The organism is Marinobacter sp. NFXS9 (genome assembly GCF_040148665.1).
Lineage (GTDB): Bacteria > Pseudomonadota > Gammaproteobacteria > Pseudomonadales > Oleiphilaceae > Marinobacter_A > Marinobacter_A mangrovi.
Genome location: NZ_JAGDDW010000002.1, coordinates 346029 through 461371, shown reverse-complemented (window position 1 = coordinate 461371; position 115343 = coordinate 346029). Strand labels below are relative to the sequence as shown.

Below are 115343 nucleotides of genomic sequence, written 5' to 3'. Positions count from 1 at the left end.
AGTCGTACAAGACTTTCGCGACCTGCAGGCCGCCGACTTGGACGCGTTCTGTCATCGTTATCGCCTCAGTGGTTTCTGTGTGCCGGGGTATGGGCGCGACTTCTTTGAGGCCGCTTCGCCCACCCTACTTTCTTGACGGCGGCCGACGCCCTGTCCGACCACCCGTTATCTTTGAGCGCGCTAGTGTAAGGGATAATACGGACAAATTCATGCCCGGCGCCAACTCGTCCCTTCGCGCGAATCGTCGAGAATGACGCCCTGCTCCGCCAGGGTATCCCGAATCCGGTCCGCCTCGGCGAAATCCCGGTTGCGGCGGGCCTCGGCGCGGGCCTCGATCTGCTGCTCGATCTCTTCAGCGCTCGGGCCTTCGCCGGATCCCGACTGGAAAAAGGCCTCCGGGTCCTGCTGGAGCAGCCCGAGCGCGCCACCGAGTCGAACCAGGACCGCCGCCTGCCGCGAGGCCTCAACCTCTTCGCCATCACGTCTCAGCCGGTTGATCTCGGAAGCCAGCGCGTGCAATACGGTATTCGCGCCAGCGGTATTGAAGTCATCATCCATAGCCGCCTGGAACCGCGCGTCGTAATCCGTTTCCGGAACATCGACCGCAGGCTTCAGACCGCGCAGGGCATGATAAAGCCGCGTCAACGTGCTTGAAGCCTCTGCCAGATTTTCCTCGGAATAGTCGACCTGACTGCGGTAATGGCTCGATACCAGGAAGTAGCGCACCACCTCCGCCGGGTATTTCTCCAGGATCTCACGGATCGTAAAGAAGTTACCCAGGGATTTGGACATCTTCTCTTTATTGACCCGCACCGCACCGGCATGCATCCAGTAATTCACGAACGGCTGGCCGGTGGCCGCTTCGGACTGGGCGATTTCGTTTTCATGGTGCGGGAACAGCAGATCCGGGCCGCCGCCATGAATATCGAACGTGTTGCCCAGGCAGCAGGTGGACATGGCCGAACACTCAATATGCCAGCCGGGACGGCCATCGCCCCAGGGTGACGGCCAGCTCACTTCGCCGGGCTTGGCCGCTTTCCAGAGGGCGAAGTCCGCCGGACTGCGCTTGACTTCAGACACGTCTACCCGGGCGCCGGCAATCAGATCGTCCAGCTTTTTCTTGGACAGCTTGCCGTAGCCATCGAACTGCTCCACCGCGAAATACACGTCGCCATTGTCGGCGGCGTAGGCAAAGCCTTTTTCGATCAAGGTCTGGATCATGCGCAGCATGTCGTCCATGTGACCGGTCGCCCGCGGCTCCTGGTCCGGCGCAATGACGCCCAGCGCCCGCTCGTCTTCATGCATGGCTTCGATCATGCGTTCGGTCAATGCGGTGAAGGCCTCACCGTTTTCGTCCGCCCGGCGCAGAATCTTGTCGTCCACATCGGTGATGTTGCGCACGTAGGTGACGTCGTAACCGCTGTGGCGCAGATACCGGGTGATCACGTCGAACGCCACCAGCACCCGGGCATGCCCCAGATGGCAGAAGTCGTAAACCGTCATGCCACAGACGTACATGCGAACCTTGCCCGGCTCCAGCGTCTTCAGGGGTTCCTTTCTCTGCGTCAGGGTGTTGTAAAGTTGAATCACGGTATTCGGGTCCAAAAATGTGGGTTCAGTACGATCACGGTTTACTTGTTGGCTTTCGCCCAGGAATCACGCAGGGTCACAGTCCGGTTGAATGCCGGACGCCCGTCACGGGAACGCTGCCCGTCCAGGAAGAAATACCCTTCACGCTCGAACTGGTAGGGAATATCGCTACGCGGTTCCGCCAGGCTCTTTTCAACGCGCACGTTTTCCTTGACGACCAGGTTCTCGTTATTGATGTGCGTCACGAAATCCACGTCTTTGTCACTGTCCGGCGCCTCGTGGTTGAACAGACGATCGTACAGATAGACATCAGCCTCGATGCTGTCTTCGGCGGAGACCCAGTGGATCACGCCGTTGGGCTTATAGCCGTCCGGGTTCACGCCCAATGTGGCCGGGTCGTATTCGCAGCGCAGCTCAACGATCTCACCACTGTCGTCACGGACGATCTCGCGACAGGTCATCACATAACCGCCGCGTAGGCGGACCGCCTGATCCGGCGCCAACCGCTTCCACTTGCGCGGCGGCTCCTCGGCGAAATCCTCGCGGTCGATGTAAAGGGTACGCGTCCACGGTGCCTCACGGGTGCCCATGTCCGGATCCTGCGGATGCACCGGCAGGGTCAGGGTTTCGGACTGACCTTCCGGATAGTTGATCAGCGTCACCTTGAGCGGGCGCATCACACACATGGCGCGCGGCGCGCGGGCGTTCAGGTCTTCGCGGATGGCGTGCTCCAGCATGCCCATGTCCACGATGCCGCCGGCTTTGTTCACACCGATCATGTCACAGAAATTGCGCAGGGACTGGGGGGTGTAACCGCGACGACGCATACCGGAAATGGTCGGCATGCGAGGGTCGTCCCAGGATTCCACAAAGCCTTCGTCCACCAGGCGCTTGAGTTTGCGCTTGCTGGTGATCGTGTAGTTGAGGTTCAGTCGGGCAAACTCGATCTGACGCGGCTTGCACGGCGCAGAAATGTTATCGATCACCCAGTCGTACAGCGGGCGATGGTCCTCGAACTCCAACGTACACAGTGAGTGGGTCACTCCTTCCATCGCGTCGGAAATCGGATGGGTGAAGTCGTACATCGGATAGATGCACCACTTGTCACCGGTCTGGTGGTGCGACGCAAAGCGAATGCGGTAGAGGATCGGATCACGCAGGTTGATGTTCGGCGACGCCATATCGATTTTGGCGCGCAGTACCAGCGAGCCGCCGTCGTGCTTGCCTTCACGCATCTCGCGGAACAGACGCAGGTTCTCCTCCACCGGACGGTCGCGATACGGGCTGTTGCGCCCCGGTTCGGTCAGCGTACCGCGATACTCGGCCATCTCATCCGCGCTCAGGGCGCAGACGTAGGCCAGCCCCTTCTCGATCAGTTCCACCGCAAAGTCGTAGATGGCATCGAAGTAATCGGACGCGTAACGGACCTCCCCGGCCCACTCGCAACCCAGCCAGCTCACGTCCCGGGTAATCGCGTCGATGTATTCCTGGGATTCCTTTTCCGGGTTGGTATCGTCGAAGCGCAGGGTACAGTCGCCGTCGAACGTTTCGGCAATGCCGAAATTGAGGCAAATGGACTTGGCGTGGCCGATGTGCAGATATCCATTGGGCTCCGGCGGGAACCGGGTTACCACCTTGCCCTGATGCTGACCGCTGGCAATGCTTTCCTCGATCAGGTTCTGGATAAAGTTATTGGCTTTTCGGGATTCTGCGCTCATAGATACTCTGAATTGGTGGTCGATGGAAAACCGCTATTATACGCATAGATGAGGCCGTATCTCATGCATCCGGCGGCGCGAGCGCGTACAATTTACCTTAACTTTTTTTGACGATCCGGTTTCCGGGGAGCAGCGTGCCCGGAAATGAACGTTTTAACGCGAGACCAACACAGGAACCCCCGATGATTCTGCTGAAAACCAACCACGGTGACATCAAGATCGAGCTGGACCACGACAAAGCCCCGAAAACCGCCGCCAACTTTGAACAGTATGTGCGCGACGGCTTTTACGACGGCCTGATCTTCCACCGTGTCATCGGCAACTTCATGGTTCAGGGCGGCGGCTTTGAACCCGGCATGGTGCCCCGCAAGACCCGTGAGCCGATCAAGAACGAAGCCAACAACGGCCTGAGCAACATGATCGGCGCCGTCGCCATGGCACGGACCATGGATCCACATTCCGCTACCGCCCAATTCTTTATTAATGTCGAAAACAACGGCTTCCTGGATCACACCGCGGAAACCGCCGAGGGTTGGGGTTACTGCGTGTTCGGCAAGGTGGTTGAAGGCATGGATACCGTCAACAACATTCGCGGCGTCCGCACCACCATGCGCCAGGGTCACCAGGACGTGCCGGCTGAAGACGTGGTGATCGAGTCTGCCGAAGTCCTGGAGGACGGAGGCGCGGCGTGACCACGCTCTTTATATCGGACCTTCACCTGGAGGAAGAGCGTCGGGACATCACCGACGCCTTTCTTGGCTTCCTGAAAGACAAAGCGGTCCACGCCGAGACGCTGTACATCCTGGGCGACTTCTTCGAGGCCTGGATCGGCGACGACGAGCACACGCCGCTGCAGGATGAAGTGGCGGCCGCCCTCAAGTCATTGACCGACCAGGGCGTCGATTTATTCCTGATGCACGGCAACCGGGATTTCCTGATCGGCGAGGACTACTGCAACCGGGTCGGCGGCACCCTGCTCAACGACCCGACGGTGGTCGACCTCTACGGCACGCCCACCCTGCTCATGCACGGCGACAGCCTGTGCACCGCCGACGTCGAGTACCAGAAGTTCCGCGCCAACATGCGCAATCCTCAGTGGCAGGCGATGTTCCTGAAGCGCCCCCTGGCGGACCGTCAGGTGGTCGCCCGGCAGCTGCGGGAAATGAGCATGGCGAAGAATCAGGGCAAGAAAGAAGACATCATGGATGTCACGAAAGATGAAGTGGTCCGGGTAATGGAGGAGCATGGCGTGCAGCGTCTGATCCACGGCCATACCCACCGCCCTGCCATCCACGATCTGGAAGCCAACGGCGAACCGGCCAAGCGTTTTGTGCTGGGCGACTGGGATTCCCATGTGTGGTGGATCGAAGTTGGCCCGGATCAGGCGCCGGAACTCAAGAAGGAAGCCTTCCGCTGATTCCGCCTCTCACGCAGGCACAAAAAAAGGGACCGCCAAGGTCCCTTTTTTTTATTGAGCCAGGCCCGAGTCATTCGCGCATTAGCGCTCCACGAAGGCCCGCTCGATCACATAGTGGCCGAGGTCACCGTGACGTGCTTCCTCAAAGCCCTGGGCGTCGAGGATGGCGCAGGTGTCCTTGAGCATGCTCGGACTGCCGCAGATCATGAAGCGGTCATCTTCCTTATTGAAGGCCGGCAGCCCCAGATCGGACATCAGCTTGCCGCTTTCCATCAGGTCCGTCAGACGACCCTGGTTGCGGAATTCCTCGCGGGTCACCGTCGGATAGTAAAGCAGCTTGCCCTGGACCATTTCGCCGAAGTATTCGTTCTCCGGCAGACCGCTGATTTCGTCCTGGTACGCCAGCTCGGACACGTGGCGCACACCGTGGGTCAGGATGACTTTGTCGAAGCGCTCGTACACTTCCGGATCCTTGATAATGCTCAGAAACGGCGCCAGACCCGTACCGGTGCTGATCAGATACAGGTTGCGGCCCGGCAGCAGGTGATCAACCACCAGCGTGCCCGTCGGCTTGCGGCTCACCAGGATTTCGTCGCCGACCTGAATCTTCTGCAGCTTCGAGGTCAGCGGGCCGTCCTGCACCTTGATGGAGAAGAACTCCAGCTCTTCCTCATAGTTGGCACTGGCGATGCTATAAGCGCGCATAAGGGGTTTCCCCTCCTGCTCCAGACCAATCATGATGAAATGACCGTTCTTGAAGCGGAAACCGGGATCCCGGCTGGTCGTAAAGCTGAACAGCGTATCGTTCCAGTGGCGAACGCTGGTGACAGTTTCGCGATTCATATTGCTCATAACGATCTATTCCTGAAGCAGCTGTATCTGTGTTGGGCGTTTGTACGCCTGAAAGTTGAGCACAGCTTACCGCAGGAGTAACCTATCGACAAAATGGGATATTTTCATAACCTTATTCGGAAATACCGATAATGAGATACACCTTCCGCCAACTGGAAGTTTTTCTGGCGGCCGCCAACACCCAGAACATCACGCGAGCCGCGGAATCACTGGCCATGTCACAGTCCGCAGCGAGCAGTGCGCTCAAGGAACTGGAGTCCCAGTTCGATATCCAGCTGTTCGACCGTATCGGAAAACGCTTACAGCTGAATGAGTTGGGCCGACTGTTCCGACCTCAGGTAGAGGCGTTGCTGGCCCGAGGCCGGGAGCTGGAATTGGCGCTGGACCAGCACACCGAAGTCGGCGCCCTGAAAGTCGGCGCCACGCTCACCATCGGCAACTACCTGGCCGTCGGCGTCATGGCACGCTACATGCGCGCCCAGCCGCACGCCAAGGTATCGTTGGAAGTGGCCAACACCAGCACAGTCGCGCGTCGGGTGAAAGATTTCGAGCTGGACATTGGGCTGATCGAGGGCGAGCTGCAATCGGACGATCTGGAGGTCATTCCCTGGCGCTCTGATGAACTGGTGGTGTTCTGCTCGCCAGAACACCCGCTCGCTGATCGGGCAACACTGACGGACGAGGATCTGGTCCAGGCGACCTGGGTCATGCGGGAACTCGGCTCCGGTACGCGTCAGACCTTCGAGCGCGGCATGCACGGCATCCTGCCGGATCTCAATATCCTGCTGGAACTGGAACATACCGAAGCGATCAAGCGAGCGGTGGAAGCCAACCTGGGCATCGGCTGTCTTTCACGGGTCTGCCTGGCGGACGCTTTCCGGCGCGGCAGTCTGGTCCCCCTGAGCGTACCGGACTATCGCAAATTCGACCGCCAGTTCTACTTCATCCTGCACCGGCAGAAATACCGCAGTGCGGGGATCGGACGCTGGATGGAACTGTGCCGGGAGCTTTAACGATCGCCGAATGAAGTGCGCCGGTACGGTTCACTGCAGGCTATAGAGGAGACGTTACCGGCCCGCTGTGGAAGCGGAATTCGCTGTCCGGTTGCTCTATCAACGCCTTCTCTATATTGAGGAAGGTCTCCACACGATCGCTGATGGATGCCCCGGCCGCCTTCTCTGCCAGCGTCAGATAATCCTTGTAATGCCGCGCTTCGGACTTGAGCAGACTGGTGTAGAAGTCTGCCAGCGCTTCATCCAGGTGCGGCGCCAGCGCTGCAAACCGTTCGCAGGACCGGGCCTCAATAATGGCGCCAACAATCAGGACATCGACCAGCCTTCCCGGATCATCGCTACGGACTTCCTTGCGCAGTTCGGCCGCGTAACGAGCCGGCGTCAGGTGATCGTAGGTCACGCCCCGTTTTTTCATGATCGAGAGCACCTGCTCGAAGTGGCGCAGCTCTTCTCGGGCCAAACGCGACATCTTGTGCAGCAGGTCGGGGTTGTCCACATAGCGATACATCAGGCTGAGCGCCGTCGACGCCGCCTTTTTTTCGCAGTGGGCGTGGTCAATCAGCAAAACTTCCTGATTTTCCAGCGCATTCCCGATCCATGCATCCGGGGTGCGACAGGGAAGGAAGGCGTGAATATCGTCTAGAGCGGATTGCATAATTCCATTATCTGGCTGTGTTCGCGGCGCATTATACACAAGCCCATGTAGGCGTATGACAAACTCACCCACATGAGTCCATCTTAACTTTGTCAGTGATTTCCGATAGAATTCCGTGCCTGTTACCGGAGTCCTGTGGGGCTAGCTCATTCATCCGTTGCCTCTCGCGGGTTGCCCTGACCCAATGATCGGCACGCCCTGAAACGAGTGAATTAGCCGGACGGGACACTGCCTGGACATCAGAGTCGATGCCCGGGTCACCAATAACCCCCTGCAATTCAACAGGAGCCACTGAATAAGTAACTTGCCCTTCCCCGCCCTCGTCGCGCTCCGTCTGGAAGGAACCGTAATCTATTTATTCAGTGCCTCCTTTGTACACAGCAGGGTCTCCAAACTGATGAGGGTCTTACCGTGTTAGAAGAGTATCGTAAACACGTTGAAGAACGCGCGGCACTGGGCATTCCTCCCAAGCCCCTGAACGCCGAGCAAACGGCTGCACTGGTTGAGCTGCTGAAGAACCCGCCGGCCGGTGAAGAAGAGGAACTGGTTTACCTGCTGGAAAACCGCATTCCGCCGGGCGTTGACGAAGCCGCCTATGTCAAGGCCGCTTTCCTGACCGCCATCGTCAAGGACGAAGCGTCCTCTCCCCTGATCGACAAGAACAAGGCCGTCGAGCTGCTGGGCATGATGCAGGGTGGCTACAACATCGCCACGCTGGTCGAGCTGCTGGATAACGCGGAACTGGCCGAACTGGCCGGCAAGCAGCTGAAGAAAACCCTGCTGATGTTTGACGCCTTCAACGACGTCAAGGAAAAGATGGACGCCGGCAACGCCGTTGCCAAGTCCGTCATCGAATCCTGGGCCAACGCTGAGTGGTTCACCAACAAGAAGAAGGTTCCCGAGAGCACCAAGATGGTGGTCTTCAAGGTCACCGGTGAAACCAACACCGACGACCTGTCCCCGGCTCCGGATGCCTGGTCCCGCCCGGATATCCCGTTGCACGCCCGCGCCATGTACAAGATGGAGCGCGATGGCCTGAAGCCGGAAGAGCCCGGCGTGACCGGCCCGATCAAGCAGATCGAGGAGATCCAGTCCAAGGGTCTGCCGGTTGCCTTCGTGGGTGACGTTGTGGGTACCGGTTCTTCCCGTAAATCCGGCACCAACTCCGTGCTGTGGTACTTCGGCGAAGACATCCCGGGTGTGCCGAACAAGCGCGCCGGCGGTGTCTGTATCGGTAACAAGGTGGCTCCGATCTTCTTCAACACCATGGAAGACGCGGGCGCCCTGGTATTCGAGGCTCCGGTCGACAACATGAACATGGGCGACGTCATCGACATTCGCCCGTACGAAGGCAAGATCCTGAACGAGGCTGGTGAGACCATCTCCGAGTTCGGCTTCAAGTCCGAAGTGATCCTGGACGAAGTTCAGGCCGGCGGCCGTATTCCGCTGATCATCGGTCGTGGCCTGACCAACAAGGCCCGCGAAGCACTGGGTCTGGGCGCAACCGACGTGTTCCGCCTGCCGAAAGATCCGGAAGCCGGCACCAAGGGTTTCACCCTGGCCCAGAAGATGGTCGGCAAGGCCTGCGGCCTGGAAGAAGGCAAAGGCGTCCGTCCGGGCACCTACTGCGAGCCGGAAATGACCACCGTCGGTTCCCAGGACACCACCGGCCCGATGACCCGGGACGAGCTGAAAGACCTGGCCTGCCTGGGCTTCCAGTCTGACCTCGTCATGCAGTCCTTCTGTCACACCGCGGCTTATCCGAAGCCGGTCGACGTGGAAATGCAGCACACCATGCCGGACTTCATCCAGACCCGTGGCGGTGTCGCCCTGCGTCCGGGTGACGGCATCATCCACTCCTGGCTGAACCGCATGCTGCTGCCGGACACCGTCGGCACCGGTGGTGACTCCCACACCCGTTTCCCGATGGGCATCTCCTTCCCGGCCGGTTCTGGTCTGGTGGCGTTTGCCGCGGCGACCGGTGTGATGCCGCTGGATATGCCGGAATCCGTTCTGGTGCGCTTCAAGGGCGACATGCAGCCGGGTATCACCCTGCGTGACCTGGTCCACGCGATTCCGCTGTACGGCATCAAGCAAGGCATGCTGACCGTTGAGAAGAAGGGCAAGATCAACGAATTCTCAGGTCGCATCCTGGAAATCGAAGGTCTGGAACACCTGACCGTCGAGCAGGCGTTCGAGCTGTCCGACGCCTCTGCCGAGCGTTCTGCGGCCGGTTGTACCATCAACCTGTCCGAAGATTCCGTGGCCGAGTACCTGCGTTCCAACATCGTGATGCTGCGCTGGATGATTGCCGAAGGTTATGGCGATCCTCGCACCCTGGAGCGTCGCGCCCAGAAGATGGAAGAGTGGCTGGCCAACCCGAGCCTGATGCGTGCCGACAAGGACGCCGAGTACTCTCACGTCATCGAGATCGACCTGGCCGACATCAAGGAGCCGATCGTTTGCTGCCCGAACGACCCGGACGATGCCAAGTTCCTGTCCGAAGTCGCCGGCGACAAGGTGGACGAAGTGTTCATCGGCTCCTGCATGACCAACATCGGTCACTTCCGGGCCGCCGGTAAGCTGCTGGAGCAACACAAGGGCGCCCTGAGCACCCGTCTGTGGATGTCTCCGCCGACCAAGATGGACCAGGAGCAGCTGATGGAGGAAGGCTACTTCAACACCTACGGCACCGCCGGTGTACGCACCGAGATGCCGGGCTGCTCCCTGTGCATGGGTAACCAGGCACGGGTGGCGCCGAAGTCCACGGTCCTGTCCACCTCCACCCGTAACTTCCCGAACCGTCTCGGTGATGGTGCCAACGTGTACCTGACCTCTGCCGAGCTGGCCGCGGTCGGTGCGGTACTGGGCAAACTCCCGTCTCCGGCGGAGTACATGGAGTACGCCAAGGACCTGAACAGCATGTCGAAAGAGATCTATCGCTATCTCAACTTCGACCAGATGGAGAACTACACCAAGAAGGCCTCAGAAGCCACTGTGGCCTGAGCCTTCGGGTAGACTCCCATTGGGCCTAGCCCGAAAAAACGCCAGCTCCCTGAGCTGGCGTTTTTTTTCGTTTCCAGTGTCATCGGGAGAATTCGATATGGATCAGGACGAAACCTGTCCTTGCGGAAGCGGCATCACCTATGGCGACTGTTGCGGACCACTTCATGCGGGTGCACCGGCTGCTTCCCCGGAAGCGCTCATGCGGTCCCGGTTCAGTGCTTTTGTCCTGAAGGACGCGCCCTACCTTCTCAAGTCCTGGTACCCGGAAACGCGGCCAAAAGACCTGGATCTGTCGGACGCGCCGGACTGGACCGGCCTGCAGATTTTCAGCAGCGACCAGTCCGGTCACCAGGGCTCCGTGCATTTCCGAGCGGTCTTCCGGGAACGGGGCCAGTGGGGCTACCTCGAAGAGACGTCCACGTTCTACCAGCAGGATGCTCACTGGTTCTATCACAGTGGCAAACCGGAACAGGGACTCCTCAAGCCCGGGCGTAACGACCGCTGCCCCTGCGGGAGCGGCCGTAAATTCAAGGCATGCTGTCTGAACCGAACGAATTAGTGCAATGGACTGACGCCCTGGTTGGCCAGTTCCGGAAACTCGTCATACATGGTCAGACTTTCGCACTGCTCCCTGGCGGCCAGGAATTCCGGGCGTGCCCGCGGTGCAGCATAGGGCTCACCCAGCGTGTTTTCGACGCTGTTGTAAACGAAGAACAGGTTCGAACGCGGCCAGGGAGACATGTTCTCGTTGGACGCGTGCAGCGTGTTGCACTCAAACAGAAGCAACGAACCGGCCGGTCCCTTCGGCGCCTGGATACCGCCCTGGTCCGCGAGCTTGGCCAGGGAGTCCCGATCCGGCACGCCAAGGCGCTGCGCTTTCAGCGAGTCCGTCCAATTCATGTCGGGCGTCTCCCCGACGCAGGGCACGAACCAGCGGTGAGAACCGGGGATCAGCATCAGCGGACCATTGAACTCGTTGTTGTCCGTCAGCATCAGGGAGGCACTGACAGCCCGCATTCTCGGCATGCCGTCCTCGGCGTGCCAGGTCTCGAAATCCGAGTGCCAATCGAACCCACTGCCCTGGAAACCGAACTTGTCGTTGATCCGGGACTGGTGGATATAGACCTCGCTGCCCAGCAACTGGCGCACCATACCGAGAATGCGCGGATCGCGAGTCAGGCGGTCAAAATGATCAGAAAGCTGATGCATACCGAACACGGAGCGGATGTCTCCCGAGTTGGGATCGGTGATGACCTGTTCCGACTTCATCAGCTCCTTGTCCTTGGCCATAGCCTTCAGCTCATCGAAAAACGGCGTCATCTGTTCCTGGGAGAAAAAGCCGCTGAACCAGAGGAACCCGTCGCGCTCATAGCGCGACAGCGCCACCTCGTCCAACGGACCTTCCCAGCGCCACTGGTTGCGCGCGTGCACAATGGGGTCCGTGCGAACGAACGGTGCTTTCTTTTCTTTCAGGCGTGAAGGAAACGGATCTTTTGAGTTTGTCATAGCGGATTAACCTCGATTTTCCTGCTTGGCAGGGAAATGTCAGCCGATCCGGAAGGACATCAGGTAAACCACAACCCGTAATGCAAAATCAGGCAGATACCCGACGGTATCCGGAGCATTGTCGGCTCTGCGTATGGGGGCCTTCGGCCCGATACCACCAGACTTGAGGACATCGGTTGAGAACATCAAGGATCGCCAGAGTTGACACACCGCCAACCCTCAGGCGAGGGACAGCAATGACATCCAGTGCACCACAGGTGCCGGATAAACGCCCATCAGGATCATCAGCACCGCCAGCAGCAAGACCACCAGGCCTCCGGCCCGGAGCCCCCAGTCATTGGGTGCATCCCGCCGCTGCATACCGGGCTCCATCAGGTAGAGGGTGATGGTGACCCGCAGGTAGTAATAAAGGCCGATGGCACTGCCCAGCACGATGCCGGCCACCAGCCACCAGCGTTGCGCTTCCACGCCCAGTGCGATGATGTAGAACTTGCCGATGAAACCGGCGGTAAACGGGATGCCTGCCAGTGAGAGCATGGCGACCGTTAGCACCGCCGCCAGATAAGGCCGGCGCCAGAACAGGCCGCGATAGTGATGCAGTGCCGACGCATCGTCGCCGCCGTAGGGACTCGACAGCAGGGTCACGACCCCGAAGGCCCCCAGTGTGGTGACCAGATAAGTGATCAGATAAATGCCGCCGGTTTCCACCGCCAGCTTGTCCGCCACCACGATTGCTACCAGCAGATAACCGAAGTGAGCGATGGAGGAATACCCCAGCAGGCGTTTGATGTTGGCCTGGAGCAGCGCCAGCACATTGCCGGCCAGCATGGTCAGTAACGCCAGGCCCGCCAACAGCGTCTGGGCCTGCGCGCCATGAAACGCCGGGATCGCTTCGACGATCCGCAACAGGACGATAAACGCCGCCACCTTGCTGGCCGTGGCCAGGAACGTCACCGCCGGCCCCGGTCCGCCCTGATAGACGTCCGGCGTCCAGAGATGGAACGGAATGATCGACAACTTGAAACACAGGCCCACCAGCACCAGCCCGACGCCCGCGAGTGCCCAGGGCCCGACACCACCACTCATCCCTTCGACCAGGCCCGGAATATCCAGATGCCCCGTCTGCGCATACAGCAGTGCCATCCCGAACAACAGGAAGGCGGTGGCGGTGGCCGACAACACCAGGTACTTGATCCCGGCTTCCAGAGAATTACGGTCGCGGAAGGTATACGCCAGCATCCCGTAGAGCGGCATGGACAGCAGTTCCAGGCCGAAAAACAGCGTGGCGAGATGGTCCGCGGCGGTCAGCACCATGCCGCCGGCAGCGGCACACAGCAGCAACAGGTAGAACTCTTCCCGGGCACCCGGATAGCCGTCCAGATAGGCGTGACTGAAGGTGGCACAGGCCAGTGACGACACCAGTACCATGCCCATCCCCAGTATCGTCACGCCGTCAAAAACCAGCATGGGCGTGCGCACGGTTCCCAGCTCTCCGAACAGGAACAGCGACAGCAACGCGATATTCAACCCGACGGCCGAGACCAGGACCGTCACCGCGTGCTGGCGACGCCAGGCAATGCCGAGCATCACGGTGATCGCCGTGGCGCACACCAGGATGACGGGGGTCAATGCCATCATGTCGGTCTTTGTCAGCATCAGCGCGCCTCCGCCAGGGATTGAATGGCCGCGCCCACGGCGCCAGAGGTAAACAGCTGGTGAACTTCATTGGTCACGGCCAGCGTCGTATCCACCAGCAGCTGCGGGTAAAACCCGAAGAAAAGCACCAGGGCCACCAGACTCAGCATCATGGAGTATTCCCGCCAGTCGAGCCCGGAGAAGTGCACTTCCCCCTGTGGCGGCCCGAAGTGGACGCGCTGCATGATCAGCAATGAGTAGAGCACCGCCAGCACCATGCTGATACTGGCCAGCACGGTCACGATCGGAGCCACCGGGAAGGTGCCGAAAAGCACCAGGAATTCACCAATGAAATTGGCCGTGCCCGGCATGCCCAGCGAGGCAGCCACAAAGCAGAGCGTAAACACCGGCAGTTTGTCGATGCGCCCCCAAAGGCCGCCCATCAGTCGCAAATCGCGGGTGTGCACCCGCTCATAGAGCTGACCACTGAGAATGAACAGGCCAGCGGCCGAGAACGCATGGGCGACCATCAACACGATCACCCCTTGCAGGGCAATGGATGTCCCGGCATAAATGCCGATCAGAACGAACCCCATGTGGGAGATGCTGGTGTAGGCAATCAACCGTTTGACGTCCTGCTGACCGGCCGCCAGCAGCGCCCCATAGAAGATACCGATCACCCCGAGTGCCATCGCCACCGGGGCGAACGCCTGTGAGGCCTCCGGGAACAGAGGCAGGCAGAAGCGCAGCATCCCGTAGGCCGCCGTCTTCAGTAGAATCCCCGCCAGATCCACGCTGCCCGCCGTCGGCGCCTGGGCGTGGGCGTCCGGCAACCAGCCGTGCAGCGGCACCACCGGCAGCTTCACCGCAAACGCGATAAAGAAACCCAGCATCAGCCAGTAGGCAAACGTCTCGGACATCGGCGTGCCCAGCAACTCCAGATAGCTGAAGGTGTAGACGCCGCTGCTGGCGTGATGGGCAAACACCAACGCCAGGATAGCCACCAGCATCAATAACCCGCTGGCCTGGGTGTAGATGAAGAACTTGGTTGCCGTCCGGATCCGCGTCTTGCCGGCGGAGCCGCTGTGCCCCCACAGTGCGATCAGGAAGTACATGGGGACCAGCATCATTTCCCAGAAACAGAAGAACAGGAACAGGTCGATGGACAGGAAAACGCCCACCACCCCGCCGAGGATAAAGAGCAGGTTCAGATGGAAAAAACCGACCCGGTTGGAGATCTCCTTCCAGGAGCAGATCACCGCTAACGCCCCCAGCAAACCGGTCAGCGCAATCAGGATGAGTGACAGGCCGTCCATCGCCAGGTGAATATCGATGCCGAAGCGCGGTATCCACGGCACATGCCACTCAATTGCCCAGCGCACGGCCTCGGGGCTGCCCGTCTTGGGCAGTTGGTAATCGCCCTGCCACCAGAGGACCAACGTGGTGATCAGCACCAACAGCATGGTGGCCAACGCAATCCAGCGTGGCACCTTGTCGCCCCAGCGCTCGGCACGCCAGCAGAACAGCCCCCCGATAAACGGGATCAGTATCAGCCAGACGAGAATCATAGTGCCTTGTGCTCCTGCATCAGTGTCATCCCTTCAGCCATTCAGTACCCCATCGCCAGCGCCAGCAGCACCAGAGCGGCTCCGAGCACCATGGAGGTGGCGTAGGTCCGCAGCCGGCCGGTCTGGGTTCTGACCAGCACCGCATTACAAACCCGCACCAGCGCAGCCAGGATCATGAAAAGCGCGTCGATCAGGTCGCCTCGCAGCCATCGCACCAGGACCTTATAAGGGCGGACCAACAACCGGTCGAAAAGCGCATCGAATCCCCAGGCGTTGTGCCAGAGGTGCCACAACCAGGCCCCCGGGCCGCGGGCGACGACCCGACCCAGCCATGCCCGCCGGAACAGGAAGAGCCATCCGGCGATCAATACCCCACCAATCGCCGTGGCGGAGGCCATCAGCTCCAGTGCCGTATGCCCGGACTCGGTGGCTTCCCCCGGTCCCGCCGGCAAGACGTCCGAAAGCGGCGGCGTGATCCCCGCCCCGATAAAGGTCGACAGCACCATCAACACGATCAGCGGCAGGCCATGCTGGATGCCCTTGCCCGGATCCGCATGCCGGGCCTTGTCGCTGCCCGGTTCGCCGTGGAAGGTTCCGATGATCAGGCGCAGGGTGTAGAACGACGTCAGCAGTGCACCCACCAGTCCGGCCGCCAGCAAGCCACTTTGCTTCGCCGCAAAGGCCTCCCAGAGGATCTCATCCTTGCTGTAGAAACCGGCGGTCACCAGGGGCAGCGCGGCCAGGGCCGCCCCGCCGATCACGAACCCGGCATAGGCCAGCGGCAGCTTGCGCCACAGCCCGCCCAGCCGGGCCATCTCCTGCTCGTGATGACAACTGATGATCACCGCACCGGCCGACAGGAACAGCAGCGCCTTGAAGAAGGCATGGATCATCAGGTGGAAAATGGCAGCACTGTAGGCGCCCACGCCCAGCGCCAGGAACATGTAGCCAATCTGGCTCATGGTGGAGTAAGCCAGAATGCGCTTGATGTCGGTCTGGGCGAGCGCCGCGAAACCCGCGATCAGCAACGTCAGCGCGCCGATCAGCCCGACGATGTACTGCGCCGTCGGCGCCAGGTCATAAAGGCCGTGCATCCGGGCAATCAGGTAGACCCCGGCGGTGACCATAGTGGCCGCGTGGATCAGCGCCGAGACCGGCGTGGGGCCCGCCATGGCGTCGGCCAGCCAAGTGTGCAACGGCAGTTGGGCGGACTTGCCGAGGGCACCGCCCAACAACAGCAAGGCCGCCGCCTCGACGACCGGATTGCCCTTCTGCCAGAGTGCCGGCGCCTTATCGAGAATCGTGGCGATGTCCAGCGTGCCCAGCTCCGTGAACAGCAGGAACAGGCCGATGGCGAGGAAGATGTCCCCGATCCGGGTCACGACGAAAGCCTTGAACGCCGCCATGCCGTTCTCGGTATGCTCGTAGTAGTAGCCAATCAGCAGGTAGCTGCACAAGCCCACGCCTTCCCAGCCCAGGAACAGCAGCAACAGGTTGTCCCCCAGCACCAGCAGCACCATGCTGAAGACAAACAGGTTCATGTAGGCGAAAAAGCGGGTGATGCCCTCCTCGCCGCGCATGTACCAGGCTGCGAACAGATGGATCAGGAAGCCGACGCCGGTGATCACGCCCAGCATGGTGATCGAGAGGCCGTCCAGCATCAGGCCGATGGTGGGTCGGAAGTTGTCTATAGCGACCCAGGTCCACAGCGTCAGTCGCTGGGGCGTCTGGTCGCCGGACATGAAATCGATGACGATGAACACGGTCACCAGGGCCGCGAGGCCAACACTGGTGTAACCCACCGCCGCGCTGGCCCGCTCGCCCAGATGGCGATAGCCCAGCGCCAGGATCAGGCAGCCGGCCAGGGGAAACAGGAATGTCAGGGGCAACAGGGTCAGGGCCATTGTCATCCTCGCATCCCGCTGGCTTTATCGGTGTCGAGCGTCTTGAAGCGATGGTAGAGCTGGATCAATAACGCCAGCGCCACACTGGCTTCCGCCGCGGCCAGGGTAATCACCAGCAGGAACATGGCCTGCCCTTCCGGCTGCCCCCAGGCCGTGCCCGCAACGATAAACGCCAAACCGGCGGCGTTGAGCATCACCTCCAGACTCATCAACACGAAGACCATGTTGCGACGGAACATCAATCCCGCCAGGCCCAGCACAAACAGCACCGCCGCCAGGGCCAGCCCGTGTTCCATGGGAATGCCGTTCATCAATTCCCTCCCTTTTTCTCGTCCCGGCGGTCACGCGGCAGCCGGCCTACGTGCGATGCGGTCACCAGCCCCGCCAGCAGCAACATTGCCGCCAGCTCCACCACCAGCAGCCATGGCCCGAACAGGGTGCGGCCCACGGCTTTGGCGGTCAGCATGTCGCCGCTGATCATCCGCCCGCCATCGCCGGCCGACAGGGTGACCAGCAATGTGCCCAACAGGACCAGCGACAGGATCGCCGGCAGGAGCCAGGTCCGCGCCTGCAGCCACAGCCGTTCCTGCTCCGCCGCGCCCTGCCCCAGGTTCAGGATCATCACCACGAACACGAACAGCACCATGATCGCCCCGGCATAGACGATGATTTCCAGGGCCCCGGCAAAAGGTGCGCCCAGCGCAAAGAACACGATGGCCACGGCAATCAGCGAGACAATCAGGTTCAGCAACGAATGCACGGCATTGGTGCCGGTAATCACCCCCAGCGTGGCGATCACCGCCACCAGTCCGCCGAGATAAAAGGCCAACTCCATAATTCCGTCCTCTGGCTGGCGCGCTGCCCGGAGATTCAGGGCAACAGCGTCTTCACGTCGATCGGTTCGTCTTCGTTCTGGGCCTTGCCCTTGTCCTTGCCGGCGATAGACAGACCCGCCACCTTGTAGAAGTGGTAGTCGTGATCCTTGCCGGGCCCGCTGATCAGCAGGTCTTCCTTCTCGTAGACCAGTTCCTGACGCTCGTACTCGGCCATCTCGAAATCCGGCGTGAGCTGGATCGCCGATGTCGGGCAGGCCTCCTCACACATGCCGCAGAAGATGCAGCGGGAAAAGTTGATGCGGAAAAATTCCGGGTACCAGCGGCCGTCGTCCTTCTCACCTTTCTGCAGCGAGATACAGTCCACCGGGCAGGCCACAGCGCACAGGTTGCAGGCCACGCAGCGCTCCTCGCCGTCCGGGTCCCGGGTCAGTACGATACGCCCCCGGTACCGCGGCGGCAGCGGTACCGGCTCTTCCGGATAGTTCAGGGTTTCGCGCTTACGAAACGAGTGCATGAAGACAATGCCGATGGTCCGCAGCTGGGACCAGGTACCGGTGAACAGCCATTTCAGCATGTCGAACCTCCTTCTCAGCCCGGTGCGTCCAACAGGATCACCGCACCGGTGACCAAGAGATTGATCAGTGTCAGCGGCAGGCAGACCTTCCAGCCAAAGCTCATGACCCGGTCATACCGGGGCCGTGGCAGAGAGGCCCGCAATAGTACGAACAGCATCAGGAAAAACGCGGTCTTGAGTGCAAACCAGACGATCGGCGGCAGCCAGGGGCCCTGCCAGCCGCCAAAGAACAGCGTCACGATCAACGCCGATACCAGCACCATGCCGACGTATTCGCCGATGAAGAACATACCGAACTTCATGCTGGAGAATTCGATGTGGTAACCGTCCGCCAGCTCCTGCTCGGCTTCCGGCTGGTCGAAGGGATGACGGTGCGTCACCGCAATACCGGCGATCAGGAACGTACAGAAGCCGAAGAACTGCGGCACGATGAACCACAGCCCTTCCTGGGCCTGGACGATTTCCCGCATGTTGAACGACCCGGTGATGCCCACCACGCCCATCAACGCCAGCCCCATGAACACTTCATAGGACAGGGTCTGGGCCGACGCCCGCATCGCGCCCAGCAGGGCGTACTTGTTGCCGCTCGCCCAGCCGCCGAACAGCACCGCGTAGACGTTGATACCGGCCATGGCGAAGAAGAACAGCAGCCCGATGTTCAGGTCGGCAATGCCCCAACCCGGTGTGATCGGGATAATCATGAACGACAGCAACAGCGACGCCATGGCAATCGCCGGCGCCAGCATGAACAACTTGCGGTCGGCAAACGGCGGGATCCAGTCCTCCTTGAAGAAGATCTTGATCATGTCCGCGATCAGCTGCAGCGAGCCAAAGGGCCCGACTCGGTTTGGCCCATAACGATCCTGCCAGAGCCCCAGCAAGCGGCGCTCCACCACCGTCATCACCGCGCCGAGCAGGACGGCGGCCAGCAGGATGACGATCGCCTGGAACATGGCATACAGGATGTCGATCACCTGGGGTGTCAGCCAGCTCATGGGCGCACCTCGCCAGTCGAACCTGTGTCACCCCGGGGCGTGTCACCGCTGGCCGCCAGGCTTACCGGCACGCCGCTTCGCAGGGCCGCGTCCACACCGGCCGGAATGAACAGCAGGCCGGACGGACAGCCCGCCTCCGTGCGCACCGGAAATACCCACTGCCCGTCATCGGTGATCACCCGGACACCGCCGCCATCGGCAATATTCAGTGCACCGGCATCCTCCGGCGACAGCACCGCCACGGCCTGACCGGCGCGCGCCTGGATGGGCTCGGCGCGCGCCGAGGTTTCCTCGCCACCAAACAACCGCGACAGGATCACCAACCGCCATTCATCGTCCGAACGCCGATAGGCCTGCGGGATGTTGCTGGAATAGACGTAGCGGCCGGCTACCGGTTCCAGCAGCCGTATGCCGGGATCGCCGGCCCGCAGGTGACCACCCACCTCATCGGTGAACTTGTTCCAGGCCTGGGGCGAATTCCAGCCGGGCGCCCAGGCGAAGGCGACGGACTGACGCGGACGGTCAAAGCCGTTATAGCCCTCCATGGAAAAGGCAAACGGCGTATCCGGATCCTGCGGCGTGCGCGGCTCGGACACGTTGATGTTGGCGCGCATCGCCGTGCGGCCGCTGTAACGATGAGGCTCGCGGGCCAGCTTCACACCCTGCACCCGGTAATCGGCACCCGGTGCAGCCCCCACCATGCCGGCCAGGGCCGGATGTCGCCACGCGCAGTCCCGGGTCACTTGATCCAGGGTGATGTCCGAAATCGACTCACGACGCCGACCGGCAGCCAGTGCGTGCAACCAGCGCCAACTCTCGCGGATGCGGGTCTCCGGGCGGATATAGCCCGGGTCGTAGACCTGGAAGAAGCGCTGCGCCCGCCCTTCCAGACTGACCAAGGTCCCGTCGGCTTCTGCAAAACTGGCCGCCGGCAAAGCCAACGTAGCGCGCTCCAATGTCGGGGTTCGCTGATGGTCCAGCACCACCACGGTTCTGGCCCGGGATAGCGCGTGCTGGACCCGCCTGGCCGGCAGCCGTTCGTACAGGTCATTCTCAAGGATCACCAATGCGTCGGCCTGCTCCGCCTCCAACTGCTCAAGCGCCCATTCCAGGGTCTGCCCCCCCATCATCTGAAGGCCGGTGCTGTTGGCCTCACGCCGGACCAGTGTCAGACCGCCCATACGTGCCCGACGCGACAGGGCCCGGGCAATATTGCCTGCGGCGTCCAGAATGGCGGTGGAATTCAGGGAACCGCCGCTGACCACCAGCGGCCGGGTTGCCGCCAGCAGGGCGTCGGCCATGCGATTCGCCGCTTCCGCGAGCGGGGCCTCCAGCCCGGGAACCTCCGGTGCCGAGGCGTCGATCCGGTGCGCGACCGCGTGACCCAAACGCGCGATATCGTCTGGGGCCAGTCGCAGACTGTTCTCCGCAATGCCATCCAGCCCGGTGGCCACGGGATAAGCGACAAAAAGCGGATAGCGACTGTCCTGCCCCAGCGTTTTCACCGCTTCGGCGTTCCAGGTGGGGATGCCACGATCTTCCGCCAGCGCCTCGCGACGCCCCAGGACAGCCTGGCGCACCGATAATCCCAGGCGCGCCGCACTCTGGATCAGGTCTTCCCCCAGCACCAGGACGGCGTCGTGTTCTTCTATGTCCCGCAGGTTCGGCGTCGGCAGGCCGCAGGTGCGGTTCAGGTCCGCCATCAGCTCGAGGCAGGCCAGTTCTTCGGCGGCAATCCCGGTGGAGAAATGGCCCTCGCCTACCAGATCCCGCAGTTGGTGGTTGCTCTCCAGGCTGGCGCGGGGCGAGCCGATGCCGATAACCCGATACGCGTCCCTGAGCGCATCGCTGCCCCGATCGAGCGCTGCGTTCACATCCAGCGTGACCGGATCGGCTTCCGGCTCCGCCCGCCACTCAGGCTGGGTCGGCCGGTCCTTGCGATTGACATAGCCGTAGCCAAAGCGACCGCGATCGCACAGGAAGAAGCGGTTCACCTCACCGTGGTAGCGATTTTCGATGCGACGGATCTCGCCGTAGCGCTCACCCGGACTGATGTTGCAGCCCACCGCGCACTGGTGGCAGATGCCCGGTGCAAACTGCAGGTCCCATTTTCGGGTGTAGCGGTCGCTGTGGGTCTGGTCGGTAAACACGCCGGTGGGACAGACTTCCGTCAGATTGCCGGAAAACTCGCTTTCCAGAGTGCCTTCCTGGTAGCGACCGAAGTAGATGTTATTATTGGCGCCGAATGCGCCCAGATCGGTACCGCCCGCATAATCATCGTAGAACCGCACGCAGCGATAGCAGGTGATACAGCGGTTCATTTCGTGGGCGATGAACGGACCCAGGTACTGGTTACGGTGGGTCCGCTTGCGGAAGCGATAGCGACGCCGGTCGTGGCCGGTCATCACCGTCATGTCCTGCAGGTGGCAATGGCCGCCCTCTTCGCAGACCGGGCAATCGTGAGGGTGGTTGATCATCAGCCACTCGACAACGCTGGCGCGGAATTCGCGAGCTTCCTCGTCATCGATCGAGATGCGCGCGTCGTCCTGAACCGGCGCCATGCAGGACATCACCAGCATGCCCTTGTCATCATCCGCGTCTTTGTATTGCTTCACCGCGCACTGGCGGCAAGCCCCGACACTGCCCATGGCCGGGTGCCAGCAGAAATAGGGAATATCGAGGCCTAGCGACAGGCAGGCGTGCAGCAGGTTGTCGGCCCCATCGACGCTGTAGGAACGGCCATCCACGTGGATCGTTGCCATGGCGCTACACCTCCCCGACCGGAATCGGATCGGCATGGGCCGGCCCGGTCTCGTGGCGCACACCCCGCTCGAACTCGTCACGGAAATACTGCAACGCACTGGACAGCGGCATGGCGGCGCCCGGTGCGTGGGCGCAGAAGGTTCGACCGGGGCCCAGGTCGGTGGCGAGCTTGTCCAGCATCTCGATGTCCCCCTGCACGCCTTCGCCCCGCTCCAGTGCCTGCAGTATCTTCACCGTCCACGGCAGGCCATCCCGGCATGGCGTACACCAGCCGCAGGATTCCCGCGCGAAAAACGCCTCCAGATTGCGCATCAGGGAGACGATGCTTTGCTGGTCGGTGACCACCGTCAGCAGGCCCGTACCCATGCGACTGCCCGCCTTGCCGATGGAATCGAAATCCAGCGGCAGCTCCAGGTGTTCCGGCAGCAGGAAGCCGGTACTGCCCCCACCGGGCAGCCAGGCCTTGAGCTGCTCACCGTCCCGGATTCCGCCGGCCCGGTCGAGTAACTCGGTGCCGGATGTCCCAATGGGCAGCTCCCAGAGACCGGTTCGTTTGGCTCGACCTGAGACACCGTAGAGCTTGGTGCCCCCGTCATTACTGAGTTGGCCGGACAGCCCCTGGTACCACTCCGCACCGTGGCGCAGCACGGCGGGCACGTTGCACAGCGTCTCGACGTTGTTCACCACCGTGGGCTTGCCCCAGGCGCCGGACTGCCCCGGGAACGGGGGCTTGGCGCGAGGATTGGCCCGTTGGCCCTCCAGCGAGTTGATCAGCGCGGTTTCCTCGCCGCAGATGTAGCGCCCGGCGCCGGTGTGCAGCGCAATGTCGAAATCAAAGCCGCTGCCGGCAATATCGGCACCCAGCCAACCCGCCTCACGGGCTTCTTTCAGGGCATGGTTGATGTGATTCGCCGCCTCGATGTATTCCCCGCGCAGGAAGATGTAGCCGTAACGGGCATTGTTGGCGTAGGCGGCGAGGATCATGCCCTCGATCAGCAGGTGTGGCGTCTGCTCCATCAGCAGGCGATCCTTAAAGGTGCCCGGTTCCATCTCGTCGGCGTTGCAGACGATGTACCCCCGTGGCATCCCGTCGCCCTGCAGGGTCAGGCTCCATTTCACGCCGGCGGAGAACCCCGCGCCGCCCCGACCGCGCACGTTGGCCGTCTTCATGGCATCAATGACCTGCGCGCCCGTCTGCTCGTTGAGCGTGTGACGCACGGCGGCGTAACCAGCCTTGTCTTCGTATTCCTTCAGGAAGACCGGCGTGCCGTCTTCGTGCAGTCGCCAGGTCAGCGGATGGGTCTCTTCGCGACGCTCGTCGGCGTCCTGGCGAAGCTGGCAGCGGTAGCGCAGGCGTGACAAGGCCTCCGTCATGCGTAGCCCTCCAACAAGGTGTCCAAATCGTCCGGATGAACCGGCCCGAAGGTGTCGTCGTCGATCATCACCGCCGGTCCCCGATCACAGGCGCCCAGGCAGCACACGGGCAGCAGAGTGAACCGGCCATCCGACGTGGTCTGACCAAAACCGATGCCGAGCTTGTCGGTGAAGGCGTCGCGCAGCACCTCGTAGTCCGTCAGGAAACAGGAACTGCTGTCGCACACCAGAATCACGTGGCGCCCTACCGGTTGCCGGAAGATCAGGCTGTAGAAGGTGGCCACGCCCTCGACGCTGGCGGGACTGATTCCCAACAGCTCGGCGATCACGGCAATAGCGCCATCCGGCACCCAGCCATGGCGGCGCTGTACGATCTTCAGGGCCTCGATGCAGGCCGCCTGGGGCTGCTCGTAGTGATCCCGCTCATGCAGGATGGCCTCGCGATCCGCCGCTTCGATGATAAAGCCGTCGCTGGCAATCGTTTGTACTGTCTCCATGGGCCGGTTCTCCGCCTCTCTCATCGGTCCACGTCCGCCATGACAAAGTCGATGCTGCCCAGGTGGGCAATCAGGTCCGGCACAAAACCCTGGCGCATGAGGGCCGGAATCTGTTGCAGGTGCGGGAAGCTCGGTGTGCGGATACGCGTGCGATAACTGGTGGTGTTGCCGTCGCTGGTCAGGTAGTAGCTGTTGATGCCCTTGGTCGCCTCCACCATCTGGCAGGATTCGTTGGCCTTGAGTACCGGACCCCAGGACACCTGCAGGAAATGGGTGATCAGCGTTTCGATGTGCTGCAGCATTTTCTCCCGGGGCGGCGGTGTGGTCAGCGGATGGTCCGCCTTGTAGTCGCCCGGCGGCATGTTGTCGACGCACTGTTGGATGATGCGCACGCTCTGGCGCATCTCCTCGATGCGCAACTGGCCCCGGTCGAACACATCGCCGCGGGTGCCCAGCGGCACCTCGAAATCAAACTGGTCGTAGCCGGAATACGGCCGCTGCTTGCGCAGGTCGAAGTTGCAGCCCGTTGCCCGCAGGTTGGGTCCGGTCACGCCCCATTCCAGGGCTTCTCCGGTACTGAAGGCCGCAATATCCCGGGTGCGCTCGCGGACAATGGCGTTCTCCATCATGGCCCGCTGGTATTCCCGCAGACGCTTGGGCATCCAGTCGAGGAATTCCTGCACCAGCGCCTGCCAGCCTTTGGGCAAGTCCTGTGAGACCCCACCAATGCGGTACCAGGCCGGATGCATGCGAAAGCCGGTAATGCCCTCGATCACTTTGTAGGCCCGCTGCCGATCACTGAACGTGAAGAAGACCGGCGTCATGGCGCCCAGGTCCTGCAGGTAGGTGCCCAGAAACAGCAGGTGACTGGTGATGCGGAACATTTCCGCCATCATCACCCGGATCACCTTCACCCGGTCCGGCACGTCGATCCCGGCCAGCTTTTCCACCGCCAGCACATACGGCAGGTTATTCATGACGCCGCCGGTGTAGTCGACCCGATCGGTGTAGGGAATGAAGCTGTGCCAGGACTGGCGCTCGGCCATTTTCTCGGCACCGCGGTGGTGGTAGCCGATGTCCGGCACGCAGTCGACGATCTCCTCGCCATCCAGTTGCAGGACGATACGGAACGCGCCATGAGCTGACGGGTGGTTTGGCCCCAGGTTGAGGAACATGAATTCGCTGCCGGACCGCTCGCGCTGCATGCCCCAGGCTTCGGGGTCAAACTGCAGCGCCTTCTGCTCCGTGTCCTGCCCTTCGACGGTGAGGGTATACGGATCGAATTCGGTGGCCCGGGCGGGATAGTCCTTACGCAGTGGGTGACCCGTCCAGGTCGGCGGCATCAGGATGCGGACCAGCCGTGGGTGGCCGTCGAAGTCGATCCCGAACATGTCCCAGACTTCGCGCTCGTACCAGTTGGCGTTGCGAAATACGGACACGCAGCTGGGCAGTGACAGATCACCCTCGTCGATGGCGACCTTGAGCATCAGATCCCGGTTCCGGTCGATCGACACCAGATGATAGAACACCGTGAAGTCGGCCGGCGGCAACCCCACCCGCTGGCTGCGCAGGCGTTCGTCGATAGCCGAGAGGTCGAACAGCATGGTAAAGCCTTCCGGCATGCCCTTGAGGAACGCCAGGGCATCCAGCAACCGCTCCCGGGGCAACCACACCACGGGCATACCGGTGAGAGTCGCCTGCTCGACCATCACCTGTGCCCCCAGATGTTTGCCCAGGGCTTCCAGGACCGGGTCCTGCACCGAACGGTTGTGCGCTTCGCCCTGCGTTGGGCTGGCCACGCTCATCGACATACGCCTCCTTGGGGAGGAAGTTGGATTTCCGGGCCCCTACAGGCTGCCGGGACTGCGCAATTCGGTCGCCTGGATCCGGCGATCGCGATGCTTCTCCCGCTGGGATGGCATCTTCGCCCGATAGACCCCCTGGTCACCGACCACCCAGGACAGGGGCCGGCGTTCTTCCTGAATCGAGTCCTGCAGTAACTGCAATCCCTGCAGGAAGGCTTCAGGCCGTGGCGGGCAGCCCGGCACATAGACATCCACCGGCAGGAACTTGTCGACGCCCTGAACGACGGAATAAATGTCGTACATGCCGCCTGAGTTGGCGCAGGACCCCATGGAGATCACCCACTTGGGCTCCAGCATCTGGTCGTAGAGCTGCTGGATCACCGGCGCCATCTTGATGAAGCAGGTCCCGGCGATCACCATGAAATCCGCCTGGCGCGGCGACGCCCGGATCACTTCGGACCCGAAACGGGCAATGTCATGAGGTGATGTGAAGGCCGTGGTCATTTCCACGTAGCAGCAGGACAGGCCGAAGTTGTAGGGCCAGAGGGAATTCTTGCGCCCCCAGTTGACAACCGAGTTGAGCACGTCATCCAGCTTGCCGGTAAAGACGTTGCGCTCGAGTTGCTGTTTGACCGGGTCATCCACCTGGCGACGCTCCCCCAGGGGATAGCGGTCTGTTGCGGCCGCGGCTTCGTCGTCAGCCCGTGTCAGCGTATAGGTCATGCCCGCTCTCTCCTTTCCGATGGCTTCGGAAGTTCAGAAATCCGGATCGCTCAGCGTTCTTTGGGAACCCGGCGCCGGGGCGCCCAGTCCAGTGCGCCGACGCGGCTGTCGTACAACAGGCCCGCCAGCAGTACGAAGATGAAGATGGCCGCGCCCCAGAAACCGACCCAGCCGACTTCCCGGATGGAGACCGCCCATGCAAACAGGAAAACGGCCTCAATATCAAAGATCACGAAAAGCATGGCCACCAGGTAGAATTTGACGGAAAACCGCTGGCGCGCCGATCCGGCACCGATAATGCCGGATTCGAATGGAAGGGATTTACTGCGTCCACGACTGCGGCCGCCCAGCAACGCCGAGGCGATTATCATGAAGGCACACAGGCCGAACACAGCCAGGATGAAAAGACCAATGCCCCAGTATTCGGCGATTATTGCAGGCGTACTCTGCTCCATAATCTCCACCGGTCAGTCTGGATTCATACACCACCCCGCAGCGCTCAATGAAAGCGGCAAAACGTTCAGAGGGTGAAGCACGACGTGGATAGCCGACTGAATTTTCGGCTGTTATGTACTCAGACTAGCAGTCTGTCTGCCGCCTTGCGAATCCAGAAAAGTGATACGAGCAAAGCGACTTGATCCGGGGGATGCGTCGCCCTCCCCCGGCGGAACGGACCGGATTCGCGAAAGATTCTGGTCAGCGCCCTCAGGCCGTTCGAAGCAGCAGGATCTTTCCGGTCGCCTCCCCCGCTTCCAGCTTGCGATGAGCCTCGCCAACCTCGCTAAAGGTAAAGCGCTGCGGATCGAGCAGCGGCCGCACCGCGTTCTTCCGGATCAGATCGCTCATGGCCGCCGCCATGCGGGGCTGATCGTCCATTCCAATACCGTGCAGCAACGGAATCGACCGGAACACCACATGCAGACTCAGGCTCTTGGCGTGCAGCTGCGACAGATCGTGGGTCGACCGGGTGTTGATGGACGTCAATCGCCTGGCGATGCCGGTCGCCTCGATGGAGCGGTCCAGGTTCTCGCCACCGACGGTATCGAAGACCAGGTCAAAGCCCTTGCCGCCAGTCAGCCGCTGGACGTAGTCGGCCACGGGCTCATCCCGATAGAAGATAATGTCGTCCGCCCCCAGTTTCCGCGCCAGGTCCGCCTTCTCCTGCGTGGAGACCGTCGTCGCCACCCGCGCCCCGAGATACTTGGCGATCTGGATGGCCACATGACCGACACCACCGGTACCGGCGTGGATCAAGACATGCTCGCCGGATTGAAGGCCCGAGCGATCGGACAGCGCGCTCCAGGCGGTGAGGAACACCAGCGGTAAGGCGGCACACTCCTCCAGCGGCAGCGCCATGTCCGACGTCCGCTTGGCCAGCACCCGCTCGTCGGCAATCATGTAGTCCGCCAACGCGCCCTGCCAGCCCTTGACGCCGCCCGCGCAACCGAAGACCTCGTCACCAACTGCAAACCGGGTGACGCCGGCCCCCACCTTGTCCACCACCCCGGCCACATCGCCATTGAGGATCGCCGGCATGGCCGGGCCCGATTTCACGAAGCCGGAGCGGATCTTGGTTTCGATGGGATTGAGGCTCGAGGCCACCACACGGATGCGGACCTGATTGGGCCCCGGTTCGGGGGTGTCGACATCCCGCTCGACAAAAACGTCCGGGCCGCCAAATTCTTCAATCACCATCGCTTTCACGTTCAGTACTCCTCGATCCATCAATACACAATCAACCGAACCAGAATCGCCGCCACCATCAGCAACGTCAACCACTTGACCCACTGGGCGCCGCGAGGCCCCATATTGACCCGCACCGCGATCTGGGCGCCGGTCACGTTTCCCAGAGCCAGCAGGAGCCCGGTCTCCCAGCGCACCTGCCCGCTCCAGGCAAATACCAACAAGGCCGGCAGTGTATACAACAGCACGATCGCCACCTTGATGACGTTGACCTGCCGCAGATCGATTTTCAGCATCCGATATAGCACCACGATGAACAGCGCGCCCACGCCCACCTGGATGAAACCGCCGTACAGCCCGATCAGGAACATGGCGGCGTAGACCACCGGCGTGAGACGTTCCGGGGTCAACGGACGGGTATCCAGCCTGGGCTGCGGCAACAGCATGAACACGGATGCCCCGATCATCGCCGCCACCAACACCGCCTCGAACACGGCATCGGACACACCGGTCGCCAGCCAGGCACCCAGTAACGACCCGATGATGGCCGGCACCGCCAGCCGCAGACTCACCGCCCAGTTGCCTTGCCCGCTGCGCCGGAATCCCCGCACCGCCGACACGCTCTGCAGGGTGATGGCCACCCGATTGGTGCCATTGGCTACCTGCGGCGGCAGCCCAAGGAACATCAGCAGTGGCAGGGTCAGCATCGAGCCGCCGGCCGAGAGGACGTTGATAAAGCCGGCCACGCCGCCCAGCAGCACCAGGGCAGTAATGTCAGGCAGAGTCATGGCGCCATCAGGCCCCGACGGCCACAGCCGGGGTGCCGCGCCCCTTGCGGCCACTCCACACCAGCAACACCAGGAAGATCACCAGGCCAGAGGTGTCGAGTATCAGGCTGTCGTGGGGCCAGAGCATCAGGCCGCCAATGGGAAACATCAACAGCCGCAACCACCAACTGAGCCGGTGCTCCAGAAAGCCTTCCAGACCGGCGATGATGGCGTAAATCCCGAACAGACCGAACAGGAACACCCGCAGCATCTCCCAGATATCGCCGGAAATCAGCGGCGAATAGGCGAACAGCAGCGGCACGATGTAAAGCCCCTTGGCGATTTTCCAGGCCGTAAAGCCAGTGCGCATCTGGGAGGTGCCCGCAATGGCGGCCGCCGCGAACGCGGTCAGGCAGACCGGCGGCGTGACGTTGGAATCCTGCGACAGCCAGAAAATGATCATGTGGGCCGAGACCAGGGCCATGGTGGTCGCATGCGGGGACAGCGCCTGCTCCATCAGTTGGGAGCTGAAGGTGTCCGGCACGGCTTCCAGCATCTGCTTCGCCGTCGCCATGTCCATGGGTGCATTGAGCAGGTTGAACTGGTCCGGCGTGGCCAGCATGAAGATCGACCGGGCCTGCTCGGGCAGATTGCCGCTGACCATGAGATCCAGCAGTTGGCTCTGGGCGATCAGCCCGTAGATCGCCGGCGCCGAGAGGGTTGCCAGCACGATGTAGGCGGCGGTTACCGGTAACCCCATCCCAAGGATCAGCGAGGCCAGTGCCACCAGGATCAGGGTGATCAGCAGGCTGCCACCGGCCCAGTTGGTGATCATCAGCGAGAACGTATTGCCGATGCCGGTGGTGGAGACCACGTTCACGATCAGACCGACGGTAATCAGCAGAATGGCCGTGGTCACGATGTTCCGCGAGCCCTGGGCCATGGCGTCGAGGATATCCCGGGGCATCATCGGCTTCTTCGACAGCCAGGAGGCCGCAATCACCGACAGGATCGCGATGCCGGCCGCATAGGTGGGGGTAAAGCCATAAACCAGTGCCGCCACCAGGACTACCAGCGGCAGCAGATAGTGCCACCCGTCCTTCATGACCTCTTTGAGCGTCGGCAGGTCATCGTCTTGCTCCAGCTTGACCGCGTGACTGCGCTTCGCTTCCACCCGCACGAACATCGCAACGGACAGGAAGTACATGAAAGCCGGCAGGGCCGCCACCGCCACAATCGTCAGGTAGGACACTTGCGTGTAGGAGGCCATGATAAACGCGCCCGCCCCCATCACCGGTGGCATCAATTGCCCGCCGGTGGAGGCTGCGGCTTCGACCCCGGCGGCAAACCGCGCCGGGAAGCCGGCCTTGCGCATCAGTGGAATGGTAATCACGCCGGTGGAGACGGTGTTGGCCACGCTGGAACCGGATACCGAGCCCATCAGACCAGAGGCAAAAACCGCCACAAAGCCCGGCCCACCAATAAAACGCCCGGCGGCACAACGGGCCAGCTCGACAATGAAATCGCCGGCGCCGGACTTCACCAGAAAGGCGCCGAACAGGATGAACATGAACACGTAGGTCCAGGAAATCCGGGCAATGGAGCCCAGCATGCCCTGCCCGCCCATGTAGGAGCGAAACAGCACCGTTTCCCAACTCAGACCCGGGAAGTTGAAAATACCGCCCACGTACTGCCCCCACCAGGCCACGTATGACAAGGCAATCACGCACAGCGTGGGAATGAACCAGCCGGTGGTACGCCGGGCAAACTCCAGGATCAACAGCACGGCGGCGATCGACACGACCCAGTCGGCTGTCGAAAAAGTCACACCCCGGGCGTACAAGGCATCTTCAAAGCCAATCAGGTAGAGCGCACAGCCCATGGCCGCCAGACCCAGCACGACGTCCACGGCAAAGACCAGCCGCTGGGTACCGGGGTTGCTGGCCTTCACCATGGGAATAGTCAGGGCGCACAGCAGACCGAACATGCCGAAATGCAGCGCCGAGGTCCAGAGTTCCGACAGAGTTGAGAAGGTATTGAAATACAGGTGGGAAACGGCGATCACAATCGCCAGCACAAACACGGTGCGGCCTATCAGCGGGTTGCTCAGCCGTTCGCTGGCCTCCGCGGCCTCTTCGTCGCGAATGTGGTCCAGAGAGCCTGTCTCTGGCTGCTTGTCATCGTTACTCACATGGACTCCCAACAGCAACGACGGGGGCGAGATTCGCCCCCGAGTTCAAAACCGCTTCTGGAAGCGTCCCTTACTTGGCGATCAGACGATCCGGAATTTCCAGTCCCTGCTCCTTGTAAAAGCGCGCAGCACCCGGGTGCAGTGGCATCGGCAGTCCCGCAATGGCTTTTTGCAGCGCCATCGCCTTGGTGGCCGGGTGGATATTATTCAGGAACGGCAGGTTGGCGTAGATCGTTTTGGTGATCTGGTAGACGTCCTCTTCGGACACATCCGCCCGCACTGCCAGGATATTGGGCTGTGCGATGGTATGGATCGGCTTGGACTGATTGGGATAGGTGTCCGCCTTGATCACGTACGGCGACCACAGCTCGAATTCCTTGTTGATCCGCACCAGCTGGTCTTCGTTGACGTCCAGCGTGGTGATATCGTCGCCGATGTTGGCGTAGGCCCGGGTCACCGCGGACGCCGGCACGCCGGCCGGAATATTCATGCCATCGATATTGCCGTTCTGCAGCGCGTCGGCGCTTGGACCGTAACCGAGGTAGGCCAGGTCCATTTTCTTCACATCGATGCCCAACGCGCCGAGGATGTACCGGCCGGAACCTTCCGTACCGGAATTGCGGGCGCCGATGGAAAAGGTTTCGCCGTATAAATTCTTCATGTCATCGATCGTGCCGGTCTTGGCCAGTTCGCTGCGAACCACGAAGTGCTCCACGTTCTGCCACAGCATGGAGACCGAGCGCAGGTTCTTATAGGCCTTGGGGACCGGACCAGTTCCCTTCCAGGCCCAGGCGCCATAGAGCCCTTGAAGGATGCCGAATTGGGCCTGGTTCTCGTCCATCAGCTTGAGGTTTTCGCCGGAGCCGGCCGAGCTGATGGCGGAAAGCGAAATCCCCGTCTTGGGCTCCAGCTTGACCTTGACCAGGGTGGACAGGGCCACGCCAACCGGATAGTAGGTGCCACCGGTGGTCGCGGTGCCCATGACGTAGTGGCCACCTTCAGCCTGGGCGGTGGCGGTAAAGCCCAGGGACAGTGCCGCGACGGCCCCTGCAATGGTTTTCAGAAACTGACGCTTAACCATGTTGTGCTCTCCCTTTTATTGGTGTTGTCTAAAACGCACATGTGGCATTGAGAATAGCCTCGAACCCGGGGCTGTGCCATTCCCCGCGCTACGACATAAGTCGGTGTCGACACTCAGGTTTTGCGCACAAAAAAGGGGCGCCCTCAGGCACCCCTTTTCTTTACCGCTTGCGACGTCAGGCGTCGTTCAGACGGTTACTTCGTTCCCATGGCGGCATCGAAACCGTCCTGGATGGACTTGGACGGTTCCGGTGTCGCCAGGGACACCACCACAATGGCGATGGTGGCGAACAGGAAGCCCGGGATGATCTCGTACAGGTCGAGAATACCGCCGGACAGATTGCCCCAGACCACAACGGTCACACCGCCGACAATGATGCCAGCCAACGCGCCAAGACGGGTCATGCGCTTCCAGAACAGGGACAGGATCAGCGCCGGACCAAAGGCCGCACCGAAGCCGGCCCAGGCGTAGGACACCAGTTCCAGGACCTTGCTGTCCGGATCGAACGCCAGCAGACAGGCCACGACCGCAATACCGAAGACGGCGAAGCGTCCGACCCACACCAGTTCGTTCTGGGTGGCTTCACGACGGAACAGCGCCTTGTAGAAGTCCTCGGCCAGGGCAGAAGACGACACCAGCAGCTGGGAATCCGCCGTACTCATGATGGCCGCCAGGATCGCTGCCAGCAGAATACCGGCCACGAACGGGTTGAACAGCGCATTCACCAGCAGCATGAAGGCCTTCTCGCCGTCTTCCAGCGGGGTTTCGAAGTAGCCGATGGCCGCAAAACCAACCAACAGTGCACCGAACAGCCCCAGGCCACTCCAGATGACCGCGATGCGGCGGGCCGCCGGAATGTCGCTTTCGCTGCGAATCGCCTTGAAACGCGCCAGGATGTGCGGCTGACCAAAGTAGCCCAGGCCCCAGCCCAGCAGCGACAGGATCGCCAGGGTCGTCATGGCCCCGCCGTCAGAACTGGTGAACGCGCTCAGGAATTCCGGGTTTTTGGCCGTCATGGCCGCCTCGGTCGCGGACCAGCCACCGTCGGCGTTGATGGCCATGATGGGCACGATCAGCAGCGCTGCAAACATCAGCAGCCCCTGGATCACGTCGGTCCAGACCACCGCCAGGAAGCCACCGAAGAAGGTGTAGGACACCACGGCCACGGTGCCGATAATGACGGCAGTGGTGTAGTTGATGCCGAACACGGTCTCGAACAGCTTGCCGCCTGCGACCAGACCAGAGCTGGTGTAGAACAGGAAGAACAGCAGGATGAAGAAGGCGGAGATGATCCGCAGGAGACGGCTCGTGTCTTCGAACCGGTTCTCGAAGTAGGAAGGCAGTGTCAGTGAGTCGCCGGCCGCCATGGAGTACGTCCGCAGACGCCGTGCGACGATCAGCCAGTTCAGCCAGGTGCCGACCAGCAGGCCGACAGCGATCCAGATCGCTTCGTAACCCGCGGCGTAGGCATAGCCGGGCAGACCCAGCAGCAACCAGCCACTCATATCCGAAGCACCCGCACTCAGTGCTGAAGGCAGCGGGCCAAGACTCCGGCCGCCAAGAACATAATCAGAAAGATTGGATGTGCGTTTCCAGGCGATGTAGCCAATGGCCAGCATCAACAGGATATACACAATAAAGGTCAGCGTGACCCCCAGGTTATTTCCCACCATCTGGTGTTACTCCCGTCCGCTAGTAGAAGTGTGTTTCTTTTTATGGTCCCTTCGCGCCGGCCCGAAGGTGGCGCGCTGCAATCACTGCGGCGGATACAACTCGGGATGACCCGGGCCATCCCAGTGTTGCATTCACTCTGCCGGCGTATGGGAACTCCGGCGACTACAGCGATGCATTCCTGACGACTGTTTGCATTGTTGATTGTCCGGTTCATTGTTCGGTGGCCCGCCGCAATGGCGCTGACCACATGCCCTGGTGGCCGGTCCCGGACTGACATCGGCCTCCAAAGTCCAGGCATACCGTCTCGGTCAGCCAGGGGCCGATCATGACGGGGGCACGCAGTCCAATCCGGCAGCATCGGTCCTGACACTTCCGGATGAACTGAATGTAACCTTTACGAAGCCTGTCTCTAATGTAGTGAGCCGGGCCGGCTGCGGCTTGCAAAAAACTACGGACTTTTTATGAAAACGTACGGTTTTGCACCGACGACGGCGGTTCTTTCACCTTACCGTAAGACGGACGGTGTAACGCCCCGGTACTTTTTCATGGCGTTGGTGAGGGCCCCCTGGCTGGAAAAGCCGGTTCGCAGACTGATTTCCGCCAGCGATAAACGGGGCTGTTTGAGGAGTTCGATGGCCCTTTCCAGACGTGCCTGGATCAGGTACTGGTGCGGACTCATGCCGGTCATTTCGCGGAAGGTTTCGTGGAAACGGCTGACACTCAGGCAAGCCTCGCTGGCCAGATCCTGCACGGTGATTTTCTGGTGAAGATGGTTGCGCACGTAGTGGCGGATGGCTTCGGCATTGAAGGTCTGGCGCTTGCGACGCGGGGCGTTGCCGTTACTCAGTCGCTGGGACAGGCAATGGATGATACCCGTTGCGAAGTGCTCGTGGAGGGAGCGGTTATCCGGCGCCTGATTCAATTCCGAGGCGCACAGCTGAATCAGGCTCTGGAGCCGGTTGTCCATATCCAGATGCGACGGTCGATCGAACAGCGGCGCGAGCCGGTCATAGTCACCGTGCCGGGGGTTGGACAGCGCGGGCGCGGTGGTGTCGAGATCAATGACGAGCACGTGGTTGACGTCATTGCCGAAATAATCGTGACGGGTTTCGGTGGGTACCAGGCAGGCGCGGCGGCTGTCGAGGTCGACCCCCCAACCCTGGCCGGCCAATCCTGAAGCCCCCTGCAGACCGATCACCACCTGATGATGGATATGCTCGTGCTGCGCTGCATTCTCGGGGAGTTTCAGAACTCGGGCATTCAGCATAACGTGCGTGGGACCGTCACATGGATGGTGACCTATTTAAGCATATTCCGCTCCATGATTCACGATACGCCCGCCGGATTCCTCTTCCGGGCGTCAAGCGGCAAACTCGACACCTGCTTCACTGCCGGTACACCAGCGCACCCGGGCTGTCCGGTCACCAATCCTGGGATGTCTCAGCCGCACCGATCCACCTTCACTGACCGCCCCATTTCCGCTGTAATACAGACGCGCACCGGATTCGGACATGTCCATAAGCGTGCAGACCTCCCCAACATCGGGCATATCGGCCACGGACAGGGTCTCCGGCACCATCAGGCGCAGATGGCGGCGTTCGTGAAATACCGGCACGCCGTCCGCCAGGGCCTGTTCCAGATTGGCGCGATTCCGGATGGCTCCGCCCTCCTCCAGCCGATCCGCGGCCGCCACATGAACTTTCTCCGTAACGGCTTGCCCGAGTCCCATCGCATCGCGCTGGGTGTCGCCAATAGGTCGGTCATAGGCGCCGAACAGGCGGTATGGCCATGTATAGCTGTCGTTGAGCATTGTCAGATAGCGGTCTTCCGGCGGTGTCTGGAAGACATCCCCGAGCTTCCACTCCAGACCGTGCTGGTTGGCCTGCCCGATCATGAACTGGAGCGCGAGGTCCGACAATCCGGTGGCCGTATAGCCGCCGCCCACATCACTGTGTACCCCGGGCATCCAGACCTGCAGGGTGCGACGGGCCACGGACTCGTCTTCATGGGGTTCGGCCTCCGGCGCGTGAGTCCACAGATCCGGCTTGAAGGACGCACGGCATTCGTCGATGGCCAACGCCTGCACGGCATAGGACACGGAATCCGACAGGTGGGTATCGTGGAATCCGACCCAGGAACGGGACAGTTTTCCCAGGCCCGGCATCGGAACGCCCTGCCCCCCGACCGTGTCGAACACGCCGAGGAACCGGATCGGAATGCGCCGGCTGGACTGCCGCAACTCCTCCACCAGCGCGGCGTGGGGGACGCTGTCCCGCTCGCTCCCCGGTTGGGCCCGGTACCAGCGATAGGCATGGGGCAAAAAAAGCATTTCGGATTTACCGATTAGCCCCATGGCGTGGATGAAGCCCGCGAGGCTGCGCACCGCGTAGGCTCCCCGGCTGAACCCAAGCAGGTAGATGTCGTCATTCGGCGCCCAGTTGTTTGCGATGAAACGATAGGCCTGTAAAAGGCTGGCCGACAACCCCATTCCCAGCATGCCGCCAAGCCATCGGTCCACTTTGCCACCGGTACCCGCTCCGGCGTCGTAATAGACCACCTGATCGCGGCGACCGGAGTGGGCCTTCAGGGCCCGGACACATTTGAGGATATTGGACGGCTCGGCTGGATGGGCCTCGCTGTCAGGCCAGTTCCAGGTACCGTCACAGCACACAATGATTGCCTTGGACATCACCATCCCCTCCATGCTTGCGGCAGGCGTCACCGAATGCAAACAGGGACGATCGGTACGGCAGGATTCCGATTCGCGCTCCACCGGATGAACCAGCGTCCGACCTGCCGTTGCGACACGTCAGACTGACTATTATTTGATCACTCCAGAAGCGTAGCAGACAAATCAAAGACAGGTCGAAATCGACGCTGCGGGTCTGTCACCCGCTAACACGATGACTCAGGGCGAGGTTGAGAGAATGGATTGTAGGGTGGAAATCAGGGACTGGCTGACGGATGCCAGCGGCTGTGAGGCATCCAGCACATGGTAGCGTGCCGGCCATTGTGCAGCCCGCTCCAGGTAGGTCTGGCGGATGCGTTCGAAGAAAGCCACGGTTTCCTGCTCGAAACGATCCAGCTCACCCCGCTTGCGGGCGCGCGCCATACCCACATCCACCGGCGCGTCCAGCAGGATCACGTGGTCCGGGCGGCGCTCGCCCTGAACCAGGGTTTCCAACTGGGCAATCTGTTCCCGGGACAGCCCCCGTCCACCACCCTGATAGGCATAGGTGGCATCGGTAAAGCGATCGCACAGGACCCAGCGTCCGGCTTGCAGGTGCGGCAGGATAAACCGGTTCAGATGCTGTGACCGGGCCGCGAACACCAGTAACAGCTCCGTCAGGTCGTCCATCACCTCATCGCGCGGCGTCAGCAGGACCTCGCGGATACTTTCCGCCAGCGGCGTTCCACCGGGCTCCCGGGTGACCACCACATCAATGCCCTGCTCCCGCAACCAGCTTTCAGCCACGCCCAGTTGGGTGGACTTGCCGACACCTTCAGAGCCTTCGAACGTAATAAAGTAACCGGGATTCATCGTGTGTCTGCCTATTGCGTCTGGGGCGAGGAGCGATAATCAGAGCGACGCCGCAGCTGAAACTCGCGCACCGCCCGCTGGTGCTCCTGGAGCGTCCGTGAAAACACATGGGAGCCGTCACCGCGCGCGACGAAATACAGGCTCTCACCCGCATCCGGATGCAACGCAGCGTGGATGGCGTCGCGCCCGGGCAACGCGATCGGCGTTGGCGGCAATCCGCTGATGCGATAGGTGTTATAGGGCGTGACCGTCCGCAAATTCTTGCGGGTGATGTTGCCGTCGTAGTTGTCTCCGAGGCCGTAGATCACCGTCGGGTCGGTTTGCAGTCGCATGCCTTTTTCCAGACGGCGGACAAACACGCCGGCGATCTGGCTGCGCTCATCGGGCACGCCGGTCTCCTTCTCGACGATCGACGCCATGATCAACGCTTCGTAGGGATTCTCGTAAGGCAAGTCGTCGGCCTTTGCCTGCCATTCCTCCTGCAGGATGGACTGCATCCGGTCGTAGGCCCGACGCAGGATATCCAGGTCGCTTTCCTGCCCGGTGAACACGTAGGTATCCGGGAAAAAGCGCCCTTCTGGATGCTCATCCGGGTGGCCCAGACGCGTCATCAACTCGGCATCGGTCAGTCCGGCGGACATGATATCGAGGTGATCCTGTCGCTCCAGGGCCGCGCGCAGATCCGCAAATCGCCAGCCTTCAATAAACTGGACCGACCAAGTCTTGGTCTCCCCGTTGACCATCTTGTTGACCATGGCCAGCGCTGTGTCGCCGGAAGCAAATTCGTAGGTGCCGGCCTGGATCAGGTTGCGATCCGGGTGCAGCCGCCCCCACAGGCGGAGCCACAGCGAATCCTTGACCAGCCCGTTGCGCTCCAGTTGACGCGCCACGCCACTGAAAGTACTGCCGTGCTCGACATTGAACAGAACCGGCTCGGACAGGGCGACGGGCGTTTTCAGTGTACTGAGGCCCTGCCAGACCCAGAGACCGGTACCGGCAGCCGCCAGAACCACCACCAGCAGACAGAGAATAAGCAAACGTTTAAACAAGATCAGGATCCAACTGCATCCGAAAGAAAGGACCGGATTCTGGCAAGAGCCTCGCTCTGAGGCAACTCGAACTGGTCGATCCGGTCGACCACAATGCCGCCCACGACGCTGTTCATCAGCATCAGGCCGCCAAACGCCGGATCGTGGATATCCGCCCGGGTAATGGCGCGCAGCTGCACAGATTCTCCTAAACGGCCCAGTTCATCAAGTGCCGCCTGCCGCGCCACGCCGGCCACGGCCAGCGATTCCACCGCCGGCGTCACCCAGTGATCGCCGACCCGGGCCATGATATTGGTGCGGGTTCCTTCCAGAAGATCACCGTCCGGACTTCCCATCAACGCCTCGTACGCCCACTCTGGCATGCCCTGGCTGGCCAGGACCTGAGGCAGACGATTGAGGCTTTTGATGCCAGCCAACCGGGGGTCGACAACCAGCGGATGGGGACAGCGGGATACCGCGACGGGCTGAGCCGGTGGCGGCGGACCGTCATGACGGCTGAGACAAAGCCGGGGGTGGACAGACGCCGGCGGGCGATAGCCTCGGCCACCGCTACCCCGGGTCAGGATCAATTTCAGAACCCAGGTCCCGGACGTGGCGTATCGATCAACCGCGTCGTCCAAGGCAATGGCCAGCTCGTCCATGTCGACCGGAATGCCCAGCCGGGCGGCGTCGTTGGTCAAACGTCGGAGGTGCCGATCCCGGAAACTGGGCTCTCGGCCGTTGATACGGATAGTTTCAAACAAACCGTCGCCGTAAGCCAGCCCCCGATCGCTGGCCGGGAGCGTGGCCTCATCGGTCCAGATGCGTTCCAGCACGGACCGGATCAGTCCTCGTAGCGACGGAAGATCAGGGTGCCGTTGGTGCCGCCAAAACCGAAGGAATTGGACAGCACGGCATTGAGCTCCGCTTCGCGGGCCTTATGCGGGACGAAATCCAGATCGCACCCGTCCTCCGGGTTATCCAGATTGATCGTTGGCGGCAGAATGCCGTCGCGCAGGGCCAGCAGCGAGAAGATGGCTTCCACCGCGCCGGCGGCACCCAGCAGATGGCCAGTCATGGACTTGGTGCTGGAAATCGCCAGCTTGTAGGCATGATCGCCAAACACCGCCTTGACCGCATCGACCTCCGCCACATCGCCAACGGACGTCGAGGTGCCGTGGGCATTGATGTAGCCAATGTCAGACGGCTCGATACCGGCATCACGCAGGGCGTTCTGCATGGAACGCTGGGCGCCCTCACCCGACGGAGCGGTGATGTGATGGGCGTCGTCGCTCATGCCGAAACCGACGACTTCGCCATAGATGGTCGCACCACGGCGCTTGGCATGCTCCAGCTCTTCAAGCACCAGGACACCGGCGCCGTCACTCAGCACAAACCCGTCACGGTCCTTATCCCACGGGCGACTGGCCTTTTCCGGCTCATCGTTGCGGGTGGACAGGGCACGGGCAGAGCCAAAAGCGGCAATACCAGTCGGCGTGGTCGCCATTTCGGAACCGCCGGCCAGCATCACATCCGCATCCCCGTACTGGATGGTTCGAGCGGCGTAACCAATATTGTGAGTACCGGTAGTGCAAGCCGTGGTGATGGCGATGTTCGGCCCTTTAAAGCCGAATCGGATGGCCACGTTACCGGCCACCATGTTGATGACAGATGCCGGGACGAAGAAAGGAGACACCTTGCGCGGGCCCTTCTCTTCCAGGATCAGGACGTTCTTTTCAATGAATTCCAGGCCGCCGATACCGGAGCCGATGGCAATCCCAACGCGGTCGAGGTCACAGGATCCTTCGGCATCCAGACCACTGTCCTGCACGGCCTGCGTCGCCGCTGCAATGCCATAATGGATGAACGCATCCATCTTGCGGGCGTCTTTCGCGCTCAGGTATTGCTCCAGATCGAGATCCTTGACCGCTCCGCCAATCCGCGTGTTGAAATCCGTCGAATCAAACCGGTCAATCGGCCCGATACCGCTACGGCCGGTACGAATGCCCTCCCAGGTGGAGGCCACGTCGTTACCCAGCGGAGAGACAGTACCGAGACCCGTGATTACGACACGTCGTCCAGACATCATTGAATCACCTATTGTTTCCCGTCGGTCGCCGGACATGCAGCCGGCTCACCATCATCATTGGGTCATTGTTGTTCACAGGGCGAATCGTTATTCGCCCGCATCCGGCCGTCATCCGGAAAGAGACACCGGACCTCGCGGTTTATCGCAAACCCCGGTGACGTTATTGTGACAATGTCACATATCGGCTGCCATGGCATCCGACTCACTGCACAATTCGGTGCAGTTCGCCATCGCCTGACACCCTGACGCCAATAAAAAAGCCGCCCTTAATGACCCGACTAAGGACGGCTTCTGCTTGGCTTTCAATAAAACTGAGTATCAGGTATGCGCGACGATGTAGTCGATCGCGTCCTGAACACTGGCGAGCTTCTCAGCTTCTTCGTCAGGAATCTCGGTCTCGAATTCCTCTTCGAGAGCCATGACCAGCTCAACGGTGTCCAGTGAATCCGCGCCCAGATCCTCTACGAAAGAAGACGTGTTCTGAACTTCAGACTCCTTGACGCCCAGCTGTTCACAAACAATCTTCTTCACGCGCTCTTCGACTGTACTCATAGTTTCCTCACTTAATTCGCAACCAAGCACTGAATTTGTGTGCAGTTTAGTGTAATCCCCACCCGCAAACAAGCAGGGTTTGAAGCTAAAGGCTTGTTGTTCAAAGGGTTACAACAAACCCATTATCCCATGAACATACCACCGTTCACGTTAATGGTTTCCCCGGTGACGTAGGCCGCTTCCTGTGAAGCCAGGAACGCCACCACCGCAGCAACCTCTTCCGGCTCGCCCAGACGACCGGCGGGAATGACACTCATCATAGCGTCCCGCTGGCTGTCGTCCAGTTTCTTCGTCATATCCGTATCAATAAAGCCCGGTGCCACGCTGTTTACCGTGATACCGCGATTGGCCATCTCTTTTGCCAGACTGCGGGTCATACCCTCAACGCCAGCTTTGGCCGCACAGTAGTTCACCTGCCCCGGGTTGCCCATACCGGCGACCACGGAACTGATGTTAATGATCCGACCCCAGCGCGCCTTGGCCATCCCCCGCAGCACCGCCTTACTGGTGCGATAGATCGAGCTGAGATTGGTGTTGATCACCGCATCCCAGTCGTCTTCCTTCATCCGCATCAGCAGGTTGTCACGGGTAATACCCGCGTTGTTCACGAGAATCACCGGCGCACCGGACTTTTCAGTGACGGCTTTCAGTCCCGCGTCGATGCTCTCGGCATCGGACACGTTCATCACGATCCCATACCCGCCCCTGGGGGACAGGGCTTCGGTGATACCCTCAGCGCCCGCTTCGGACGTGGCCGTGCCGATCACCACCGCACCGCGATCGGCGAGCACTTTCGCAATTTCCCGGCCAATTCCCCGGCTGGCGCCGGTAACCAGGGCAACCTTGCCTTCCAGTGACATATACCGTGTCTCTCCTGTCTTATCCTTTAACCCCGTCAAGGGCCTTCTGCAACGCGTCCGGACTTTCGATCGGGAACACGTTGAGGTTGCGGTCAATGCGTTTGGCCAGGCCGGCCAACACTTTGCCGGGACCACACTCGACGGCAGCCTCGACGCCTTCCTCACTCAGGTAGCGGACGGAATCCGTCCACTGCACCGGCGAATACAGCTGACGCAGGAGGTTTTCCTTGAGGCTGTTGCGATCCTGCTCCGGTGCCGCATTCACATTCTGCACGACCGGTATGACAGCATCGTTGAAATTAACGTCATCCAGCGCCTTGGCCAGCTCGTCGGCGGCAGGCTTCATCAGGGCGCAGTGGGAAGGTACGCTGACCGGAAGCGGCAATGCGCGCTTCGCGCCCTTACCCTTACAGATTTCGATGGCCCGATCGACTGCTGCGGTGCTGCCCGCAACAACAACCTGGCCCGGCGCATTGAAGTTGACCGCCGCGACAACATCGCCCTCGGCCGCCTCTTCACACGCCGCGATGACCACGTCGTCTTCGAGGCCCAGAATGGCTGCCATACGGCCCTGACCTGCCGGAACCGCATCCTGCATCAGCTCGCCACGAAGGCGAACCAGCTTGACCGCGTCGAAGAAGTTCAGGCTTTCCGCCGCAACCAGTGCACTGTATTCGCCGAGGCTGTGACCTGCCAGGTAGTCAGGACGCGGGCCGTCCGCAACAAACCACTGTCGCCAAAGGGCAACACTGGCTGTCAGCAACGCCGGCTGGGTAATGGCGGTGGAATTGAGCTCGTCTTCCGGACCATCCTTGCAAATCGACCAGAGATCAAAGCCCAGCACCTGGGACGCTTCGGAGAATGTCTGAGCAATGATCGGCCAGGCTTCTGCCGCCTCACCAAGCATGCCTATCGATTGTGATCCCTGTCCCGGGAAAAGAAATGCTGATTTCATGGCGCTCAGTCTACCCCTGTTTTGTGCCTGAGAAGATTAGCCAATGGTACAAGCCTTGAGACCACAAAACACGGGGCTTCAGATCATCAATTCGTCCAGTTGCTCATTGATGCGACGGGGTACCTCGAGACGCACCTCACGATAAGCCTGCCGGATCGCAGCCAGCATGGCCCGCTCATTGGCATTACCGTGGCTCTTGATCACCACGCCCTGCAACCCCAGCAGACTGGCGCCGTTGTGACGTGAGGGATCAATGGTCTTGAGCAGTCGCGTCAGTGTCGGGCGCGCAAGCCAGCCAATCATCCGGCCATACAGCGTCCTGGTGAACGTCTGATCCAGCAACTCCATCAGCATGGCGGCAACGCCTTCGCCGGTTTTCAGGGCGATGTTGCCGACGAACCCGTCACAAACCACCACATCGGCCACGTCCCGGAACAGATCGCTGCCCTCCACATACCCGATATAGTTAAGGGTCTCGCATTGGGCCAGCATGTGGGACGCCAAACGGACCTGTTCGTTCCCCTTGATTTCCTCTTCACCGACATTGAGCAGGGCCACGCGAGGCTCCTGCAAGCTGTTCACGGCAGAGGCCATCAGGGATCCCATCAGGGCATACTGGTACAGGTTTTCCGCCGAGGCATCGACGTTGGCACCCAGGTCCAGCACATGGCATCGCCCGCGTAGCGAGGGGATCAGCTTGACGATGGCCGGCCGCTCAATGCCCGGATACATGCGCAGCAGGGAGCGTCCAAAGGCCATCAACGCACCGGTATTGCCGGCGCTGACACAGCCCTGAGCTTCACCATCGCGCACCAGGCGCAAGGCAACGGCCATCGAAGAATGCTGTCTGTGACGTAAAGCGTGCGAGGGTCGTTCATTCATCCGGACCACGTCGATCGCTTCGACGATACGGATGCGGGGATGGGATTCGGTCAGAGAGGTCTCGAGCTCACTTTGCTGACCCACAAGAATGATGCTCAGGGATTCGTTTTCCCGAACAGCGTCAAGCGCTGCCGAGACGGCGATGGCGGGACCGCGGTCACCGCTCATCGCATCAACGGCAATGGTGATCGAAGTCATCGTTCACCTTGCAGGCGGATGCGGCCGAATGTGTCCTGTCGAACACGGACAATGGCAGGCCGCACCGGCTCAATTACTCGTCGCGAGTCTCGACGACCTGCTTCCCACGGTAGAAACCGTCCGGGGAAACGTGGTGACGACGATGCACTTCGCCAGTGGTGGAATCAACTGACAGGGCCGCAGTGCCCAGTGCATCGTGAGAACGACGCATGCCGCGCTTGGAGCGGGTCTTACGGTTCTGTTGTACAGCCATGGTATTACTCCTGAGCTAAAAAATAATAAAGCGCCGCGCGCTGTTCAGCGACCGGCGTCCTGTTCCGCGACGCACTGCGAATCAGTGATCGTCTTTTTTCTTGAGCTCCGCCAGAACACTGAACGGATTCTCGCGCTGCTCCGGTTCGTCAGCCGGCTTTTCATCCTGCTCGGCGTCGAGCGCCTCGAGGGTGCCGGCAGCCGGACAATCCTCAAGGTCATGCAGCGGATACGGCGGGATGACCAGTAACAGCTCATCCTCGACCATCTGCCAGAGATCCGCCTCGAAGTCGTCCATCAGGAAAGGCTCCAGATCCCGCGGCAACTGGCGTGCCTGCTCGTCACTGACCACTAACCCCAACTGGAACGACGACGTCAGAGACGCATTCATCGCCGACATGCAACGCTGACATTCGAGAACAACCGGCGCGTCCAGACGCCCCTCGACGATCCGGCGCTTTTCCGCATCCATTCCAAACTGCAAATGGACACTGACGTCGCCCTCCTGATCAAGCAGCAAGGCTGCGAATCGGGGGAGCGAACGCAATGCAATGATACCGTCAAGACTCGCTTCTTTTTCAGCAAGCTTGTTGGGTTCAACGGTCCGGGGCAGCTCGGCATTCGACATAGGCGCGCAATTTTAGGGCCCCGCCCTGCGGCTGTCAAAGCCTTCTGCGCGTTATTTCGGCAATTACACAAGCTTTGCCGTGTCGGCAGAAGCCATACGGAGGATTTCGATGATCGACCGGGTCCGGTATCCTTGCCGAAACCACGGCCGCCAGAGACCAACATGACCGTCAAACCACTGCTTCTCGCCTCGTCATCACCTTACCGCAAAGCCTTGCTGGAACGCCTGCAACTGCCGTTCATATGCGCCTCCCCGGACATTGACGAGACCCCGTTCGCCGGAGAAACCGCGGAAGACCTGGCGGTACGCCTGGCGGAAGGCAAGGCGGAAGCCCTGGTCGGGCGCTATCCGGGCCACCTGATCATTGGTTCGGACCAGGTTGCCGAGCTGGCCGATGGCACCTTACTCAACAAACCGGGCGACCATGCCATTGCCCAGCAGCAACTCACGGCCTGCAGCGGCCAATCCGTTCTTTTCCACACCGGCCTGGCCCTGACGGACGCCGACTCAGGCAGCACCTGGAGTCTGTGCGAGCCGTTCCGCGTCCACTTTCGCGACCTGGACCACGAAACCATCGACCAGTACCTCAGTGTGGAACAGCCTTACGACTGCGCTGGCAGCTTTCGCATGGAGGGCCTGGGCATCGCCCTGTTCCGCGCCTTCGAGGGACGCGACCCGAACAGTTTGATCGGCCTGCCGCTCATCGCCCTGGTCGATCTGCTGAAAACCCAGGGCATCGACCCGATTGCCGCGGCCTACCGCAATTCCAGGCGCGACTGAACCAGCGCCTGGGCCAGCCCGCTGCCCACGGAGACGCCCAGGTCGTCGACCAACTGCTTGAATGGCGACGGCTTATGGCTGTAATCGACCAGCTCCTTTTCACCAACCACGTCGCGCGCCACGTAGCTGGCACTGCCCAGGCCATCGATCAGGCCCAGCTTCAGTGCCTGCTCGCCGGTCCAGACCAGACCACTGAACAACTCGTCGCTCTCTTTCAGCCGATCGCCGCGCCCTTCCCGAACCTGTTCGATAAACTGCTGGTGCGTGGTTTCCAGCACGTTTTGCCAGAAAGCCACTTCACCCGGTTTTTCCGGAGAGAACGGATCAAGAAACGCCTTATTCTTGCCGGCGGTATAGAGCCGCCGCTGCACCCCCAGCTTATCCATCAGCCCGGTAAAGCCGAATCCACCGGCCACCACGCCGATCGACCCCACCAGACTCGCCTTGTCGGCGTAGATCTCATCCGCGGCAACCGCAATGTAGTAAGCACCGGACGCGCCAATATCGGAGATCACGGCGTAGACCTTCTTGTCCGGGTGCTCGCCTTTCAGACGCTCGATTTCATCGTTGATGTAACCCGCCTGCACCGGACTCCCGCCGGGGCTGTTGATGCGCAGCAGGACCGCTTTGGCATCTGGCGCATCAAAGGCATCCCGCAGCGCGGCGATGATATCATCCGCATTGGCGTCTTCATCCGCAGCGATGGGGCCATTGATGTCCACCACCGCCGTATGCGGCCCGGCCGCCGCCTTGAGGCCGGACTCCACCGGCGCTTTCAGCAGGAACAGCAGGGCGAACAGGTAGATGAACGTCAGCGACTTGAAGAAAATCCCCCAGCGCCGACTCTTACGCTGCTCGGACTGCATCGACATCACGAGCTTTTCGATGAGCTTCCAGTCACGCTTCTCTTCCGGGACCTGCGTATGACCCGAGGTCGGCTCCCCACTGGAAGGTGGCGCCGACTCCGACCCCCACCCTGCCTTGCCGTCATTATCCCAATCTGACATCGCTTGCTTCCTTACTGCTGCTGGATCATTTCAGTTCTCAGGTCAGCTTCAGCGCCTGCCTGAGGCCATCGACATCACTGACAATGGCTGCCGGCGAGAAAGCCGCCAGACGGTCACGCTGATGCACACCCCATTCCACACCAATGGCCGGCATCCCGATGCGCTGCGCCATCTCCATGTCGTACACGGTATCGCCGATCATCACCGCGTCCTCTGCAGCGATACCAAAGTGCGCGACAATTTCCCGCAGCATCGTCGGATCGGGCTTGGAACGTGTTTCATCCGCACAACGAGTAATCGCGAAACGAGGTCCCAGCCCGGTCGATTCCAGGGCCCGATCCATCCCTCGGCGACTCTTGCCTGTCGCAACCGCCAAACCTTCCGCCGCCACACCCAGATCCGTCAACAGCGTCTCAATACCGGGGAAAATATTCTGCGGCGTGGTTTGCTGACTGAAAAAATACCGCGCATAACCTTCACGAATGGCATTGATGTCGTCCATATCGAGGCCGGGATAAAGCTTCTGCAACGCTTCAATGATGCCCAGCCCAATAATATCCCGATAGGCCTCCATTTCCCGAGCCGGAAATCCCAGCTCGGTGGCGGCACCATGCAGACTGCTGGCGATATGCTCCACCGAGTCGACCACCGTCCCATCCCAATCAAAAATCACCACTTTTGGGGTCACGTTTTTACTACTCCGTCTCAAATACTGTTCAACGGTGCGCCCGGCGCTCCCGAAGCCGCTCCAGCGTTTGCGCGAAAACGTCTTCATAGGGCGCTTCGAAGCGCATCTGGCGACCGCCGGGCACCACCAGTTCCAACACGTGGGCATGGAGCATCAGCCGCTGGCCGCCCATCGCCCGGAAGGCCTTGAGACTGACGTCATCCATATACTTGTCGTCGCCGGCGATCGGATGACCGCCAAACGCGCAATGAACGCGAATCTGATGTGTCCGACCGGTCACCGGAAACGCTTCGACCAGACTGTAGCCATCAAACAGCTCCAACACGCGAAACCGTGTCAGCGCGGCCTTACCAGCTTCAGACACCCGCACCATGCGCTCTCCCGACCGCAGCTCGAACCGCTCCAGCGGCGCATCCACTTCAGTCCGGCTCGCCGGCCAGTGCCCGGCCACCAGCGTATGATAAAGCTTGGTGACCCGCTTGGCGCGGATCTCGTCCTGCAGGTGACGCAGCGCCGCCCGCTTCTTGGCCACCATGATCACCCCGGACGTATCCCGATCGAGCCGGTGAACCAACTCCAGAAAGCGGGCCTCCGGCCGGGCCGCCCGCAGCGCCTCGATCAACCCAAAACTCAGACCACTGCCGCCATGCACCGCCATTCCCTGGGGCTTGTTCACCACCAGCATCTGATCGTCTTCGTAGATAATGGCGTCTTCAACCACACGACGGACTCGCGCCCCCGGCACCGGCGTTGCCGGCTTTTCTTTGGCAACCACCGGCGGGATCCGGACCGTATCGCCGGCTGCAAGCCGGGAGTCAGGCTTCGCGCGCTTTTTGTTGATGCGCACTTCGCCTTTACGAACGATTCGGTAGATGGCGCTCTTGGGGACGCCCTTGAGCTGGGTCAGCAGAAAATTGTCCAGGCGCTGCCCGGCCCCATCCTCATCGATGGCGACCCAACGGACACCGGTTTTACGCGAAGGCTCAGCCTCCGTCTTTACGGCGGGCCTTTCCCCGCTCGGCGCCAGTTTGCGCTTTGGTGTCGTGGTTCGGCTGCCGGGCCGCGATCGGGCCGGGCCTTTTCTGTCGGGTTTCTGCCTGGGCATGGTCTGACGGTATTCCGGGGAGTGTGGCGCAGGATTGACGAGCCGGCGCAATGCTGTTATGTTCCGGCCTGCTTTTATGCTCAAAATCGAGCCCTATAATAGTAAGGTAATCGATACAAGCGAGCCGGAAGTATACCGACACTACTCAAGACTTTGAAAGCCGGCGGCCAGACACAGTGCTGCTGGCCATCGGGCAGAGCAAAAAGGCACCCTTTCATCACCTGTTGATCCTACAGGGTCCGGGTTGAAGGGGGAGACATGTTCAATCCGCACGGAAAACCGGCGGGTGACATCGCGAAGAATCATTGCAATCACGCCGGGCCGGGCCGTCCAGCTTACGAATATGACGTGAGACCTTGGAGCCGGTGTGAACTTGAACTGGATAGCATGCGTCAACTGACACTGAATCGTTACGGTTTATTCCCGCAATCGTCGGATTTACAGACCGTTAGCCTTCTCACAAGCGTGGAGCGGCCTGCCGCTACCGCCTGATTGTGTCCGGCTGCCTAACGTCAGCCGCCTGCTGCATCCTGCCTCGCCGATGAGCGCCAGAATGGCCGGTTTCCGTCGTTAACCGACAGGAAACTCGTTCTTCATGAAAAGAATGCTGATAAATGCAACTCACCCGGAAGAGTTGCGCGTTGCATTGGTAGATGGACAGCGGCTTTTTGATCTCGACATCGAAGCCAGCAACCGGGAACAGAAAAAATCCAACATCTACAAGGGCAAGATCACACGCATCGAGCCCAGCCTTGAAGCCGCCTTTGTCGACTTCGGCGCCGAGCGCCACGGCTTCCTGCCCCTCAAGGAAATCTCCAAGGAATACTTCAAGAAGTCGCCCAAGGACATCGAGGGCAAGATCAACATCAAGGACGTCCTGAACGAAGGCCAGGAAGTCATCATCCAGGTCGACAAGGAAGAGCGTGGCAACAAGGGCGCCGCCCTGACCACCTTCATTTCCCTCGCCGGCCGCTACCTCGTCCTGATGCCGAACAACCCCCGTGCAGGCGGTATTTCCCGCCGCATTGAAGGCGAAGAGCGCTCGCAGCTCAAAGAAGCCATGAACGGCGTCGAAGTGCCACGCAACATGGGCGTGATCGTTCGTACGGCCGGCATCGGGCGTTCCAGCGAAGAACTGCAGTGGGACCTCAACTACCTGACCCAGATCTGGCAGGCAATCACCGATGCGTCCTCCAGCCGTCAGGCCCCGTTCCTGATCCACCAGGAAAGCAACGTCATCATTCGCGCGGTTCGCGACTACCTCCGCCAGGACATCGGCGAGGTGCTGATCGATTCCGAGGTGGTTTACGAAGACGTCCTGAGTTTCGTGCAGGCGGTCATGCCGTCTTTCGAAAACAAGATCAAGATTTACAAAGACGAGATCCCACTGTTCAGTCGCTACCAGATTGAAGGCCAGATCGAGACTGCATTCCAGCGCGAAGTGAAGCTGCCTTCCGGTGGATCGATCGTTATCGATCCGACTGAGGCCCTGGTGTCCATCGACATCAACTCCTCACGCGCCACCAAGGGCCACGACATTGAGGAAACGGCCCTGCAGACCAACCTGGAAGCGGCCGAAGAAATCGCACGCCAGTTGCGCCTGCGCGACATCGGCGGCCTGATTGTCATCGACTTCATCGACATGACGCCGGCCAAGCACCAGCGCGAAGTGGAACAGAAAGTCCGCGAGGCGCTGGAACTCGATCGCGCCCGCGTCCAGGTGGGCAAGATCTCGCGCTTCGGCCTGCTGGAAATGTCTCGTCAGCGTCTGCGTCCGTCCCTGGGCGAGACCCGCAGCGAAGTCTGCCCGCGCTGTGACGGTCAGGGCACAATCCGCGGCATCGAATCCCTCGCACTGAGCATCATGCGCCTGATCTTTGAAGAAGCGGCCAAGGACAAGACGGGCGAAGTGCGCGCCATCTTGCCGGTACCGGTGGCCACCTTCCTGCTGAACGAGAAGCGCAAGCAGCTGGCCGATATCGAGGCACGGGAGGACGTGAACGTCCTGGTCGTCCCCAACCCGCACCTGGATACACCCCACTTCGAAATCCTGCGTGTCCGCGAAGACGAAATCAGCGCGGTCGAGCGTGGTACCAGCTACCAGATTGCCGAAGAGTATAAAGAAGACGAAACCCAGGAAACCCAGATTGCCCGCGAGCAACCGGCGCGCGAAGAAGCCGCCGTCAAGGGTATCCGTCCGGCCGCCGCCCCGGCTCCGAAAGCCGCCGAGGCACAACCGACCAGCGAGCAGGACGAAGGTCTGTTCAAGCGCCTGTCCCGCAAGCTGTCCGCCTTCTTCAGCGACGAGCCGGTTGAGCAGACCGAAAGTCGCGACAAGAACGAGCAGCGCAACCCCTCGCAGCGTCGTGACGGCGGTGGTCGCCAGGACCGTCGCAAGGCGCGCGTGGCTCGTGACGACAGTGGCAATCGCGATGACAACCGCAACGCCGGTAATCGTCGTCAGGGCGAATCCAACCGTCGCCAGAATCAGGACGACGGCGGCGGCAATCGCCGCAGCAAGGGCCGTCGCAACTCCGATCAGCAGCCGTCCAACAAAGGACAGCAGCAAAACCAGGGTGGCAACAAGTCCGGCGGAAACAACAAGCGCAAGGACAACCGTCAGGACGATAAGCGTGGTCAGAAGGATCAAGCTCCCCAGAAGGAGCAAAAGGATCAGAAAGACCAGAAGGAACAGGATCGCAGCGCCCAGGGCGGTAAGCAGCAGCAATCGTCACGGAGTGGTGACGAGAAACGCCGTCGGCCACGCCGTCCACGCAACCGCGACGGCTCACCGGTAGAGCAGGACAAGCGCCAGAGCGAAGAGCGCAAAGCCAACAAACCGCAGGCCGCGGACAAGCCAGCTGCTGACAAACCGGCTCAGGCCCAACAGGGCAACGGCAAGGGCGCCGAACAGCCCAAAGCCACCGATCAGGGTAAGGCACCGGAGCAACGTAAACCGGACGCCCAACCGCAAGCGGCAGAGCAGCCCAAGGCCGATGCCGCATCGAGCGCCGAGACAGCCGGTAAGCCGACTGAGAGTGCGCCGAAGGCTGAAAGCAAGCCGGCCAAGCAAGACGAAAAGAGCAGCCCTGCCCCGGCGGACGCCAGCAAGCCTGAGGCAGCCCAGGACAAGAAGTCCGAACAGCCTGAAGCGAAAAAGGATCAGAGCCAGCCTGCGGCCGACAATAAAGCCGAAACCAAACCGGCTGAGACCAAGGGCGAAAAGACTGAACACAAGGCTGATAAGCCCAAGCCGGCCGCCAAACCGGAAGCCGCCAAGGATGATAAGCCAGGCGCACCGGCCAAGCCGGCCGCCGAGAAGGCACCGGAAGCCAAGACTGAGCCGGCCGAACGGCCCGCTAAAGACGGCGACAAGCCAGCCGAAGCGGTAGCCCCAAAGGTAGAGCCCCAAAAGGCGCCGGAAAAGCCGAAGGCAGACGCCCCGACTGAAAAGGCCGAAGCAAAACCGGAACCGGCCGAGAAGACCGCGCCAACGAAGGAAGCCGCGGAAAAGGCTGAACCGGCGCAGGAGAAGCCGTCCAGCGCTGATCACTCCGACTCCGCGAAGGCTTCACCCGAGTCTGCCGTAAAGGCACCTCAGAAGGCCCAGCCCGAACCGGAAAAAGCAGCACCAGCCGCTTCCGGCGACAAGGGCGAACCCGCGTTAGCGCCGTCCGGCCGCGCGTACAACGATCCGCGCGAAGTCCGTAAGCGTCAGTTGGCCGCCAAGAAAGAGGCCGGCAAAAAGGACAATGACGACAAGCCGGCCGCCGAAACCGCAGCCTCAGAAGACAAGCCATCTAAAGAAGGCTGACACGGCAGTCACATGGCCAGGCGCTTCCCCATGAAGCGCCGATAACGCCGATACCAAAGCGGGCCCCGATCGATCGGGGCCCGCTTTTTTGTCATCAACGACGCGCTATCATCACCCGTTAACACAATGACATACAGTCTTTCGGCGAGAGCCGCTATACTGGCGGGTGTTCCAACAGGAGTATTTCCTTATGCTGTCTCCCCAAGAAATCGAAGCGGTTGAAGACATCCTGTTTGCCGATCCCTGGGGTGACGATGCCCTGGACTTTTTCGGACTGCACGGTGTAGTCAGTGCCAGTGTTGTCGGCCCGCACGAGCTCGATGCCAAGGCCATGTTCCTGATTGCAACCGGGCTGGATGAACTGCCTTCCGCCGGCGTGCCCCAGGCGTTTTCCCATGCGGTCGACAAACTGAGCGCCAGCATGGCCGCTTCCCTCGACCGAGGCGAGGCCCTGGAACTTCCGGAACCGGAAGACGGCGACCCGATGAACGCGCTCGAGAACTGGTGCGCTGGCTTCGTCGACACCTTCTTGCAGCATGAGGATGAATGGCTGGAGGCCAATGAGAAAGAGACGGCCGACCTGCTGGTGCCGATGCTGGCACTTTCCGGACTGTTTGAAGACGAGGATTTCGAGCGGGTACGCAGCAGCGACAAGCTGAGCCAGGACATGGCGGACGCCATTCCCGACTCCCTCACAGATCTATACCTACTGTTCCACGTGCCGGCCTGAAACACTCCGGCAGATACTTAAACGTGCCGATCGGCGTCAGCCCACACTGACGCCGAGACGCTGCCAGATGGGCTCCAGCCCTTCAGGTAGCTTACCAGGCAACCTCCCCAGCTCACACCACGGCGCTCCCGGAAAGTGAAAATCACTGCCCTGGGACGCCAGGTAGCCTTCACGCCGACACAGCTCGACCAGAAACCCCAGATCGCCACTGGACTGACCTGAGGTCAGCACCTCCATTCCCAGTCCGCCACAGGCGGTGAAATCCTTCATCAGCTCCCGCAAGCGGGTGGCCGTCATCTTGTACTTGCGGGGATGCGCCACGACCGCGACGCCGCCCGCATCGGTGATCCATCGGGTGACCGTCTCCAGTGACGGCCAACAGGCTTTCACGTCGCCCGGCTTGCCGGCGCCCAGATAGCGCTTGAACGCCTGCCCGCTATCGCGCACCACCGACTCGTCAACCAGCACCCGGGCAAAATGTGGCCGACCGGGCACGTCACCGCCGGCAGCCTCAGTGGCCTTTTCCAGGAGTTGATCGACGTTCAGGCGCCGCAGACGCTCGGTAATCTGACGCGCACGCCGCCAGCGATTATCGGCCTGCTCGGCCAGCGCTGCCTGCCATTGCGGATCGTCATTATCGAACCCGAGTCCCACGATGTGAATCGTCAGGGAGCGCCACTGACAGGACAGTTCAATGCCGTTAATCAGGGTCATGCCGCACCCTTCGGCCGCGCGCGCCGCCTCGGCAAGGCCGCCCGTCGTGTCATGATCGGTCAGCGCCAGATGCGTGACGCCGTTGGCAGCTGCCCGCTGCACCAGATCGGTTGGCGACAGAGCGCCATCGGAAATGTTGCTGTGACAATGCAGGTCAATGCGGGCAGATTGTGTTGCGGATATGGTCATATGTAGCGTAACCCTTTAATGTACGTCACAGGATACGCTCACGGCCCTCCAGCGGCCAGCCGACTGACGGAGAGACTTCATGTACTACGCTATTATCAGCCAGGATGTCGAGAACAGCCTGCCGCTACGCACCCCGGCGCGCGGCGCTCATCTGGAACGCCTGGAACAGCTAAAATCCGAAGGCCGCCTGCTGCTTGCCGGCCCTTGCCCCGCGATCGACAGCCCGGACCCGGGTGAAGCCGGCTTTACCGGCAGTGTCGTCATCGCCGAATTCGACTCACTCGAGGCGGCTAAAACCTGGGCTGATGCCGATCCCTATGTGGCAGCAGGCGTCTACGACGAGGTGACGGTGAAACCGTTCAAGCCCGTATTGCCGTAGGCGCGCTCATTGACAGATCGTAATAACCGGGCGCTTGATCGCGGCGGGAACTATGACAGAATTCCCGGTTTGAACGGCCTCTGAAAAGTCGCCTTATACAGCGCCGGGGACGCCATGACCCGCCCCACCGGTCAAAGACAAGAAGGTCTCACTCAGGACCTCCCGTACCCGGAACGCTCCAGAAAAAACAAGCAGGAACGATTCATTGTGATTCACAAGCCCTTCACATTGACGAAACTATTGGCCGCTGCCCTACTGACAGCGCTATGCCTCCCCGCCTTCGCCCAGACCAAATACGTGGACGACGAGTTGCTGATCATGCTCCGCAGCGGCGAGGGCAATCAATTCCGCATACTCGACAGTCTCAAGTCCGGGACGCGCCTGGAGGTCCTTCAGGAGGGCGACAATTCGGGCTACAGCAAGGTCCGCACCCAGGACGGCCAGGAAGGCTGGGTACTCACCCGTTACCTGTCCTCCCAGCCGATCGCCCGCGATCGCCTGGCGGCCGCGCAGAACAAGCTTGAACGCACCGAGGCGGCGCTCAGCGAAGCCCAGAAAAAGCTGGAGGCCCTCCAGTCCGAACGCAATCAGCTGGCGTCTTCAGAGGACTCCCTGCAGAGCCGCGCAAGTAAACTCAGCGCCGAGCTGGACCGGGTGAAGGAGGTCTCCTCCAACGCCCTGAACCTGGACCGCCGCAATCGGGAACTGCAGGAAAGCAATCAACAGCTCAAGAAGGAAGTGGAAGTCCTCACGGCTGAAAACGAGCGCCTCGAAGCCAAGAAGGAATCGGACTTCATGCTGTTGGGTGCCGGCCTGGTTGGCCTGGGGGTACTGATCGCCATCGTACTGCCGTGGCTCAAACCCACCCGCAAAACCGACAACTGGGCCTGACGCGACAGCTTTCCGGTGCACGCCCTCCAGCGGCGTGCACCACACCACATCTTGTGCCAAACGATCACTCCATACACTAAATATCTGGTCAGCATGCTGCCTTATGACGGATCGTTCTTTGACGTGCGGCTTTTGTCATCTTATATAAGGTAAAACACGGCCGAAGAGGTAGAGGCATGGCAACGACGATGCGCGATTATTCGGAAAAACGCGATTTCCATCGGATGCAGGTGAATTCGGAAGTGATGCTCACCGACACCGATGGCAAGCAGTACAAAGGCGTGTGCAAGGATCTCAGCGGTACCGGCATGCAACTCTATATGGACACCGACATGCCTGTAGGGACCGAGCTGCAGACCCTGCTGCCATCCACCAATGAGAAGTTTCCGCCATTTGAGACGGTCATCGAGATATTGCGCTGCGAGCCGGATGGCGATGGCTATTTAATGGGCGCGTCGATCAAGCAGGTGAAACGATAGCCAGCGGGACTGCCCTGTTGCGGAATCGGGTCGCCGTGCCTTCCGGAGATGGAACGGCGTCCCCGCTAGGCCTTACGATCACTCAGGCAGAGACAAGGGTTTCTCTGACACGATAATGCCATTGTTGTCGGCATAAACGTACTGGCCCGGCACGAAGATCGTACCGTGGAAGGTCACGGGCACGTTCAGGTCACCGATGCCCCGCTTTTCCGTTTTACGCGGTACGGTGTCCAGGGCCTGGACGCCCAGCTGGGTCTCACCGATCACGTCAACATCCCGGATACAGCCGTAGATGATGATGCCGGCCCAGCCATTGTCGGCCGCCTTCTCAGCCAGCATGTCGCCCAGCAGTGCCGCTCGTTTGGAACCGCCACCGTCGACCACCATCACACGGCCTTCGCCGGGCAGCCCGACCTGCTCTTTCACCACTGAGTTGTCTTCAAAGCATTTCACGGTCACCATTTCGCCGCCGAATGCCTTGATCGCACCGTAGTTGTTGAAACCGGGTTCAACGACTTTAACTTCCGGAAATTCGTCGCACAGATCAGGCGTCACGATATTCACGGTTTTCTCCTTCTGAGGACAATGGGTGTTCTGTGTCAGACAAAGAAAAGCCGGCGCATTGGCACCGGCTTTTCTGTCGTTGTGATTCTCAGTCCAGCTTCTCGTCAGCCAGGAAGAACCAGGTATCCAGTACTGAATCCGGGTTCAGGGAGACGCTGTCGATCCCCTGATCCATCAGCCACTTGGCCAGATCCGGATGGTCCGACGGCCCCTGGCCGCAGATGCCGACGTACTTGCCGGCCTTCTTGCACGCCTGGATCGCGTTGGACAGCAGTTTCTTGACCGCCTCGTTCCGCTCGTCAAACAGGTGGGCAATGATGCCGGAATCGCGGTCCAGGCCCAGTGTCAGCTGGGTCAGATCGTTGGAGCCGATGGAGAAACCGTCGAAGTACTCGAGGAATTCGTCCGCCAGCAGCGCGTTGGCCGGCAGCTCGCACATCATGATGACGCGCAGGCCGTTGTCGCCACGCTTCAGGCCGTTCTCCGCCAGCAGGTCCACCACCTGACGCGCTTCACCCAGGGTGCGCACGAACGGCACCATGATTTCCACGTTGGTGAAACCCATTTCGTCACGGACTTTCTTCAGGGCACGGCATTCCAGCTCGAAGCAGTCGCGGAAGGTTTCGGAGATGTAGCGTGACGCCCCCCGGAAGCCCAGCATCGGGTTTTCTTCATCCGGCTCGTACAGAGTACCGCCAATAAGGTTGGCGTATTCGTTGGACTTGAAGTCCGACAGACGCACGATCACTTTCTTGTCCGCGAACGCCGCTGCCAGCGTGGAGATGCCTTCAACCAGCTTGTCCACGTAGAAATCCACCGGCGAGGTGTAACCGGAAATGCGCTTCTCGACGGTCTGCTTGATATCGCGGGGCAAACCCTCAAAGTTCAGCAGCGCCTTGGGGTGCACGCCGATCATGCGGTTGATGATGAACTCCAGACGGGCCAGACCCACACCTTCGTTCGGCAGGGACTGGAAGTCGAAGGCGCGATCCGGGTTACCCACGTTCATCATGATCTTGAACGGAATGTCCGGCATGGATTCGACGGTGTTTTCACGCAGTTCGAAGTCCAGGCTGCCTTCATAAACCAGACCGGTGTCGCCTTCGGCGCAGGACACGGTCACTTCCTGACCTTCCTTGAGGACGTCGGTGGCATCGCCACAACCGACGACGGCGGGAATCCCCAGCTCACGGGCAATAATGGCCGCATGACAGGTCCGACCGCCACGGTCGGTCACGATCGCAGAGGAGCGCTTCATAACCGGCTCCCAGTCCGGGTCGGTCATGTCGGTGACCAGGACATCGCCCGGCTGGACGCGATCCATCTCCTGGATACTGGTGACGACGCGAACCGGCCCCTTACCAATTCGATGGCCAATGCTGCGCCCCTCAACGATGACGTTGCCCTGCTCTTTCAGCAAGTAACGCTCCATGACGTTGGCCGCGACACGGCTCTTCACGGTTTCCGGACGCGCCTGAACGATGTAGATGCGACCGTCGTCGCCATCCTTCGCCCATTCGATGTCCATCGGGCGGTCGTAGTGCTTCTCGATAATCACCGCCTGACGCGCCAAGTTCTCCACCTCTTCGTCTGTAATACAGAAGCGGTTACGGTCGGCTTCGTCCACCTTGACGGTGTCGACCGACTTGCCGGCCTCGGCGCTGTTGCCGTAGACCATCTTGATCGCCTTGCTGCCCAGGTTGCGGCGCAGCACGGAGGGACGACCGGCTTCCAGGGTCGGCTTGTGAACGTAGAACTCGTCCGGGTTCACGGCACCCTGGACCACGGTTTCGCCCAGACCGTAGGAGGCGGTAATGAAGACCACATCCTGGAAGCCGGACTCGGTATCCAGGCTGAACATAACGCCACTGGCCGCTGTTTCGCTGCGGACCATTTTCTGGATACCGGCAGACAGGGCGACCAGCTTGTGGTCGAAGCCATGGTGAACACGGTAGGAAATGGCACGGTCGTTAAACAGCGAAGCGAAGACTTCACGTACGGCGTGCTTGACGTGGTCCAGGCCCACGATGTTCAGGAACGTTTCCTGCTGGCCGGCGAAGGAGGCATCCGGCAGGTCTTCGGCGGTTGCAGAAGAGCGAACGGCGACGGCCATGTTGGTGTTACCCGCCTGCAGCGAGGTATACGCCTGTTCCAGCGCATCTTCCAGCGCTTTGGGGAAAGGCGTGTCGGTCACCCATTGACGAATCTGGGCACCGACCCGGGCCAGTTCGTTGACATCATTGATATCCAGGGCTTCCAGCGCTTCATCAATACGGTCTTTGAGACCGTCCTTGGCGAGAAATTCACGATACGCATGGGCTGTGGTCGCAAACCCGCCCGGGACGGTGACACCGGCGTTGGCAAGATTGCTGATCATTTCGCCCAGAGACGAGTTCTTGCCACCGACCCGGTCAACATCCGACATACCCAGGTTTTCAAACCAGATGATGTAATCTTCCAAAGCGCATCTCCCTTAAATCTGTGAGCCCATTTGGCGGGTAGCCTATCGAATATCGGGCGTATCATACTGTAACCTGCCTTGATTACCTAGGGAACAACACGTACAGACGTCCCCGAATCGGCCCTCTGCCCGCCTGTGTCGCGCGTCGGAAGGAGGATTAAGAGAACCTTAAGTTTATGAGATGAAGTCAATAACGGAGCGAAGCAGGTCATTATGAGAAGGACGGCGTTCTTTATTTCCGACGGTACAGGCATTACGGCCGAAGCCCTTGGCAACAGTCTGTTGGCCCAATTCGAAAAGATTCATTTCGAGCGGATCACAGTACCTTATATCGACGATCTGGAGAAAGCCGCCAGCGTCGTTAAACGCATCGACAAGGCCGCGGAACTCGACGGCGCCAAGCCGGTGATCTTCGACACCATTGTCGACAGTGCCATTCGCGCCGAGGTCTCCAAGGCCAATGGCTTTATGGTCGACATTTTCGGCACGTTCCTGCAGCCGCTGGAACAGGAACTGGAAGCGTCCTCCTCCTACTCGGTGGGGCGGTCACATTCCATTTCCAATGAGACCAACTACGAGCGTCGCATCAACGCCGTGAACTTCGCGCTGGATAACGACGACGGCGCACGGACCCGCTACTACGACGAGGCCGACCTGATCCTGATTGGCGCCTCCCGCAGCGGTAAGACCCCGACGTGCCTTTACTTGGCGCTGCACTATGGCATCAAGGCGGCGAACTACCCCATCACCGAAGACGACATTCACGATCAGCGACTGCCCGCAGCCCTGCGCCCGCACCGGGAGAAGCTGTTCGGCCTGACAATCGACCCCGAGCGCCTGGCCACCATCCGCAATGAGCGGCGCCCCAACTCCCGCTACTCCTCGGACAAGCAGTGCCGCTACGAGGTAGAGGAAATCGAGTTGATGTATCGCCGCGAGCGTATTTCCTACCTCAACACAACGGCCTATTCGATCGAGGAAATCTCGACCCGGATCATGGTCGCCACGGGCATCGAGCGCAAACGCTGACAAGTCGCTCGTAACAAGCCAGCCAAAAAAAGAGGGTGCCGCAGCACCCTCTTTCGCTTCTCCAGCCCGGAATTACAGTTCGTGGATTTCCAGACCCGCCGCTTCCAGCGTCTCTCGCTGCTGCGGGCTGGCGATCACCGCCGCACTGGCTTTCTCCGGCACCAGCCAGTCCGTCGCGACCCGCTTGAGATCGTCGATGGTCACCGCCAGCACCCGTTCGCGGAATCGCTTCTGCTGTTCCGGCGTGCGGCCAAACAGACGGTTCTGGAACGCGTGTTTGGCTTCACCGGCCGGTGATCGGGGCTTGTCCATCTGGCCGATGACGCCCAGGATGGCCTCTTCCAGGGTCTGGGGATCGTGCTCGGTCTCCTGCAACCATGAAAGCGCGTTGTCGAAGTCATCGAGCGTATCCAGCAGACGCGGATCCCGGTAGGAGAAGAAGCGGAACGTGCCGTTGACGCTGTCCTGCGTCGCACCACCGCCGTAGGCCCCGCCCTGCTCCCGGATAGCGCGGTGCAGAAAGCCATTGCGCAGAAAACCACCAAGAACCGTCAGTGGCGCCGCATCGGGATGATCAATGGGCACGGTGCTGTAGGCCTTGGCGCAGAAATTCACCTGCGTGGACGTCAGCCAGGCCTGGCGCACCGTCTCGCTCACCGGCGGCACTTCCCAACCTTCGGTTTCGATAGTCGTCGCCTTGGGCCAGGTGCTTCGGAGCGTTTCCAGCATCGGATCCAGCTGATCGTCCTCACCCACCACCAGGAACTGGCGGGCCTGCCCCTGAATACGCTGGTGGATACCGGCCAGTTGATCGCACAGGTTCTCCAACGCCTTTTCATCGCTCAGGGAGTCGTCCAGCGCCTTGATGCCTTTGATGGCGGACAGCCCGCCCAGACGGAAGGCCAGACGCGCACCGGGACTCAACCCCTGCGCCGCTGCTCCCATGGCCAACGCATGCCCGCTGCCGGTCACAGACTGTTCACGGCGCGCGCGAACCTGGGCAACGGTCTCACGGATACGGGCTTTCTCGTCAAAGCGTGCGCTTTCAAAAATATCGCGCAGCAGCTGGGCCAGCTTGTCACGGTTGCGGGCCAGCGCCTTGCCGCTGATCACCAGGTAGCCCGACAGATCCTGCACATCATCGATGCGCCCCTTGGCGATGGAGAACGCCGTGACGCCACCGGATTCGGCCGACATGCGATCCTGCATCGCCAGGTAATCCAGCTCACCACAGCCCACCTCGGTCAGGCACATGGTGTACAACGGCAACAACAGCAAATCCTCATCACTCAGGGCCGGCAGCGGCAGCACTACCTGCTCGTAGACCAGCCCGTTGGTGCCCTGGGCATACAACGTAGCCGGGAAATCCTCGACCTCGCGGGCTTCAGGTTCCGGCAATTGCAGCGGCACATCCCCCAGATCGACCTTGGGCAGGATGGTATCGTCATCCTTGCGCTGCTGACGTGCCTCCAGGGCCGCCGCGCGATCGACGATGGCCTTCGCGTCGTCTTCTGACAATTGGGCTTTGCGCGCAGCCAGCGCTTCAGCCACGGCGGCCTGCTCACGCTGGTCCATCTTGTCGTCCGGACGCAGGGTCAGGGTCACCCGGTGCGGGTTATCCAGCAGCAGTCGGCGAACCAGGTTCGGCACGTAGTCGGGGTCCTTGATCTTCTCCCGCAGGTTTGCCAGAACCGGTTCGAGATCCAGCAGCTCAACCGGATCACCGCCATGCACCATCGGCGAGATGGACGACATGATCAGCTGCAGACCGTAGGGGAACTGATCACCGGTAATTTCCCGCTGATGCAATTCCAGCTGATGCAGGATGGCCTCCAGACGATCCTGGCTGACACCCTCACGCGCCACCTGATCCAGCGTCTCCTCGACCAGTTTTTCCAGGTCAGCCGCGCGACCAGGCTCGCTGCCCTCGATCCCGCACACGAAGGTCATCTCACGGTTGGAATCCTCCAACCCCAGCATGGGCGACGGCGCATGGCCGATATCGGTGGTTTCCAGGGCCCGCATCAGTGGCGAGGCGCTGTTTTCCAGCAGGACATTCGCCAGCAGGTGCGCTTCGAGGTTTTTTTCCAGCTCAAAGCTGTGTCCCAGCAGCCAGCCCATCACGATGTGAGTCTTGTGGGACAGCTCTTCACCCTCACTGATCGCGTAGGCCTGTTCGACGCGGCTGGGCGCGTAGAAGCGCTTCTCGTCATGGACCGGCAGCTCAACGTCGAGGTGATCGAAACGGGACAGCACCAGACTCTCAAAACGTTCGTGGTGTTCGATCGCCGGAATGTTGCCGAAGGTGGCAAAAATCGCATTGCTCGGGTGGTAATGATGCTTGTAGAACCGCAGCAGGTCGTCGTAGCGCAGATCGGTAATATGGCTCGGCTCACCACCGCTGTTGTAGTGGTAGGTGGTGGTCGGGAACAGATGACTGGTCAGGGTCTGCCAAAGCTGGGCGGTCGGCGCACTCATGGCGCCCTTCATCTCGTTGTAGACCACGCCGCGATAAACCAGCGGGGTGGACGGATCGTCCGGCTCCTCGAACTCCAGTCGGTGCCCCTCCTGGGAGAAGTCCATCTCGTCCAGCTTGGAGAAGAAGACCGAATCCAGGTAGACCGACAACAGGTTATCGAAATCCTTGCGGTTCTTCGTCGCAAACGGGTAAGCGGTCCAGTCACTGCTGGTGAAGGCGTTCATGAAGGTGTTGAGGGACCGGCGGATCATCATGAAGAACGGATCCCGCACCGGGTAACGCTCACTGCCGCACAGGGCGGTGTGTTCCAGGATGTGCGCGACACCGGTGGAATCCATCGGGAAAGTCCGCAGCGCCACGAAAAAGACGTTTTCGTCATTCTCCGAAGCCAGGTGGAGATGGGTCGCCCCGGTCTTGCGGTGACGGTATTCCTCCACGTCGATGTGCAGCGTCTCGATCCGATGCTTCCTCACCCTTTCAAAGGCAGGGTGAACGGCTTGGTCTCTGTTCTTGGTCATTGCAGTATCCTGAATAGAATGTGTTGCGGTCGCCATCAGGCATCTGTGCCGGCGACAGTCCGGCTCTGGTATATCGAGAAATCAGGCTTACGACGCGTGTATTGCTTGAAACAGGGCGACGACACCATAAAATCCGCCGAACTTTCGTTGCAGGCTATCGGGATATTCCACAGGGTTGCAATCCTCAGCAACGCCTTGATGTCCGGGTCATGCGACATGGGTTCCAGGGGGTCCCAGAAGAAAATCAGCAAGTCCACCTTCCCCTCGGCAATACGGGCGCCAATCTGCTGGTCGCCGCCAAGTGGACCACTCTGTAACCGCTCCACGTCCAGGCCGGTGCGTTGGGAGACCAGCTTGCCGGTGGTACCGGTGGTGAGTAACTCGCAGTGAGCGAGCAGGTCACGGTTGCGGCCCACCCAGTCAATCAGGTCCACCTTTTTATTATCGTGCGCCACCAGCGCCACCCGACGAATACTTTCAGTCATAGCGTCTCACCCTGCAATCAATCCATGGCGCCTGACGGGCACCCACCAGTCATCTCCTGTAGGGTAACACGCACTATCGTTCATGAAGCACCTGTAAAGGAACCAGGGTGCAGTTAATGATTGAATTAGTTACTCTCTATCAAGGCGTGACCACAGGACATCAACAAACGCATGACAGCCCCATTGACCCAGCTCCAGATCCACGAGGAAAAGGCGGAAAAGCCCCGGACGACCGCCGTCGGATCGACACCGACGCAGGAAGAGCCCCGGGCCGCCGAATCGCCCGCCACGCCGCCGGAACCCGGCAGTGCCGAATTGGCTCCGTACTGGGTCGAGCGCAAGCGCTACCTCAAGCAGCTGCGCAAGGTACCGGAACTGCGCCAGCGGTTCTGGAGCGCCCTGTTGATGTACACCCTGCGCCGGGTGCTCTGGTCGTTCGGCTTCTTTCCGGTATTTATCGCGTTCTGGGTACCGCTGGTGATGGCCAGCTTCAATCCGGTGGTGATGGTGACCAATATCCTGCCGGATCTGCAGGCTTTTGTGGCCGCCAACCCGGAGATGCAGGCGAACACCACGCAGACGATCGTCGTAGCCTGGCTATCGGTGGGCTTTTTCTTCCTGATCTTCGACTTTGTCCTGACGCCCTTCCGCTCCCCCTACGAGTACGAAGCCGACGTTTACATGCGCGCCTGGGAGCAGCGCCAGCCTGATGCTCCGGCCACAGACGCCCCAGAGGGTGACGCGATTCCGGGCAAAGTGTGAAACGTGCGGCAAACTCGGTAACTCCCGTCACTTTCTGTTACATGGCGACCTGACGAACCGCTAGTATGGACGTTCAGGTCGCATCTCAAGCGGTGCGTCCTGCCTTTGCGCCTTCGGCACTATCCATCATGCGTCCAATCGAGGTAGTTCATGGTCGATTACAGGCCGCTGCTGTTTCTCAACGCGCTGGCACTCATGTTGCTGGTGACCGCCGGTTTCGCCTCCATCCAGCAGGATGCAGGTCACATGCCGCCGCAACTGGCTGGCGAGCAACCCGAACACCAGGCACCGTCTCCTGTGAAAGCACCGGATCGGGATACCGACACGCCCAAACCCGTTTCGGCTGACGAGAGCATCTTTGCAGACACGTCGTCTACCACGTCCGCTGACAGCGCCGTCGAGCAGAAGCCGACGGACAGCGACGAACCCTCCGGTGAGAACACGGCGTCAGCCACACCATTCACGATTGATCCGGTACCGGCAACCGAACCCGATCCATCCGCGGTATCGGATGTCGAGGCGGAAACAAAACTGGCGATGGCGGAACCGGCTAACCCGAAACCTCAGCCGGCAGCGCCGAAGCCAGCACCCAAGCCGACAACCGCCCAACTCACACTCCGCTCCAACGTGTTGGGCGACGCGGTTGAAATCAACGGCAAACCCTATGGCTCGACGCGCCTGGATCTCGAATTGGATCCTGGCGACTATCGGATTGTCATCAGTAAACCGGGCTACAAGTCCTGGTCCGAGACCGTCCGGGTGGCTGCCGGAGACGACCTGACCCTGCGCGGCAACCTGATGGCCTACACCCAGGTCAATTACCACGACGGTCAATGGGTCGGCGGCGTGCGCACCGGCGACGGGGCCTATGAGGGCAACGACGGCCTGCAGTATCATGGCCACTTTGTCGACGGCCAGTTTGATGGCGAAGGGGTGGCTCTCTATCCGGACGGCAGCCGTTATGAGGGTGACTGGAAAGCAGGCGAACGTGCCGGCGAAGGCACCTACCGCGCACCGGACGGTGCCACCTATACCGGTCATTTCAAGGACGACCAGTTCAACGGCCAGGGCACGCTGACCCGGGCCAATGGGGATGTCCTCACCGGCCAGTGGAGCGACGGCAAGCTCAACGGCCATGGCTCGCTGACCGGCGCGGATGGCACGCTGTACGTCGGCGGCTTCAAGGATGGCCAGTTCCACGGTGAAGGGACGCTGACCTACCCTAACGGACATCACTACGAAGGCGGCTTCTCCAACGGGGAGTTCAACGGCGAAGGCAATGAGATCTTCGCCGACGGCAAGAAATACGTCGGTCAGTACATGGAAGGTGAATTCCATGGCAAAGGCACGCTGATGAATCCCAACGGCAGCGCCATCGAAGGCACGTTCCGCTACGGGGAGCCCTACGGTCAGGCCAAACTGACCACCCCGGAAGGCGAGATTTTCAGCGCCCGGACCAGCGAGCCCGGGGTCTGCTATCGAGAAAAGAGTTATCGGGCGACGCAATGTCCGCCGCTCGAAGGCTGGTAATCGGACGGGCTACGCATCACCGGCATGGACCGCTGGCACGGCCCGGGATCAAGACGCGAGATTGAGGTTGTATCATGGCAATCAAGAATGCACTGCTGGTGGATGACTCGAAGGTCGCTCGCTTTGCACTGAGCAAGCTGCTCGAGAACCGGGAAATGCAGGTCAACATGGCCGGCTCCGCAGAAGAGGCCCTGGATTTCCTCAACAGCGACAACCGGCCCGACGTAATTTTCATGGACCATCTGATGCCGGGCATGAACGGCGTGGAGGCCACCAAGGCCATCAAGGGCAATCCCGATACGGCCAACATCCCCATCATCATGTGCACGTCCAAGAAGTCGGCCAATTTCATGGAAGAGGCCCGTAACTTCGGCGTCTACAACATCCTGACCAAGCCGCCCCATCATGACGGCCTGAATGCCCTGCTCGACCAGCTTTCCAGTGATGTGACCAACAACACCCTGCCCCAACCGCCCGAGCCCGACGCCCTGGATGACAGCGACCTGGATATCGACGACGAGCCTTTGGAACTGCCGGAGAACGCCTCCCTGGAACTCGCGCCCAAAGGCGAAACCGACAGCTCAAGCGAATCCACGGAGGCACCTCCGCGGGAGATGAACGGCGGCTCGCAAGTGGTACCCCTGACCAGCGACCTGATCGAGCAGATTGCCCGCTCTGCGGTAAAGACCCATATCAACAACCGCCTGCACGAGCTGCTGAGCAGCCTATTTGACGAGCAGCACGATCACATCAAGCGGGTGCTGGACGATGACGAGCGCCGCAAGAACGACGCCCTGACCCAACAACTGACCGCGTTCCGCGAAGATTTCGACGCCCGCACCCAAGGACTGAAGGAGGAGATCGTCGCCGAGGTCAATCTGTCGCTGGCACGTGAACTGGCCGACCTGAAGTCCTCGATCCAGTCGTCCGGCGGCTTTACCGCGGACCACATGGCGGAGCTGAAGGATCACATCACCAGTGTGCAGACCATCGACACCGAGTTCTGGCAGACGCTGCAATCCGAAGCCATCCAGCAGGCGCACGATATCTCCCGGGAAACCGCCGAGGATATCGCCCAACGTACGATCGACCTCTATGTGCGCCAGCAGCGCGCATCTGCCTCGCGGGTCTATACCATCGGCCTGGCGGTGAGCCTGAGCATCTTTACGGTCGGAATCGCCTGGCTGTCAGGGCTGTTTGGATCGTTCTGACGCCCGGACGCCTCGCAAGCGCTGCATGTCTGCCGGCGTGTCGACATCCCGGTCAGCGCCGGGAGCGGGAACCCGCAGGGTCTCGCGCCGGCGCAGAACCGCGCCGGCGCCGGCATCACCGGACAACTGCATCAGCTCCGGCCAGAGTGCGCGCGGCAGAAAGGCCGGAGCGCCGGCAAATCCGCCCAGATCGGCCGCAACCGGGCGCCGGCCCGCAAACCGCACCACCGTCTCCCTGAACGCCTCCCAGAAACCCGGCGTAATCTCCGGCTGATCCACCAGCAGAACATAAACACCGCGGGTCATTACGGGCATGGCATCCAGGCCCGCCCGCAACGAGGATGCCATTCCCGTAGGCCAGTCGTGATTGAACAGCCAGCGATCGGGCTGGGATGCGCACCGAAAGCGGACCAGGGGATAGCCGCCGCCAACCACAGCGTAGACCGGACCGCCCGACAGGCTGCGGGCGTGAGCAATCGAATGGGACAGTAAGGACTTTCCGCAGTAGCTCAACGCCGCCTTGGGCCGCCCCATACGCCGGGACGCCCCCGCAGCCAGTACGATGGCCCCGTATCCGGAATCGCTGGTCATCCTCTCTCCCTTGGCCCTGTGCCGGCTAAACACTCACTGGAACAGGCGGATTTTTGCTAGAATCGCACCAACCTACAAGCGCAACCGGGAATTATTCGCTCCATGAACCACCTTTTCGTCGACAACCTCACCGTGATTGATTTCGCCTACCTGGACCACGACCGTGGGCTGGTGGGTGAAAGCTGGATTGTCGATATCGTTCTGGCCGGCGAGCTGGACGAACAGGGCATGGTGTTTGATTTCGGCTCGGTGAAGCGGACCATCAAGCAGGTGATCGATGAGCGCGTGGACCACCGCCTGGTGGTGCCGGCCGATCGCGCCGGCGCCCAACTTCGCGAGCATGGTGATCGCGTCGAGCTGGAGTGGCCAGTCGCGGATGGCAGCGTCATCACCCACGGCTCACCGGTCGAGGCTGTCCTGCCGCTGCCCGGTGAACGGGTGGTGCCCTCCGCTGTTTCAAAGCTGCTGCAGGACGAACTGCGCGCGGTTCTGCCAGGGAACGTGACCGGAATCGAGGTCAACCTGCGTGAAGAAGTGATCGAAGGCCCCTACTACCACTACGTTCACGGCCTTAAGAAGCACCTGGGCAATTGTCAGCGCATTGCCCATGGCCACCGCTCCCGCATCCAGATCCAGCGCAACGGTGCCCGTGACCAGGCTCTGGAACGGGCCTGGGCCAAACGCTGGCAGGACATCTATGTAGGCACCGAAGAGGACGTGACGGCCCGTTTCGTGGAAGACGACGTCAGCTACCTGACGTTCGCCTACGAAGCCAACCAGGGGGAATTCAGCCTCACCCTGCCTGCCAATCGGGTTTGCCTGATTGATACGGACACCACAGTCGAACTGCTGGCCGCCTACCTGGCGGACGCCTGTAAGCAGCAGTTTCCCAATGACGACATTCAGGTCAAGGCCTTCGAAGGGGTTGGCAAAGGCGCTATAGCCCTGCGTTAAGCCAGCGATGGGCGGGGCGACGCAGCTCCGCCTGATCCATCCGACGATGCCGGAATAACAGGCATAAAAAAACCGCCAAAAAGGCGGTTTTTTTATCTCGGTCGCTGCTGTGTGCCAGCTTGGACCGAGGGCGAAAGCCGTCTTGTGAACAGCTCTCTTAAGTGGCGTCCCCTAGGGGGTTCGAACCCCTGTTGCCGCCGTGAAAGGGCGGAGTCCTAGGCCACTAGACGAAGGGGACTAGAAAATTGGTGGAGCCAAGCGGGATCGAACCGCTGACCTCAACACTGCCAGTGTTGCGCTCTCCCAGCTGAGCTATGGCCCCTCAACGGATGCGTATACTAGTGATGCCCCCTCATGCCGTCAACCCCCTGATTTAAACTTTTTTATCGGAACTTTGAAAAAAGTGATCAGGGGGTGATTCGGCTTCGGTTTTCCCCTACTCGGCCAGCAGGGCGGCGTACTCTTTTTCCACCCGCTTGGTTTCTTTCTTGGAGAACCCCCCCAGCACCTGAAGCGCGTGACGCAGGCGCGAGCGCGTCATGTCCGGACCCAGCAGCGCCATGGAATCCATCACCGACCAGGAATTGGGCGTTCCGGCAATCGCGACGAAGATCGGGAACATGAAATCCCCCATCTTCAGCCCCATGGCCTTCGCCAGACCTTTCACGTCCGCAAAGATGGTGTCCTTGCTCCAGTGTCGCTGGGCCTCAAGCCGCCACAGCGCAAACTGCAGGACGCGCTTCACATCGCCCTCCTCCAGTTTGTTGTGGGAAAAGTCTTCCGGTTTGAGATTCAGCATGCCGGAGAACATGAACGCTGCCATGGGCGCCACGTCACTGAATACTTCGGCTCGTCCGCGAATATGGGGGACGAGGGCTTCCAGTGCTTCGCGGTTAAACCACCATGACTGCATGCGCTCAATAAAGGCGCTTTCATCCAGGTCCTCACGCAGCCACAGGCCATTCAGCCAGCGCAGTTTCTCCACGTCGAACACCGGACCACCCAGGGAAACCCGGTTGATGTCGAAGTGATCGATCATTTCCTGCAGCGTGAACTTCTCCCGGCCATCGGGCATGGACCAGCCCATGCGGCCGAGGTAGTTGATGACCGCTTCCGGCAGGAAACCCATGCGCTCGTAGAAGTTGATGCTGGTCGGGTTCTTGCGCTTGGACAGTTTGCTCTTGTCCGGGTTACGCAGTAGCGGCAGGTGGCACAGCACCGGCATATCCCAGCCAAAGTATTCGTACAGCAATTGGTGCTTGGGTGCCGAGTTGATCCACTCCTCGCCCCGCAGGACGTGGGTGATGCCCATCAGGTGGTCATCCACCACGTTGGCCAGGTGATAGGTGGGCATGCCGTCAGACTTGAGCAGGATCTGGCAGTCCACCTGGCCCCAGTCGATTTCCACCTGCCCGCGCAGCATGTCATCGATAACGCACACGCCTTCATCGGGCACCTTCATCCGGATGACGTGTGGCTCGCCGGCGTCCAGACGCGCGCGCACCTCGTCGGCGGGCAGCTCAAGATCACCCTTGATGCCCGGATTCTGACCGGCCGCCTTACGCTCCTCCCGGATCTGGTCCAGCTCCTCCGGCGTGCGGAAGCAGTAGAACGCATGGCCTTTCTCAACCAGCTGCTCGGCGTAGACCCGGTAATCCTGACTGCGCTCGGACTGGCGATAAGGCCCGTAAGGGCCGCCCACGTCCGGCCCTTCGTCCCATTCCAGCCCCAACCAGCGCAGTGCGTTGAGAATATCCCGCTCGGATTCGGCCGTGCTGCGCGCCTGATCGGTATCCTCGATGCGCAGGATAAACTGACCGCCGTGTTGACGGGCGAAGCACAGATTGAACAGCGCAACATAAGCGGTACCGACGTGCGGATCGCCGGTGGGAGAAGGAGCAATACGGGTACGAACTGTCATGAAAGGCATTCCTGTGGACCTGCCAGACACTGATGGAAACAGCGCCCGGCTTGAATGAATTCAGGTCGCGCATTATAGCGCCAAGTCGCGGCAGACGCATGGCGGGGTCGTGCTCTTGCTGTCCCGAACCCACAAAGCCGTTTACAGCCGAATTGTTACATTATAACATTGCATAAAATTCACCGAATGGACACTACGCCATGCGCCACTCCAAAACCCTGTTTGCCAGCGCCCTGACACTGGGACTGGCCATTCAGCCAATGGTCGCGCACGCCGCTGATACGCTGCGTGTCGTCACCACCATCCATCCGCTGAGCCTGCTGACCCGGGCCGTTGCTCCGGACAACATTGAAATCACCACGCTGGTTCCGGCCGGCGCCAGCCCGCACACCTATCAACTACGACCTTCTGATCGTCGTGCGCTGGCCAATGCCGATCTGATCCTGTGGGTCGGACCGCAGATGGAAACCTTCCTGGAAAAGTTGATGAGCGACCCGGCCCTCGCGCCCCGGGTCCAGGCGTTAACGCCTCCAAAGATCGCCGAAGCCACTCACGAACACCTGCACGAAGACGACGAACAGGACGGCGACCACGACGAACATGAACATGAACATGAGCATGAAGTTGAGCACGGGCATCATCACCATGGCGGCGTTGATCCGCATATCTGGCTCGACCCCACCATCGCGGCCACAATGGCCGAAACCATTCGCGACCGTCTGACCGCGATCGACCCGGACGATGCCGAGACCATCAACCAGCGCCTGAGCGCCTTCGAGCAGGCCTTAAAGCAGAAAGACGCCGACCTCAAGTCGCAGCTGTCGGACATGGATCGCGTGGACCTGTTTACCTACCACGACGCCTTCCGACGCTTTGCCGAGCACTATGGGCTACACGTCGCAGAAGCCCTGACCATCACCCCGGAGCAAACGCCGGGGGCCCGGCATCTGAGCGAGGTCCAGGAAAAGCTGGCGGCCGCTGACACCCCCTGCCTGCTTACCGAGCCCCAATTCAACCGGGACTGGTGGCACGGGCTGACCCAGAATGTGGATGTCACCATCACCACCTGGGATCCACTGGGCTCTGACGTCCCTGTGACGCAGGACGGCTACCTGAACTTCCAGCAGGCGCTGGCCGATTCGGTGCTCTCCTGCCTACCCGAGAAGGCCCAGCGTTAAGGGCATGATGAAGATGGCCAGCAGCGTCTGGCCACTGATGATCCCCGCCATCAGGGTGGCATCGCCACCCAGTTGGCGCGCCAGGATATAGGCGGACGAGGCCGTCGGCAGCGCCGCCAACAACACCACGACCTGCAGCAGCAGGCCCTCGACACCGACCAGCCAGGCCAGGCCGGCGGCAATAAAGGGAAACGCCACCAGCTTCAACGCCGTCGACACCAGGAATGGCATGGACGCACTGCGCATCCCCTTCAGTTGCAGGCCGGCACCCACCGTCAACAGCCCCAACGGCAACCCCATGCTGCTCAACGGCTCCAGGAAGCGCGCAAACACGGGATGGAAGCCAATCCCCAGGTAGCCCCACAAGGCTCCCGACACGGACCCGATGATCAACGGATTGGTGACGATCGTGCGGAACACTGAAGCCAGTTTTGGCCGGCCCTGCCCGACAACCACCGAAAACATCAGGATGCAGAGCAGATTCAGCATGGGCACATTGATGGCCACCGCGACAGCAAACAGCGACAGGCCATCGTCCCCCATCAACAGGCCCGCGGAGGCCAACCCGACAAACGTGTTGAACCGGATCGCCCCCTGGTAGACAGAGCTGAAGACCGGCCCCGGCCAGCGGGTAAACCACTGGATCACCGCCAGGATCAGCGTCATAGACAGCCCCATGCCCACGACGATCAGGGCCACATCGCCGTAGGCCGACGCCGGAATATGGGCGCTGCCAAGCTTGTACAGCAGCATGGGCGGGAACAGCACGTAATAGGTAAAGCGCTCGGCCATCGGCCAGAAGCCGTCGCCGGGGAACTGTATCCGGCGCAGGAACTGGCCCAACAGAATCAGACCAAACACCGGCACCAGGGCCTGAATCAGTACATCCACCGACGTTGCTCCTTGTTCATCGCAGGGGCACTCACGCCCAACCCATTGAAATCCAGAGCTTACCAGTTCGACGTACAGAAAGGGGTCAACGCCCATTGGCGATTGGCGGAATTTTGATTAGCGCGCCAACACGGTATAATCCGGCGCCCGAAGCAACCCCAACCGGCACAGGTCGATTTCATGTCAGCCATCCAGACCACAAGCAGCCACACCCTGACGACGCCAGCGCCGCTGAGTCGCCGCTTCAGCGTGGCGCCCATGATGGACTGGACGACCGCCGCGTACCGTTACTTTGCCCGGCTGATCTCGCGCCACACCCTGCTCTATACCGAGATGGTGACCACCGGCGCACTGATTCACGGGGACACGGCCCGCTTCCTGCGTCACGACGAGGCGGAATATCCGCTGGCCCTGCAACTGGGCGGCAGCAACCCCGGGGAGCTGGCTACCTGCGCCCGCCTGGCGGAAGATTACGGCTTCGATGAGGTCAACCTGAACGTCGGCTGCCCCAGCGACCGGGTGCAGAACAACATGATCGGCGCCTGCCTGATGGGCCACCCCCAGGTGGTTGCCGACGGCGTGGCCGCCATGCGCGAAGCGACGAACCTTCCGGTCACGGTCAAACACCGGATCGGCATCGATGGCCGCGAATCGTTCGATGAACTCTGTGAATTCGTCGAAACCGTCGCCGAGGCGGGTTGTGAAACGTTTATCGCACACGCCCGTATCGCCATCCTGGAAGGCCTGAGCCCCAAGGAAAACCGGGACATTCCGCCGCTCAAGTACGACTGGATCTACGCGCTCAAGCAGCGCTACCCCCAGCTCGAAATCATCATCAACGGCGGTATCAAGACGATGGACGCCTGCCACGAACACCTGCAGCACGTGGACGGTGTCATGCTGGGCCGTGAGGCCTATCAGAACCCCTGGCTGCTGGCGCAGGTGGACCCGGAGCTGTTTGGCACCGCAGCGCCCCACGCATCGCGCCATGACGTACTGCGCGCCATGCTGCCCTACATCCAGTCCGAGCTGGATCGCGGTGTCTTCCTGACCCACATCAGCCGCCACATCATGGGGCTGTTCCACGGCTGCAAGGGCGGACGCCAGTTCCGCCGCCACCTGAGCGAAAACGCCCATCAACGCGGCGCCGGCCTGGAGGTTGTCGAGCAGGCCATGGCCAAGGTGCCCGAGACGTCGCCCGTGGTCGAAGCGGCCACCGCCTGAGTCGACCCACGTCCTTTCATGACAGCCCTGTAAAGCGCGCGGAGAACGCTTGTTCCCTTGTGGGCAGATCGCTATTGTAGATCTGTAGGCCGCAGGACAGGCGGCCACCGTTGTCTACACGCCATCCACGCGCATCAGGACGATTTGCACCCATGAGTAAACTCGAACAGCTCAAGACCATGACCACCGTCGTTGCCGATACCGGCGATCTGGACGCGATTGCCCAGTGGCGGCCGGTGGATGCCACCACCAATCCGTCCCTGCTGCTGAAGGCAGCCGATCTGCCGGCCTATCGGCCCATGCTTGATGCCGCCATCAACTTCTCGCAGGGGCAGTCCGGCTCCGATTCCGAGCAGTTGGGCATGGCCACGGACTATCTGGCGGTATTGGCCGGTCAAAAGATCCTGGAGCTGATTCCCGGCGTGGTCTCCACCGAAGTGGACGCCCGCCTCTCGTTCGACACGGAAGGCACGGTTCGCAAGGCGCGCCGACTGGTCGAGCTGTATAACAGCATCGGCGTGCCCACCGAGCGCGTGCTGATCAAGATCGCGTCGACCTGGGAAGGCATCCGCGCCGCAGAAATCCTGGAGAAGGAAGGCATCCGCTGCAACCTGACACTGCTCTTCTCCTTCGCCCAGGCCGCCGCCTGCGCCGATGCCGGAGCATTCCTGATTTCCCCGTTCGTGGGCCGCATCCTGGACTGGAATCTGAAGCAATCCGGCCGCAGCAGCTACGAGCCGCACGAAGATCCTGGCGTCCTGTCCGTCTCCCGGATCTATAATTACTTTAAGGGTCATGGCTACGACACCGTCGTGATGGGCGCGAGCTTCCGTAACACCGGTGAAATCGAGCATCTGTCAGGCTGTGACCGGCTGACCATCAGCCCGGCCCTGCTCGAGGCCCTGCAGAATGACACAGGTGAACTGCCGCGTAGGCTGTCACCGGAGACAACAGGTAAGGTGGAGTCACGCATCAGCCTGGACGAGAACGCGTTTCGCTGGCTGATGAACGAAGACGCCATGGCCACGGAGAAACTGGCCGAAGGTATCCGTAAATTCGCTGCCGACCAGGTTGAGCTGGAACAACGGGTTCGGCAGATAGCCCAGGCAGCCTGAGATGATCGATGTACTGAAGAAGCTGTTCTCCGGAGAAGACAACACCATCCCGGAGCAAAACGATCCCCGGCAGTTGGCCATCGCCGCCACCGCGCTGATGGTCCAACTGTCACGGGTTGACCAGTCGGAAGACCAGTCCGAGAGGGACACCATCATCGACTGCGCCATCCGCACCCAGTCCATCACCCGGGAAGAGGCCACCACCATCCTGGCCAACGCCCGTGCCGACGCCGAAGACGCCACGTCACTCTATGAGTTCACGGAAAAGCTCAACGCCAACCTGGACCAGGCCGGCAAGGCCGAGATACTCGAGAACATCTGGCGCGTCGCCTTTGCGGACGGCCGCATCGACAAATACGAAGAACACATGATTCGGCGTGTGGCCGAGCTGCTGCACCTGAACCATCGCGAATACATGGAATGCCGGCACCGCGCTGAAATCGCCATGTCATCCTGAAGGAGTCGCCATGCTCGCCATCCTGCACCCGGACACGCCACTCGACAGCGACGCCTACCGGCACACGCTGCAGTTCCTGGAAAACCTGCCGGGCGTCTCCGTACGGGTTCACGAAATCCAGGGGGCCCAGCAGAAGCTGACCGAAGTCTACCTGCTCGGCGACACCAAGTCGCTGGATAAGGACGAAATCGCGGCCCTGCCCGCCGTAGAGCGGGTGATCCGCATCTCTGACGATTACCGGATCCTTGGGCGACACCGGGACGACCGGCGCCAGACCGGTTTCACCTACAACGGCGTGCATTTCGACCAGGATAACCTGAACGTGTTTGCCGGCCTGTGTGCCGTGGACACCCCGGAGCACGTGGAGATCATGATGCGGGCGCTGGCCGAGCACAACCAGCCCTGCACCCGGATGGGCGCCTACAAGCCGCGCACCAACCCCTATTCGTTCCAGGGGCATGGCAAAGGCTGCCTGCCCTATGTGTTCGAGACCGCTGGCAAGCACGGTATCCGGGTGATCGCCATGGAAATCACCCATGAGAGCCACATCGAGGAAATCGACGAGTGCCTCGAAAAGCTGGGGCGGCCGACCGGCGTCATGTTGCAGGTGGGCACCCGCAACACCCAGAATTTCGAGCTGCTCAAGGCCATCGGCCGCCAGAAGGACTACCCGGTCCTGCTCAAGCGTGGCTTCGGGATCACGCTCAACGAGTCGCTCAACGCGGCGGAGTATCTCGCCAGCGAGGGCAACGCCAATGTCATCTTCTGCCTGCGCGGCATGAAGACGGAAGCGGGCCAGCCCCATCGCAACATGGTCGACTTCGCCCATGTGCCCACGGTGAAACGTCTGACCCGGATGCCTGTCTGCATCGACCCGTCCCACTCGGTGGGCACCCGTGATCGAGCACCGGACGGCATTCCCGAAGTGATGCATGCGACGGCACAGGGTGTCATTGCCGGCGCCAACATGGTGTTGGTGGACTTTCACCCCAAACCGGAAAAAGCGCTGGTGGACGGGCCTCAGGCGCTTGTAATGGATGAATTGCCCGCTTATCTGGAAGACGTGGCCCAGTGTCACGAGCTATGGAAAAAACGCCGCACTCTCTACCAGGCGTGAACCGTCTCCTTGCTACAGGCGGACGACGGGCCGCAATGGAATCGGCCTATTTGTCAGGGGAAAAGAACACATGATTATTTACGGCCATCGTGGCGCCAAGGGCGAAGCCCCCGAAAACACGTTACCCGGCTTCAGGCATGCCTACGGCAACGGCATCCGCCACTTCGAACTCGACGTCCTGCTGTCTGCCAACGGCGAGCCGGTGGTTATCCATGACACGACCACCGACCGTACGACCGGCGTCAGCGGCCGTGTCGGCGACATGACCGCCGAGGCGCTGAAAAAACTCGATGCCCGCAAGAACACCACGCCCTGGCCGAACAGCTGTGGCGTCCCAAGCTTGCAGGACGTGTTGAACACCTGCCCGGACTTCCGGCACATGCAGTTCGAGGTGAAGACCGATCAGCGTCAGCGCATGAATATCCTGTGCAACCGGCTGGCCGAACTGATCCAGAAAAATCACTGGTACGACCGGGCGGCGCTGACATCATCCGACACCTGGTTCCTGCGGGAAGCCAAGCGGCGTGACCGCAAGCTGCGCACGGGCCTGGTCTTCGATAAGCGTTTTCCCAATCCCGTGAAAAGCGCCACGCGGCTGGGTTGCGACTACCTGTGTCTGAGTGCGCGCCTGTGCTCGGAGGCGGTGGTCCAGTCTGCCCACAAGGCGGGACTTCACGTGTCGGTGTGGACCGTCAACCGGATTCACGACATGCTGGAGCTGGAGAAAATGGGCGTGGACAGCATCATTACCGACTACCCCACCAGCACTCTGGTGTATTTCGAAAACCGGCCAAACATTCTTGCCAATCGTTTACCACACCGGACAGAGAAAGATCCGGAAACGCTGGCAGGCAGCACTACGTAGGTGCATCGCTAACTTTGTTTGGTGAAACGACAAGGCGGGAAAGACAGGGCCGACGACAGATCTGCCGCCGGCCCCCGGATCAGAATATCCGGTTCAGGCCATTCAGGGCCGCCACCCGGTAGGCTTCCGCCATGGTCGGGTAGTTGAAGGTGGTATTGATGAAGTAGTTCAAGGAGTTGGCCTCCCCTTTCTGGTTCATGATGGCCTGGCCGATATGCACGATTTCCGCCGCCTGGTCACCAAAGCAGTGAATGCCGAGAATCTCACGGGTTTCCCGGTGAAACAGGATCTTGAGCATGCCCACCGCTTCCCCGGTAATCTGCGCCCGGGCCAAATCCTTGAAGAACGCCTGCCCCACATCGTAAGGCACCTTGGCTTCGGTCAGCTCCCGCTCGGTGGGCCCCACGGAACTGATCTCCGGAATCGTGTAAATCCCGGTCGGCACATCCCGGACAAACCGGAAATACTCATCGCCCATCAGGTCCGATGACGCCGAACGTCCCTGATCGTATGCCGCACTGGCCAGGCTGGGCCAACCAATCACGTCCCCTACAGCGTAGATATGGAGGATCGATGTCCGGTAATGCTCATCCACCGAGAGCTGGCCACGACCGTTGGGTTCCAGACCAATGTTCTCCAGCGCCAGTTTGTCGGTGTTGCCGGTCCGGCCGTTACACCACAGGAATGCGTCCGCACGAATCTTCTTGCCGGACTTGAGCGTCAGCACCACGCCGTGGTCATCCCCGTCCACCGACTCGTACGTCTCGTTGTGACGAACCAGGACACCGTTATTGCGCAGGTGATAACTCAGCGCGTCGGAAATCTCGTCATCCAGGAAAGTCAGCAGGCGATTGCCCGGATTGATCAGATCCACCTTGACGCCTAGGCCGGCGAAAATGGATGCGTATTCGCTGCCGATTACGCCTGCACCGTAGATGATCAGCGTCCGCGGTGTATGGGACAGCTTGAGAATGGAGTCGCTGTTGTAAATCCGGTGGTGGCGGAAATTCACGTCGGGCGGCAGGTAAGGACGGGAGCCCGTGGCGATGACCACTGACTTGGCGTTCAGGATTTCCTCTGCCTTGCCCCCACGCACCTCGATACGATGCTCATCGAGGAAGGAGGCACGGCCGTTGAACAGATCGACGCGATTTCGGGCGTAGAATTCGGTGCGCAGTTTGACCTGCTTGCCCATCACCTTTTCTGCATTCTGCAGGACCCGCGGAAAGGAGAACCAACGCGGCTCGCCGATATCCCGGAACATCACATTGGTGTTGAAGGTGATGATCTGCTTGACCGCATGACGCAGCGCTTTGGAAGGAATCGTGCCCCAGTGGGTACAGTTACCGCCGACCGTCGGCTTATCCTCGACGATTGCAACCCGCTTGCTGTGCTTGGCCGCATTCATCGCTGCCCCTTCGCCGGATGGACCGGCCCCGATGACAACGACGTCGTAGTGATGTTCTGCCATACCCGCAGTGACTCCTTCTATTCGCCATGAATTCACAGAGACCGTCACACATCACGTCATCAACTGTCACCGCTCAACGAGCCATGACCGTCAAAGATCCGCAATGATCGGTGTCTCTGAATACTGAATGATGATTCTCAGGGCAGCCCGTCTCAAAGAAAAGACGGACAAACACCACTTGCAGGCGCTGTCCGCAACCGCCCTACCCGACGAACAGCCCCGGGGAATCCGTCCGGCTAACCCTTGGCGCCTTTTCGGCCGCGCCAGTCAGGCTACCGGACGGTGATGTCAGCGGGATTGCTGCTCGGACGCGTCGTACGCCAATGCGTCAGCCTTGCCAGCCGCACCGGCGGTACGCTCGTTCTCTTCTTCGCACTTATTGCGGTCGCCACCGCAGATTTCGCAGGCACCGTCGATACCCATGGCGCCGAGGCCACCGCAGGTACCGCTGATCGGCTTGCGACCCATGATGACGCCGATGGACATGCCGGCCAGGAGGATACCGAAGATGACCAGAACCAGTAGAAATGTGCCCATGACGCAACCTCCGTCAATCCAATAGGTATGAGGAAAAAGCCGGGGTGTACTTCGTCTCGAACCCGTCATCGCCTCTATAGATAAAGTATGCGGCGATGTCGTGCTTGACTGCAAACGTGTAGCCCTTGTCCTGCCCCATCACATTGAGCGCCGTAGCCATGGCATCGGCGCTCATGCAGTTGTCGGTAATTACCGAAACCGAGGCCAGCTTGTGGCTGATCGGGTGTCCGGTCGCCGGATCGATGGTGTGGGAATAGCGATGGCCATCCACCTCGAAATAGTTGCGATAGTCACCGGATGTGGCCATGGCCAGGTCTTCGAGGGCCACGATGCGTTGCACCGTCTGCGTCTGGGACACCGGCTTCTCGATCGCCAGCCGCCAGACATCCCCATCCGGCTTGCGGCCCCGGGTATCCACCTCGCCGCCGATTTCCACCAGATAGGCTTCAACGCCCTGCTTGTCCAGATAGCGCCCGACCGCGTCGACGCCGTAACCCTTGGCGATCGCCGACAGGTCCAGATAGAGCGGATAATCCGAGCGGATCGCCTTGTTGGGCGTATCCCGCATCTGCAGCTTGTCATAGCCCACTTCGGACATGCGCTGTGCCAGCAGATCCTCATCCGGAATAGTTTCCGGCCGTGCCTCGGGACCAAAGCCCCACAGGTTGACCACCGGACCAATCGTAATATCGAAAGCACCGTTGCTCAGATCGCTGACGCGGTGGGATTCCTGCAGCACTTCGTAGAAATTGTCGGACACCGGGAACCACTGACTCTTGTCCGCCTGCTCGTTGAATCGCGACAGTTCGGAATCATCACGCCAGGTCGACATGGACGCATCCACGCCATCCAGCACCTTGTTGATTCCGGCAGACAATTGCTCGAGCCGATCCTTGTCGTCGTTCAGGACGACCTTGATGTGGTAGCTGGTACCAAAGACCGGACCGCTGAGTTCCCAGACTTCTTTATCAGGCTTAAACGAACAGCCCGCCAGGGCGACGCTGCAAAGCAGCGCCACCAAGGCGGGCCAAATCATGCGGAATTTCATGCAGCGAACTTAGCCCCCGAAGTCGTCCAGCATGATGTTCTCGTCTTCCACGCCCAGGTCTTTCAACATCTTGATGACCGAAGCGTTCATGATGGGGGGCCCACACATGTAGTACTCACAATCCTCAGGTGCGGGGTGGTCCTTGAGGTAGTTCTCGTACAGCACGTTATGGATAAAGCCCGTCGGGCCTTCCCAGTTGTCTGTCGGCAGAGCGTCGGAAAGGGCCACGTGCCACTCGAAGTTGTCGTTTTCCTCGGCCAGCTGGTCGAAGTCCTCGACGTAGAACATCTCGCGGACACTCCGGGCGCCGTACCAGAAGCTGATCTTCCGGTCGGTGTTCAGGCGTTTGAGCTGGTCGAAGATGTGCGACCGCATCGGTGCCATACCGGCGCCGCCGCCGATGAAGACCATCTCCGCATCGGTCTTCTTCGCGAAGAACTCACCAAAGGGACCGAAGACCGTGACCTTGTCACCCGGCTTCAGATTGAAGACGAAGGTGGACATCAGGCCCGGCGGATGATCGGAGCCCGGGGGTGGTGTGGCGATCCGGATGTTAAACTTGAGAACGCCCTTCTCTTCCGGGTAGTTGGCCATCGAGTAGGCGCGAACCACCTCTTCCTTGTTGACCGCCTTATAGCGCCAGATGTCGTGCTTGTCCCAGTCCTCGTGGAACTCTTCCTCGACGTCGAAGTTCTTGAAGTCGATTTCGTACGGAGGACATTCCAGCTGCACGTAGCCGCCAGCGCGGAAGTCGACTTCCTCGCCTTCCGGCAACTTCAGGACCAGCTCCTTGATGAACGTGGCCACGTTGTGGTTGGACACCACTTCGCATTCCCACTTCTTGACGCCGAAGAACTCTTCCGGCACCTCGATCTTCATGTCCTGCTTGACCGGCACCTGACAGGACAGACGCCAGCCTTCACGTTCCTCGCGGTTGGTGAAGTGCGTCTTCTCGGTCGGCAGCATGGAGCCGCCACCGTCGAACACCTTGCACTTGCACTGCGCACAGGTACCACCGCCGCCACAGGCGGAGGACAGGAAAATGCCGTTGCCGGCCAGCGTGCCGAGCAGCTTACCGCCGGCTTCCGTCTTCAGGGTGTGTTCGGGATCATCGTTGATCTCGATGGTCACGTCGCCGGTGCTCACCAGCTTGGACCGTGCTGCCAGGATCACCGCCACCAGTGCAAGCACGATGACGGTAAACATGACCACGCCGAGAATAATTTCAGTATTCATGGTCTCGCCTTAATCCTTGTTATCCGTTACCGGGTGATTTACAGGGAAATACCGGAAAACGACATGAAGCCCAGTGACATCAGGCCTACCGTAATAAAGGTAATGCCCAGGCCACGCAGACCTTCGGGAACGTCGCTGTACTTCAGTTTTTCACGGATACCGGCCAGTGCCACGATGGCCAGGGCCCAGCCCAGACCGGCACCAAAGCCGTAAACCACACTCTCGCCGAAGGTGTAATCCCGCTCGACCATGAACAGGGAGGCACCCATGATGGCGCAGTTAACGGTGATCAGCGGAAGGAACACGCCCAGCGCGGCATACAGCGCCGGAATGTACTTGTCGAGGATCATCTCCATGATCTGAACAATCGCCGCGATCACGCCGATGTAGGTCAGCAGCCCCAGGAAGCTCAGGTCCACGTCCGGCAGACCCGCCCAGGCCAAGGCACCCTCACGTAACACGTCGTTGTAGATCAGGTTGTTGACCGGCACGGTCAGGGTCAGCACGGCCACAACCGCAATACCCAGGCCGATGGCCGCTTCGATCTTCTTGGAGATCGCCAGGAAGGTACACATCCCCAGGAAGAAGGCCAACGCCATGTTCTCAACAAAGACGGCCTTCAGGATCAGACTGATATAGTGTTCCATCAGAAGGCCTCCTTGGTGGTTTGCCGGGACAGACGGTAATCAGGCTCTTCCACCTGGTCACTCTTCCAGGAACGCAGCCCCCAGATCGACAGGCCGATGATGAAGAACGCGCTCGGCGGCAGCAACAACAGGCCATTCGGCACGTACCAGCCACCGTCGTTCACGACCGGCAGGATGGTGACGCCGAACAGTGAGCCGGAGCCCAGCAGTTCGCGCACAAAGGCCAGTACGATCAACATCACGGAATAGCCCAGGCCGTTACCGATCCCGTCCAGGAAGCTGAGCCAGGGGCCGTTCTGCATGGCAAAGCCTTCCGCGCGGCCCATCACGATGCAGTTGGTGATGATCAGGCCGACGAAGACCGACAGCTGCTTACTGATCTCATAGGCGTAGGCCCGCAGGATCTGGTCCACCACGATAACCAGCGAGGCGATGATGGTCATTTGCACAATGATCCGGATGCTGTTCGGGATCTGCGAACGCACCACGGAGACAAAGAGGTTGGAGAAAGCAGTAACGGCAATCACCGAGATACACATGACCATGGTCACGCTCAGGCTGCTCGTTACGGCCAGCGCCGAACAGATACCGAGGATCTGCAGGGCGATCGGGTTGTTATTGAAAATCGGTTCGAACAGAACCTTTTTTGCAGTCACTTCCGCCACGATCAGACCTCCCCTTCACGAAGCTTTTTGAGGTAGGGCGCAAAACCACGCTCGCTCATCCAGAAATTCACCAGGTGCTGAACACCCCGGCTGGTCAGCGTCGCACCGGACAGGGCATCCACTTTGTGCTCCTTGTCCTTGGCGTTGGGACCGACCCCACCTTTAACCAACTGGATCTGCGGTTCTTCCAGATCCGGGCCGTAGACCTGCTTGCCTACCCACAGGGCTTTCCACTTGGGATTATCGACTTCGCCGCCGAGTCCCGGTGTTTCCGCCTGCTGATAGAAGCCGAGGCCCTCGATGGTGTTGGCGTCGCCCTCAAGCGACACGAAGCCATACAGCGTGGACCAGAGGCCGTAACCATGGATCGGCAGCACCACACGCTTGAGCTTGCCGTCCTCTTTCAGCACAAACACCTTGGCAATGTCCGCCTGACGCTTGATGCCGGCGATGTCCTCTGAAGAGGACAGCGACTCGGACATATCCGGGTCAGACGCCGCCTTGTACTGGTCGTACTTCATCGGGTCTTTCAGGCCCAACGACGACGGGTCGACATAGGTCCCAGAATCCAGATCAACCAGTTTCACGTCAAATTTCTGGAACTGCTCTTCGATCTCCTGCGGCGTAGTGCCCGGCTCAAGCATGCCGGCGGCCGCAAGGATGTTGGTTTTCATATCGAGATTACGGTTCGTCACCTGGGCCGGCTTGAGCAGGACCGCCGCGGAAGACACCACGACGGAACACACGATACACAGCGCCAGGGCTACGATAACCGTACGGGTAACGGTTTCCTTCTTTTTAGCCACGGGCGAGCCTCCGTTTGATGTTGGCCTGCACGACGAAATGATCCATCAGCGGCGCAAACAGGTTAGCGAACAGAATGGCGAGCATGATGCCTTCCGGGAAGGCCGGGTTGACCACGCGGATGAGCACGGTCATCAGGCCGACCAGGATCCCGAAGGTCCACTTGCCGGTGTTGGTCATCGCCGAGGAGACCGGATCTGTCGCCATAAACATCATGCCGAAAGCAAAACCACCCATCACCAGGTGCCAGTGAGCCGGCACCGCAAACATCGGGTTGGTGTCCGAACCGACGGCGTTAAGCAGCAGTGACGTACCGATCATGCCAATCATGACGCCACCGACAATGCGGTAGGAGGCAATCTTCATGATCAGCAGGATGCCGCCGCCAATCAGGATGGCCAGCGTGGAGGTTTCGCCCATGGAGCCCTGGATGGTGCCCAGGAACGCCGACATCCAGGAGACGGAGTGCTGAACCGCTTCAATACCGCCTGCGGCAGCCAGACTCAGCGGCGTCGCACCGGAGAAGCCGTCGACAGCCGTCCACACGGTGTCACCGGAGATTTGCGCCGGGTAGGCGAAGTAAAGGAAAGCGCGACCGGTCAGGGCCGGGTTCAGGAAGTTCTTGCCGGTACCCCCGAACACTTCCTTGCCAATCACCACACCGAAGGTGATGCCCAGGGCCACCTGCCACAACGGGATCGTCGGCGGGCAGATCAGGGCAAACAGGATCGACGTGACGAAGAAGCCTTCGTTCACCTCATGGCGGCGAACCGTGGCAAACAGCACTTCCCAGAACCCACCGACCACGAAGGTCACGAAGTAGACCGGGATAAAGTAAGCCGCACCGTAAACCAGGTTGTCCCAGATGGAGCCGGGATCGTTACCGGCCAGCGCCGAGATAAAGGCCGTACGCAGGCCGCCGTCGCCCATCATGGCGTCGGGGTTGCCCGCCAGGAAGGTGTTGGCCTGATAGCCGATGTTCCACATGCCGAAGAACATGGCCGGCCAGACACAGAACCAGACCGTGATCATGATGCGCTTCAGGTCGACACCATCGCGCACGTGGGACGTTGTGGACGTCACCGACGGCGGCGTATAGAAAATGGTGTCGACGGCTTCGTACAGCGCGTACCAGCGCTCGTACTTGCCACCTTTTTCAAAGTGGTGCTCGATACCGTGGAGAAACTCTTTCAATGCCATGTCGTTAGCCCTCGATCTCGATGCGGGTCAGGTTTTGACGCAGGATGGGGCCGTACTCGTACTTGCCGGGACAGACGAAGGTGCACAGGGCCAGGTCTTCTTCGTCGAGCTCGAGGCAACCCAGCTTCTGGGCCATCTCGGTATCGCCCACGATCAGCGAGCGCAGCAACTGCGTCGGCAGGATGTCCAGCGGCATGACTTCCTCATAGGAGCCTACCGGGACCATGGCACGCTCACTGCCGTTGGTCGTCGTCGTGAAATCGAACAGGCGACCCCTGGTGAGCTTCGACAGATAGATGTTCAGCGTGGAGAACTTGCGGGTACCCGGCGACAGCCAGCCCATGAACTCGCGCTTGTCACCCTCTTCCAGGATGGTGATCTGGTTGGCAAAACGCCCCAGGTAGGCGCAGGGACCACGGCCTGTCCGACCACCGAACACGGAGCCGGAAATCACACGTTCCTCGCCGGTAGCGTCGTATTCACCGGCCAGCAGTTCGTCCAGGCTCGCACCGATCTGGGTGCGCAGCAGACGCGGCTTGGAGGCCTTGGGCCCAGCCACGGCCACGACACGCTCGGTCGGGACTTCGCCGGTCTGGAACAGGCGCGCGATCGCCATCACGTCCTGGTAACCGATGGACCAGACCACCTTGTCGCCTGCGATCGGATCGAGGAAATGAATATGGGTACCGACGTTGCCCGCCGGATGCACGCCGTCAAACTGCTGGACCTCGAACGCGTCGTCTTTGGGCACCGGCACATCGGCACCGGGCTTGCCGCAGACGAACACCTTGCCATTGGTCAGCTTGCTGATGATGCGCAGCCCGTTCTCGAAGGCGTCGGGATCGTCCTTGATGATGACCGTCGGGTCTGCAGCCAGCGGATTGGTGTCCATGACGGACACGAAAATGGAGTGAGGCGCGCTGTCGATCTCGGGCACCTTGCTGTAAGGACGGGTGCGGAACAGCGTCCAGAGGCCCGACTCCACCAGGTTGTCGACCACCTGCTGGCGTTCCAGCGAACCCAGCTGCGAACTCTCGTAACGCGCGAAGGTTTCAGCCTCGTCCCCGTCGATCTCAATCACGACCGACTGGAAAACGCGACGCTCGCCGCGGTTGACTTCCTTCACCACGCCAGCAGCCGGAGAAGTATAGCGCACGCCTTCGGTCTTCTTATCCGTAAACAGTAGCGAGCCGCGCTTCACGCGATCCCCCTCCTGAACCGCCATGGTCGGCTTCATACCGTTGTAGTCAAAGCCGATCAACGCCACATTGCGCACCGGCTTACTGTCGGTAATCGTCTGTTCAGGAGCGCCACTGATGGGAAGATCCAGGCCTTTTTTGATCTTGATCATTTAGCCCCGTCCAATCATCAGAAACTTAAAATATGGATTTGTAACGCCTGGAAAAAACTCCGGATCCGCCGCAAATGACGCGAGAAGCGCCCGGACCAGTGATATCAAGCACCTGGAAGGGTCCCGGTGATTGTTGGAGGAGTGAAGTTTAGACAGCCAGACGTACCCAAAATCGCGCCAATTATAGAGAGTCACACGACTATTTTCCACCTGGGCGGCCTCTACTTTACGCGTAGAAACAATATAATCAGTGGTTTATGAAGCTTCCGAATTATTACCATAGCCAACAAGTGTCATAGACACCAAACCCGCTTTCCAGACAAACAAAAACGCCCCGATGCCTATCGACATCGGGGCGTTTGACCTGACGCGCTGACCGAAGCCGCCGTCAGAACTGTCCTTCCCGCGGCTTCAACGTACCCGCGCCGGGAAGATCGGGTAGGTGACACCCGCCATCTGGTTGACACAGCGCACCACCTGCGCGCTGTAGCCGAACTCGTTGTCGTACCAGACGTAAAGGATCAGGCGACGACCGCTGGCAATCGTCGCCTGGGCGTCAACCACACCTGCGTGACGAGAGCCGACAAAGTCAGTGGACACCACCTCCGGCGAGTTCACGAAGTCGATCTGCTTCTGCAGTTCGGAGTGCAGCGCCATTTCCCGCAGGTAGTCGTTGGCGGAATCCACGGTGACGTCTTTATCCAGGTTCAGGTTCAGGATCGCCATGGACACGTTCGGCGTCGGTACGCGGATGGCATTACCGCTCAGCTTGCCCTTGAGTTCCGGCAGCGCTTTGGCAACCGCTTTCGCAGCACCGGTTTCGGTAATGACCATGTTCAGCGGCGCGCTGCGACCACGGCGTGAGCCCTTGTGGTAGTTATCGATCAGGTTCTGGTCGTTGGTGTAGGAGTGCACGGTCTCCACGTGGCCGTCAACGATGCCGAATTCGTCGTGAATCGCCTTCAGGACCGGCGTGATGGCATTGGTGGTGCAGGACGCGGCAGACAGGATGCGGTCGTCGGCCGTAATATCGCCGTTGTTGATGCCGTAGACGATGTTCTTGATGTTTCCCTTGCCCGGCGCGGTGAGGATCACGCGGCTCGCGCCCTTGGACTTGAGGTGCAGCCCCAGGCCTTCCTCGTCGCGCCATTTACCGGTGTTGTCGATGATAATGGCGTTGTTGATGCCGTACTCGGTGTAGTCCAGCTTGTCCGGGCCATCGGAGTAGATCACCTTGATGAAGTTACCGTTGGCGATCAGCGCGCAGTTTTCCTCATCCACGGTGATGGTGCCATTGAACGGGCCGTGGACGGAATCGCGGCGCAGCAGGCTGGCACGCTTCTCCAGGTCGTTCTCAGCGCCACCCTGACGCACGACGATGGCACGCAGGCGCAGGTTGTTACCGCCACCGGCTTTTTCGATCAGGATACGGGCCAGCAGGCGACCGATCCGACCAAAACCGTACAGGACCACGTCCTTGGTTTCGTTGTGGGCGTTCTCGTCGCAATCGGCAGCGTACTTGCCGACTACTTCCGCCACTTCGTCCTTCAGGAACTGTTCGAGAGACCGGTCGCCGCCCTGCTCCTTGAAGCGCACGGCCAGCTTGCCGATGTCGATGTGGGCCCGGCCCAGTTCCAGCTTGTCCAGGGCTTCGAGGATCGGCAGGGTGTCGTGGACGGACAGCTCGCTGTCTTCAACCTGACGCACAAAACGGTGAGCCTTGAGAATGCCGATCACGGACTGGTTTATGATCGCTCTGCCGTAAATGGACGTAACGACATTGTTCTTGCGGTACAGGCGGCCGATCAGGGGAATCATCGCCTCCGCCATGGATTCTCTTTCAGTCCAGGCGGACAGGTGCTCGTTCATCTGCTCGTGACTCACGCGTAAACCTCTACTTTTTTGCACGGTAATGGCGGCCGCAATGCCGGGCGCCTCGAGTAATTTGGGCGCATATTATCCAATGTAAGGAACCGCCGAACAAGCCCAAGCAGGCCAGTCTGAGTGACGGTGCCATGACAGTCCGGTAACCGGCGGCTAGAATGGCACTCCCCTATCAAACCGGGTTGCTCTGCTCACTTGAAGCGGCGGACCTCCCCAAGCCAGCCAGGACGTGACACGCACCATGACACAAGCCGTTGCCAGCCCCAGCCTCCTTGCTCCCGAGATGCCGACCCAGCCGGCCAGCCATGAGATCTGGAGCGGCCTGCACGGCAGCGGGCAGGCCCTGGCCATTTGCGAAGGCTCGCGGCGGCACGACGGCCTGACCCTGGTGATCACCGCCAGCACGGATGAGGCGATCCGCCTGGAGCAATCGCTACGCTTCTTCCTGGGCCTGCCGGCGGATGAAAATGCCGAAGCCGTCGCCGACGACGGCTTTGAACTGCTGTCGCTGCCGGATTGGGAAACCCTGCCCTACGACATGTTTTCGCCGCACCAGGACATCATTTCCCGGCGTATCCGCACACTGCACCGGCTGCCCCGGGCCCAACGCGGGCTTCTGGTCGTGCCGGCCCGTACGCTGCTGCATCGGCTGGCCCCGGCGTCTTACCTGCAGGGCAACACGCTGCTGCTGGAAATCGGCCAGACCCTGGATATCGACCGCTGGCGCCAGCAGCTGGAAGCTGCCGGCTACCGTCACACCGAGAACGTCTACGAGCACGGCGAATACGCGGTGCGCGGCGCCATCCTGGATATTTTCCCCATGGGCGCCAGCCAGCCCTACCGGATCGACCTGTTCGACGACGAAATCGAAACCCTGCGCACCTTCGACCCGGAAACCCAGCGCTCCGTCGAGCAGATCGAGCGGATCGAATTGTTGCCGGCCAACGAATTCCCCTGGCACAAGGAAGCGCGCTCCAGCTTCCGCAACCGCTGGTTTGAGCATTTTCCGCATGCGGACAAGGATGCGCCCATCTATAAGGATGTGAGTCAGGGCATCACACCGCCAGGCATCGAGTACTATCTGCCGCTGTTCTTCGAGGAAACGGCAACGCTGTTCGACTACCTGCCGGACAACACCCGTGTCTTCACCTCCGCCGGGCTCGAACCGGCGCTGGACCACGCCCGGCAGGAGGCAGAGGCGCGCTATGAGGATCGGCGCTACGATCGTTTTCGCCCGATTCTCGAGCCCGCCCAGCTGTTCATGGCCAAGGACGAGTGCTTCGGCCACATCAAACAGTTCCCACGGGTCACCCTCCAGACCGAAACGGCCGATGCCGGTGCCCGGGAACGCCATTGCGATACCCGCGCTATTACCAACGTGTCCATGGACGGCAAGGCCCACGACCCGGCCCATCGCCTGAAAGACTTCCTGTCGGCATTCGGGGGACGAACCCTGTTGTGCGTGGAATCCGCCGGCCGCCGGGAGGCCCTGGCGGACAACCTGTCCGACTACGACCTGCATCCGGAAACGCTGACGGACTGGCCGTCTTTCGTGACCGGCGAAGCGCCCCTGGCCATCACCATCGCGCCACTGGACGCCGGCTGCCTGCTGGCCCAACCCGGCCTGGCCCTGATCACCGAAACCGAATTGTTTGGCGAGCGCGTGCTGCAGCAGCGGCGCCGGGAGAAACCGACGGAGATCAACGACTCGGGCTACCGCGACCTGTCAGAGCTGCGCATAGGCGCCCCGGTCGTACACATCGACCATGGCGTCGGGCGCTACCAGGGGCTTCAGACCATCGCCGTGGACAAGGAGACGGCCGAAGAATTCCTGACCCTCGAGTACGCCAACAACGCCAAGCTCTATGTGCCGGTCTCCAGCCTGCACCTGATTTCCCGCTACGCCGGCGCCGAAAACGAGCTGGCCCCGCTGCACAAGCTGGGCACCGACCGCTGGAGCCAGGCCAAGCAGAAGGCCCTGGAAAAAATCCGCGACACGGCCGCAGAACTGCTCGATGTCTACGCCCGGCGCGAGGCCCGCAAGGGCTTCGTCTTCGACAACCCGGCCGAGAGTTATCGCAGCTTTGTCGCCGGGTTCCCGTTCGAAGAGACGCCGGACCAGCAGGCCGCCATTGAAGCCGTCATCGAGGATATGACCAGCGAACGACCGATGGACCGGCTGGTGTGCGGCGACGTGGGCTTCGGCAAGACGGAAGTCGCCATGCGGGCGGCGTTCATGGCCACCTATTCCGGCAAACAGGTGGCCGTCCTGGTGCCGACTACCCTGCTCGCCCAGCAGCATTACGAATCCTTCCGGGACCGCTTTGCGGATACGCCAGTCAACGTCGAACTGCTGAGCCGCTTCCGCACAGGCAAGCAGGCCAGCCAGACCATGACCAACATCGAATCCGGCAAGGCGGACATCGTGATCGGCACCCACAAACTCCTGCAGGGGGATGTTCATTTCAAGAACCTGGGGCTGGTGATCATCGATGAGGAGCACCGTTTCGGCGTCCAGCAGAAAGAACGGCTCAAGGCGCTGCGCGCCGAGGTGGATCTGCTGACACTGACCGCCACGCCGATTCCCCGGACGCTGAACATGGCCATGGGCCACCTCCGCGACCTGTCCATCATCGCCACGCCACCAGCCCGGCGCCTGTCGGTGAAGACCTTTGTCCGCCAGCGCGAAGACGCCCTGATCAAGGAAGCGATCCTGCGGGAAATTCTGCGGGGTGGTCAGGTGTATTTCCTGCACAACGAAGTCAGCACCATTGAGAAGATGGCGTCGGATCTGCGCGAACTGATTCCCGAGGCCCGCGTGGGCGTGGCGCACGGCCAGATGCGCGAGCGCGAGCTTGAGCAGATCATGTCCGACTTCTACCACAAGCGTTTCAACGTGCTGGTGTGCACCACCATCATCGAGACCGGCATCGACATCCCCAGCGCGAACACCATCATCATCGAGCGCGCAGACAAGTTCGGTCTCGCCCAACTGCACCAGCTGCGCGGTCGCGTCGGACGCTCCCACCACCAGGCCTACGCCTACCTGCTCACGCCCCCGCCCAAAAGCATGAGCAGCGATGCGGAAAAGCGTCTGGAGGCCATTTCCATGGCCCAGGACCTGGGCGCCGGTTTTATGCTGGCCACGCAGGATCTGGAGATCCGGGGCGCCGGCGAACTGCTGGGCGAGGAACAAAGCGGGCAGATCGAGACGATCGGCTTTACCCTTTACATGGAGCTGCTGGATGAGGCGGTCAAAGCGATCCGCGAAGGTCGCACGCCCAATGCGGAATTACCATTAAGTCATGGCACCGAGATCAATTTGCGCATTCCGGCACTGATTCCCGACGACTATCTGCCCGACGTCCACAACCGCCTGATGCTCTACAAACGCATCGCCAGCACGCGAACCCAGGACGAGCTGAAAGAGCTGCAGGTGGAGATGATCGACCGCTTCGGATTGCTGCCGGACCCGGCCAAGAACCTGATGCGCCAGTCCCAGTTGCGCATCCGGGCCGAGAAACTCGGCATCGCCAAGATTGATGCCGGCAGCGAATGGGGCCGGCTGGAGTTTGGCAACCAGACACCGGTCGATCCCTTAATTCTTGTCCAGAAAGTCCAGAGCGCGCCGCAATCCTATAGACTGGAGGGCGCGAACACCTTCCGCTTCAGGCTGAAGGACACAACGACCGATGGTAAACTTGCCGGCGTCGCGGACATGCTCGGGGAGCTCGAGAAAGCGCCCGCGTGATCCATCGCCGCCTTTGGCCAGTGCCGCTGGCCCAGAAACGGGAGTACGGAGTTTTGCAGGATTTCCAGACACGCTGGCTGGCGCCGTTGGCCCTGGCAATGGCACTTTTTTCAATCGCAGGCAACGCCGCTGCCGCCGACAAGTACCGCGCCGAGCTGGTCCTGTTCGAACGACTGGGCGCCACCGACAACATCGCCGAACAGATGCAGACCCGGCGGCCGGAAACACCCCGGGACATCACCCGGAATCTCTGGACGGTCAGTCCTGGCGGCCAGGTGATGTCCGACCTGAACCTGGTTTCCCGCAATAACCTCTATCTCAGCAGCGCCGCTAACCGTCTGGAAAGCAGCGGCCGCTACCGCGTGCTGATGGCGACCGGCTGGGTCCAGTCGTTCCCGCCCGACTACAACGGCGAGCCGATGCGCATTTCCCTCGGGGATGTGATCGACAGTGCCGGCGATCGCGAAGTGGAAGGCTATATCGATATTGATCGGGTGCGTTATCTGCACGTTACCGCGAAGCTGAATCAGTGGCGCAAGGCCAGCCAGCCGGAGGCGACCTCTGACGCGATGGATAGCCGCGAGACAGCGCCAGCAGCGCAGGACATGGGCAACAACCCTTACATGCCGGGCGGCGGCGACGCATCCGGGCCGCAGGGCCTCAACGGCGATGCGCATCCCGACCGTGAGCTGGTTACCTGGTTGCACCAGACCCGTCGCATGCGCAGTGAGGAAATCCATTACCTGGACTCCCCCACCCTGGGCCTGCTGGTCTATTTCCAGCCCCTGGACGATCAGGGCGCGTCTCAGTAACCGCTTTGCAGGAACCGGGTCAGTGTGGCCCGGACACCTGACATGCCCTCATCAATGGCCGCCTGGATATCGTCCATCGTAATGATGTGATCCGACTTGCCGGCGGCCCAGTTCACCACCAGCGCCAGACAGGCGTATTCCAGTTCCAGCTCAGCAGCCAGTGCGGCTTCCGGCATGCCGGTCATCCCGATCAGATCGCAACCGTCCCGCTCCAGCCGTCGGACTTCGGCCGCGGTTTCCAGCCGTGGCCCCTGGGTCGCGGCGTAGACCCCGAAATCAATGCAGTGGACGCCGCTGTCCAGGGCGGCGGCCTTGAGGGCCTCGCGCAGTCGCTCGGTGTAGGGGGCGGTAAAGTCGATGTGGGTGACGTGGTCCAACTCCCCTTCAAAATAGGTGCTGGGGCGCCCCCAGGTGTAGTCGATCAGCTGATCCGGAACCACGATTTGCGCCGGCCCCATGGCCGCATGAATCCCGCCAACCGCATTCACACCGACCACCGCCTTCACGCCGGCATCCCGCAGGGCCCAGAGGTTGGCTCGATAATTCACCTGGTGCGGCGGAATGCAATGCGGATCACCGTGGCGCGCCAGGAACACCACCGGCACGCCGCCCAGCCGCCCCATCACCAACGGCGCTGACGGCTCGCCCCAGGGCGTTTCGACACGGCGTTCACCGGTAATTTCCAGGCCATCCAGCTGCGTCAGGCCGGTACCGCCAATAATGCCAATCGCCGGCGCTTGCGGGGCGCTTGCTTCACTCATGAGTCAACGTCTCCGTATGTGGTTTTGTCCGCCTTGCCGTCCTTGTTGTAGTCGCTGAGGGAGTCCGCCTCTCGATAATCAGGGCGGTCCCCGCCTTCGCCATCCTCGTCAGCCTGGCCCTGCTCGGCATCCCGCTCAAGCCGGACGGCGTCGGCCACATGCAACGTGCGGGTCGGGAAGGCCACTTCAGCGCCGTAACTGCCGATAATCTCGCTGATCTGCAGCAGCACATCCTGCTTGATCGCGTGGTACTTCACCCACTCCACCGTTTTGGTAAAGGTGTAGACCATGATGTCCAGCGAGGAATGGTTGAACTGGGCAAAATTGACGATCAGCGTCTGGTCGCTGTCGATCTCCTCGTGGTTCTCCAGCATCTCCCGGATGTCATGCACAATCGAGCTGATCTCGGCCACATCGACGTAGCGGATACCAATGGTCTCGTTGATCCGGCGGTTGGTCATGCGGGACGGGTTTTCCACCGAGATATTGGTGAACGCCGCATTGGGGACATAAAGCGGGCGCTTATCGAAGGTGCGGATGGTCGTCAGGCGCCAGCCGATGTGTTCGACCGTGCCTTCGATTTCCTGGTCCGGTGAGCGGATCCAGTCCCCCACCTTGAACGGGCGATCCAGATACACCATCAATCCCCCGAAGAAGTTGGCCAGCAGATCCTTGGCCGCAAAACCGATGGCGATCCCGCCGATCCCGCCGAACGCCAGCACGCCCGAAATGCTGTATCCCAGCGTTTCCATGATCACCAGCGCGGCGGTAATGACCACCACGGCTCGGGCCAGCTTGCTGACCGCCAATACGGTGGTGTAGTCCATCGGCCGCCGCATTTTCGCGGGCGACGCCAGGATGCCCTCCGCCTGTTTGACGAAGCGCCACAGGGTCCAGACCAACAACCAGATGATGCCGATTTTCAGGATCGTGTTATTGGCCTTGAAAATCTCGGCGTCGGAATAACGCTTGGCGATGTTCGCCGCCCAGTACACTCCCTGGAGCCAGACGAACCCGACCGCCGGCAGACGCAGCGCGTGCAGGAACGCGTCGTCCCAAAGATTCTTGGTTTCGCTGAACTTGCGCTCCAGCCGGGCGATGATCCGACTGACGATAAAGGCGACCAGTGCCGTTGCACACACCATGGCGAACACAGCGATGGTGACCCGCCACTCAAGTGACAACAGGTTATAGTTCTCGACCCAACTCTGAATGCTCTGCGGCGTGTCTTCCAAATCGGTCTCCTGCTTCCTTTTTGTTGTCACCCATCCAGCGGATGAGCGGCGCCATAATGACCTTCACGCGCCCTTTTCACCGGATTTTATTCCGTAATCGTGATTGGCGTGCCCGGCTGAACCATCTCGAACAGGGCGATCACGTCATCATTACGCATGCGAATACAGCCGTGAGAGGCGGCAATGCCCATCGGCTCAGTATCGGGGGTACCGTGAATGTAAATATAGCGGCGCATGGAGTCGACCTGCCCGCCTCGATTGCGGCCCGATTCACGACCACACAGCCAGAGGATCCGGGACAGGATCCAGTCCCGATCCGGAAAGGCGTTCGCCAGTTCGGCTGTATAGATCTCGCCCGTCGGACGGCGACCGCGGAAGACTGTGCCGCGCGGCTGGTCGGCGCCAATACAGGCACGCACATAATGCTCGCCCCGCGGCGTGCAGCCGGACCCGTTGGCTTCACCCGGGCCGTTGGCCGCGGTCGACACCGAATAGGTCACTATCGCCCCGTCGTTCATGCGCGCGGTCAGCGTCTGGCGGGAAAGACTGATCTGCAGATGTTCGGCAACAGGCACACATCACCTCGGTCCAGTGAACCGGTTCCGTGGAATCCGGCTTGATGGCGCAGAGATTACCCCAGGCCAGCCACCCGTCACAACGGGCCAGGCCTCAAGAAGCGCGTGCAAAGGCCTGCTTTTTACAAAACCGTCATGGAAAGCTGGGCCCCGGACCGGGAGGATGGTGCCGCGATCAGGCGGTCTTCGGCACCGAGATGGGATCGTCCGCCTGCAGGCCGGCAGCCAGGAACGGCACCAGGCGTGCGGCGATTTCCTGCACCGTGGTGTCGATACCCAGCTTGTTCTCGAGAATTTCGCGCAGGGCATCGCTGCTGGACATGGTAAAGGCCGTGGCGCCCAGCATGAACTGGATACGCCAGTAACGGTCCACCGCGGAGAGTTGCGGGGTGCCGGCCTTGAGCAGACGCATCAGGCGCCCGAAAGGCTCGCTGTATTCCTGTTCCAGGAACTTGCGAAGGTGCCCCTGGGACTGGGTGTAGGCCAATCCCAGCAGGCGCATGAAGATGGAGATGCCCTTCTCGTTGCGATGGGGCATGCGCACGGCGCTTTCAGTTAACACCCAAAGGGTTTGCTGCAGCGTGGGCGGCTCGCCTTTGCAACGGCGCTCCAGATCATCGAACGCTTTATCCAGGGTTTCGGAAAATGGCGTCAGGAAGCGGGCAAAAACCGCCTGGATCAGGGCGTTCTTTGAGCCAAAATGGTAATTGACCGCTGCCAGATTAACGTTAGCCTTGCTGGTAATCATACGCAGCGATGTTTCAGAGAAGCCGCGTTCTGCAAACAGCTCTTCTGCAGCATTGAGGATGCGATCAACTGTATCGGACTGCGCCATAACCTACCGCCAAGGTGAACCTACCAAACGTATGTTTAAAACATACGTTTGATGGTTATCCTTGTCAAGCAAGCCGACCAGGTCGGCCAATGACTCCGCCTCTTCCGTCGCTCATTAATATAGCTTGCCCCGGAAAATCCTCACCCCTTAACGCAAAAAGCGCAGGCCCTTTCGGTGCCTGCGCTTTGCGTTGGTAAGCGCCATTCTCTACCGGCTACTTATCCATTGAAGTCGCTGCAATGCGGTGAACGGACAAATCCGCGCCCTCGAACTCTTCTTCCTGGGACAACCGGATCGAACTCACCACGTTGACCAGCCCGTACACCACCAGACCGCCAACGAAAGCCACCACGATGCCGGTCACCGTACCGATCAATTGCGCCGTGAAGCTGACGCCGCCCAGCCCGCCCAGTGCCGACTGGCCGAAGATCCCGGCGGCCAGGCCACCCCAGACGCCACAAATCCCGTGCAGCGGCCACACACCGAGGACATCGTCCAGGCGCGGCATCTTGTTCTGGGCCCACTCGAACAGGAAGACAAACAGCGCACCGGCAACGCCGCCAGTCACCAGGGCACCGATCGGATGCATCAGGTCGGAACCGGCACAGACCGCTACCAGCCCGGCCAACGGGCCGTTATGAATAAAGCCGGGGTCCTTACGACCCACCAGCATCGCCACCACGATCCCGCCGACCATCGCCATCAGACTGTTCACGGCCACAAGGCCGCTGATGCCGTCCAGCGTCTGGGCGGACATCACGTTAAAACCAAACCAGCCTACGCACAGGATCCAGGCGCCCAGCGCCAGGAACGGGATATTGGACGGTGCAAAGGCCACCACCCGACCGTTACGGTAACGACCGTTGCGCGCGCCCAGCAACAGGATCGCGGCCAGCGCGATCCAGCCGCCAACGCCGTGGACAACGACCGAGCCGGCAAAGTCATGGAACGGCGCGCCGAAGGTAGCGTCCAGCCAGGCCTGAAAACCGTAATTCCCATTCCACACGAGCCCCTCGAAGAACGGATACACCAGAGCCACGATAAGACCGGAAGCCACCAGCATCGGATAGAATCGCGCCCGCTCTGCAATACCGCCTGACACAATGGCGGGAATCGCAGCCGCGAAGGTCAGGAGGAAGAAAAACTTGACCAGGTCATACCCGTTGGCCTGGGTCAGCACCGAAGCACTGGCAAAGAAATTGGTGTGGTAGGCCACGCTGTAACCGATAAAGAAATAGGCCAGCGTCGATACACCAAAGTCCGTCATGATCTTGACCAGGGCATTCACCTGGTTCTTGTGCCGCACGGTCCCGACTTCCAGGAAGGCAAAGCCGGCGTGCATGGCCAGCACCATGATCGCTCCCAGCAACAGGAAAAAGGTATTCGCACTCTGCAGCAGCGTTTCCACTGCGCTCGTCGTCTCCACGGTTCAATGCTCCCGTCTTTATTCTGATGAACTGCCGGGGCTGCGCGCAAAAGCCCGCGGACGATCATCCGTCCCACGCCTCATTGCGTCTGCACACCCCGCTGCATTATTTGGGCGCACACCGATACAAGAAATGTTCCAGCATGGAACACAGGCACTCATATCAAAGAGTTGGAAGCTATAAACGACTGACTGGAAATAAGGGGAAGATCTAAAAGGCACCCATTACGCACTCAAATAGTGCATTCAGGATGTTTTATTTGCGGAATGGCACCACATTTGCGCACAAAACAGAAATAGAGCCGCACCAAAAAACGCCAGGCCGCGAACCATCGAGCCAACTCGACTCCGAATGCCAGCCTGGTTGGCTGCTAGTGCTGAGAGGAAGCGTCTGACTCATCGGGCTGATCGGGCTCAGCCGCTTCCGACGTGGGCTCAGATGGCTGCTCCCAGCCGTTATCGATCGCCTGTTGATGGCTCTCAAAATAACGACTCTGAAGCCGGTCGTAAGCCTTCTCGGCTTCCAGCATGAAAATCAGGTAGAGCCTGATGTGCTCACGTCGTCGCAACTGGCGCGCCAGCATTCGCTTCTCGGACAGGTTAACCAGGGTGCTGAAACGGGTGGAACGCAGCGCCGGATTGCAATCCGTCATCATCGCGCATTGCCACGCGAGCCCTTCCTCGCCCTCAAGATGCGCAATATGGCTGCGGGCCTCCCGCAACCGTTGCTGACGCAATAACAGGAGGTCCATATAGCTGGGCCTGGACGAGAATATCCGGCGAACAAACGGCACGCCGGCCAGCGCTATCAGCACAAACGCCCCGAACCCGCTACCAGCCACCCAGGCAGGCACCATGCCGGGTACGCCGGCAAGAAACACCACCGCAGCCAGGGAGGCGGCAAATAGCCAGAGATCCCGACGGCGGCGAGCCGCTGAAAGGCTAAAGTTATCGGGCCAGTCCGGTATGGCCAGTGTGTTGAAATCCAGCAGCAACACCCGCTCGCACTGGCGCAGCAGACGTCGTCGATCCCGCTGACGCAGGAGGACCGTCTCTTTGCTTTCCTCGGGCGGGCTTTCGTTGGCGTCTTCGCTCTCGCCCGCAACCTCGGAGGGCTCGGCCACCTCGCCTGACGTTGATGGTTCCGATGGTTTGGAGACGTCGGTGCTGCGGGTGGCCGGAGGCTGTGCCTCGCTCGTGGTGGCGGGCGGCTGGGTCGGCTTGGGATCGGCAGGACGCCCCGGCTGCAAAACAGGCGAGGGCCGCTCGTTCGCGTCGGATACTGCCATGCCTCCCCTCCCCTCGTTCGTTTGATCTGCACCGTCTACAGGCTATCGGCCGCTGTCCGAAAACCTTGAGCCCGCGGCCGCTTGGCATGATCCGGCAGGACCGTTATGCTACCGCCAGCCAGCGGAGCGCCTGTCAGGCCGCCCCAAGTTCCCTTTCCCGCACTGGAGACACCATGTTTACCGGAATCGTTCAGGGCCAGGCCCGAGTCATCAACGTCGAGCAACGCCCCGGCCTGTCCACGTTTGTCCTGGTCTTTCCGGACGATCGCGTCGACGGTGTGGCGATTGGCGCCTCGGTCGCCCTCAACGGCACCTGCCTGACGGTCACCCGCCAGGACGGGAATGAGCTCTATTTCGATGCCATGCAGGAAACCCTGAGCCTGACCACGCTGGGCGACCTGCAGGCCGGCGATCACGTCAATTTCGAGCGCGCCGCCCGCATCGGCGATGAAATTGGCGGCCACCTGCTGTCCGGGCACGTTCACACCACGGCCGAAGTGACGGCCATCGAAACGCCGGAAAACAATCGGACGATTCACTTCCGGGTGCCCCGGGACTGGATGAAGTACATCTTTGCCAAGGGCTACATCGCCGTCAACGGGGCCAGTCTCACCATTGGCAGCGTGACCGAAGACACCTTCAACGTCCACCTGATCCCGGAAACCCTTCGCGTCACCACCTTTGGCACGCTGGAAACCGGCGACCGGGTGAACATCGAGATCGACAGCCAGACCCAAACCATCGTAGACACCCTGGCCCGCATGGGCTACGGCCGGCCCGTCAGCGGCTGACGCGGCAGGCAAAAACCACGAATTTCGGATCGGCCGCCTGCTGCTGCACCGAGCTGAACCAGCGTCTCAGCTTGACGTGGTACCCCAGGTGGCGATTCCCCACCACCAGCAACTGCCCGGCGGGTGCCAGTGCGGCCGCGGCCTGACGGAACATCCGCAGGGCAATGTGATCGCCGACGGCTCCGCCCTCATGGAACGGCGGGTTGCACAGGACGAGATCGAAACGCCCGTCACGCGGAACGCCGTCGCCGTGCTCAAATCGCGCTCGCCCGGCCACGCCTCTCGTCTCCGCATTGCGCTTGGCGCTGGCCAGCGCCTGACTGGAGACATCGGCAAACGTCACCGTGCAATCGTCACGGGTCAGCAACGCCATCAGCCCGAGCACGCCATTACCACACCCAAGGTCCAACACTCGGGCTGCCGACGGAAGAGAAGCCAAGACCTCGCGCACAGAGGGCAGGAAAACCCGGGTTCCCTGATCGAGCTGGTCACGGGAAAACACCGCAGGCAACGCCTCGACCGGGCCGGCAACGTTATCCAGCGTGTACCCGCGCCATTCCCGATTCCAATCCGCCAGACCCGCCGTCCCGCGTGGGGCAACGATCACCCGGGCCTTGCGTCTGGCCGGGCGGGGTTCGTTGCTGCCCATCAGTCTTGTGAAGACGTCGACGCAGCGATCGGGCAAGTGCTTGATCATCCCGCCGGCGATCACCACACCCTCAGGCGCCAGATGGTCGTTGGCCCAACGCAGCAGGTATTCAAGGTAATCCAGGTGACGCGGTATCTTGAGCACGACGGTGTCGAAAAGCCCCGTCGGCGGCGACAACCAACTGTGAATAGACGGTGCCGGCAGGTTATTGAGGGTGGCATTACGACTCACCGCCACCCGGCAAAGCGCGCTGTCGGCCAGGCTCATCGGGGCGATATCCGCCACCCCCAGGGTCAACGCGCCGAAACTGTCGTCCACAATCACAACGCGGGGACGCTCTGCGCCGACTCCTGACCAACGTTCCCGAACCGCCTCAATCAGCTGCTCATCCGCCGCATCCCAGGCGCGCAGGTCGCGTCCTCCCTTCCCCGGGCGCTCCAGGCGCAAGACGCCATGATCCAGTTGCAGCTCGTTATCCGCCACGCAGCCATTCTCCGCTATCGCCTGGCCCAGGAAACTTCATAAGGCTATCCCTAGGCTGAACACTCTAATAATTGTCGCTATCGTAAACCCATCATCAAGTCAGCCCGCTTATAGCCGGCGTCCGACCGGCTACGCAGTCTACGCGAGAGGAAATCATGGTGCAGTATTCTTTGAAAGACAGTCTGGAAAACGTCAAACAGCTTCGCGAACGGATGGAGGCCCAGGTCCGTCCGCAGCTGGATGCCGCTTCGATCGAGTTGAAAAAGGTTCTCAAGGACATGGGTGCCGAGTCGACCGAGAACGCCAGCCTGGCCGATATCGTCAACCAGATTCGCGAGCGCAACCCGTCCCTGCGCCAGTTGGCACTGCGCCTGGACATCGCCACCTATGACGTCCGCAGAAAGCTGATCTGGAACGCCAACATGATGTCGGCTTACCTGACCGACCGTGCCGGCAAGGCTTATGAGCTGGACGTCAAACCCAAACTCCAGCATTACCGGACCAGCGCCGAAAGCCGCGCCAAAGCATTGATCGACCAATTGCACGACCTGCGTCCGAAGCCCGACAACGCTGAGAACAGCGACCGTCAGTGACGCCGCAAACCGAGCATCGACGATCGCTCCTGTTCACAACGGAGCTTTCTTGCCCCTCACCCCAGGGGCTTTTTTATGTCCGGATGGCCGTCAACAGCGCTATCTGAGAAACTCGCGCCCCAAAGACCATCCGATTTCACGAGGGACTCGCCCATGCAAACACCCCGGACCGCGACGGTTTCGGCGTCCGCGATTGAAGGTCACGTCTACAAGGTCTTCCCGAACGACCTGAACGCCCACCAGACCGCGTTTGGTGGCATGATCATGGCCAAGTGCGACCGGCTCGCCCTGGTCGTGGCCGAACGCCATTCCGGTTGTGTCTGTGTCACAGCGGCGGTGGATTCTTTCGCGTTCCGGGCGCCTGCCAAGGGCAACGACACCCTGATCTTTCGGGCCTCGATCAATCGCAGCTGGCATTCGTCCATGGAAATCGGGGTTCGGGTGGTAGCGGAGAACAGCTACACGCGGGAAGAGCGGCATATCGTATCCGCCTATTTCACCTTCGTCGCTCTGGACGACAACGGCGAACCGCTAACGGTGCCGGAAGTCGAGCCGGAAACCCACAAGCAGCTGCGGCGCTACCGTGAGGCGGACATGCGCCGCGAGGCGCGCCTGAAAATGCGCGCCGATCTCAAGCGTTCACGGGCCAACGACTCCAGCGCACCGTAACGGACAGCATCACTTCAGTGGCGCGTGGACACCCGCGCCGTAAGCCCTCCGGAATCCGGCTGAACCGGCACGGGGCCTGTCCAGCCCGGCGCCCGGGCCGGCGAGCGCTCGGGTTCGGATTCCACAATGTGCGGCCGTTCCGACCAGTGCAGGATATCCAGATGGCCGTCGAAGTTTTCCACCAGCGCGGTACAGTGCTCCACCCAATCGCCGTCGTTGACGTAAAGGCCACCCGAGCCCTGCCGGAAACCGGCCGAGTGAATATGCCCGCAGATGTAGCCATCGTACTGACCACGCTCGGCGGCGGTCAGGGCCGCCATCTCGAAACGTTGGATAAAAGCGCGGGCCTGACCAATGCGCGTTTTGATCCAGGCCGCCAGCGACCAATAGGGCTTGCCTCGCATCCGTCGCCAGGCGTTGTACCACCGGTTGAGGCGCAACAGGATGCCGTGCGCCCGATCGCCCACCAGAAGCAGCAGCGGACTGCAGCGCACCACCTGATCGAATTCATCGCCGTGGCAAACCACAAACCGGCGTCCGTCCGCCGTGGTATGCACCGCCTTGTGGCGCAGGTCGATACCGGCCAGGGTCTGACCGCAGAAATTGCGCAGGAACTCATCGTGATTACCAGGCACGTAGATGACTTTCGTGCCGGTCGCCGCCAATTCGACAAGCTTGCGCACCACCGCCTGGTGCGACGCGGGGAAATGGACCCGTCGCTGCATGGCAATCAAATCAATAATGTCACCCACCAGATAAAGCGTTTCGCACCGCACGTTGTCGAGAAAATCCAATAGATAATCCGCCTGGCAGTCCGGTGACCCCAGGTGAACGTCCGAGATAAACACACTCCGGTATTGGTGCATCCGCCTTTCCCTCACCGTTGGCTGGTTTCATGGCCAGCCTCGCCCGTTGCAGTGACAGCTCTGTGACGGTTTGGGGACATTTCAGTGAACGCCGCGGCCCAACGACAATCTGCTTTTTCAGGGCCAACGTAAGGACTATGCTGACCATACAGTGAACACAGGAAGCGCTGATTCAGTCCTCAATGGCGTCCGTTCAGCGGCTTCCCGAGGGAGGTTTGCTATGTTACTCAAACACATGCCTACCGGGCATCTGATCGAGACCAACGACCTGACGACCTTGACCAACCCCTGCAAGGACACCGTGGAAGGCTGGTTCCTCTGGGGTGAAGAGACGCAGGATCCGGAAAGCTTCGACAAGCAGTCGTTATCGTTTCCATCCGGCGAGCAGCTGCCCCATTGCTGGTGGGATATCCACTACCAGGAAGAAGGGCTGATACCGCACCGCCCGACCGCAATCGAGGGGACGCCCGGCTACTACGGCGCCTGAGGCGGCTATCGCCGAAACGCCCGGTAGACGCTGAACTTGCGGTCTTCGCTGAGGGTTTCACACGGCCCGATATAACGTTTGATCAGCTCCGGGTAAGGCAGGAAGCTGTTGGCCACAATGCGCAGCTCGCCACCGGATTGCAGGTGTCTGGCCGCGTCCCGCAGGAACGCTTCGGTCATCGTCGTATCGGTTTTTACGCCGGTGTGGAACGGTGGATTGCTGACCAAAAGCCGGTAATGACCGGTGACCGCCGCCAACCCATCCGATGGCCGGATCTCGCCTTTGACATGGTTCCGGGCGTAGGTCTCCCGGGCACAGGCCACCGCCTGGAACTGTACGTCCACGGCATCGACGGTCAGATCCGGTACCTTGCGAGCCAGCCACGCCCCCACCACACCGGCACCACAGGCAAAGTCCAGCACCGGACCGGCCGGTGTCTCGCCCTCGAAGGATGCCAACAACTGCTTCGTTCCAACGTCGAGCCGGCCGTCCGAGAAAATCCCCGGCAAGCCGGCCACGTCCAGCTCGATCCCGCCAGCTCTAATGACGTGCCAGTTCCGCCAGGCAGACAGGTTGAAGCCGGTCATACCGGCGGGCACCGTCGCCATCCAGACCTGGCAGTGACGCGCGCTGTCCACCTTGCAGGCATCCGGATAGGTAAACTGCAGCACCCGCGCCCCACCGGCAATGCCCTCTTTCTTTTCGCCAATCAGCAACAGCGTGCCGCCGGCACGGGTCAGATGCCCGGCCAGCGCCAGCCTCAGTTCCAGCTCCTGCCGGGATTTGGGCATGAACACCACCACGCTGTCCACGCTGTCCGCAGCCAGCGCCGGGCCGTCGTACCCGAAAACAGACGGCCAGTCCGTCAGTGCCTGCCACTGTTCATGGATACCGGCATGATCGGTCACCAACACCCCGGGTTCCCCCGGAAGCTGGCCCAGAACAGAGGCCTCCACCAGGCCAATCAGGGCCAGGCGGCCGGTCAGGTATTCGCGGTTGCGGAGCAGGACGTCGTGAGTATTAAGCATGGAGAATCGGTTCAGGCTGTTGGCGATGCGTTACTTTACCCGCTGAATCCGGCGACCGCTATTCGCCGGTGTAGCGAAACGTCAGGTGGCGATAGTACCGGGCCGCCACAATGGGCGAATCCGGCACCTCAAAGCGAGGTACAGCCCGGATGGCCTGCAAGGCGCTGGCATCCAACCGGGTGTTGCCGGAGGACTGGACAATGCGGGCCGACAACAAATAGCCCGATGGGTCCAGTTCAAAGGAAATCACCCCTTCCTCGAAGGCCCGCGCATCCAGCGGCTTGCGAAATCGCTCGTCGACCTGGATCTGCATCCGGGCCAGGAAATGGTTGACCATCTGGATACGGCGGCGCTCGATTTCACTGACCTGGGAGCCGGCCCGGGCGCCCGCCAGCTCCTGATCCGACAGGGATTTCATCCCCTGGGGCGCCTGGGGTTTCTTCGCCTGTTTCTCGGGAACCGATGTGGTCGCCTGTTTTGATGTGACCTGGGGTCTGGCGGCCGCCTTCTCCGTCTTGTCTGGCTGACCCTCGGCGATGCGGGTCTTGTTATCCTCGGCGTTGACATGAGTCTGCGTGGGGGTGCTCTCACCCGCTACCGGTGTATCCTCGACAGGCGCCTCGAAATCGGTGCCGCGCAGGTCTGTCTTTTCAGCGTTGTTCCGGGGCAGATGCTGACGCTGCTCGGGTTGCTCCTGTTGTTTGGCAACCGGCTGTTTCGGTTTTGGCTCGGGTTTGGGCGCCGGTTCCGGCTCAGGCTTTACGATCTCAATCGAGAGCGCGGCGGGCACGCCCGTGGCATCCGGTTGCCAGAAGGTCCTGGGAAGTAAAACGAACAGGAGAAGGTGGACACAAGCGCTCAGCGCCAGTATCAGGGCAAATCGGGGTTGTAACTGACGGGTATCGTCTGGACTCAGTAAACCGTCGGATGCTGCCATGTTCACCGGACAGGGAAAGGGGACCGTTTCCAATCATCTTTCCACAGCCCTGCATCAATGGAAACCTTGCACCGGTCATACTCACCGCTTCAAGTTACTTGTAGCGGGCCACAATACCGACCTGCAACGCATCCTGCGGGGACATATCCCACTCGTCACGTTTGGCCTGGTCGGCCGGTTTGGCCGGAGACGCCTCCGGCAGGGCGCCCTGGTGACCGGCGTTGTCCTTGTGACTCTTCCGTCGATCAATCATCTGCTGCATTTTCTTGAGCATGGTGCGTACCTCTTTCACCCACCGCAAATCATTGCATGTCTGACAGGTCGGGATGCGTCCATGACATCCCCCCGATGAGCGTTCCATTATCGCGATGGAACCGAGGCGTTATCGTGAACTGTTTCACGTGATTTTACAATTTTTTAACATTTACAAATACTTACATAAACTCACATTTTGTTAAACGAGACCTGGCCAACAGACGCCTATCCACTTTTAGCGAAGAATCGGATAGGTTTTTCACTCACGTCTCAAGAGCCTCGATCAAAAGGGAGCCACCATGCGGGTTCTGGTTACCGGCGCCAACGGTCATATTGGCAGCCACGTCGTCCGACAACTGATTGAACAAGGCCACAGCGTCCGGGCATTTGTCCGTCCATCCGCTGACCTGCGCGGTCTGGAAGGGCTTGAGGTCGACCTCTTCCGCGGCGATATCATGGACGCCAGGGCGATCACCGAAGCAGCGGAGTCGATGGATGCCATCATTCACATGGCCGCGGTCTATAAAACCATTGCCAAATCGCCGGACGAGATTGTGGAGCCCGCCATCCAGGGTGCCCGCAATGTCTTTGCCGCCGCCAGGGCCAACCAGATCCAGCGTATTGTCTACACCAGCTCCGTCGCGTCTGTCGGCTTCTCCTACGACCCGCAGGCACTGCGCACTGGGGACGACTGGAACAACGATCCTGAAAACCCGTACTACATCGCCAAGACCCGCAGCGAGCAGACCGCCCAGGCTTTGGCGGAGGAGTCCGGCATCCACCTGGTCGTCATCTGTCCCGCCATCGTGCTTGGCCCCGGCGATTACCGCATCACCCCGTCCAATCAGTTGGTCATGGACTGGCTGAACGGCATTGGCCAGACCTATCCCGGCGGCCTGAACCTGGTGGATGTCCGCGATGTGGCCGCCGCCCACGTGGCCGCCCTCACCCGGGGTGAGAACCGGCGTCGCTACGTGGTGGGTGGCGAGAATATTGAAGTGAAGCAGGCCGCACGGCTGCTGAAGACACTCACCGGCATCAAGCCGATGCACCTGCCCTTCGGTCGCGGCATGCTGCTGTGGAGTGCTAAATGGACCGAGCGGGTGTGCCGGCTGATTGGTATGACGCCGCCGTTCACCTATGACCTGGTGTACGAAGTCGCCGAGCGCTACGCGTACATCGACACCCGGGAAACCAACGAGACGTTTGCCCTGACGCCGAAGAACGCTGAACAGACCCTGCGGGCCTGCGTAACCTGGCTGCTTGAGCAGGATCGTCTGAAGCCCAAAGTGGCCGAGAAGGTCAAAGCGGCGCTAGCCCACCAGCAGTGAAGTCAGCAGACGACGATACTGGGGCTGGAGCTCTGAGAGACGCCATCCATCGACAGGGGCGCCCCGGCCGTTTCGCAGGAGATCTCGAAGTGTGACGGCGGCGCCGGCAGCTTCCTCAGCGTTATCGTCCGGCTGGCTGGGATACAGGCCGGTCCTCGCCACATATTCGGGATAGGCCAACCGATCCGGCGCCAGCGCCAGGCAACCTGCCGCCATTGCCTCCAGCATGGCCAGGCCCTGAAAATCGTGCAGGGCCGTCGACAGCACCACGTCGGCCTGCCGCAGCAGTCGATCGTAATCGGTCCGATCGGCCAGGAAGCCCCAGTTGATCACGCGGTCTCCATGCCGCGCCCGAATGATCTCGAAAGCCTCAGGCTGACGCCGGAACTGTTCCCCGACCACACTCAGTCGGAAGTCCTGGCCACTGGCCACCAAGTGGTCGAGAAGCGCCTGCAATCGATCCGGCCCTTTGTCATACTCCCAACGGTGATTCCACAACAGGTGCGGGCAATCCCGGTTGATCGGATGCTTGCGCGCCTCAAACAGCGCGTCATCGATCGGCACCGGCAGGACACTGGATCTACGCTCGATGCGCTCGGTTACGCCTTCGGGAATGGCATCGGGTAAACGGTTCAGCAGCGCCCGGATGCCCTGCAGAAAGCTCGCCCGGTTCCACTCGCTGTTGAAGGCGACCTGGTCCGCCGCCAGGGCGCTGTAGAGGTTCACCATCTGGTGATCGACGCTGGCATGCTGATCGCCCGAGTCCGGGTAGGCGAACTGGTTTTCGTGCATGAAGAGCAAGGCCGGCACCGTCGCCAGATGCCGGTGAAAGGCGCGCAGTCCCGCCAGGTCCACCATCGAGGTGGCCACGATCAGGTCCAGGTTTTCCTGGAGCAGCGGCTCATCCAGCCAGCTCAGGGCGTTACCCCGGATCCGCCAGCGGAAATAGCGGGGCGCCAGGGCCAGGACCTCCCAGTCGAAGTCGGGTTGCGAATTCACCAGCTGTTCCCGCCAGCGGCGATGGCTGCCGGCATCGTAGCCGGACAGGAGCAGCACGCGGGGACGTCGGGAGCGGAATCGGTCAGGCAGCATCGGTTCAGACATGGCCGCATTCTACCGGAATCTTACCTGGCACGGCGTTGTCATGATGCTGTCATCGGGAGTCACTAGCCTGCGAAGCCATCTGATAGAATCCTGGTATCGACCAGTTCTACCCAACCGCACGTTTTACCCAACGGCATAAGGAACCGGCATGGCTGACGCCGCACCCACCGCGACGCGAATCCCGATTTACCTCAAGGTGCGGGACCATCTTGCCGATGACATCCAGTCCGGCAACCTGCCACCGCATACGCGCCTGCCGTCCGAGCGCGTGCTGGCCGAGTCCCACGACACGACCCGGGTGACCGCCCGCCTGGCCCTGTCGCAGCTGGAAGCCGAGGGCAAGATCTATCGCTCCAACCGCCGCGGCTGGTTCGTCTCGCCCGCTCGCCTGGTCTACAACCCGACCTACGATTACAGCTTCACCGATTACGTCTCGGCCCAGGGCCGCGAGCCGCGCACGGAGACCCTGGGCGTGGACCTGACGACCGTGTCCTCCTGGCTGGCCACCCGGACTGGCCTGGCTCCCGGACAATCCATCGTGCACCTGCGCCGACGGCGCTATATCGACGGACGGCCGGTCCTGGTGGAAAACATCTACCTTGACCCGGCCCGCCTGCCCGGCATCGAGCGGTTCGACTTCAACCGGTCCCTCTGGAAACTCCTGCGCGAGCGCTACGGCGTGGAGCTGACCCAGAAGCAGATCCAGATGTACCCGACGGCGCTGGTGGATCCCCAGGCCGAAGCTCTGTGCGTCAGTGCGGGCACCGCCGGCCTCTATGTGAACCGGCTCAGCCGAGACGGCAACGGCCGCTTCATCGAGTTCGATGAGGAATTCTGGCTGCACGACACCCTCTGCATCACCGTCGACGTCAACGCCTCCTGAGCCCGCACGGGCTCAGCCTTCTGTCTGCCCTTCCTCAAGCCCCCAAGCCCCGCCCTTTCTGTGAATCGTCACGGATTCGTCATCAAACGGTCATGTCCGCCTGAAAAACTGGTCTATACCAGATGAGCAACAACGGACAGGCAATATGCCCGCTTCAACTACCGACATCGCCATTATTGGCGGCGGCATCCTGGGATGCGCCATTGCCGACCGGCTGAGCGCCACACCCGGCCTCAGGGTTACAGTGATCGAACGCCACGGCCTGGGCGAGCAGACCACCAGTCACGCCGCCGCCCTCCTGACCCGGGCCCGTCCAAACCCGGCGATGGCGCGACTGGTTGGCGAAACCTTCGACACCATCGAGAGCCTGTCCGACGACAGCGGGAGCGCCCTGCCGCTGCGCAAGGTGGGCAGCCTCCACGTTGCTGAGAGTGACGACGGGCTCGATCAACTCACCGCCACGGCCCATCATGCCCGGAACCAGAACCTGACCCACGTCTGGATCGACGCCACCGAGGCCATGGCCCGTGCGCCCTGGCTGAACGTGAGCGCGGAGGCGCGCGCCCTGTGGTTCCCCGGTGACGGCTATATTGACCCTTACCAGCTCTGCCAGGCCTATGCCGCCCGGGCCCGAAACCGGAGAGCCCGCTTTCTCCTCGGGACAACCGTCACCGAAATCTGTCGCAACGGCCATCGGGTGAATGGACTCCAGCTCAGCACCGGCGATCGGCTCAACACTGATCAGGTTATCGACGCGGCCGGTCCCTGGAGCGTTGCACTGGCCAGCGCCATCGATGTCCCGCTGGCCATGGGCGCCGTGCGCAGCCATTACTGGATCACTGCCAAAGATGAGCGGGTTTACCGAGACGGCCCGATCACCATCCTGCCGGACAGCCGCAGCTACGCACGCCCGGAAGTCGGGGGACTGTTGTTTGGTCTGAGAGACCGGCAGGCCGTGTTTGCCAATCCCGGCGCCCTGCCCAACCACCTGAGCGGGTTCGCCTTTAATACCGACAGTGACGGCCAGGCCGCACTGCTGGAAGGCGCGCCCGAACTGGCCCGCCAGTGTCCGCTGATTGAATCCACGCCACTGGCCCATTACGTCAGCAACATTTCCAGCTACACCCCGGACGGCCGGCCGCTGCTGGGCACCTTGCCCGGCCTCGAAGGCTTTATGGCGGCTACCGGCTGTTCCGGGGCCGGAATCGGCCTGTCTGGCGGCATCGCCCGGTTGATCGCGGAGTTGGCCCTCAGGCAATCGCCTTTCGTCGACGCCTCCCCTTTCCGGCCCGACCGCTTCGGGCCGGTCAACCCTTTCGATCCCGCATTCCAGCACCGCTGTGCCCTGGCACGGGCGGACAAGCGCACCGGTTAAGCCAACGGAGTCCACCATGACCGACACGCCTCAACGCGACCCTTACCTCCTGACCCCGGGTCCCCTGACCACCAGCCTGACCGTCAAACAGGCCATGCTGCGGGACTGGGGATCCTGGGACGGTGACTTCAACACCATGACGGCCGACATCTGCGACCGGTTGCTGGCCATCGCCAATGCCCGCGACACGCACGTCTGCGTCCCGATGCAGGGCAGCGGCACGTTCTCGGTCGAAGCCACCCTGGGCACGCTGATCGACCCGGCCAGCCGCACCCTGGTGCTGATGAACGGCGCCTACGGCCAACGGATCGCCCGCATTCTCGACATCCTGGAGCGTCCGGTGATCACGCTGGACAAGGGTGACTACCAGCCGCCCCGGGGTGACGAGGTCGACCGAATCCTGCGTGACGATCCGTCCATCCGCCAGGTGGTCGTGGTTCATTGTGAGACCAGCTCCGGCATCCAGAATCCCGTCGAAGAGATTGCGGCAGTCTGCAAGCAACGCGGGCGAGATCTGATCATCGACAGCATGAGCGGCTTCGGCGCACTGCCGGTGGATGCCGCAACCTTGCCATTCACCGCACTGGTGTCGTCCGCCAACAAATGCTTCGAAGGCGTGCCCGGATTCGGTTTCGTGATCGTGCGGGAAGACCGCCTCGCCGACAGTGAAGGCCGCAGCCACAGCCTGTCCATGGACCTCTACGATCAGTGGCGCTATATGCAGCGCACCGGCCAGTGGCGCTACACGCCGCCCACCCATGTGGTTGCCGCGTTCCACCAGGCCCTGTGTGAACACCAGACCGAAGGTGGCGTGGCCGGGCGCCTGACCCGCTACCGGCGCAACCGTGACCGACTGGTGGCCGGCATGCGCGAACTGGGTTTCCAGACGCTGCTGGCCGACGCCTGGCTGTCACCGATCATCGTCACATTCCTCTCGCCGGATCACGCCGGCTTCGACTTCACGCGCTTCTACAACACCATCAAGGACCAGGGCTTCGTGATCTATCCGGGCAAGCTGACGGTGGCCGAAAGCTTCCGGATCGGCTGCATCGGCCAGCTTCACGACGCCCAGATTGACGCCGTCCTTATCGCCATCGCCGGTGCCTGCCGATCGCTCGATATTGCGCTTCCCGTACCCGCGCCGGCCGCCGCCCCCGACAACCTGATGACGGCCTGACCCAGGAGATATCATGTCTGCCCCGACCGTAAATTACCAATACCAACGCCGCTACACCGGCCCAATCCAGGCTGTGATCCTCGACCTCGCGGGCACCTGCGTGGACTACGGGTCAATGGCCCCGATCCAGGCCTTCCTGAGACTGTTCGAACAGGAGCGCATCGACCTGAGCGAGGCTGAGGCCCGGGCGCCGATGGGTACCGAGAAGCGCGAACACATCCGCCAACTGCTCGCCATACCCCGTATCCGCGACCAGTGGACGGCCCGGCACGGCCAGGCACCCGACGAAGACGACATCGAGCGCCTCTACCGGGCATTCGTCCCCCTGCAAACCGACACCATCGCCGGCCGCGCCACGCTGATTCCGGGTGCACTGGAGTTGCAGGCCTGGTGCCGGGACAACAACGTGCGCATGGGCACCAACACCGGCTACAACCGGGACATGGTCAGCGCCATGTTGCCGCACCTGACCCGACAGGGATTCGAACCGCAGAGCATCGTCTGCGCCACGGAAGTCCCTCAGGGTCGCCCGGCGCCGCACATGAGCCTGCAGAACGCACTGGAACTGGAGGCCACTGCCGTCCAGGGCTGTGTGAAAGTGGACGACACCGGCACCGGCATCGAGGAAGGACTCAACGCCGGCATGTGGACGGTGGCCGTGGTCGCCTCCGGCAATGCCATTGGTATGGACCAGACGGACTGGAACCGCCTCCTCGAATCAGAGCAGAGCGCACGCCTGGCCACGGCCAGACACCGAATGGCGATGACCGGCGCGCATTATGTAATTGATTCCATTGCCGAACTGCCCGCCGTTCTGGCGGCGATTGGCATTCGTCTGAGCCGCGGCGAGCGCCCCTGATGCATTGCCATGTGACGGTCACCAGACTGTCACGCCGCTGCAATCTGAAGACCCTAAGGTTAAAGACGCAATCTGGTATAGACCAAAAGCCGGATGCGGTTAGCGCAACACTCTGATGACTGAACTTTCTGACGCAATCCACGATTAAAGGAGCTCAACGTGACCCTGCTTAAATCCCTGCGACATTCCTTGGCCCTCGGCCTGTGCGCCCTCGCCGTAACCGCCCACGCGGAGACCGAGTTGACCGTCTACACCGCGGTGGAAGCCGAAGACCTGCAGAAGTATGCCCAGCGTTTCAACGAAGACCACCCGGACATCAAGATCAACTGGGTACGTGACTCCACCGGCGTCGTGACCGCCCGCCTGCTGGCCGAGAAAGACAACCCCCACGCGGACGTGATCTGGGGCCTGGCCGGCACCAGCCTGTTGCTGCTGAAGGGCGAAGGTATGCTGCAACCATACGCGCCCAAGGGCCTGGACAAGTTGTCCCCGAAATTCCGCGACAAGGACGCGACCCCGTCCTGGGTGGGTATGGACGCCTGGATGGCTGCCATCTGCGTCAACACCATCGAATCCGACAAACTGGGCCTGCCCATGCCCGCCAGCTGGCAGGACCTGACCAAGCCGGTCTACCGAGACCATGTCGTCATGCCCAACCCGAACTCTTCCGGCACCGGCTTCCTGGACGTGTCCGCCTGGCTGCAGATGATGGGCGAGAACGCCGGCTGGCAGTACATGGACGACCTGCACCAGAACATCGCCCGCTACACGCACTCCGGGTCCAAGCCCTGCAAGATGGCCGCTGCCGGTGAAACTCCGATCGGCGTTTCCTTCGCCTTCCGCGGTGCCCGCCTGAAGCAGAAAGGCGCGCCGCTGGAGGTGGTTTTCCCGAAAGAAGGTCTGGGCTGGGAAGTGGAAGCCACGGCCATCGTCAAGGGCACCAAGAAGATGGACGCCGCCAAGACCCTGGTGGACTGGTCCATCTCCCACAAGGCCATGGAAATGTACAACGAAGGCTACGCCATTGTCGGGATGCCCGGCGTCGCACAGCCAGTCGAGTATTTCCCGGCCAACGCCGACGAGCTGATCATCGACAACGACTTCGGCTGGGCCGCCAGCCACCGCGACGCCATCCTCGCCGAGTGGCAGCGGCGGTATGACGGCAAGTCAGAAGCCGCCGAATAAAGCCGCATGAAACGCGCCCTGCATCCGCAGGGCCTTTCCGCCTGTCTTCCCGCCCTCGAAGCCAGACGCAAGGGACTTACTCAGGAGAACACGCCATGAACCAGACCATCCAGGGCAGCCGCCTCGCGCTGCGCGATGTCGAGAAACATTTCGGGCATTTCTGTGCCCTCAAACAGATCGACCTGACCGTCGAACCCGGCGAGCTCGTCTGCTTCCTCGGCCCCTCGGGCTGCGGCAAGACCACTCTGCTCCGCATCATCGCGGGCCTGGAACAGCAGTCGGCCGGCACGCTCCAGCAGGGGGAGAGCGACATCTCCCACACGCCGCCCCGCGAGAGGGATTTCGGGATCGTGTTCCAGTCTTACGCTCTGTTCCCCAACATGACGGTGATCGACAACATCGCCTACGGCCTGCGCAGTATCGGCATGCCCCGCCAGGCCATCCGAGAACGCGTCGATGCGCTGCTGAACATGGTTGGCCTGGTGGACCACGCCCGCAAATACCCCGCCCAGCTGTCCGGCGGCCAGCAACAGCGTGTTGCCCTCGCCCGGGCCCTGGCACCGTCACCCGGCCTGTTGCTGCTGGACGAACCCCTGTCGGCCCTGGATGCCCAGGTCCGACAGCACCTTCGCGGTGAGATCCGACAACTGCAGAAGCAACTGGGCGTCACCACCATCATGGTCACCCACGACCAGGAAGAAGCGCTATCGATGGCGGACCGGGTGGTGGTCATGAACAACGGCGTCATCGAACAGGTGGGCACGCCGCTGGAAATCTACCAACAGCCGGCCTCTACGTTCGTAGCCGCTTTTATCGGCGCCATGAATTTCCTGGACGGTGCTGCCCTCGACACCCATCGCGTGCGCGTGGGCAATCACGACTTCTCGGTCCAGGCGCCCGTTGCCGAAGCGGACCGTCTCTGCCTGGCCATTCGTCCCGAGGATGTCCACCTGCTGCCGGTTGGCCAGGGCGACTGGAACGGTCGGGTCGTGGCGATGGATTACCTCGGTGCCTTTATCCGGACACGCGTGCAGTTGGAAGGGCTTGAGCCAACGTTACTGGTCGACGTCGATCCTCGATCCGCACGTCAGCTGGGCCTGGTCCCGGGGGCCGAGGTCTGCATCTCACTGCCGGCGGAAGCCCTGCACTGCTTCGCCGCCTGATCCATTTTCTGGTGTGGGCGGCCAAAACTGCCCACGGGGACTTCGATCCAATGCTTGAATCATCACTCAAAGTGGCCCCTCTCAGTCCAGCCGTCGAACGTCGGCGGACTTTCCGGCGCCCGGGCCTATTCACCGTCCTGTTGGGTGCTGGCTGCGGCGTCCTGTTCCTGCTCGTGCTGGCCCCGCTCTACTCGCTGCTCTCCAAAGCGGTGGAAAACCGCGACGGCGAGTTCGTGGGGCTGGCCAACTTCACCCACTACCTGCAGATGGGCGGTATCGAGTCCGCGTTCTTCAACTCGCTCTGGGTGTCGGCCCTGAGCATGGTGATCGTGGTCAGCCTGGCGTTCATGGCCGCCTGGGCCATTACCCGCACGCGGCTGCCCTGGACCGGCTGGATTCGAGGCGCGCTGGTGTTGCCGATCCTGGCCCCGTCGCTGCTGCCCGGTATCAGCCTCGTCTACCTGTTCGGCAACCAGGGCATCCTTAACAACTGGATGATGGGCGCCGATATCTACGGGCCGATCGGCATCGTCATGGGCTCGTGTTTCTGGACCTTTCCCCATGCGCTCATGATTCTGCTGACCGCCATGGAGAATGCCGACGGCCGCCACTACGAAGCCGCGACGGCGCTCAAGGCGAGCGGATGGCGTACCTTCTGGACGGTGACCGTGCCGGGCGCCCGTTATGGCCTGGTGAGCGCCGCCTTCGTGGTCTTTACGCTGGTGATCACCGATTTCGGCGTGCCGAAAGTCATTGGCGGTCAGTTCGATGTCTTGGCCACCGACATCTACAAACAGGTCATCGGACAACAGCACTTCGAAATGGGCGCTGTGGTCAGCATCCTGCTCCTGCTGCCGGCCCTGCTCGCGTTCGCCGCTGACCGCATCGTCCAGCGTAAACAGTCGGCCAGCCTCTCGGCCCGTTCGGCGCCCTACAAACCGCCCCACAACCCAGGTCGGGACTGGCTGGGCGCTGCAATGTTGACGCCGACGCTGGTCTTCATCGTCGCTATTATCGGTATGGCCATCTACGCCTCGCTGG

Annotated in this window: 105 protein-coding genes and 2 tRNA genes (2 of these 107 cut by a window edge); 36 read left to right on the top strand and 71 right to left on the bottom strand. The window is 61.1% G+C overall.

Annotated elements, in window-relative coordinates:
- The 3 genes from J3364_RS05725 to J3364_RS05715 form a co-directional block, all read right to left on the bottom strand.
- Window positions 1–55: the 5' portion of a malate synthase G gene (locus J3364_RS05725; protein WP_349557435.1), read on the bottom strand. Its footprint begins 2126 nt before the window's first position; 55 of the gene's 2181 nt are visible here — the first part of the coding sequence; its start codon is at window positions 53–55; the stop codon falls past the left edge of the window.
- Between the two features lie 152 nt (window positions 56–207).
- The gene (cysS, locus tag J3364_RS05720) at window positions 208–1590 is read right to left on the bottom strand and encodes a cysteine--tRNA ligase (protein ID WP_349557434.1); all 1383 of its coding nucleotides are present in this window, start codon (window positions 1588–1590) and stop codon (window positions 208–210) included.
- A gap of 41 nt (window positions 1591–1631) precedes the next feature.
- A complete protein-coding gene (locus J3364_RS05715; protein ID WP_349557433.1) occupies window positions 1632–3308 on the bottom strand; it encodes a glutamine--tRNA ligase/YqeY domain fusion protein in 1677 nt (558 codons plus the stop codon).
- 182 nt (window positions 3309–3490) lie between these two features.
- Between J3364_RS05715 and J3364_RS05710 the strand changes: the two genes are divergently transcribed.
- The gene (locus J3364_RS05710) at window positions 3491–4000 is read left to right on the top strand and encodes a peptidylprolyl isomerase (protein ID WP_123633352.1); all 510 of its coding nucleotides are present in this window, start codon (window positions 3491–3493) and stop codon (window positions 3998–4000) included.
- Window positions 3997–4725, top strand: coding sequence for a UDP-2,3-diacylglucosamine diphosphatase (locus J3364_RS05705; protein WP_349557432.1), 729 nt, complete (start codon window positions 3997–3999; stop codon window positions 4723–4725). Before J3364_RS05710 ends, J3364_RS05705 begins: the two co-directional genes overlap by 4 nt.
- Window positions 4726–4806: 81 nt before the next feature.
- On the opposite strand, the gene J3364_RS05700 is transcribed toward J3364_RS05705, so the two are convergent.
- Window positions 4807–5577, bottom strand: a complete 771-nt coding sequence (locus tag J3364_RS05700; protein WP_123633350.1) for a ferredoxin--NADP reductase — start codon at window positions 5575–5577, stop codon at window positions 4807–4809.
- Between the two features lie 131 nt (window positions 5578–5708).
- Here J3364_RS05700 and J3364_RS05695 point away from each other — a divergent pair, with 131 nt between their 5' ends.
- The gene (locus J3364_RS05695) at window positions 5709–6590 is read left to right on the top strand and encodes a LysR family transcriptional regulator (RefSeq protein ID WP_203140718.1); all 882 of its coding nucleotides are present in this window, start codon (window positions 5709–5711) and stop codon (window positions 6588–6590) included.
- A 40-nt stretch (window positions 6591–6630) separates the two neighbouring features.
- On the opposite strand, the gene J3364_RS05690 is transcribed toward J3364_RS05695, so the two are convergent.
- Entirely contained in the window at window positions 6631–7245 is a 615-nt protein-coding gene (locus tag J3364_RS05690) for a MiaE family protein (RefSeq protein ID WP_349557431.1), read from the bottom strand.
- A 411-nt stretch (window positions 7246–7656) separates the two neighbouring features.
- On the opposite strand from J3364_RS05690, the gene J3364_RS05685 reads away from it, so the two are divergent.
- Window positions 7657–10251 (top strand): bifunctional aconitate hydratase 2/2-methylisocitrate dehydratase, encoded by a 2595-nt coding sequence (locus J3364_RS05685; protein WP_349557430.1) that lies wholly within the window; start codon window positions 7657–7659, stop codon window positions 10249–10251.
- Window positions 10252–10348: 97 nt separating this feature from the next.
- Window positions 10349–10810, top strand: a complete 462-nt coding sequence (locus J3364_RS05680) for a YchJ family protein (protein ID WP_349557429.1) — start codon at window positions 10349–10351, stop codon at window positions 10808–10810.
- On the opposite strand, the gene thpD is transcribed toward J3364_RS05680, so the two are convergent.
- The 31 genes from thpD to J3364_RS05525 all read right to left on the bottom strand — a co-directional run bounded on the left by thpD (window position 10807) and on the right by J3364_RS05525 (window position 44704).
- Entirely contained in the window at window positions 10807–11757 is a 951-nt protein-coding gene (gene thpD, locus J3364_RS05675; protein ID WP_349557428.1) for an ectoine hydroxylase, read from the bottom strand. The two genes, J3364_RS05680 and thpD, sit on opposite strands and share 4 nt — an antisense overlap.
- Window positions 11758–11976: 219 nt before the next feature.
- Entirely contained in the window at window positions 11977–13416 is a 1440-nt protein-coding gene (gene nuoN, locus J3364_RS05670) for an NADH-quinone oxidoreductase subunit NuoN (RefSeq protein WP_407944039.1), read from the bottom strand.
- On the bottom strand, window positions 13413–14960 hold the full coding sequence (gene nuoM / locus J3364_RS05665) for an NADH-quinone oxidoreductase subunit M (RefSeq protein ID WP_349557427.1): 1548 nt from the start codon (window positions 14958–14960) through the stop codon (window positions 13413–13415). Before nuoM ends, nuoN begins: the two co-directional genes overlap by 4 nt.
- Window positions 14961–15001: 41 nt before the next feature.
- Window positions 15002–16858 carry an NADH-quinone oxidoreductase subunit L gene (gene nuoL / locus J3364_RS05660; RefSeq protein ID WP_349557468.1) on the bottom strand — a complete coding sequence of 619 codons (1857 nt, stop codon included), beginning with the start codon at window positions 16856–16858 and terminating at the stop codon, window positions 15002–15004.
- An 8-nt stretch (window positions 16859–16866) separates the two neighbouring features.
- Window positions 16867–17175, bottom strand: a complete 309-nt coding sequence (gene nuoK, locus J3364_RS05655) for an NADH-quinone oxidoreductase subunit NuoK (RefSeq protein ID WP_349557426.1) — start codon at window positions 17173–17175, stop codon at window positions 16867–16869.
- Window positions 17175–17699 (bottom strand): NADH-quinone oxidoreductase subunit J, encoded by a 525-nt coding sequence (gene nuoJ, locus J3364_RS05650; RefSeq protein ID WP_349557425.1) that lies wholly within the window; start codon window positions 17697–17699, stop codon window positions 17175–17177. The genes nuoK and nuoJ overlap by 1 nt, the downstream gene beginning before the upstream one ends.
- A gap of 35 nt (window positions 17700–17734) precedes the next feature.
- Window positions 17735–18274, bottom strand: a complete 540-nt coding sequence (gene nuoI / locus J3364_RS05645) for an NADH-quinone oxidoreductase subunit NuoI (RefSeq protein ID WP_123633341.1) — start codon at window positions 18272–18274, stop codon at window positions 17735–17737.
- A gap of 14 nt (window positions 18275–18288) precedes the next feature.
- Entirely contained in the window at window positions 18289–19269 is a 981-nt protein-coding gene (gene nuoH, locus J3364_RS05640; RefSeq protein ID WP_349557424.1) for an NADH-quinone oxidoreductase subunit NuoH, read from the bottom strand.
- A complete protein-coding gene (gene nuoG, locus J3364_RS05635; protein ID WP_349557423.1) occupies window positions 19266–22031 on the bottom strand; it encodes an NADH-quinone oxidoreductase subunit NuoG in 2766 nt (921 codons plus the stop codon). Before nuoG ends, nuoH begins: the two co-directional genes overlap by 4 nt.
- A 4-nt stretch (window positions 22032–22035) precedes the next feature.
- Window positions 22036–23406, bottom strand: a complete 1371-nt coding sequence (nuoF, locus tag J3364_RS05630; protein WP_349557422.1) for an NADH-quinone oxidoreductase subunit NuoF — start codon at window positions 23404–23406, stop codon at window positions 22036–22038.
- Window positions 23403–23903, bottom strand: coding sequence for an NADH-quinone oxidoreductase subunit NuoE (nuoE, locus tag J3364_RS05625; protein WP_349557421.1), 501 nt, complete (start codon window positions 23901–23903; stop codon window positions 23403–23405). Before nuoE ends, nuoF begins: the two co-directional genes overlap by 4 nt.
- A gap of 20 nt (window positions 23904–23923) precedes the next feature.
- On the bottom strand, window positions 23924–25708 hold the full coding sequence (nuoC, locus tag J3364_RS05620) for an NADH-quinone oxidoreductase subunit C/D (RefSeq protein WP_349557420.1): 1785 nt from the start codon (window positions 25706–25708) through the stop codon (window positions 23924–23926).
- A 42-nt stretch (window positions 25709–25750) separates the two neighbouring features.
- A complete protein-coding gene (locus J3364_RS05615; protein ID WP_349557419.1) occupies window positions 25751–26431 on the bottom strand; it encodes a NuoB/complex I 20 kDa subunit family protein in 681 nt (226 codons plus the stop codon).
- Between the two features lie 50 nt (window positions 26432–26481).
- Window positions 26482–26886 carry an NADH-quinone oxidoreductase subunit A gene (gene ndhC / locus J3364_RS05610; protein WP_349557418.1) on the bottom strand — a complete coding sequence of 135 codons (405 nt, stop codon included), beginning with the start codon at window positions 26884–26886 and terminating at the stop codon, window positions 26482–26484.
- Window positions 26887–27136: 250 nt separating this feature from the next.
- The gene (locus tag J3364_RS05605; RefSeq protein ID WP_349557417.1) at window positions 27137–28156 is read right to left on the bottom strand and encodes a zinc-dependent alcohol dehydrogenase family protein; all 1020 of its coding nucleotides are present in this window, start codon (window positions 28154–28156) and stop codon (window positions 27137–27139) included.
- Window positions 28156–28902, bottom strand: coding sequence for a sulfite exporter TauE/SafE family protein (locus J3364_RS05600; protein ID WP_349557416.1), 747 nt, complete (start codon window positions 28900–28902; stop codon window positions 28156–28158). Before J3364_RS05600 ends, J3364_RS05605 begins: the two co-directional genes overlap by 1 nt.
- A 7-nt stretch (window positions 28903–28909) precedes the next feature.
- Window positions 28910–31072 carry a TRAP transporter permease gene (locus J3364_RS05595; RefSeq protein ID WP_349557415.1) on the bottom strand — a complete coding sequence of 721 codons (2163 nt, stop codon included), beginning with the start codon at window positions 31070–31072 and terminating at the stop codon, window positions 28910–28912.
- A 70-nt stretch (window positions 31073–31142) separates the two neighbouring features.
- Window positions 31143–32153, bottom strand: coding sequence for a TAXI family TRAP transporter solute-binding subunit (locus J3364_RS05590; RefSeq protein WP_349557414.1), 1011 nt, complete (start codon window positions 32151–32153; stop codon window positions 31143–31145).
- A 194-nt stretch (window positions 32154–32347) separates the two neighbouring features.
- Window positions 32348–33826 (bottom strand): sodium/proline symporter PutP, encoded by a 1479-nt coding sequence (putP, locus tag J3364_RS05585; protein WP_349557413.1) that lies wholly within the window; start codon window positions 33824–33826, stop codon window positions 32348–32350.
- Window positions 33827–34332: 506 nt separating this feature from the next.
- A complete protein-coding gene (locus J3364_RS05580; RefSeq protein ID WP_123633328.1) occupies window positions 34333–35094 on the bottom strand; it encodes a helix-turn-helix transcriptional regulator in 762 nt (253 codons plus the stop codon).
- Between the two features lie 93 nt (window positions 35095–35187).
- Window positions 35188–36516, bottom strand: coding sequence for a phospholipase effector Tle1 domain-containing protein (locus J3364_RS05575; RefSeq protein ID WP_349557412.1), 1329 nt, complete (start codon window positions 36514–36516; stop codon window positions 35188–35190).
- A 219-nt stretch (window positions 36517–36735) separates the two neighbouring features.
- Window positions 36736–37368, bottom strand: a complete 633-nt coding sequence (tmk, locus tag J3364_RS05570; protein WP_349557410.1) for a dTMP kinase — start codon at window positions 37366–37368, stop codon at window positions 36736–36738.
- Between the two features lie 11 nt (window positions 37369–37379).
- On the bottom strand, window positions 37380–38417 hold the full coding sequence (mltG, locus tag J3364_RS05565) for an endolytic transglycosylase MltG (RefSeq protein WP_349557408.1): 1038 nt from the start codon (window positions 38415–38417) through the stop codon (window positions 37380–37382).
- 2 nt (window positions 38418–38419) lie between these two features.
- A complete protein-coding gene (locus J3364_RS05560; protein ID WP_349557407.1) occupies window positions 38420–39232 on the bottom strand; it encodes an aminotransferase class IV in 813 nt (270 codons plus the stop codon).
- Between the two features lie 8 nt (window positions 39233–39240).
- Window positions 39241–40482, bottom strand: coding sequence for a beta-ketoacyl-ACP synthase II (gene fabF, locus J3364_RS05555; protein ID WP_349557405.1), 1242 nt, complete (start codon window positions 40480–40482; stop codon window positions 39241–39243).
- 321 nt (window positions 40483–40803) lie between these two features.
- Window positions 40804–41037 carry an acyl carrier protein gene (acpP, locus tag J3364_RS05550; RefSeq protein ID WP_007154069.1) on the bottom strand — a complete coding sequence of 78 codons (234 nt, stop codon included), beginning with the start codon at window positions 41035–41037 and terminating at the stop codon, window positions 40804–40806.
- Window positions 41038–41159: 122 nt separating this feature from the next.
- Window positions 41160–41897, bottom strand: a complete 738-nt coding sequence (gene fabG / locus J3364_RS05545; protein WP_349557403.1) for a 3-oxoacyl-ACP reductase FabG — start codon at window positions 41895–41897, stop codon at window positions 41160–41162.
- Between the two features lie 19 nt (window positions 41898–41916).
- Window positions 41917–42852 carry an ACP S-malonyltransferase gene (gene fabD, locus J3364_RS05540; protein WP_349557401.1) on the bottom strand — a complete coding sequence of 312 codons (936 nt, stop codon included), beginning with the start codon at window positions 42850–42852 and terminating at the stop codon, window positions 41917–41919.
- Between the two features lie 78 nt (window positions 42853–42930).
- Window positions 42931–43932 (bottom strand): phosphate acyltransferase PlsX, encoded by a 1002-nt coding sequence (gene plsX, locus J3364_RS05535; RefSeq protein WP_123633321.1) that lies wholly within the window; start codon window positions 43930–43932, stop codon window positions 42931–42933.
- A 73-nt stretch (window positions 43933–44005) separates the two neighbouring features.
- A complete protein-coding gene (rpmF, locus tag J3364_RS05530; protein WP_123633320.1) occupies window positions 44006–44185 on the bottom strand; it encodes a 50S ribosomal protein L32 in 180 nt (59 codons plus the stop codon).
- Between the two features lie 81 nt (window positions 44186–44266).
- A complete protein-coding gene (locus tag J3364_RS05525) occupies window positions 44267–44704 on the bottom strand; it encodes a YceD family protein (protein ID WP_349557399.1) in 438 nt (145 codons plus the stop codon).
- A gap of 270 nt (window positions 44705–44974) precedes the next feature.
- Here J3364_RS05525 and J3364_RS05520 point away from each other — a divergent pair, with 270 nt between their 5' ends.
- On the top strand, window positions 44975–45592 hold the full coding sequence (locus tag J3364_RS05520; protein WP_349557397.1) for a Maf family protein: 618 nt from the start codon (window positions 44975–44977) through the stop codon (window positions 45590–45592).
- Here the strand turns inward: J3364_RS05520 and J3364_RS05515 are convergent.
- Genes J3364_RS05515 through rluC form a run of 3 tightly spaced genes read right to left on the bottom strand, consistent with a single transcriptional unit; the run spans window position 45568 to window position 48392 of the window.
- Complete coding sequence (locus J3364_RS05515) at window positions 45568–46599, bottom strand: S49 family peptidase (protein ID WP_349557395.1); 1032 nt, start codon at window positions 46597–46599, stop codon at window positions 45568–45570. The two genes, J3364_RS05520 and J3364_RS05515, sit on opposite strands and share 25 nt — an antisense overlap.
- A 37-nt stretch (window positions 46600–46636) precedes the next feature.
- Window positions 46637–47287, bottom strand: coding sequence for an HAD-IA family hydrolase (locus tag J3364_RS05510; protein WP_349557393.1), 651 nt, complete (start codon window positions 47285–47287; stop codon window positions 46637–46639).
- Window positions 47288–47315: 28 nt separating this feature from the next.
- Window positions 47316–48392, bottom strand: coding sequence for a 23S rRNA pseudouridine(955/2504/2580) synthase RluC (gene rluC / locus J3364_RS05505; protein ID WP_349557392.1), 1077 nt, complete (start codon window positions 48390–48392; stop codon window positions 47316–47318).
- A gap of 595 nt (window positions 48393–48987) precedes the next feature.
- Here rluC and rne point away from each other — a divergent pair.
- Together rne and J3364_RS05495 are read left to right on the top strand one after the other, a co-directional pair.
- Complete coding sequence (gene rne / locus J3364_RS05500; RefSeq protein WP_349557390.1) at window positions 48988–52206, top strand: ribonuclease E; 3219 nt, start codon at window positions 48988–48990, stop codon at window positions 52204–52206.
- Between the two features lie 190 nt (window positions 52207–52396).
- Entirely contained in the window at window positions 52397–52936 is a 540-nt protein-coding gene (locus tag J3364_RS05495) for a YecA/YgfB family protein (protein WP_123633313.1), read from the top strand.
- Window positions 52937–52972: 36 nt separating this feature from the next.
- On the opposite strand, the gene J3364_RS05490 is transcribed toward J3364_RS05495, so the two are convergent.
- Complete coding sequence (locus J3364_RS05490; protein ID WP_349557387.1) at window positions 52973–53839, bottom strand: PHP domain-containing protein; 867 nt, start codon at window positions 53837–53839, stop codon at window positions 52973–52975.
- A gap of 79 nt (window positions 53840–53918) precedes the next feature.
- On the opposite strand from J3364_RS05490, the gene J3364_RS05485 reads away from it, so the two are divergent.
- The 3 genes from J3364_RS05485 (at window position 53919) to J3364_RS05475 (ending at window position 55588) form a co-directional block, all read left to right on the top strand.
- Window positions 53919–54218, top strand: coding sequence for a YciI family protein (locus J3364_RS05485; protein ID WP_349557386.1), 300 nt, complete (start codon window positions 53919–53921; stop codon window positions 54216–54218).
- 207 nt (window positions 54219–54425) lie between these two features.
- Entirely contained in the window at window positions 54426–55109 is a 684-nt protein-coding gene (locus tag J3364_RS05480; protein ID WP_349557384.1) for a TIGR04211 family SH3 domain-containing protein, read from the top strand.
- Between the two features lie 176 nt (window positions 55110–55285).
- Window positions 55286–55588, top strand: a complete 303-nt coding sequence (locus tag J3364_RS05475) for a PilZ domain-containing protein (protein WP_236011960.1) — start codon at window positions 55286–55288, stop codon at window positions 55586–55588.
- Between the two features lie 78 nt (window positions 55589–55666).
- Here the strand turns inward: J3364_RS05475 and rraA are convergent, their stop codons facing one another.
- On the bottom strand, window positions 55667–56152 hold the full coding sequence (gene rraA, locus J3364_RS05470) for a ribonuclease E activity regulator RraA (protein ID WP_349557382.1): 486 nt from the start codon (window positions 56150–56152) through the stop codon (window positions 55667–55669).
- Between the two features lie 88 nt (window positions 56153–56240).
- Window positions 56241–58613 (bottom strand): phosphoenolpyruvate synthase, encoded by a 2373-nt coding sequence (gene ppsA, locus J3364_RS05465; protein ID WP_349557380.1) that lies wholly within the window; start codon window positions 58611–58613, stop codon window positions 56241–56243.
- Between the two features lie 213 nt (window positions 58614–58826).
- Between ppsA and ppsR the strand changes: the two genes are divergently transcribed.
- Window positions 58827–59642, top strand: coding sequence for a posphoenolpyruvate synthetase regulatory kinase/phosphorylase PpsR (ppsR, locus tag J3364_RS05460; RefSeq protein WP_349557378.1), 816 nt, complete (start codon window positions 58827–58829; stop codon window positions 59640–59642).
- Between the two features lie 72 nt (window positions 59643–59714).
- Here ppsR and J3364_RS05455 read toward each other — a convergent pair whose 3' ends face one another.
- Window positions 59715–62639 carry an insulinase family protein gene (locus J3364_RS05455; RefSeq protein WP_349557376.1) on the bottom strand — a complete coding sequence of 975 codons (2925 nt, stop codon included), beginning with the start codon at window positions 62637–62639 and terminating at the stop codon, window positions 59715–59717.
- A gap of 35 nt (window positions 62640–62674) precedes the next feature.
- Window positions 62675–63124: a methylglyoxal synthase gene (locus J3364_RS05450; RefSeq protein ID WP_349557374.1), complete on the bottom strand. Its 450-nt coding sequence runs from the start codon at window positions 63122–63124 to the stop codon at window positions 62675–62677.
- 171 nt (window positions 63125–63295) lie between these two features.
- Here J3364_RS05450 and J3364_RS05445 point away from each other — a divergent pair, with 171 nt between their 5' ends.
- The 3 genes from J3364_RS05445 (at window position 63296) to J3364_RS05435 (ending at window position 66627) form a co-directional block, all read left to right on the top strand.
- The gene (locus tag J3364_RS05445; protein WP_349557372.1) at window positions 63296–63886 is read left to right on the top strand and encodes a hypothetical protein; all 591 of its coding nucleotides are present in this window, start codon (window positions 63296–63298) and stop codon (window positions 63884–63886) included.
- Between the two features lie 150 nt (window positions 63887–64036).
- On the top strand, window positions 64037–65416 hold the full coding sequence (locus J3364_RS05440) for a PEGA domain-containing protein (RefSeq protein ID WP_349557370.1): 1380 nt from the start codon (window positions 64037–64039) through the stop codon (window positions 65414–65416).
- 74 nt (window positions 65417–65490) lie between these two features.
- The gene (locus J3364_RS05435; RefSeq protein WP_349557368.1) at window positions 65491–66627 is read left to right on the top strand and encodes a response regulator; all 1137 of its coding nucleotides are present in this window, start codon (window positions 65491–65493) and stop codon (window positions 66625–66627) included.
- Here J3364_RS05435 and J3364_RS05430 read toward each other — a convergent pair.
- Window positions 66604–67218 (bottom strand): nucleotidyltransferase family protein, encoded by a 615-nt coding sequence (locus tag J3364_RS05430; RefSeq protein ID WP_349557366.1) that lies wholly within the window; start codon window positions 67216–67218, stop codon window positions 66604–66606. The genes J3364_RS05435 and J3364_RS05430 overlap by 24 nt on opposite strands.
- Before the next feature lie 102 nt (window positions 67219–67320).
- On the opposite strand from J3364_RS05430, the gene J3364_RS05425 reads away from it, so the two are divergent.
- A complete protein-coding gene (locus J3364_RS05425) occupies window positions 67321–68172 on the top strand; it encodes a 6-pyruvoyl trahydropterin synthase family protein (protein WP_349557364.1) in 852 nt (283 codons plus the stop codon).
- A gap of 162 nt (window positions 68173–68334) precedes the next feature.
- On the opposite strand, the gene J3364_RS05420 is transcribed toward J3364_RS05425, so the two are convergent.
- The 3 genes from J3364_RS05420 to gltX all read right to left on the bottom strand — a co-directional run bounded on the left by J3364_RS05420 (window position 68335) and on the right by gltX (window position 70093).
- Window positions 68335–68410: transfer RNA gene (locus J3364_RS05420), tRNA-Glu, on the bottom strand.
- Window positions 68411–68418: 8 nt separating this feature from the next.
- Window positions 68419–68494: transfer RNA gene (locus J3364_RS05415), tRNA-Ala, on the bottom strand.
- 114 nt (window positions 68495–68608) lie between these two features.
- Window positions 68609–70093, bottom strand: a complete 1485-nt coding sequence (gene gltX / locus J3364_RS05410) for a glutamate--tRNA ligase (RefSeq protein WP_349557362.1) — start codon at window positions 70091–70093, stop codon at window positions 68609–68611.
- A 200-nt stretch (window positions 70094–70293) separates the two neighbouring features.
- On the opposite strand from gltX, the gene J3364_RS05405 reads away from it, so the two are divergent.
- On the top strand, window positions 70294–71271 hold the full coding sequence (locus J3364_RS05405) for a zinc ABC transporter substrate-binding protein (protein ID WP_349557360.1): 978 nt from the start codon (window positions 70294–70296) through the stop codon (window positions 71269–71271).
- Here the strand turns inward: J3364_RS05405 and J3364_RS05400 are convergent.
- Window positions 71248–72162, bottom strand: coding sequence for an AEC family transporter (locus tag J3364_RS05400; protein WP_349557358.1), 915 nt, complete (start codon window positions 72160–72162; stop codon window positions 71248–71250). The two genes, J3364_RS05405 and J3364_RS05400, sit on opposite strands and share 24 nt — an antisense overlap.
- A gap of 180 nt (window positions 72163–72342) precedes the next feature.
- Between J3364_RS05400 and dusA the strand changes: the two genes are divergently transcribed.
- From dusA to J3364_RS05375, 5 genes are all read left to right on the top strand, one after another.
- Entirely contained in the window at window positions 72343–73386 is a 1044-nt protein-coding gene (gene dusA, locus J3364_RS05395; RefSeq protein WP_349557356.1) for a tRNA dihydrouridine(20/20a) synthase DusA, read from the top strand.
- Window positions 73387–73538: 152 nt separating this feature from the next.
- Window positions 73539–74501: a transaldolase gene (gene tal, locus J3364_RS05390; RefSeq protein WP_349557354.1), complete on the top strand. Its 963-nt coding sequence runs from the start codon at window positions 73539–73541 to the stop codon at window positions 74499–74501.
- Window position 74502: 1 nt separating this feature from the next.
- Window positions 74503–74958 carry a tellurite resistance TerB family protein gene (locus J3364_RS05385; RefSeq protein WP_349557352.1) on the top strand — a complete coding sequence of 152 codons (456 nt, stop codon included), beginning with the start codon at window positions 74503–74505 and terminating at the stop codon, window positions 74956–74958.
- Between the two features lie 10 nt (window positions 74959–74968).
- Window positions 74969–76075 carry a 3-deoxy-7-phosphoheptulonate synthase gene (locus J3364_RS05380; RefSeq protein ID WP_349557350.1) on the top strand — a complete coding sequence of 369 codons (1107 nt, stop codon included), beginning with the start codon at window positions 74969–74971 and terminating at the stop codon, window positions 76073–76075.
- Window positions 76076–76145: 70 nt separating this feature from the next.
- Window positions 76146–76940 carry a glycerophosphodiester phosphodiesterase gene (locus tag J3364_RS05375; protein ID WP_203140680.1) on the top strand — a complete coding sequence of 265 codons (795 nt, stop codon included), beginning with the start codon at window positions 76146–76148 and terminating at the stop codon, window positions 76938–76940.
- 79 nt (window positions 76941–77019) lie between these two features.
- Here J3364_RS05375 and sthA read toward each other — a convergent pair whose 3' ends face one another.
- From sthA to J3364_RS05325, 10 genes are all read right to left on the bottom strand, one after another.
- Window positions 77020–78411 carry a Si-specific NAD(P)(+) transhydrogenase gene (sthA, locus tag J3364_RS05370; RefSeq protein ID WP_349557348.1) on the bottom strand — a complete coding sequence of 464 codons (1392 nt, stop codon included), beginning with the start codon at window positions 78409–78411 and terminating at the stop codon, window positions 77020–77022.
- A 288-nt stretch (window positions 78412–78699) separates the two neighbouring features.
- Window positions 78700–78948, bottom strand: coding sequence for a (Na+)-NQR maturation NqrM (gene nqrM / locus J3364_RS05365; protein ID WP_349557346.1), 249 nt, complete (start codon window positions 78946–78948; stop codon window positions 78700–78702).
- Between the two features lie 13 nt (window positions 78949–78961).
- Window positions 78962–79984: an FAD:protein FMN transferase gene (locus J3364_RS05360; RefSeq protein ID WP_349557344.1), complete on the bottom strand. Its 1023-nt coding sequence runs from the start codon at window positions 79982–79984 to the stop codon at window positions 78962–78964.
- 21 nt (window positions 79985–80005) lie between these two features.
- Window positions 80006–81232, bottom strand: coding sequence for an NADH:ubiquinone reductase (Na(+)-transporting) subunit F (nqrF, locus tag J3364_RS05355; RefSeq protein WP_123633288.1), 1227 nt, complete (start codon window positions 81230–81232; stop codon window positions 80006–80008).
- 38 nt (window positions 81233–81270) lie between these two features.
- Complete coding sequence (gene nqrE, locus J3364_RS05350) at window positions 81271–81879, bottom strand: NADH:ubiquinone reductase (Na(+)-transporting) subunit E (RefSeq protein ID WP_123633287.1); 609 nt, start codon at window positions 81877–81879, stop codon at window positions 81271–81273.
- On the bottom strand, window positions 81879–82544 hold the full coding sequence (locus J3364_RS05345) for an NADH:ubiquinone reductase (Na(+)-transporting) subunit D (RefSeq protein WP_123633286.1): 666 nt from the start codon (window positions 82542–82544) through the stop codon (window positions 81879–81881). Before J3364_RS05345 ends, nqrE begins: the two co-directional genes overlap by 1 nt.
- Before the next feature lie 2 nt (window positions 82545–82546).
- Window positions 82547–83350, bottom strand: coding sequence for a Na(+)-translocating NADH-quinone reductase subunit C (locus J3364_RS05340; RefSeq protein ID WP_123633285.1), 804 nt, complete (start codon window positions 83348–83350; stop codon window positions 82547–82549).
- Complete coding sequence (locus tag J3364_RS05335) at window positions 83343–84548, bottom strand: NADH:ubiquinone reductase (Na(+)-transporting) subunit B (RefSeq protein ID WP_349557341.1); 1206 nt, start codon at window positions 84546–84548, stop codon at window positions 83343–83345. The genes J3364_RS05340 and J3364_RS05335 overlap by 8 nt, the downstream gene beginning before the upstream one ends.
- A 4-nt stretch (window positions 84549–84552) precedes the next feature.
- Window positions 84553–85899, bottom strand: coding sequence for a Na(+)-translocating NADH-quinone reductase subunit A (locus J3364_RS05330; RefSeq protein WP_349557339.1), 1347 nt, complete (start codon window positions 85897–85899; stop codon window positions 84553–84555).
- 411 nt (window positions 85900–86310) lie between these two features.
- Entirely contained in the window at window positions 86311–87768 is a 1458-nt protein-coding gene (locus tag J3364_RS05325; RefSeq protein WP_349557467.1) for a glyceraldehyde-3-phosphate dehydrogenase, read from the bottom strand.
- 256 nt (window positions 87769–88024) lie between these two features.
- Between J3364_RS05325 and mfd the strand changes: the two genes are divergently transcribed.
- On the top strand, window positions 88025–91534 hold the full coding sequence (mfd, locus tag J3364_RS05320; protein WP_502882476.1) for a transcription-repair coupling factor: 3510 nt from the start codon (window positions 88025–88027) through the stop codon (window positions 91532–91534).
- A 53-nt stretch (window positions 91535–91587) separates the two neighbouring features.
- Complete coding sequence (locus J3364_RS05315; RefSeq protein ID WP_349557338.1) at window positions 91588–92346, top strand: CsiV family protein; 759 nt, start codon at window positions 91588–91590, stop codon at window positions 92344–92346.
- Here J3364_RS05315 and J3364_RS05310 read toward each other — a convergent pair.
- The 6 genes from J3364_RS05310 to J3364_RS05285 all read right to left on the bottom strand — a co-directional run bounded on the left by J3364_RS05310 (window position 92340) and on the right by J3364_RS05285 (window position 98467).
- Complete coding sequence (locus J3364_RS05310) at window positions 92340–93107, bottom strand: S-methyl-5'-thioinosine phosphorylase (protein ID WP_349557336.1); 768 nt, start codon at window positions 93105–93107, stop codon at window positions 92340–92342. The two genes, J3364_RS05315 and J3364_RS05310, sit on opposite strands and share 7 nt — an antisense overlap.
- A complete protein-coding gene (locus J3364_RS05305; RefSeq protein ID WP_349557334.1) occupies window positions 93104–94342 on the bottom strand; it encodes a mechanosensitive ion channel family protein in 1239 nt (412 codons plus the stop codon). The genes J3364_RS05310 and J3364_RS05305 overlap by 4 nt, the downstream gene beginning before the upstream one ends.
- 86 nt (window positions 94343–94428) lie before the next feature.
- Complete coding sequence (locus tag J3364_RS05300) at window positions 94429–94917, bottom strand: L,D-transpeptidase family protein (RefSeq protein ID WP_502882475.1); 489 nt, start codon at window positions 94915–94917, stop codon at window positions 94429–94431.
- Between the two features lie 175 nt (window positions 94918–95092).
- Complete coding sequence (locus J3364_RS05295) at window positions 95093–95752, bottom strand: TetR/AcrR family transcriptional regulator (RefSeq protein WP_123633278.1); 660 nt, start codon at window positions 95750–95752, stop codon at window positions 95093–95095.
- 214 nt (window positions 95753–95966) lie between these two features.
- Window positions 95967–97178 carry an ammonium transporter gene (locus tag J3364_RS05290; protein WP_349557333.1) on the bottom strand — a complete coding sequence of 404 codons (1212 nt, stop codon included), beginning with the start codon at window positions 97176–97178 and terminating at the stop codon, window positions 95967–95969.
- Between the two features lie 371 nt (window positions 97179–97549).
- Complete coding sequence (locus J3364_RS05285) at window positions 97550–98467, bottom strand: hypothetical protein (protein ID WP_349557331.1); 918 nt, start codon at window positions 98465–98467, stop codon at window positions 97550–97552.
- A 173-nt stretch (window positions 98468–98640) separates the two neighbouring features.
- Here J3364_RS05285 and J3364_RS05280 point away from each other — a divergent pair, with 173 nt between their 5' ends.
- Window positions 98641–99258, top strand: coding sequence for a riboflavin synthase subunit alpha (locus tag J3364_RS05280; RefSeq protein WP_349557329.1), 618 nt, complete (start codon window positions 98641–98643; stop codon window positions 99256–99258).
- On the opposite strand, the gene J3364_RS05275 is transcribed toward J3364_RS05280, so the two are convergent.
- Window positions 99248–100390, bottom strand: coding sequence for a class I SAM-dependent methyltransferase (locus J3364_RS05275; RefSeq protein ID WP_349557327.1), 1143 nt, complete (start codon window positions 100388–100390; stop codon window positions 99248–99250). The two genes, J3364_RS05280 and J3364_RS05275, sit on opposite strands and share 11 nt — an antisense overlap.
- A gap of 155 nt (window positions 100391–100545) precedes the next feature.
- On the opposite strand from J3364_RS05275, the gene J3364_RS05270 reads away from it, so the two are divergent.
- Together J3364_RS05270 and J3364_RS05265 are read left to right on the top strand one after the other, a co-directional pair.
- Window positions 100546–100983 (top strand): hypothetical protein, encoded by a 438-nt coding sequence (locus tag J3364_RS05270; protein WP_349557325.1) that lies wholly within the window; start codon window positions 100546–100548, stop codon window positions 100981–100983.
- A 153-nt stretch (window positions 100984–101136) separates the two neighbouring features.
- Complete coding sequence (locus J3364_RS05265; protein ID WP_349557323.1) at window positions 101137–101652, top strand: acyl-CoA thioesterase; 516 nt, start codon at window positions 101137–101139, stop codon at window positions 101650–101652.
- Window positions 101653–101666: 14 nt separating this feature from the next.
- Here the strand turns inward: J3364_RS05265 and J3364_RS05260 are convergent, their stop codons facing one another.
- Window positions 101667–102518 carry a UDP-2,3-diacylglucosamine diphosphatase gene (locus J3364_RS05260; RefSeq protein WP_349557321.1) on the bottom strand — a complete coding sequence of 284 codons (852 nt, stop codon included), beginning with the start codon at window positions 102516–102518 and terminating at the stop codon, window positions 101667–101669.
- 220 nt (window positions 102519–102738) lie between these two features.
- Between J3364_RS05260 and J3364_RS05255 the strand changes: the two genes are divergently transcribed.
- The gene (locus J3364_RS05255; RefSeq protein WP_123633271.1) at window positions 102739–103005 is read left to right on the top strand and encodes an acetyltransferase; all 267 of its coding nucleotides are present in this window, start codon (window positions 102739–102741) and stop codon (window positions 103003–103005) included.
- 5 nt (window positions 103006–103010) lie between these two features.
- Here J3364_RS05255 and J3364_RS05250 read toward each other — a convergent pair whose 3' ends face one another.
- The 3 genes from J3364_RS05250 to J3364_RS05240 form a co-directional block, all read right to left on the bottom strand.
- Window positions 103011–104033 (bottom strand): class I SAM-dependent methyltransferase, encoded by a 1023-nt coding sequence (locus J3364_RS05250; RefSeq protein ID WP_349557319.1) that lies wholly within the window; start codon window positions 104031–104033, stop codon window positions 103011–103013.
- Window positions 104034–104091: 58 nt separating this feature from the next.
- Window positions 104092–104970, bottom strand: coding sequence for an energy transducer TonB family protein (locus J3364_RS05245; protein ID WP_349557318.1), 879 nt, complete (start codon window positions 104968–104970; stop codon window positions 104092–104094).
- A 94-nt stretch (window positions 104971–105064) separates the two neighbouring features.
- Window positions 105065–105262, bottom strand: a complete 198-nt coding sequence (locus J3364_RS05240) for a hypothetical protein (protein WP_349557316.1) — start codon at window positions 105260–105262, stop codon at window positions 105065–105067.
- Between the two features lie 262 nt (window positions 105263–105524).
- On the opposite strand from J3364_RS05240, the gene J3364_RS05235 reads away from it, so the two are divergent.
- Complete coding sequence (locus J3364_RS05235) at window positions 105525–106556, top strand: NAD-dependent epimerase/dehydratase family protein (RefSeq protein WP_349557314.1); 1032 nt, start codon at window positions 105525–105527, stop codon at window positions 106554–106556.
- Here J3364_RS05235 and J3364_RS05230 read toward each other — a convergent pair.
- The gene (locus J3364_RS05230) at window positions 106539–107660 is read right to left on the bottom strand and encodes a tRNA-queuosine alpha-mannosyltransferase domain-containing protein (protein WP_349557312.1); all 1122 of its coding nucleotides are present in this window, start codon (window positions 107658–107660) and stop codon (window positions 106539–106541) included. The two genes, J3364_RS05235 and J3364_RS05230, sit on opposite strands and share 18 nt — an antisense overlap.
- Before the next feature lie 148 nt (window positions 107661–107808).
- Here J3364_RS05230 and J3364_RS05225 point away from each other — a divergent pair, with 148 nt between their 5' ends.
- From J3364_RS05225 to J3364_RS05195, 7 genes are all read left to right on the top strand, one after another.
- On the top strand, window positions 107809–108543 hold the full coding sequence (locus J3364_RS05225; RefSeq protein WP_349557310.1) for a UTRA domain-containing protein: 735 nt from the start codon (window positions 107809–107811) through the stop codon (window positions 108541–108543).
- A 145-nt stretch (window positions 108544–108688) separates the two neighbouring features.
- Window positions 108689–109918, top strand: a complete 1230-nt coding sequence (locus J3364_RS05220) for an NAD(P)/FAD-dependent oxidoreductase (RefSeq protein WP_349557308.1) — start codon at window positions 108689–108691, stop codon at window positions 109916–109918.
- Window positions 109919–109934: 16 nt separating this feature from the next.
- Window positions 109935–111095 (top strand): 2-aminoethylphosphonate--pyruvate transaminase, encoded by a 1161-nt coding sequence (locus J3364_RS05215; protein ID WP_349557306.1) that lies wholly within the window; start codon window positions 109935–109937, stop codon window positions 111093–111095.
- A 13-nt stretch (window positions 111096–111108) separates the two neighbouring features.
- On the top strand, window positions 111109–111954 hold the full coding sequence (gene phnX, locus J3364_RS05210; protein WP_349557304.1) for a phosphonoacetaldehyde hydrolase: 846 nt from the start codon (window positions 111109–111111) through the stop codon (window positions 111952–111954).
- Between the two features lie 165 nt (window positions 111955–112119).
- Entirely contained in the window at window positions 112120–113139 is a 1020-nt protein-coding gene (locus tag J3364_RS05205; protein WP_349557464.1) for a putative 2-aminoethylphosphonate ABC transporter substrate-binding protein, read from the top strand.
- A gap of 95 nt (window positions 113140–113234) precedes the next feature.
- Window positions 113235–114302 carry a putative 2-aminoethylphosphonate ABC transporter ATP-binding protein gene (locus J3364_RS05200; RefSeq protein ID WP_349557302.1) on the top strand — a complete coding sequence of 356 codons (1068 nt, stop codon included), beginning with the start codon at window positions 113235–113237 and terminating at the stop codon, window positions 114300–114302.
- Window positions 114303–114352: 50 nt separating this feature from the next.
- Window positions 114353–115343: the 5' portion of a putative 2-aminoethylphosphonate ABC transporter permease subunit gene (locus tag J3364_RS05195; protein WP_349557300.1), read on the top strand. 725 nt of this gene lie beyond the right edge of the window; 991 of the gene's 1716 nt are visible here — the first part of the coding sequence; the start codon lies at window positions 114353–114355; the stop codon falls past the right edge of the window.

Excerpts from the sequence above, each read along its gene's own strand:
- J3364_RS05715 (WP_349557433.1), bottom strand. The coding sequence starts at position 3,308 with ATGAGCGCAGAATCCCGAAAAGCCAATAACTTTATCCAGAACCTGATC.
- J3364_RS05710 (WP_123633352.1), top strand. The coding sequence starts at position 3,491 with ATGATTCTGCTGAAAACCAACCACGGTGACATCAAGATCGAGCTGGAC.
- J3364_RS05700 (WP_123633350.1), bottom strand. The coding sequence starts at position 5,577 with ATGAGCAATATGAATCGCGAAACTGTCACCAGCGTTCGCCACTGGAAC.
- J3364_RS05695 (WP_203140718.1), top strand. The coding sequence starts at position 5,709 with ATGAGATACACCTTCCGCCAACTGGAAGTTTTTCTGGCGGCCGCCAAC.
- J3364_RS05690 (WP_349557431.1), bottom strand. The coding sequence starts at position 7,245 with ATGCAATCCGCTCTAGACGATATTCACGCCTTCCTTCCCTGTCGCACC.
- J3364_RS05680 (WP_349557429.1), top strand. The coding sequence starts at position 10,349 with ATGGATCAGGACGAAACCTGTCCTTGCGGAAGCGGCATCACCTATGGC.
- thpD (WP_349557428.1), bottom strand. The coding sequence starts at position 11,757 with ATGACAAACTCAAAAGATCCGTTTCCTTCACGCCTGAAAGAAAAGAAA.
- nuoM (WP_349557427.1), bottom strand. The coding sequence starts at position 14,960 with ATGATTCTCGTCTGGCTGATACTGATCCCGTTTATCGGGGGGCTGTTC.
- nuoK (WP_349557426.1), bottom strand. The coding sequence starts at position 17,175 with ATGAACGGCATTCCCATGGAACACGGGCTGGCCCTGGCGGCGGTGCTG.
- nuoJ (WP_349557425.1), bottom strand. The coding sequence starts at position 17,699 with ATGGAGTTGGCCTTTTATCTCGGCGGACTGGTGGCGGTGATCGCCACG.
- nuoI (WP_123633341.1), bottom strand. The coding sequence starts at position 18,274 with ATGCTGAAATGGCTGTTCACCGGTACCTGGTCCCAGCTGCGGACCATC.
- nuoH (WP_349557424.1), bottom strand. The coding sequence starts at position 19,269 with ATGAGCTGGCTGACACCCCAGGTGATCGACATCCTGTATGCCATGTTC.
- nuoG (WP_349557423.1), bottom strand. The coding sequence starts at position 22,031 with ATGGCAACGATCCACGTGGATGGCCGTTCCTACAGCGTCGATGGGGCC.
- nuoF (WP_349557422.1), bottom strand. The coding sequence starts at position 23,406 with ATGACGGAGGCCTTGTCACGCCTGCGCTACCGCTGCCAGCTTCGCCAG.
- nuoE (WP_349557421.1), bottom strand. The coding sequence starts at position 23,903 with ATGGAGACAGTACAAACGATTGCCAGCGACGGCTTTATCATCGAAGCG.
- nuoC (WP_349557420.1), bottom strand. The coding sequence starts at position 25,708 with ATGAGCGTGGCCAGCCCAACGCAGGGCGAAGCGCACAACCGTTCGGTG.
- J3364_RS05615 (WP_349557419.1), bottom strand. The coding sequence starts at position 26,431 with ATGACCTATACGCTGACACGGGCTGACGACGAAGCCGCGGCCGCAACA.
- ndhC (WP_349557418.1), bottom strand. The coding sequence starts at position 26,886 with ATGGAGCAGAGTACGCCTGCAATAATCGCCGAATACTGGGGCATTGGT.
- J3364_RS05605 (WP_349557417.1), bottom strand. The coding sequence starts at position 28,156 with ATGGATCGAGGAGTACTGAACGTGAAAGCGATGGTGATTGAAGAATTT.
- J3364_RS05600 (WP_349557416.1), bottom strand. The coding sequence starts at position 28,902 with ATGACTCTGCCTGACATTACTGCCCTGGTGCTGCTGGGCGGCGTGGCC.
- J3364_RS05590 (WP_349557414.1), bottom strand. The coding sequence starts at position 32,153 with ATGGTTAAGCGTCAGTTTCTGAAAACCATTGCAGGGGCCGTCGCGGCA.
- putP (WP_349557413.1), bottom strand. The coding sequence starts at position 33,826 with ATGGTGGGAAATAACCTGGGGGTCACGCTGACCTTTATTGTGTATATC.
- J3364_RS05580 (WP_123633328.1), bottom strand. The coding sequence starts at position 35,094 with ATGCTGAATGCCCGAGTTCTGAAACTCCCCGAGAATGCAGCGCAGCAC.
- J3364_RS05575 (WP_349557412.1), bottom strand. The coding sequence starts at position 36,516 with ATGTCCAAGGCAATCATTGTGTGCTGTGACGGTACCTGGAACTGGCCT.
- tmk (WP_349557410.1), bottom strand. The coding sequence starts at position 37,368 with ATGAATCCCGGTTACTTTATTACGTTCGAAGGCTCTGAAGGTGTCGGC.
- fabF (WP_349557405.1), bottom strand. The coding sequence starts at position 40,482 with ATGTCTGGACGACGTGTCGTAATCACGGGTCTCGGTACTGTCTCTCCG.
- acpP (WP_007154069.1), bottom strand. The coding sequence starts at position 41,037 with ATGAGTACAGTCGAAGAGCGCGTGAAGAAGATTGTTTGTGAACAGCTG.
- fabG (WP_349557403.1), bottom strand. The coding sequence starts at position 41,897 with ATGTCACTGGAAGGCAAGGTTGCCCTGGTTACCGGCGCCAGCCGGGGA.
- fabD (WP_349557401.1), bottom strand. The coding sequence starts at position 42,852 with ATGAAATCAGCATTTCTTTTCCCGGGACAGGGATCACAATCGATAGGC.
- plsX (WP_123633321.1), bottom strand. The coding sequence starts at position 43,932 with ATGACTTCGATCACCATTGCCGTTGATGCGATGAGCGGTGACCGCGGT.
- rpmF (WP_123633320.1), bottom strand. The coding sequence starts at position 44,185 with ATGGCTGTACAACAGAACCGTAAGACCCGCTCCAAGCGCGGCATGCGT.
- J3364_RS05520 (WP_349557397.1), top strand. The coding sequence starts at position 44,975 with ATGACCGTCAAACCACTGCTTCTCGCCTCGTCATCACCTTACCGCAAA.
- J3364_RS05515 (WP_349557395.1), bottom strand. The coding sequence starts at position 46,599 with ATGTCAGATTGGGATAATGACGGCAAGGCAGGGTGGGGGTCGGAGTCG.
- rluC (WP_349557392.1), bottom strand. The coding sequence starts at position 48,392 with ATGCCCAGGCAGAAACCCGACAGAAAAGGCCCGGCCCGATCGCGGCCC.
- rne (WP_349557390.1), top strand. The coding sequence starts at position 48,988 with ATGAAAAGAATGCTGATAAATGCAACTCACCCGGAAGAGTTGCGCGTT.
- J3364_RS05495 (WP_123633313.1), top strand. The coding sequence starts at position 52,397 with ATGCTGTCTCCCCAAGAAATCGAAGCGGTTGAAGACATCCTGTTTGCC.
- J3364_RS05490 (WP_349557387.1), bottom strand. The coding sequence starts at position 53,839 with ATGACCATATCCGCAACACAATCTGCCCGCATTGACCTGCATTGTCAC.
- J3364_RS05485 (WP_349557386.1), top strand. The coding sequence starts at position 53,919 with ATGTACTACGCTATTATCAGCCAGGATGTCGAGAACAGCCTGCCGCTA.
- J3364_RS05475 (WP_236011960.1), top strand. The coding sequence starts at position 55,286 with ATGGCAACGACGATGCGCGATTATTCGGAAAAACGCGATTTCCATCGG.
- ppsR (WP_349557378.1), top strand. The coding sequence starts at position 58,827 with ATGAGAAGGACGGCGTTCTTTATTTCCGACGGTACAGGCATTACGGCC.
- J3364_RS05455 (WP_349557376.1), bottom strand. The coding sequence starts at position 62,639 with ATGACCAAGAACAGAGACCAAGCCGTTCACCCTGCCTTTGAAAGGGTG.
- J3364_RS05450 (WP_349557374.1), bottom strand. The coding sequence starts at position 63,124 with ATGACTGAAAGTATTCGTCGGGTGGCGCTGGTGGCGCACGATAATAAA.
- J3364_RS05445 (WP_349557372.1), top strand. The coding sequence starts at position 63,296 with ATGACAGCCCCATTGACCCAGCTCCAGATCCACGAGGAAAAGGCGGAA.
- J3364_RS05440 (WP_349557370.1), top strand. The coding sequence starts at position 64,037 with ATGGTCGATTACAGGCCGCTGCTGTTTCTCAACGCGCTGGCACTCATG.
- J3364_RS05435 (WP_349557368.1), top strand. The coding sequence starts at position 65,491 with ATGGCAATCAAGAATGCACTGCTGGTGGATGACTCGAAGGTCGCTCGC.
- J3364_RS05430 (WP_349557366.1), bottom strand. The coding sequence starts at position 67,218 with ATGACCAGCGATTCCGGATACGGGGCCATCGTACTGGCTGCGGGGGCG.
- J3364_RS05425 (WP_349557364.1), top strand. The coding sequence starts at position 67,321 with ATGAACCACCTTTTCGTCGACAACCTCACCGTGATTGATTTCGCCTAC.
- gltX (WP_349557362.1), bottom strand. The coding sequence starts at position 70,093 with ATGACAGTTCGTACCCGTATTGCTCCTTCTCCCACCGGCGATCCGCAC.
- J3364_RS05405 (WP_349557360.1), top strand. The coding sequence starts at position 70,294 with ATGCGCCACTCCAAAACCCTGTTTGCCAGCGCCCTGACACTGGGACTG.
- dusA (WP_349557356.1), top strand. The coding sequence starts at position 72,343 with ATGTCAGCCATCCAGACCACAAGCAGCCACACCCTGACGACGCCAGCG.
- tal (WP_349557354.1), top strand. The coding sequence starts at position 73,539 with ATGAGTAAACTCGAACAGCTCAAGACCATGACCACCGTCGTTGCCGAT.
- J3364_RS05385 (WP_349557352.1), top strand. The coding sequence starts at position 74,503 with ATGATCGATGTACTGAAGAAGCTGTTCTCCGGAGAAGACAACACCATC.
- J3364_RS05380 (WP_349557350.1), top strand. The coding sequence starts at position 74,969 with ATGCTCGCCATCCTGCACCCGGACACGCCACTCGACAGCGACGCCTAC.
- J3364_RS05375 (WP_203140680.1), top strand. The coding sequence starts at position 76,146 with ATGATTATTTACGGCCATCGTGGCGCCAAGGGCGAAGCCCCCGAAAAC.
- sthA (WP_349557348.1), bottom strand. The coding sequence starts at position 78,411 with ATGGCAGAACATCACTACGACGTCGTTGTCATCGGGGCCGGTCCATCC.
- nqrM (WP_349557346.1), bottom strand. The coding sequence starts at position 78,948 with ATGGGCACATTTCTACTGGTTCTGGTCATCTTCGGTATCCTCCTGGCC.
- J3364_RS05360 (WP_349557344.1), bottom strand. The coding sequence starts at position 79,984 with ATGATTTGGCCCGCCTTGGTGGCGCTGCTTTGCAGCGTCGCCCTGGCG.
- nqrF (WP_123633288.1), bottom strand. The coding sequence starts at position 81,232 with ATGAATACTGAAATTATTCTCGGCGTGGTCATGTTTACCGTCATCGTG.
- nqrE (WP_123633287.1), bottom strand. The coding sequence starts at position 81,879 with ATGGAACACTATATCAGTCTGATCCTGAAGGCCGTCTTTGTTGAGAAC.
- J3364_RS05335 (WP_349557341.1), bottom strand. The coding sequence starts at position 84,548 with ATGGCATTGAAAGAGTTTCTCCACGGTATCGAGCACCACTTTGAAAAA.
- J3364_RS05330 (WP_349557339.1), bottom strand. The coding sequence starts at position 85,899 with ATGATCAAGATCAAAAAAGGCCTGGATCTTCCCATCAGTGGCGCTCCT.
- J3364_RS05325 (WP_349557467.1), bottom strand. The coding sequence starts at position 87,768 with ATGAACGAGCACCTGTCCGCCTGGACTGAAAGAGAATCCATGGCGGAG.
- mfd (WP_502882476.1), top strand. The coding sequence starts at position 88,025 with ATGACACAAGCCGTTGCCAGCCCCAGCCTCCTTGCTCCCGAGATGCCG.
- J3364_RS05310 (WP_349557336.1), bottom strand. The coding sequence starts at position 93,107 with ATGAGTGAAGCAAGCGCCCCGCAAGCGCCGGCGATTGGCATTATTGGC.
- J3364_RS05295 (WP_123633278.1), bottom strand. The coding sequence starts at position 95,752 with ATGGCGCAGTCCGATACAGTTGATCGCATCCTCAATGCTGCAGAAGAG.
- J3364_RS05285 (WP_349557331.1), bottom strand. The coding sequence starts at position 98,467 with ATGGCAGTATCCGACGCGAACGAGCGGCCCTCGCCTGTTTTGCAGCCG.
- J3364_RS05280 (WP_349557329.1), top strand. The coding sequence starts at position 98,641 with ATGTTTACCGGAATCGTTCAGGGCCAGGCCCGAGTCATCAACGTCGAG.
- J3364_RS05270 (WP_349557325.1), top strand. The coding sequence starts at position 100,546 with ATGGTGCAGTATTCTTTGAAAGACAGTCTGGAAAACGTCAAACAGCTT.
- J3364_RS05265 (WP_349557323.1), top strand. The coding sequence starts at position 101,137 with ATGCAAACACCCCGGACCGCGACGGTTTCGGCGTCCGCGATTGAAGGT.
- J3364_RS05260 (WP_349557321.1), bottom strand. The coding sequence starts at position 102,518 with ATGCACCAATACCGGAGTGTGTTTATCTCGGACGTTCACCTGGGGTCA.
- J3364_RS05255 (WP_123633271.1), top strand. The coding sequence starts at position 102,739 with ATGTTACTCAAACACATGCCTACCGGGCATCTGATCGAGACCAACGAC.
- J3364_RS05250 (WP_349557319.1), bottom strand. The coding sequence starts at position 104,033 with ATGCTTAATACTCACGACGTCCTGCTCCGCAACCGCGAATACCTGACC.
- J3364_RS05245 (WP_349557318.1), bottom strand. The coding sequence starts at position 104,970 with ATGGCAGCATCCGACGGTTTACTGAGTCCAGACGATACCCGTCAGTTA.
- J3364_RS05235 (WP_349557314.1), top strand. The coding sequence starts at position 105,525 with ATGCGGGTTCTGGTTACCGGCGCCAACGGTCATATTGGCAGCCACGTC.
- J3364_RS05230 (WP_349557312.1), bottom strand. The coding sequence starts at position 107,660 with ATGTCTGAACCGATGCTGCCTGACCGATTCCGCTCCCGACGTCCCCGC.
- J3364_RS05225 (WP_349557310.1), top strand. The coding sequence starts at position 107,809 with ATGGCTGACGCCGCACCCACCGCGACGCGAATCCCGATTTACCTCAAG.
- J3364_RS05220 (WP_349557308.1), top strand. The coding sequence starts at position 108,689 with ATGCCCGCTTCAACTACCGACATCGCCATTATTGGCGGCGGCATCCTG.
- J3364_RS05215 (WP_349557306.1), top strand. The coding sequence starts at position 109,935 with ATGACCGACACGCCTCAACGCGACCCTTACCTCCTGACCCCGGGTCCC.
- phnX (WP_349557304.1), top strand. The coding sequence starts at position 111,109 with ATGTCTGCCCCGACCGTAAATTACCAATACCAACGCCGCTACACCGGC.
- J3364_RS05200 (WP_349557302.1), top strand. The coding sequence starts at position 113,235 with ATGAACCAGACCATCCAGGGCAGCCGCCTCGCGCTGCGCGATGTCGAG.